Consider the following 113,008-nt stretch of genomic DNA (forward strand, 5'->3'; position numbering starts at 1 on the left):
CCGTGAACGGATCGCGTTACCGCCAAAAAGCGTGGTGACAGTGACCTTGGAGGATATCTCCGTGGCGGATAGGGCTGCCGAAACCCTTGCCGAACAGACCATTCCCGCCGGTCGTCATCAGGTGCCGATCAAGTTTGTGCTGGACGTGGACTCTGCCGATTTGCAGCACAACCACCGCTACGCTGTCAGAGCGGCCATCCGCGATGCGAATGGCCGTCTGTTGTGGACCACTGATACCGTCCATAGCGTTGATCCGACCCAGTCGGGCGCGGACCTCGGAGCCCTGGTGCTGGTCCGGATCAACCGAAGCTAAACGGCATCAGCCCCGGACCGGACGCTGTTGCTGGTAAAGCTGAGTCAGCGGCGCAATCCGTTCTTCATTGCGCTGTAACCACTGCTGCATGGGCTGGGGCAGCCTGTTGGGGGCTGGCCAGGGAACCGGATAGGCCTGTGGCTGGAACAGGGGCGCAAACAGGGCGGCAGCGGTCAGGTCAGCACGGGTAAAACGGTCGCCGACCAGAAACTCCGATTTCTGGTAGGCCGCTGCCAATTCACTCAGAATATCTTCAATAGTCTGTTGGGCTGTACGGGCGGTGCGCTCGTTGATCTTCATCCAGCTGCGCATGAGCTCCTCTACCCGGCTGAATCCGAGCCGGAGCAGGTAGCGGTTGTAGAAGGGGGTCTGTGCCGCGAGCATGGGGGCCACCAACTTGGGCCGCTGCAGCAGGTAGTGATAGCAGTAGCAGCGCACGGCTGGCCCTGCCACCTTGTCCAGGCGCCGTTCCCACTCCCTGACCATTTGTCGCTGGTGCGGGTCTAACGGCGTCAGCGGCCGCTCGGGAAAGGCGTCATCGAGATAATCGATGATATCGGCGGAGTTTTGCACGACCTTGTCATCATGGGCCAGCACCGGGACGGAGGTGCTCCCGGTCATTCCTTTGATCAGCTTGATATGGCTGCCAGGCAGGAGGTTAATGGTCTGGTAGCTCAGCCCCTTGTGGTCGAGCGCCCAGCGAATCTTTTCGCAGTAGTGGGAAATGGCGAACTGGTACAGCTTGATGGCCATGACGGACGTTTCCTTAGTGGGACAGCAAAGCTGCAAGCCTACTGTTTTTTCATCCCGGGGTTAAGAAAACCTGCCTACAATGCGGAAAACTCGATCAGGGAGACAACGGATGAGAATGCCTGCGATGATGACGGCCGCTGCACTGGCCGCCGCAACTGCGCTGTCGGGATGCTCGGCGATGAACGGGGCTGTTGACGGTTCGGCAACCTCCGCTATGGCCTGTGGCCAGCTCAATATCACCGTGAGCTACCGGGGCGACCATGCCAGGCTGTTGGTGGGCGAAGAGGCGTATTCGCTGGTTCAGATACCGGCGGCCTCCGGGGCCCGTTACCAGGGGGAGGATCACGCGGAGATTCAGTTCTGGAGCAAGGGCCCGCAAGCGATGCTGTCGGTGGGTAATCGCACCTGGCCGCAGTGTGTGCCCCGGGGCATGATCGCCGAGCCCTTCCGGGCCCGGGGGAACGAGCCATTCTGGCAGGTTGCGGTTGACGGGGGGCAACTCCGTCTCACTCAGCCGGACTCTGCAGAGACGGCGTCAGCAGGCTACGAGCTTGTGGCCAGAAACGCTGCCGGGCAGACCCTGGTCGCCGACCTGGATGGTCGGCCTGTGTTGCTTGAGACTGCGCCGCAGTTATGTCGGGATTCCATGTCAGGCATGGCCTACCCCCACCAGGCTCGCCTGACCCTTGACGGGGCCCGTCTGGAGGGCTGTGCCGGCAATCCGGATATGCTGCTGCAGGGGGTGGAATGGGTCGTCGAAGACATCGACCGTGGCGGGATTATCGACAGCTCCAGAATAACCCTCCATTTCCTGCCGGAGGGTCGTCTGGCCGGTCGGGCGTCCTGCAATAATTATATGGGCAGCTACCAGCTGAGCGGTGAGGGCCTCAGCGTCGGCCAGACCGCCAGCACCATGATGGCGTGTGCGCCGTCCCTGATGCACCAGGAACGCCGTTTTCTGGAAGTGTTGGGCGCGGTGCAGCGCTTTGACATCCTCCCGACCGGCGCGCTGATTCTGGAAACGGCCGACGGCCGAACCCTGCGGGCCTTTGGTGAGCAGTCGCTGAACCTTTAGCTGGATGGCCGTCCGGCCGTTTCGACCCGATTACGGCCGCGGGATTTTGCCCGGTACATGGCATGATCTGCCTCAGACAGCAGGTGCTCCAGGGAGATCGGTCGCCCATGTGCGGCGGCAATTCCGAAGCTGGCGGTGCATCCCAGGGTCTGGCCTGCGGCTTCAATGGTGCTGGCTGCGATGGCTTGGCGTAATCGTTCTGCCAGATGTGATGATTCGTCGGTGTCGGTGTTGTACATCAGAATGGCGAACTCTTCGCCGCCGATTCGGCCGAGTACGTCGGCATCCCGGGCCATTGAATCGACCTTCGTCGCCACGTTCTGAAGTACCCGATCACCGATGGCGTGGCCATAGCTGTCGTTGATCTGCTTGAAATGGTCGAGGTCAAACATGATCAGTGATAGCGGGTGCCCGTTGCGTAAGGCCTGCTGGGTGGCCTGTTCGCCGAGCGCAAAGAACGCGCGGCGGTTGTTCAGCCCGGTCAGTTCATCGGTGTTGGCCCTGGCTTCCGCCAGTGCCACCGCCCGCCTGAGTTGCTCCTCCGTCTCTTTTCGATCGGTAATGTCGATGGCCACCTCTAGCCGGACGAGGCGGCCATCGGTCCACCTCAGGGCCAGATCCCGGCACTGGTACCAGCGCTGGTTGTCGGTGTTCTGGAATTCCCAGACATAGACCCCGGTGGGGTGGCCCTGGTCGTCGACCAGCCGGTCGTTGGTGCAGAAGGAGCAAGGGCCGGCCTGCCCCGCCTGCAGCACCTGCCAGCATTTTCGGCCTTGCGGTTCCCCCCAGAGCTGGCGGCCATAGGCGTTCAGATACAGCAACTCATAGGTCTCGAGATCGGAGACATAGACCAGGGCGTCGAGACTGTCGAGGATGGTTTGCAGGGTATCGGGGTAATCACCGCTACCCCCTTGGGGGGGCTGGGATGCATCGGAGATCATGAGGACGTTCCAGTGTCGCTTTTAACCTTAATGTTAGCGTTGTCGATGAGCGATCGCCAGAGACCGGCGTCCATCAGAAGGCAGCTGACTGGAACCAGGGTCACTAAAGTGTAGTAAAGAGTCGTTACGGTGGAAGGTCGCTATTCATCAGGAGACCCGCCATGACCGAGCTTCGCGCGTTGACCCCTCACGCCGCCATTCCGACTGAGCAGGCAACCCGCGACAGCCGTCAGCGGCGACTGCTGAGAACCTTTTTGCCGGAGTTGATCAAGACCGAGCGTCTGCTGGCTGAAGCTCCGGATATCGTGACCACACAGGTGGCCGACCGGGTGGCGCTGAAGGATGTCACGGTACCGATCTATCGCGCTGATCTCGGCAGCAATTCCCCGGACGTGCCGGTGTTCCTGCTGGTGGGTGGGGTCCATGGTCTGGAGCGGATTGGTACCCAGGTAGTGCTGGCCTGGCTGCAGAACCTGCTGGCGCGGATGCGCTGGGACCGGCACTTGCAGGAATTGCTGGAAAAGGTGCACATCACGGTGTTGCCGATTCTCAACCCTGGCGGAATGTATCTCAACCAGCGCAGCAACCCGAATGGCGTCGACCTGATGCGCAATGCCCCCATCACCGCCCAGGACCGCAGCGCTTTCATGCTTGGCGGTCAGCGGCTGTCACCCCGCCTGCCTTGGTACACCGGGGATCCGGAACAGGGGATGGAGCGGGAAAACCGGGCCCTGGCTTCGGTGATTGATGACGTGTTGGTGGGGCGTCCATTCAGTCTGGCACTGGATTGCCACTCGGGGTTTGGCTGGAACGACCAGATCTGGTTTCCCTACGCTTATCGCCGCCGGCCGATGCGCCGCATCGCCTCGGTGATGGCACTAAAGCTGATCTGGGAGCAGGCCTACCCCAATCATGACTACCGGTTTGAGCCCCAGTCGCGCCACTACCTGACCCATGGCGATCTGTGGGATCACTTCTACAAGCAGGTCAACCGGACCGGGGAAGGCGGGTTTATTCCGCTGACCCTGGAAATGGGATCCTGGCGCTGGGTCCGCAAGCGCCCACGGCAGCTGTTGCGGCTCGATGGCCTGTTCAACCCGCTGGTGCCTCATCGTCACCAGCGGGTGTTGCGCAGCCACCTGGCCTTCATGGACTTTCTCGTCAATGCGGCGGCCAGTTTCGATGGCTGGTTGCCAGTTCGGGAAGAGGAGACCATGCTCAGGGAAGCGGCAATCATGCATTGGTACCGGGAACACGGCTGATATGAGATGGATTCTGTTGCGAGGTCTGGCACGAGAACAGGCGCACTGGGGGGCGTTTCTGCCGCAGCTGCGTGAGGCTTTTCCCGAGCATCAGTTCTTTCCCGTGGATTTGCCGGGCACGGGCGTCCACTACAAGGACCGGAGTCCGGCGACCATCCCCGACATTCGCCAGCATGTGCAACAGCAGGTGGCGCATATCCCCCGCCCCTACAGTATTCTGGCGCTGTCCCTGGGAGGTATGGTGGCGCTCGATTGGGCCCAGAATACGGCGGAGGGGGAGATCCAGCATCTGGTGCTGATCAATACCAGTTCCGGGTTCAGTCCGCCGTGGCAACGGATGAAGCTAAAGGCCTGGCCGCGTCTGCTTCGTATCCTCAGTCGCCGCGAATTGTTCGATCGCGAGCGGGGTATCCTGGCGCTGTCGTCCAACCGTCCCCTGAGCCAGACCGTTGCCAAGCAGTGGTACAGCATTCAACGCCAGCGTCCGGTCAGTGCGGGCAATGCGCTGCGTCAGATCACAGCTGCCGCAAGATTTCACCCTGGCAGTAAGCGCCCACTTACATCAGCCCTGGTGCTGGCCAGCAAGGGCGACCGGCTGGTGGACTGGCGTTGCAGTCGTGCGCTGGAGCGGCGCTGGCAATGGCTGCTGAAGCAGCACCCGGATGCGGGTCACGACCTGCCGCTGGATGACCCCCAGTGGATCATCCGCCAATTGCAGGCTTTCCTGGGAGATGAATAATGGTTGCTTGACGCAACTCTTTTTTGTGGGCAGTCTCTATACGGTCAAATAATTAAACGGAGACTGTTGTCATGAAGATCTACGAATCCAGAACGGCCCCCAACCCCCGGCGCGTGCGGATGTTTCTGGCCGAAAAAGGTCTGCTGGACAAAGTGGAGTTTGTCGAACTTGACCTTCAGAAGGGTGACAATCTGACGCCGGAATTTGCAGCGATGAACCCGATGAAGAAAGTCCCGGTGGCCGAGCTGGATGACGGTACCTATCTCGCCGAAACCATGGCCATTTGCCGTTATGTCGAAGAAGCCCACCCGGAAACGACGCCACTGCTGGGGACCACGCCGCTGGAAAAGGCCGGGATCGAGCAATGGCTGCGATGGATCGACTTCTATTTCTTCCTGCCCACGGGTATGTGTTTTCAGCACACCAGCGGTTACTTCAAGGACCGCATGAAGCCCATTGCCGAATGGGGTGAGGACTGCCGCGTTGCGGTGGAGAAATTCTTTCATTTCCTGAACAAGCATCTGGAAGGCCGCGATTACATCTACGGTGACCAGCTTACGGCGGCAGATATCAATGCCTTTACCACGATTGCGTTCAACAAGGTCAACCGAATCGCCATCAAGCCCGAGCAGACTCATCTGCAGGCCTGGTTTGACCGTATCAAGGCTCGGCCATCGGCCAATGCGTAACTCATAACGGGAACATAGCTATGATTGACCTGTATACGTCACCGACCCCCAATGGCCACAAGATCAGCGTTCTGCTCGATGAATTAGGGGTGGACTACAACCTGATTCCGGTGGATCTGTCGAAGGCCGAACAGAAAACGCCGGCGTTCCTGGCCATGAACCCCAACGGTCGCATTCCGGTCATTGTTGATCGGGACAACGATGACTTTGTGGTATTTGAATCCGGCGCCATCATGATTTATCTGGCGGAAAAGTTCGGCTGTTTTCTGCCCGAGGATGCCGCTGGGCGGTCACGCACCCTGCAATGGCTGATGTTCCAGATGGGCGGCGTGGGGCCGATGATGGGCCAGGCCAATGTGTTCTACCGCTATTTCCCGGAGAAGATCCAGCCTGCGATTGATCGCTACCAGCACGAGTGCCGGCGCCTGTTCGAGGTGCTGGACCGCCGCCTGGGGGAAGCTCACTACCTGGCCGGAGATGAAATCACCATTGCCGACTTCGCCAACTGGTGCTGGGTGCGTACCCATACCTGGTCCGGGGTGTCGGTGGAGGGGCTGGACCACCTTAATCGCTGGCTTGATGAGCTGGCGGCCCGCCCCGGATGTCAGAGTGGCGTCCGCAAGCCGGAACGGATGACCGAATCAGAGTCACTGGTCAAGGTCGCGCAATCGATGGTGACGCGTTAACTCGGCGTGACCGTCCCCAATGCGGATGGTTGAAAATCGCTCAGATATTCTATAAAAGAATAAGCATATAATTTATTCTTTCTGGAGCGAGGCAATGACTTTACGAAAATCCGGGTTGGCGGTATTGGTTGGCCTGAGTGTGTTGGCCGTGGATGTGGCTGGGGGTGACGAGGCCGAGCTGGTTGCCGAAGCCCGCAGTCGGGCCAGTGCGTTTGGGGCTGACTTGCAGGCAACGCTGAAAAGCGCCATCCAGGCTGGCGGCCTGACCCAGGGCATAGAAGTCTGCAAGAGTGCGGCCCCTGCGCTGGCGGACCAGCACAGTGTTGAGAGCTGGAGCATCGGTCGTACCGCGTTGCGTGTGCGCAATCCAGGCAATGCACCGGATGCCTGGCAGACCGAACAGCTAAAAATGATGTCCGCTGCCCCCATTCAGGATGGTCGTCCGGCGTCAGTCTGGCGCACGCGTGATCACGAAGGGCAGCCGATGTTTGAGTATATGCAGGCGATCCCTACTGGAGAGGTCTGCCTCAAATGTCACGGTGACAACGTGTCTGAAGGTGTTCAGCAAACCCTGACGGAGCTGTACCCGGATGATCAGGCGACCGGCTTTGGACTCGGCGATTTGCGAGGCGCTTTTGTGATTCGCTACTGGCCAGTGGCCGACCAGTAACCGCACACCGATCACTGCTGCGCAGAACGAATAACGCCAGGTCTGGTGCCTGGCGTTATTCGTTTGGGCGTGTTCAGAACGTCGTCAGAAAAACAGTTCCTGTAGCTTGGCGCCCGGATCTTCTGCCCGCATGAACGACTCGCCCACCAGGAAACCGTAGATCCCCCGGTCGGTCATGGCGGTCACATCGCCACGGCTGAGGATACCGCTTTCTGTCACTGCAAAACGCTCGGCGGGAATGCGCCCGTGAAGATCGAAGGTGGTGTCCAGCGAAACCTCAAAGGTGTGCAGGTTGCGATTGTTGATGCCCACCAGCGGCGTAGTGAGGGTCAGGGCGTCGTCCAGCTCTTCACCGTCATGCACTTCCACCAGTACATCCAGCCCAATCTCATGGGCAATGCCTTCCAGTTCCTGCATCTGATCCTTGGTCAGGCACGCGGCAATCAGCAGGATGCAGTCCGCCCCCAGGGCACGGCTCTCATAGACCTGATAGGGGGCGACCATAAAGTCCTTGCGGATCACCGGCAGGTCGCAGGCGTTGCGTGCGGCCACCAGGTAGTCTTCATGGCCCTGGAAGAAATCCCGGTCGGTGAGTACCGACAGACACGCAGCCCCGGCCCGGGCATAGCTTTCGGCAATGGCGGGCGGGTTGAACGGATCCCGCAGGATGCCTTTGCTCGGAGAGGCCTTCTTGATTTCCGCAATGACCGCCGGCTGCCGCGCTTCAATGCGGGACTGCATGGCCGCCGTGAATCCCCGTGTGGCAGGTTGATCACCGGCCCGGGCCTTCATGTCGGCAAGGGACGCGGCGGGTTTGCGCTCGTCGATCTCCTGCCATTTGCGGTCAACGATTTTGCGCAGGATGGTCGGGGTGCGGTCGTTGTGTCGGTTGCTCATGATCGGTCTTCAGTCGTAACAGTGTGAGAAGTCGGCCAGTTCAGACAGCTTGCCCGCTGCCAAGCCGCTGCCGATCGCGTCCAGGGCCATATCCACACCATGTTTCATGGTGTCTGACAGCCCGGCGACGTAAATGGCGGCGCCAGCGTTGAGGGCGATCATATCACGGGCTTTCTCGGCCATGTCGTCATGGCCACGGCCAAAGGCGGCGTGAATCAGCTTGAGGGAATCGTCGGCGGTGCTGACATCAAGCCCGACCAGGGTCTGGCTGGCGATGCCGAGGTCTTCCGGTTTGATGGTGTATTCGCTGATCTCGCCGTCCTTGAGTTCCGCCACATGGGTTTCGGAGGCCAGGCTGATTTCATCGAGACCGTCTTTGGCATTCACCACCATGATGTGTTCGCTGCCGAGGTTCTTCAGGACTTCGGCCATGGGGCGACACAGTTCCTTGGTGAAGACACCAATCAGCTGGCGTTTGACACCTGCCGGGTTGGTCATCGGCCCAAGGATGTTGAAGATGGTGCGCATGCCCAGTTCCCGGCGCGGGCCAATGGCGTGTTTCATAGCGCCATGGTGAGCGGGGGCAAACATGAAGCCGACGCCGATCTGTTCGACACAGCGGGCGACCTGTTCCGGGCTGATGTTGAGGTTGACGCCGGCCTTTTCCAGCAGGTCAGCGCTGCCGCTCTTGGAGGAAACGGCGCGGTTGCCGTGCTTGGCAACGTACCCGCCGGCGGCTGCGACCACGAAGGTGGCGGCGGAGGAGACGTTGAACAGATTGGCGCCATCGCCGCCGGTGCCAACGATGTCTACCAGCGGCTGGGCATTGATGCTGACGGGGGTGGCCAGTTCCCGCATAACTTCGGTGGCGCCGGTGATTTCCTCGATGGTTTCACTCTTGATGCGCAGGCCCATCAGCAGGGCGCCGATCTGGGCATCGGTGGCTTCACCCTGCATGACAATCCGCATGACGTCTTTCATTTCGTCGCGGGTGAGGTCGAGGTTGGCGGCAATTCGGTTGAGCGCTTCTTTGATGTCCATTCGGTGGTCTCTTCTGGTCAGTTTTGGTCGTTGCCTTTAGAGAGCTTAGCAAGCCGACTCAACTCAGCTCCGCAAAAAATTCCGCAACAGCTCGTGGCCCTGCTCGGTCATGATCGATTCCGGGTGGAACTGTACCCCCTCAATCGGCAGGGTTTTGTGGCGGACCCCCATGATCTCTTCTACTGAGCCGTCTTCGTTGCGGGTCCAGGCGGTGACTTCCAGGCAATCTGGCAGGGTGTTCTTGTCGATCACCAGGCTGTGGTAGCGGGTCGCCTGCAGGGGATTGTTGAGGCCGCGGAATACGCCTTCATCCTTGTGGTACACCGGGGAAATCTTGCCGTGCATGACCTGGCCGGCACGGATGATATCGCCTCCAAAGACCTGGCCGATGGACTGGTGTCCGAGGCAGATGCCGAGGATCGGCAGCTTGCCGGCAAAGTGTCGGATGGCGGCCATGGAAATACCGGCTTCGTTCGGGGTGCAGGGGCCGGGGGAGACCACCAGTCGTTCCGGCTTCAGCGCCTCGATCTGCTCGATGGTGATTTCGTCGTTACGATGCACCTGCACGTCGGCACCCAGCTCGGCCAGGTACTGAACCACGTTGTAGGTGAAGGAGTCGTAGTTATCGATCATCAGTAGCATGGTACGGCTCCTCAGTGGTCAAAATCGTTCAGGGTCATGGCGACTGCGCGGAAAATGGCCCGGCCCTTGTTCATGGTTTCCTTCCACTCCAGCCGTGGAATGGAATCCGCCACCACACCGGCGCCAGCCTGAATGTGCAGGGTATTGTCCTGGATCACCGCGGTACGGATGGCAATGGCGGTGTCCATGTTGCCGTTCCACGACAGGTAGCCCACAGCGCCACCGTAGATGCCCCGTTTGACCGGCTCAAGCTCGTCGATGATTTCCATGGCGCGGATTTTCGGGGCGCCGCTGAGGGTGCCCGCGGGCAGGGTGGCCCGCAGCACGTCGAGACAGGAGGTGCCTTCTTTCAGGCGGCCGGTAACGTTGGAGACAATGTGCATGACGTGGGAATAACGCTCCACGATCATCTTGTCGGTCAGTTTCACTGTGCCGGTCTCGGATACCCGCCCGGCATCGTTGCGGCCGAGGTCGATCAGCATCAGGTGCTCGGCGATTTCCTTGGGGTCGGCCAGCAGTTCTGCTTCCAGGGCCCGGTCTTCGGCATCAGTCGCGCCGCGCTTGCGGGTACCGGCGATGGGCCGCACGGTGACTTCGTTATCTTCCACCCGGGCCAGAATTTCCGGCGATGAGCCAACAATCTGGAAGTCTTCGAGATCGAGGAAGTACATGTACGGAGAGGGGTTCAATACCCGCAGCGACCGATACAGGTTCAGCGGTGGTGCCTCGAAGGGGATCGACATACGCTGGGAAATCACGGTCTGCATGACGTCACCGTCGAGGACATATTCCTTGATCTTGTCCACAGCGGCTTCGAAACGGTCCTGGGTGAAGCCGGAAATGAAGTCTTCCTCGTTCACCGTTGTGCCGCGCAGGTGGTCAGGGGTGCGCGGGGCATCGGCGGTCTGGCGGTGGAGCTTGCGCTCAAGGTCGTCCAGGCGTTGCTGAGCCTGCCCGAAGGCGCCCTCAACGCCGGGATCGACGTGAACAATCAGGTGCAGCTTGCCGCGCAGGTTATCGAACACCACCACCTCATCCGACACCATCAACAGGATGTCCGGAGTGCCGATCTTGTCCGGTGGGCAGCTTGGCTGCAGGCGTTTCTCAATGTAGCGAACGGTGTCGTAGCCGAAGTAACCCACCAAGCCGCCGTTGAAGCGGGGCAGGTCGTCCAGGTCCGGGGCGTTGAAGCGCTGCTGGTACTCTTCGATAAACGCCAGTGGATCATCGCTCTCGATGTCTTCGACAACCTGGCCCTCGCGGGTGATCGTGACACGGTGGTCGCAAACCTTGAGGATTTCCCGGCTCGGCAAGCCAATGATGGAGTAACGTCCCCACTTTTCACCGCCCTGGACCGATTCAAACAGATACGAGTACGGCCCGCTGGCCAGCTTGAGATAGGTGCTCAGTGGGGTGTCAAGATCGGCGAGAACTTCACGGGAAACGGGAATACGGTTGTAGCCGGCGTCGGCCAGTGTTGCGAACTGCTCGGGAGTCATGGGGCATCCTGTTATTTGACGAAACACGAATTTGGGTCATCGGTTCCTCAAGCGTCGTGAGGAATCCTCAAAGCAGTGCCGGTAACGCGGGTTGCCGGTTCAGGCACTGCCGGGCTGAGTGGTCAGCCGGTACGCCATCGCCACCATCGTGTTGCGCGAGAGGTCAGGACGTCGCGCGGAGTTGTCAAATTCAGTCCCTGCACTGCAGGTTTCTCCCTGAAAAGCAGATAAATAGGATGCCGACGAGATTACAAAAGCTCTGTCAGCGAATCAACCACAATCTCAGCGCCCAGTTCATCAACCGGCCCACCGTAGTTGTAACCATAGCGAACGGCGACCACCGGCACACCGGCATTTTTTGCCGCGCTGATGTCGGTGATGGAGTCGCCGACCATCAGGGTTTTTTCCAGTGCGCCACCGAGGCTTTCGAGGGCATGGTGCAGAGGCTCGGGGTTCGGTTTCTTGACCGCGAGGGTGTCGCCGCTGACGGTAACGTCAAACCAGTGTGCCAGACCCATGCGCTCCAGCAGATCATCGGTAAAGGCCATCGGTTTGTTGGTGACCACGCCGAGCTTGCAGCCTTGGTTCGAGGCGAATTGCAGGAAGGTTTCGATGCCCTCGAACACGGTGGCATGGTGGCCGTTGACTTCGTGGTAGGCATCGAAAAACAGGTCCAGCGCGCGTTCGACGGTGGATTCGTCATGATGGTCGTCAGCCTGATAATCATGGCGTCCGGCCAGGGCCCGGCGAACCAGCACTGAGGCCCCATTGCCGACCCATTCCCGTACCTTCTGCTCGCCGGGGGCAACCTTGCCCATAGCGACCAGCATGGCGTCGGTAGCTGCGGCGAGATCGGGGGCACTGTCCACCAGAGTGCCATCCAGGTCAAACAGGATGGTGTCCGGCCATTGGCCGTTGAACAGATCGGTCAGTTTCATGGCGAATCCTCGTCAGATGGCAGGCGCGGGTTCAGCGCGCCTTGGCCAGTTCGGCGCGCATCTGGTCGATGGTGGCCTTGTAGTCGTCGGTGTTGAAAATGGCGGAGCCGGCCACAAAGGTGTCGGCGCCGGCTTCGGCGATTTCGCGGATGTTGTCTACCTTCACGCCGCCGTCAATTTCGAGGCGAATGTTGTGACCACTGGCATCAATACGCTTGCGGGTTTCCCGGAGCTTGTCGAGGGTGCCCGGGATGAAGCTCTGGCCGCCGAAACCGGGGTTGACCGACATCAGCAGGATCATGTCGAGCCGGTCCATGACGTGATCCAGGTAATGCAGCGGCGTGGCAGGGTTGAACACCAGTCCGGCCTTGCAGCCACCGTCCCGGATCAGCTGCAGGGAGCGGTCGATGTGCTGGGAGGCTTCCGGGTGGAAAGTAATGTAGGTGGCACCGGCATCAATGAACATGCGGATCAGGTCGTCCACCGGGCTGACCATCAGGTGGGCGTCGATGGGTGCGGTCACGCCGTGTTTGCGCAGGGCCTCGCACACCATCGGGCCGATGGTGAGATTGGGTACATAGTGGTTGTCCATCACGTCGAAGTGAACGATGTCGGCGCCGGCGGCGAGGACGTTGTCGACTTCTTCCCCCAGTCGGGCAAAATCGGCAGACAGGATGGAAGGGGCGATCTGGAACGGATTCATGGCGGCTCTCTTGGGTTCTGGCCAGTGCGTGCGCAGGCAATTGATGATGTACCGGGCCGGATTGAATCGAAGGGCCCTCTGCGAAGGTGCTAGTCTAACAGGTTGTCGCCCGGCATTTGCAGTTCCGGGACAAGATTGGTGGGAGCAATAAGGCTAATGGCAGCAGGAATGACAGACAGGTTGAATCACGGTATCAGGGCGTTGGCCTGCGGGCTGCTTGTGCTGCTCCTGCTGGCCGGACCCTGGGCGGCTGCCCAGGAGGCCGCAGAGCCGGGGGCTGACAACGACGCCCCGGGGCAGGCAGAGCCGCCATCGACATCGACCCGCCTGACCATCTCCAGTGGGCTGGGGCAGCGGGACCTGGCCCGCCGCTATCCGCAGCAGGCGGTCTGGCTGGAACTTGGCGAAGGTGATAGTGAGCTGGCCCTGTTGGCACTGGAACGGGATGCGGTTGCCAGCGGAGCGATGCTGATTGTCGGCGACGAGGGTCAGTCGGCGGCCAGCGGACTCCATGGTGCCATGCGGTCGTTGCTGGCTGATCATGGTTGGGCGGCGATGGTGTTGGCGTTGCCGTCACGGCCCATGGCGCCGACCGGAGACGCCATAGGCGCAGAGCGGCCCGAGCCGGCCGCCGATGAGTCGGTGATGATCGACGTGGCGGTTGCACCGGATGCTGTCGAGCCTCTGCAGGGCTATCGCGAACGGGTGCAGGCATTGCTGGCAGCGGCGACCGCCGAGCTGAGTGGCCGGGGTTACCAGCGGATTGTGTTGGTTGGCGTTGGTCAGGCGGCGCTACCGGTGATGCAGGCGGCGATGGGCGGAACCAGCGGTCCGAGGGCGCTGGTGTGGGTGACGCCGCGCTTCGCGGGTGCCGACGGTGAGGCCTGGCAAAGTGGGCTGGAAGGGCTGGAAGCCTGGTCGATTCTCGATCTGGCCAATACGCTGACGGGGCCGGAGGCGACCGGGGCCAGAGCCGCGGTGTTTGCCCGCAAGGGCATGACCGGGTACCGGCAGCAGCGGTTGCTGCTGAGTGATCCGGTGTCCGGACGAGATGCACCGATGGTGGTGAACCGCATTCTGGCCTGGCTGGTGCTGGCCGGCGATGGCGCCAGCCCTTATTGATCCCTGCCTGGCGCGGCCTGACTTGCCTGATGGCGTTTACGCACAATGTCCCAGGACTGCTGGTAGCGCAGCAGTCGTTCCTTGGCCTTGGCCAGATCCGTGGCGCTGATGCCCCGTGGCAGCTTGTCGGGATGGCAGCTGGAGACCCGCTTGCGATAGGTCTGTTTGATGGATTTTAGTGAATCCCGCCGGGTAATCCCGAGCACTTTGCAGGCTTCTTCGTAGTTGGTGGGCTGGGGCAGGTTTTCCGGCTGGTAGGGCCACGCTTTGCAGGCGTAGCTGTCGAGCATATCTTCCACCACGCGGATATCCAGCCCCAGGTAGTCCACCGCATCTTCGCAACGGTGGCGGCGGGGTTTGCCCGGCTTGCCGTGCAGCTGCGCAGCATGACACAGGCAGGCTGCGACTTTGAGGGCCTGGGTTGGCGACCAGTGTTGACTGAGCCGCAGCCGGATCGCTTTCATGGCGGGCAGGGTTTGGGCCTGCTTGCCTTTCTGAAACTGATGGATGGCCCGCTGTCGCTGTCGTGGCGACAGTTTCAGCGACTTGATCAGGGATTCGGTGAAGGCAATGTCGGCTTCGGTGACCCGGCCCTCCGCTTTTGCGATATAGCCGAGGAAGAAAAACAGGCTGGCCCGGCACCAGCGTGGCAAACCCGTTCGGGCAAGCAGCTTGCTGGCCTGGTGGTCGCATGCGCTGAGGTTGTCCAGTAATTCGCCCACGGCGGATTCCAGGCGCGGGGGCAGCGGCAGTTCAAAGCGCTCGCGCATCATGATGACCGTGTCCGGTGCTGGCGAAGCTGGCGATCAAGAGCCGCGAGCCGCTCCGGGGTGCCGATGTCGAGCCACTGTCCGTGATGGTGAAGGCCGGCAACCTGATCGCGGGCCATAGCTTGACGCAGCAAAGGCGCCAGCGGATGAAAGCCGGGCTCGAGGCTGTCGAACAGCGAGCGGTGGAGCAGGCTGATGCCGGCGAAGGTCAGTTTGGCGGGGCCATCACTGTGGACGAGGTTGTTGTCCCCAAGCTGGAAATCGCCCTCGGGGTTGTGTTCCGGGTTGTCGGTGAGAACCAGGACGGCGCGGATATCCGGGCTGCTTGGCGCTACCAGTTGCCTCAGGTCAAAGTCGCACCAGATATCACCATTGATGACGACAAACCAGTCGTCGCCAGCGTCAGTGAGCAGAGGCAGGGCCTGGCGGATACCCCCGGCGGTTTCCAGTGGCTCCTGCTCGCGGGAGTAGTGGATCTGGACCTGATAGGCACTGCCGTCGCCCAAGGATTGCTCGATCTTGTCGCCGAGCCAGGCATGGTTGATCACGATGTCCCGGAACCCGGCGTCGTGTAAGCGTTGCAGGTGGTAGCCAATCAGTGGTTGGCCGCCAGCCTGCAGCAGGGGCTTGGGGACGGTCAGGGTGAGTGGACGCATACGTTCGCCCTTGCCGGCGGCGAGGATCATCGCTTTCACAGGCTGGCGGGCTCCGTGCCTTGAAGCTGTGTCTCAATGGCGGGCATCACGGTCTCCAGCAGCCACTCGTGGAAATGGCGCAGCGCGCCCTGACGGGCACTGGCATCCACCAGGTACTGCACCGTACGGGGGATGTCGCCAAGGTAGCCGGTTTTGCCGTCCCGGATGGCAAGCCGGGCGAAAATGCCAGCGGCCTTGAGGTGCCGCTGCATGCCCATCAGTTCGAACCATTGGCGGAAGGTGGCTGCGTCGGCGTGATGAAGGCCAGCGTCCAGACTCAGCTGACGGTAGTGCTCAAGCCAGCGTTCTACATCGGACTCGGGCCAGCGTACGTAGCAGTCCTTCAGCAGTGACACCAGGTCGTAAGTGATGGGGCCGCGGACGGCGTCCTGAAAATCGATCACACCGGGCCGGTCGGTATCGGGGCGAACCAGCAGGTTGCGGGAATGGTAATCGCGGTGAACAGTCACTTCCGGCTGGGCGAGGGCGCTTTCGCGCAGGAAGGTAAAGCTGGTGTCCAGCAGGCAGCGCTCACCGTTGCTCAGTTCCAGCCCCAGTTGCCGGGTCAGGAGCCAGTCCGGGAACAGGGCCATCTCCCGGTTCAGCAGGGCGTTGTCGTAGGGCGGCAGCGGGAACGCAGGGTCCGCCGGCAGCTGCTGAATGGACAGCAATTCGGCCATGGCTCCCCGGTAGCAGCGATCCGCGTTAGTCGCATCGAGCTGGCCGAGCAGTAACCGGTCGCCGAAATCTTCCAGCAACAGGAAACCCTGGGCCAGATCCTGTTCCACCACCGCAGGAACCGCAACACCATGGCTGTGCCAGTGTCTGGCAATGGCGACAAACGGGTGGCAGTCTTCGTGCTCTGGTGGCGCATCCATCACGATGAACGTGGTGTCGTGGTTGGTGACGCGGAAATAACGGCGAAAACTGGCGTCGCCGGAAACCGGCCGTGGTGAGGCCTGTGCCAGGCCGGGAAATTGCCGGACCCAATCTGTCAGCTGAGAAAGTCGGATGTCCATGGATGCAGGTTCTGGTTAGGGTGATTGATCGGATTAAGGCTGCAAAGCAGAAAAGTTAGCAGAAGGCAGTGGTGGCGGTAAAACGGTTTCCGTTAACAAGGTGGTATGGTGCGTGTAAACTAGGCGGCTACCCAAGGGGGAGCCTGCCGTAGGCCCCCGGTTGCCATTCACCCAGCACAGGATCGCTGTTGACGTGTCAGTTCCACCCAGCCAGTTTCGACGCTTTCGCCCTGCGCCGGGGAACGACGTGAAGTCCGGGGTAGCGACCGTTCTGGGGTCAGCCTTGCTGGCATTACTGACGGCTTCGCCGGCGCTGGCCGAGCCTTCCCTGACGGCGGCACAAATGGACTGGCGGCCCCGGGCGGAACTGCCCCAAGAGGTAGTCGCCGGCCTGCCACTGTTCTGTGAGGGGGGGTATCTGCCCTCGGTGGCAGGCCAGGGCAGCGTTCCGCTGCTGGGTTCAGCCAGTGGCGAGGCGGCCAGTGCCCTGCCGATATACGCCAGCGGCCTGTCGGCCCGGTACGAGATTGACCGAGCCCTGTATCTGGAAGGTGAAGTCCGGCTGCAGCAGGGGAATTTCGTGATGACCGGTGACCAGGCCCATTACGACCAGACCAGCGGCGCTGTAGCACTGTCCGGTGGACTGGTTAGCCGCGGTGACGGTTTTCTGCTCACAGGGGATGAAGCGCAATACGACACCGCCAGCGGCCAGTTTCGCCTCAATACGGCGACGTTCCTGCTGCATGAAGCCGAAATGCGCGGTACCGCCCAGACCCTGTCACGGGTGGCCGAGGATCAGGTACGGATTGAACAGGGGGTGTTGACCACCTGCGCCCCCGGGCGCAACGATTGGGCCATTGTGGCGTCGGACATCGAACTGGATCGGGCCGAAGGTTTCGGGACTGCCCGGCATGTGCGCCTGGAGGTGCTGGATACCCCGGTGTTCTACTGGCCCTATGCCAGCTTCCCGATTGACGATCGCCGCAAGTCGGGCTTCCTTTACCCTTCCTTTGGCACCTCCAACACCGGCAGCGGCCTGTACCTGTCGATACCTTATTATCTCAACCTTGCACCGCACTACGATGCCACGCTCACGCCCCAGTACATTCACGGCCGCGGACTGTTTACCGAGGTCGAGGGCCGTTATCTGAGCCGGTTTGGCGAGTCGGTGCTGCAGCTGGGGTACATCGGCAACGACGGTGACTTCAAGGACGAGAATCCCGGGGAAGACGGTGAGCGCTGGGCGCTGGATTTCGCCACCCGGGCGACCTTCGGTACCGGCTGGACTGGCTACGGCGATTATTCGGTGGTGTCTGATAACGACTACCTCGGTGACCTCAATCGCACTCTGGATATTGCCAATACCACCCACCTGCTACGCCGTGGGGGTGTTCGTTATGTCAGCGCCAACCAGTACTTCGAGGCCTACGCCAGCGGTTACCAGACCATTGCTGACTACATTACCGAAGCAAACAAGCCCTATGCCCAGTTGCCTGAAATTATCTACGGCGGCCGTACCGAGCTGGGTTGGCTGGAAACCTCGCTGGACAGCGAATACAGCTACTTTTACCGGGATAATGAACTGCTGACCGGGGTCGACAGGGCCAACGCCCAGCGCTTGCGCCTGCTGCCGCAACTGGCGTTGCCAATGCGGCGGCTGTGGGGCTATGCCGAGCCCTCGCTTACCCTGGACTACACCCGTTACCAGCTGGAAGACTACGAGGTTAATGGCCGCGCCAATCCAGACCGCACCGTACCGGTGCTGGAGTGGGATTCCGGACTGTATTTCGATCGCCGTACGGCGTTGTTCGATGTGCCTTACAACCAGACTCTGGAACCACGCCTTTATTATGCCTGGGCGGATGCCGACAGCGACCAGGATGCGTTACCTGATTTTGACAGCGCTCTGCGCTCGTTCAGTTTTGATGAACTGTTCCGTCGCAACCGTTTCAGCGGTGGTGACCGGGTCGGCGATGCCAACCGGATGACGCTGGCCCTGACCAGCCGCTTCAACGATCTCAACAACGGCACCGAGCGGGCGCGTTTCAGCTTGGGGCAGGTGTATTATTTTGACGACCGCGACGTCACCCTCAATGGCCTGGGTGCGGGTACCCGCAGTGAATCATCCCTGGCCGGAGAGGCCGTGTTGCGGCCATTGGATACCCTGGACCTGCGCAGCTCGCTGCTGTGGGACCCCCGTGACAACGCCACCGAGGAAAGCCGCAGCCAGTTGCTGTTCCATACCGCGGATTATCGCTACCTGGCCAGCCTCGGTTACACCTACAGCCGCGACGCCATCGAACAATCGGACATCGGCGCTGTGATACCGGTGACCGACCAGATCAGTCTGATCGGGCGCTGGGTACACGATGCCCAGTTGGACCGTACCGTAGGCTCGCTGGCCGGACTGGAATACAACAGCTGCTGCTGGAGCCTGCAAGTGGTTCACCAGAATTATCTGACCGACGACGAGGAGCTTGAAAGCCGGGTGCTGTTCCAGATCCAGCTCAAGGGGCTCGGTGGCGGCGGCGATTCCTCGAGCGCGATTTCCGATGCTATCTACGGTTTCGATGAGCGTGAGCGGCGCCGGTTTGGAACCCAATACCGGTAATGGCGTCTCTGCCATTGCCGGACAACCGACTAGAGGTACCTATGAAGGTCAACATGCGCAATTGCGTACAGACAGTAATGGTGATGATGGTGATGCTGCTGGCTTTGTCGGCCCAGGCCGCGCGTCAGCCTCTCGAGCGGGTCATCGCCATTGTTGACGACGGGGTGATCCTGCAGACCGAGCTTGAGGCGCGGATCCGTACGATCACGTCCCGCCTGATGGCCCAGGGCACAGCACTGCCACCCAGGGCGGTGCTGGAGCAGCGGGTGCTGGACCAGATGATCACTGACACCATCCAGCTGCAGCTGGCGGAGCGCATGGGAATGCGGGTCAGTGACAACGAGCTCAATGAAACCATTCGCTCCATTGCCTCAAGCAATAACCTGACCATGGCCCAGTTTGAGCAGCAGCTGACCGCGGAAGGTCTGACCTATGCCGAGGCACGGGAACAGATTCGCCAGGAAATGCTGCTGGGGCGGGTCCAGCAACGCAGCGTCGGCAACCGTGTCCGGGTGACCGACCGGGAAGTGGAAACCTATCTGGCTGCGGAAGCCAGCCGTGGTGGCACCGGGGCCGAATACCAGCTGGCCCATATTCTGGTTGCGGTGGATAACTTTAATGATCAGGACGAAGTGGCCCGTGCCCAGGCCAAGGCCGAGCGTCTGCTGGCGGAGATCCGCGGCGGCAAGGATTTCAGAGCCGTTGCGGTGGCGGAGTCCGATGCCAGTAACGCCCTGGAAGGCGGCGTCATGGGCTGGCGTCCGGAAAATCAGCTGCCCTCGCTGGTGGCGGATATTGTCCCCAGCCTGCCTTTGCAGGCGCCCTCCGAGGTGCTTCGCAGCGGCAGCGGTTTCCACCTCATTACCGTGCTGGAAAAGCGTGGCGGCGGCGAACAGCTCATTGAGCAGCATAAAGTTCGTCATATCCTGATCAAGCCTTCGGCCACGATCTCAAACGCTGATGCCGAACGTCGCATTCGTGAGGTTCATCAGCAGATTCAGAACGGAGCCGACTTCGGTGAACTGGCCCGGGAACTCTCGGACGATCCGGTATCCGGTTCAGCCGGTGGTGATCTCGGCTGGGTCAGCCGTGGCCAGATGGTGCCCGAGTTCGAGCAGGCCATGCTGGAGGCCCGGGTGGGCGAACTGTCACAACCGTTCCGCAGCCAGTTCGGCTGGCATATCCTGCTGGTGGACGAGCGTCGTCAGAAAGACATCAGCGACGAAATTCAGGCCAATCAGGCTCGTCAGGCAATCTACATGCGTAAGTTTGACGTTGAACTCCAGGCCTGGCTGCGGGAAATTCGCGATGAAGCCTTTGTGGAGTTAAAAACCGAACAAGGTAACGACCGCTGATGGCAACAACGGTGACCCTGGCCCTGACTGCGGGTGAGCCTGCGGGGATTGGGCCGGAGCTCTGTCTGCAGCTGGCGATGGCTCCCCGCGAGGAAGGCATCGTTGTGGTGGCCAGCCCGGAACTGCTGGCGGCCCGGGCCCGTTTGTTGGGGCTTGTCGTTGAGCTGGTGCCCTGGATGCCGGGTGAGCCTGCGGTTACCGCCGCAGGCCAGCTGTCGGTCTATGCGGTGGACGGGCTGGCCAGTGATCAACCAGGCCGGCTGGACGCCGGGAACAGCCAGTATGTGCTGTCTACCCTGACCGTTGCGGCCAGAGGCTGCCTTGAGGGTATCTTTGATGGCATGGTGACGGCGCCGGTGCACAAGGGTGTGATTAACGAAGCCGGCATCGCCTTCAGTGGCCACACCGAATTCCTGCAGCAGCTTTGCGGCGTGGAGCGGGTGGTGATGATGTTGGCCACCGAGGAGTTGCGGGTGGCATTGGTTACCACGCACTTGCCGCTGAAAGACGTCGCAGCGGCCATCACTCCCCAGCGGCTGCGCCAGGTCGCCCGAATACTGAACGCAGACCTCAAGACATTCTTTGGAATTGCTGAACCGCGCATTCTGGTGGCCGGTCTCAATCCCCATGCGGGGGAGGGAGGGCATCTTGGGCGGGAAGAGATCGACGTTATTGAGCCCACCCTGGAGCAGTTGCGTGGCGAAGGACTGCAGCTGACCGGGCCGCTGCCGGCGGACACCCTGTTTACGCCACACTGGCTCGACCAGGCTGATGCCGCGCTGGCGATGTATCATGACCAGGGCCTGCCGGTCCTGAAATTCCAGGGCTTCGGCCGGGCGGTCAATATAACCCTGGGTTTACCCATCGTGCGTACGTCGGTGGACCACGGTACGGCCCTGGATCTGGCGGGCACTGGCCGCGCCGATGCCGGTAGCCTGCACACTGCAATCCGGGTGGGGGCGGCCATGGCCCGCAGTCACCGTGCCCACCGTTTGGGAGAGAATGAATGAGCCGTAAACCGTCGGGACACAAGGCCCGTAAGCGCTTTGGCCAGAACTTTCTGCACGATCCGGGTGTGATCGAGCGTATCGTTCGCGCCATCAACCCCCGGCCGGATGACGCGATGGTGGAAATCGGCCCCGGTCTGGGCGCGCTCACCGAGGAGATTCTCGCGGTCAATCCCAACCTGCAGGTGGTGGAACTGGACCGGGACCTGATTCCGGTACTGCGGACCAAGTTTTTCAACTTCCCCAATTTTCGTATTCACGAAGCGGATGCCCTCAAGTTCGACTTCAGTGAGCTGGCGGCGGAAAAACCGCTGCGCATCGTTGGTAACCTGCCTTACAACATTTCCACGCCACTGATCTTTCACCTGTTGAGCCAGTCCGGTGTGGTGAAAGACATGCACTTCATGCTGCAGAAGGAAGTGGTGCAGCGGCTGGGGGCCGTGTCTGGGGACAATCATTACGGTCGCCTGGGAATCATGGCTCAGTATTTCTGCAAAGTTCAGCCATTGTTTGAAGTGGGACCGGGGGCATTCCGGCCGGCACCCAAGGTGGACTCGGCCATTGTCCGACTGGTACCTCATGAAACTTTGCCCCATCCGGCCCGCGATCTGGGCACGTTGCAGGCCGTGGTGCGCACCGCGTTCAATGCCCGCCGCAAAACCCTGCGCAAGGCCCTGGCTGGCGTAGTGTCGGTGGAGCAGTTGCAGGCACTGGGCATTGATGATGGCCTGCGCCCGGAAAATCTGACTCTGGCCCAGTATGTGGCGATAGCTGATGCGGTGGTTGCTGCCGGCGGCCTGTCGGCCAGCGCCAGTGGGCAGGGAGGGTCTGGGGCAAACGCGAGCGGGCAGAACGATGACTGATTTTGCCATCGGTGATATTCAGGGCTGTTACGATCGCTTGCGGGCGGTGCTCGACAAGGTCGGGTTCTCGCCATCGCGGGACTGCCTCTGGGTCGCCGGTGACCTGATCAATCGTGGACCCTCATCGTTGGAAACCCTGCGCTATCTGGAAAGTCTCGGCAGTGCCACCCGGGTGGTGCTGGGTAATCACGACCTGCACCTGTTGGCGGTTGCGCTTGGTGGCCACCCGCCGAGAAAAAAGGACACGCTCGCGGAAATCCTCGATGCTCCCGATCACCATCGCCTGATAGACTGGCTGCGTCGCCAGTCCCTGTGCGTGCACGATCCTGACCGCCGTTTATTCATGGCCCATGCCGGCTTGCCTCATATCTGGAGTGTGGATCAGGCAACGTCGCTGGCCCGGGAGCTTGAGGCGGTGATTCAAGGCAGCGATGCCGAGGAATACTTTACCCACATGTACGGGAATGAGCCGGCCTGCTGGGATGATCGCCTGACCGGCATGTTGCGCTGGCGTTCGATCACCAATTATTTTACCCGCATGCGCTTTATTGCCGGGGACGGCACCCTGGAGCTGGATACCAAAGAGTCGGTTGGGGCCGCGCCGGGTGGCTACTCGCCCTGGTTCCAGTTCCCCCGCCGGGAAGAAATCACGGTGCTGTTCGGTCATTGGGCCGCGTTGGAAGGAAAAACCGGCAGTGAACGTTTCATCGGCCTGGACACCGGTTGTGTCTGGGGAGGAGCGCTGACCATCATGAACCTCGACAGCGGAGAGCGCATACACTGTGACTGCTGACAGCCAATCACCCGGGGTGATGCCGTTGCTACGTGTCCCTCTGGTTGCGGGCGCGGTACTGGCGTTGCTGGCCGTAATGGCCGGTGCGTTTGGGGCTCATGGCCTGCGGCATCTGGTCGATGCCCGCGGGCTGGAGGTATTCCAGACCGCGGTGACCTATCAGGTCTACCATTCGCTGGCACTGGTTATGGTCTCAATGCTCGTGGGCTTTGGCTGTTCGCACCGTTTGCTTTTGGCTGCAGCGGGTTTCTTCCTCGCGGGTATTGTGATGTTCAGTGGCAGCCTGTACCTGCTGGTACTGACAGGCGCGCACTGGCTGGGGCCGGTGACTCCGCTGGGTGGACTGTGCTTTATGGTGGGGTGGATACTGGTGGTCATCGCCGGGATTCGACGCCGATAAATGAGAGACTTGAGGTCGACATGAATATTCAGCTCAATGGCGATCCGCTGGAGATCGCCGACCAGGCTACCATTGCAACGCTGCTGGAGACTCTGTCGCTGACTGGCAAGCGTCTGGCAGTGGAGGTCAACGAAGACATTGTGCCTCGCAGCCAACATGATGAATACCAACTTAAAGCGGGCGACTGCGTTGAAGTCGTACACGCCATAGGTGGTGGCTGAACGCCCCCGCTTCCTTCACGCATGCCCAAATTCACAGATCCACAAGGTGCCCAATGACCCAAGACGCTCCGCGCTCCCTGCCTGAAAACACACCGCTGGTAATTGCCGGCCGGACCTACCGTTCCCGCCTCTTGGTGGGAACCGGAAAATATCAGGATCTGGAGGAAACCGGACGTGCCATCGAAGCCAGTGGCGCGGAAATCGTGACAGTGGCCGTGCGTCGCACCAACCTGGGCCAGAACCCGGATGAGCCCAACCTGCTGGATGTGATTTCACCGGATCGCTACACCATCCTGCCCAACACCGCAGGCTGTTACACCGCCAAGGATGCGGTCCGCACCTGTAAGCTGGCGCGGGAACTGCTCGATGGTCACGACCTGGTCAAGCTGGAAGTGCTGGGTGAGGAGAAGACCCTCTACCCGAACATGACCGAGACTCTGGTTGCGGCGGAGGAGCTGATCAAGGACGGTTTCAAGATCATGGTGTACTGTTCCGACGATCCGCTGCTGGCCAAGCGCCTGGAAGAGATGGGCTGTATCGCCATCATGCCCCTGGGGGCGCCGATTGGCTCCGGTCTGGGTATCCAGAACCGCTACAACATCCGCCTGATTGTCGAGAATGCCAAGGTCCCGGTGCTGGTGGATGCCGGTGTGGGTACCGCCTCCGACGCCACCATTGCCATGGAACTGGGGTGTGACGGCGTACTGATGAACACCGCCATTGCCCAGGCCCAGGATCCGATCCGTATGGCCAACGCCATGCGCCTGGCCATTGAATCCGGCCGCGAAGCCTGGTTGGCCGGGCGGATGCCCAAGAAACTCTATGCCAGTGCCTCATCTCCGCTGGACGGCACTTTCTTCTGACGCTCGGAGTCTTTGTCCGGGCGAAGATTTCCTAATACGTGGACACGCAGTATCGCCATGACAGAAAAACAACAACCCAGCCGTCGGGAGGTTATCCTGCAGGCGCTTGCCGGCCTGCTGGAAACCGATCCCGGGGCTCGTATCACCACCGCCAGCATTGCCCGCAGCGTCGGGGTTACCGAGGCTGCGCTGTACCGTCATTTCCCCAGCAAGCGCAAGATGTTCGAGGCGCTGATCGAGTTTGCCGAAGACGCGGTGTTTTCCCGTTGCCAGGCGCTGCTGCAGGAGCAGGATGACGCCCGTCACCGGTTACGGTTACTGGCGCACCTGGTGCTGGCTTTCGCCGAGCGGAATCCGGGGCTGTGCCGTGTTTTGACGGGTGATGCCCTGATGGGGGAAGACGAGGCCTTGCGCCGTCGCGCCTCCCAGTTCTTCGAGCGCCTGGAGACCCAGGTGCGTCAGGTCATCAAGGAAGGCGAAATCCGCCAGGGCCTCAGACCCCGGACCTCGCCTGCCCGCACAGCCGACTGGCTGATGGTGTTCCTCGAAGGTCGCTTGCAACGATTTGTCCGCTCTTCCTTCGAGCGCCCGCCGACCGCTGAGTTCGAGGAGAGCTGGGGGCTTCTGGCTGAGGGGCTTTGGGTCAACGCCAACTGCTGACGCCGTTGGCCGCCAAGGCAGGTCTTTACTGACTGGCCTGCTGCAACAGCGCCCGCACCGGCTCGAACAGGGCGGGTGCGCTGATCAGGATGTCCTGTCCCCACAGATCCTCCGGGTATCCGGCGGGTACTTCACTGAAGTGGCCCACGGTTGCCCCGGCTTCCCTGGCGATGAGCCGTGCCGCGGCAAAGTCCCAGGGGCTTACGGTCTCGTAGTAGACGTCCAGCCGGCCGCAGGCCACCCAGCAGATATCCAGCGCCGCCGAGCCAATCCGCCGCAGGTCCCGACAGTGATGGATCATGGTGTCGAGGCGGTTGATCAGGGGGGCCAGGTTATCCTTGGTGTAGGGAAAGCCGGTAGCAAACAGGGCTTCACGGGGCACGCTGCAGTTGCTGTGCGCGATGGCGTTGCCGTTGAGCGTGGCATTCTCACCTTCGATGGCGCGGAAGGTTTCGTTGGCAAACGGAGCGTGCACAATCCCCGCCCGTACCCGTCCCTGTTCGGCATAGGCGATAGACACCGCGACCTGGGGGTGTCCATAGGCGTAGTTCACCGTGCCGTCGATGGGATCGACGATCCACAATGGCGTATCGAGGGATTCGGCCTGCGCCAGGTCCGGCATCGACTCTTCCGAGAGGATCCGGTGGTCCGGGAAGCGCTGCTGAATGGCCCGGGTAATGAACTCATCGGCCATCAGATCGGCGTGAGTGACCAGTTCGGTCTGCTTCTTGTAATCGGTGCGCAGGGTGTTGTGTTCACGTTCCCGGCGGATCAGTTCACCGGCATCGCGGGCGAGTTGTTCGGCAAAGTCGGTGATCTCGTTCAGCGACACGGTGGTTCCCCTTAAGGCTGGTTCGTTCCTGGAGTGCCTATGGAACCACCGTCGGGTCCGGGACTGCAAGCCCGGCCGGGCAATTACAGCTTGCCCAGCCAGCCTTCCATCTTGTCCATGGCCAGCACCAGCCGAGGGCACGCCTGTTTGACGAACCCGTCATCAAGGTCGCGATCGGCGTAATCTCCACTTGCCAGGTTCAGTGCCTCGCTGCCATCGAAGTCGACGAAGGCGATACGGGCCGCCAGGTGGTCGGGGACAAAGCCGAAATCGCTGGCAGGCAGGATGGCCACGCCCGTATCTTCCAGCAGGGCCTGACACAGGGCCTGACTGGTCAACAGATCGTGGCGGGCGAGGGCATCACGGAAACCGGAGAAGTCCGGAAACAGGTAGAAGGCGCCCTCGGGCTTTTGTGCATAGGCCCCCATCTCCGTCAGGCGCCGGTGCAGGTATTCTCCGACCACTTTCAGAACCCGGCGTGACTGGTGCAGATAGGCCTCCATGTCTGCTCCGCCGTCAAAGGCCGCAATGGCGGCGTACTGGATTGGCGCGCTGGTTGCGGTGTACGTCTCGCTGGCAATGATCGCCATGGCATCCTGCAGTGGCCGCAGTTCCGGTGGGAAGATAAACGTGCCGAGGCGCCAACCTCCGGCCCCTGCCCATTTGCTGAGGCCGGTACTTATAATGGTGCCTTCCGGGTAGTAGCGTGCGATGGACTTGTGTTTGCCATCGAACTGCACCTCGCCATAGATCTCGTCTGACAGCACAATCAGCTTGTACTTGCGGGCAACATTGGCGATGGCCAGCAGTTGGTCGTCGGCGTAGGTACAGCCGGTCGGGTTACTCGGATAGTTGAGAATCAGGATCCGTGGTCGTGACGGGTCGTCGCGGCAGACAATGTCGAGCTCATCGGCGGTAAGTTGCCAGTTGTTCTCGGCGTGGGTCGGCAGCCAGTGCACCGAACGACCGATGATCCGTGCCTGGGGGGCATAGGATACCCAGCTGGGACGGGGAATCAGCAGGTCACCGTAGTAGGCCAGCTGGAGAATGAACAGCAGCTCCTTGGAGCCCGGACCGATCAGCACGTCTTCCCAGCTGCAGCGGGACCGTTCGTTGCGCTGAATGTAGCCGGCAATGGATTCCCGCAGGGGCTTGAGGCCTTTCACCGGCAGGTAATCCTTTTCATGGGCGTGTTTCTGGAGTGCTTCGACCACCCGTGCCGGCACCGGGAAAGGCGACTGCCCAAGGCCCAGCTTAATGATGTCCCGGCCTTCCTGACGCAGCTGGTTGCTGATCTCGTTGATGCGCAGGGTGGACGAGGGCTGGATGCCCCGCACGTTCAGGTTAATGGCGTAGTGGCGGTCGGTTTGTATGTCCATGATTCCAGTCTGCAGTAAGAGGGTATACCTGCAGTATAGGAAACACAGGGCTCGGAGCTGTAATAGGCAATTGCCGAGAGGGACGGGGATGGGTAAACCGGGGGCTGGGCAGCCCCCGGCCAGCAGGCCGGATCAGTGCTTGCGCACCCACACCTCAACCCGGCCGTTGCGTTGTTCACCGCTGTGACCGCCGGCACTGCCCACCGGCATGTAATGGCCATAGCCGGTGTAGGCGCGGACCGGTGCACCGGCTTCGCGCAGGGCACGGCTCACCGAGAGGGCGCGCAACTCGGAGATCATCTGGGCCCTCAGTTCATTGCTTTGCTGGTCGGCGAAGCCGATCAGCAGCACGTCGTCGGCACCCCGGTTTTCCCGTTCCAGATAGTCGACAATGCGCTTCAGATCGCGCTGGGCCTTGTTGTCGAGGCGGGAGCGGCCCTCGGAGAAACGGAAATTGACGCTGAGGCGGCGGTAATTCTCGGTCAGTACCCTGAACGTTGCCGGAACCGCGGCGTCGTAGTCGGGTTCCATGGCAATCGGGTTCTGGGAGATAAAGCCTGATTGGGCCACGAGGTCCTGGCCGGCAGGGCTCTGGGCGAACTCGATGAACTCGTTGACCAGGGCCGGGTTGTTGTTGCCGCGAGTGTACAGGAACAGTCTCCGGGCCAGGGGGTAGTCCTCACTGGCCACGGTCAGCTGGTTGGGTTTGAGCGCCGGGGCATCGCCATCGGAGACCGCCAGCAGCCGGGCGTTACGCACCGAAGCAAGACCGGTGAAACCAATGGCGCCGGGATCGCGGGCGACGTCATCGGAGAGCTGGTCATTGGATTCGTAACGGAAGGCCGATCTGGCCAGGGTATAGCTGCGACCAAGCACCAGGGACTTGAAGGTGTCCCAGGTACCGGACTTGTCGTCCCGGGCATACAGGTTGATCGGGCGGTCCGGGCCACCAAGAGCGGACCAGTTGCTGATCTGACCGGCAAAGACCTTACCCAGGTCATCAATACTGATGCGCTCAAGGGGGTTGCTGTTGTGAACCAGGATGGCGAGACCATCGATGGCGATCACATGCTCGCTGTCGATGCTGTTGAGATCTGCCGTGTCCGCCATGGCGTCGATTTCTGATGATTTGGCCGGACGTGATGAGGCCCAGATGTCGGCACGGCCGTCTGCGAGGGCTCTGAAACCGGTGCTTGAACCATGGGCAGCCACGCGAACGTCGATGGCGGTACCATTTCCACGCGCGCTCAGTACTCGCTCATTTTCCTCGCTGCCGGCCCGGCTTGAGGTGGTGCCTCCGGTGCGCTGTTCCAGAAAGCCCTCAATAAGCATCGGACCCAGGGCCGCACCAATGGTGTTGGATCCATGGATTTCCATATCGTAAGACTGGGACCAGGCGGGCAAGGTCTGAGCGGCCAGAATCAGCACGGCCAAAGTACGAAGCAGTCGCGGCATTGAGGCTCCTTAATCGTTAAGGCAAAAGTGAAGGGCCCCCAGAATGCGACAGTTTTATGACAATCATGTTTCAGTGATGTAAGCAAATGTAGCGGCAGCCAGCGGTTGCCGGGCGCTAGTGGTAATCGCTGAACCGGTGCGGCTCCAGCTCCATGTGCTCGATACGCTGGCCCAGCATGATGACCCGGCCGGTGTAGCGTTCTTCGCCGGTGGTGGTGAAGTCGAACAGAAAGCGGCGCCAGACCCGGATCCGGCCCTGGCGGTCACGTTTGAACCACAGTCCCCGCAGGTAGACCGCATCATCCAGCAGCATGACGTCCATGGTCCCACAGTACCGTTTCGCGGCCGTCAGCACCGAATCCTTGATGGCTTTGGCCCGCCACCAATACCAGACGACGAAGCCAAAGACGAAGAGCCAGAAAATATTACCAAGAGTCATGTCAGTTAGTTGCGGTTGTTGAGTGGGGGGTACAGCCGATCCGTTACTGGAGACCACTTGAGTATAAACGGCGAGAATCAAAAAGGGGGACAGATTTGAAATCTGTCCCCCTGACACCGGCTTCAGTAAGCGCCGGAGGTTGTTGGCTGTTGAATGCCGGGCTCCGTCACATCGTGGTGCTCGCGAGCCAGAAGAATGTACACCGCTGGCAAGACGAACAGGGTGAACAGGGTGCCGATACCGAGTCCGGTGGTGATGGTGATGCCAATGGCGAAGCGGCTCTGGGCGCCGGCGCCGGTGGCAATCAGCAGCGGTACCATGGCGACGATCAGGGCCAGGGACGTCATGATGATCGGGCGCAGGCGAATGGACGCTGCCTCGATCACCGCCTGGCGCTTGTTCAGGCCACGTTCCTGCTGGAGCTGGTTGGCGAACTCCACAATCAGGATCCCGTTCTTCGCCACCACCCCGATCAGGGTGATCAGGCCCACCTGGGTGTAGATGTTGATGGTGGTAAAGCCCAGGAAGATGAACGCCATCGCGCCGGCAATCGACATGGGCACCGACACCAGGATGATCAGCGGGTCACGCCAGCTCTCGAATTGCGCCGCCAGCACCAGATAGATGACCAGCAGGGCCAGGAACAGGGTCACCATGAGGGCGCTGCCTTCGGTGGCCAACTGCCGGCTCTCACCGGTGTAGTCATAGTCGAAGCCCGGTGGCAGCACGTCTGCTGCGGCCTCTTCCATGAACGCCATGGCGTCCCCGGACGTTACGCCGGGCATGACCACCCCTTGCAGGGTCAGCGAGTTCAGCTGATTGAACTGGGTACGCTGGGATGGCTCCACACTGCGATCAAAACTGATCACGCTGCCCAGAGGGACCAGCTCGCCGTTATCGGCGCGAATGTAATAGCTATCCAGGGCGTCGGCGCTGATGCGGAAGTCCCTGGCCACCTGGGGAATGACCTGGTAGGAGCGTTCCTGCATGCTGAACCAGTTGATGTAACCACCGCCAAGCATGCTCGACAGCGCCTGTCCCACATCCTGCATGGACAGCCCGAGGTCGGCGACCCGGTCACGGTCAACGTGAATGTTCGTGACGGGCCGGTCGAAGTTGATCGACTTTTGCAGGAACATGAAATTGCCGCTCTGCATTGCGCGGCCCAGAAGTTCGTTGGCCACATCGTCGAGCTGGTTGTAATCCTCACCGGTCGTGATGACAAACTGGAACGGCAGGCCGTCGGAGCCCGGCAGTGAGGGCCGTGGGAAGACGGCTGTCTGCAGACCGGTCACGTTACTCAGTTCCTGTTGCAGCAGTGGCTGGACCTCAAACTGGGATATATCCCGTTCGCTCCAGGGAGCCATCTTGAAACCACCGAACACGGCATTGGGGCCGGTGATGCCGATGATCATGAAGTCCTCGTTGTAGCCCGGAACGGTCGACATCCGCTGCTGGACCTCGTCACCGTGCTCCTGCAGGTAATCCAGGTTTGAGGTCTGGGGCCCCAGGCCCTGGTAGAACAGGATGCCCTGGTCTTCAGTCGGCGCCAGTTCGCTCTGGCTCATCATGGCCATCAGGTAGATGGAGGCGACTACCACCAGGCCGAAGAAAATGACCACCGGTATGGTTTCCAGTACCGACGACAGCGCCCGCTTGTAGCCGTTGGCAAGGCCGCCAAAGGTGCGCTCCACCAACACCTCAAACTTACCCGGATTGCCGTGGGGCTTGAGTACCTTGCCGGCCATCATGGGTGACAGGGTCAGGGCGACAATGCCGGAGATGATGACCGTTCCGGCCAGGGTGAAGGCAAACTCGGTAAACAGTGCGCCGGTGAGCCCCCCCATGAAGCCGATGGGGGCATAGACCGCCACCAGGGTGGTGGTCATGGCAATGATCGGTACGGCCATTTCCCGTGCACCATTGATGGCGGCGTTGAAGCGGGTTTCGCCCGCTTCGATATGGCGGTGGACGTTCTCCACCATAATGATGGCGTCATCCACCACCAGCCCGATGGCCAGTACCATCGACAGCAACGTCAGCAGATTCAGGGAGAAACCCATCGCCAGCATGATGAAGGCGCCGCCCACCAGTGACAGCGGCACAGCGACTGAGGGAACCACGGCCGCCCGCAGGGAGCCCAGGGTCAGGAATACAATGACCAGCACGATCACCAGCGCTTCCAGCAGGGTCTGGATCACCTCGTTGATGGAATCGTCGATGAAATCAGAGGCGTCGTAGGCCAGGCGCACATCCAGTCCCGACGGCAGCTGCTGCTCAATGTCCGGCAGCAGGCCTTTGACCGCCTCGGCCACCGTCAGCGGGTTAGCGCCGGGGGACAGTTCAATCGCAACATAAGTGGCCGGTTGCCCCTTATAAAGCGCCAGCGTGTCGTAGGACTCGGAGCCCAGCTCCACCCGGGCAATGTCCCGCAAGCGGATCAGGGTGCCACCGGATTCCCGGATCACCAGATCCTTGAACTGTTCCGGATCGGCGACATCGGTGTCGCTGGTCATGCTGATCTTGGTGTAGCGGCCTTCGGTATTGCCTACCCCGGCCTGATAGTTGTTCCGGCGGAGGATGTCGACCACTTCCTGCGGGGTCATGTCGATGGCGGACAAGCGCTCCGGATCGAGCCAGACCCGCAGGGCAAACTTACGCCCCAGCAACTCGGCCTTGCCGACTCCGGGTAAGGCCTGCAACTTGGGCTGGACCACCCGCGCCAGGTAATCGGTGATCTGAGGAACCGCCAGTTCGGAGCTGTAAAAGGCGATGTACATCAGCGCCGTGGAGTCACCGGTGGTTGAGGTTATGACCGGGTCCTGGGCTTCGGATGGCAGCACATTGCGTTGACTGGCCACCTTGGCCTGGATTTCAGCCAGCGCGGCATTGGCGTCGTAGTTCAGCTCCATTTTGGCCTGAATGGTCGACACACCCTGAGAGCTGGTGGAGGTCATGTAGTCGATTCCGCTGGCTTCGGCAATGGCCTGTTGCAGCGGGTTGGTGATGAAGCCCTTGACCAGATCCGAGCTGGCGCCCGGGTAAACCGTCGTCACTGTGACGGTGGTGTTCTCCAGTTTCGGGTACTGGCGGATTTCCATTTCCATTGCGGCCCGCGTGCCCAGCAGCAGGATCAGTAGGCTGACCACCGTCGCCAGCACCGGACGCTGTATGAATATGTCAGTGAATTTCATTATTCAGCTGCCTCTGCCGGAGTGTCGCTCGCATCGCTGACGGCCTGTTCGTCCTGAATGGCAACGGTCTGACCGGCGCGCAGGCGGAGAAGGCCCTTGGCAACCACCTGCTCGCCGTCAGCAAGGCCGCTTTCGACAGCCACCCGGTCGCCGCGGGTCTCGCCGGTCATGACGGTTCGGCGGCTAACGACCAGCTGGTCATCATCGTTTGCCTCAATCACGAAGACAAAGTCACCATAGGTGTTGTAGGAGACGGCGGTCAGCGGCACGGTCACCATCTCGACGTCGTTCGGCTGACGGGTCTGGATGGTGGCGAACATACCCGGTTTGAGCTGGCCATCAGGGTTGGCCAGGGTGGCCCGAATACGCACCGTACGGGTTTCCGGGTTGACCGAGGTATTGATGGCGCTGACTTGGCCGGAGAATACGTGCTGAGGCAGGGCGGCGACGGTGACGCCGACGTCATAGCCGATATCAACCAATGGCAGGTCCTGCTCGGACAGGGTGTAATCCACGTAGATCGGGTCCAGCATGTTGATTTCAACAATCGAGGTACCGGTGGCCAGGTATTGGCCCTGGTCTACCATCCGCAGGCCAAGGGTTCCGCTGAACGGCGCCCGGATCACCTTCTTGCTGAGGGTGGCCTCGGCTTCGACCACGCGCGCCTGGGCGGCATCGTAGTTGGCTTTGGCTTCGTCAAACTGGGACTGGGAAACTGCGCGCCGGGGCAGCAGGTCTGACACCCGCTTGAACTCCTGGGCCGCCAGGCTGGCTTCGGCGCGGCGGGTACGCAGGGCCGCCTGATCGATGTCAGCGTTCATGCGCACCAGAATATCGCCTTTTTCAACCTGGTCACCGGATTCAAAATGGATACTCTCGACCACGCCGGCCACTTCATTGGCGATATCGATACCGTTGACGGCGATCACGCTGCCCACGGCTTTGCTGGAGGGTGTCCAGGCATCGGTGCGGGCAGTGGTTGCGGAGATGATCGCTGGCGGTCTTGGCTGGGAAAACATCGCCTGCATCTGGCCAAATTGATAGAACTTATAGCCAAAAAGGCCGCCGAGTACGGCGCCAAGAAGAATGAGGACGATCAAGAATCGGGAGGCTGTACGCATGGTTTGGACCCTGGGTTACGTTTCCATCTGTTCGGCAGCAGGGCTGCTCAAAGGGCACCGCTGCTGCGCTTAATCCGGTTATCATTTTTAGGGAATGGAGCTCTGCGGTGACTTCACCAAACTGTAGGAAACGCACTTGAAAAATCTGTTACTGTGCGAGGCTCCTCGGGGGTGAAATTCCGACACTTTGCCCAAACTATAGGATCCTACACATTATGCTTTGTGGTTGTCACGGGGGGCACAGTGTTATTACGTATACGAAAAATGGTGATCTGCCGCTGTGCCAGCCGCAGATCCAGGCAGTAACTCAAGGCACCTGGCTGCAGGTGTGACAGACAGACGAGCGACGGTATGCATTGGATCTTGGGGATAGCGCTCACCGTACTGGTGTTCTGGGGGCTGAAGCAGTGGGGGGCGATGTCTGCGGAGCAACGCAAGCGCAACGGCTGGAAACTGGTATTGATCGGCTTTGCCGGAGTGCTGCTTGTGCTGGTACTGACCGGCCGAATCCATGTCATCACTGCAGCGATTGCCGGCCTGCTGCCACTGCTGAAAAAACTGCCAGCGCTGTTGCGCTATCTGCCCTCGCTCAGTCGCTATCAGCATCAGCGCCAGCAGGAGCAGGAGAAACGCGGTGCGGGGCGTCGGGAGCAGGCCGCGTCATCCGCGACGATGACCGTCCGGGAGGCCTGCGAGGTGCTTGGTGTTGATGAAAGCTGCTCCCGCGATGAGGTCATAATGGCCCATCGCCGGCTGATGCAGAAACTGCACCCGGATCGTGGTGGTAACGATTACCTGGCGGCCAAGGTCAATGAGGCCAAGGTCGTGCTACTGGCGCGCCATCACTAGGGGCCAGAGCGCTCACAGGATTTCAACCTGCACTTCGTAACGCTGGTTCTCCAACCGGTGGTGACCGACTTCATAGACCAGACCTGTTTCGTTGTCCTGCAGGCTCTGGCTGGTGCTGCCAAGTTCAACCCATGAACCAGGGGCAACGCGGCGGGACGTCATCACCGCCTGGGTTTCAAAGCCGGGCTGGTTTTCTTCCGGGGTGTTGTCAAAGGCCATGACGTTGAGCTCAACCTGGCGGGCGGAAATAAGCCGCGGGTTAACAATAAAGCCACTGCGGATACGCACTTGCTGGTAAAGAGCGGCAGGGTTGAAGCCGCCCTGGACCGCCACCGGCACCGCGCGGATCTGACCGGAATGAATATGGGCCGACTGGCCATCGAGAATGATCAGTGACCGTTCGCTGACCCGTTGGGTTGAGGTCACCCGGCGCTCTCCGCTCAGGCTGACCGAGCCGTCAGAGAGGGTGACGTCAGCACCCTGCCGCACGCCGTTGTCCTGACCATGACTGCGAACCGTGATGCGGAATTGCACCGGAGCCACGTCCATGGTGTCGATGAGTTGGTCGATTTCCTGGAGAATGGTCGCTTCGCCACGGATGATCAGGGTCTGGTTCTGGGTGGTAATGGCGGCCTGGTCATTTGGGTAAAGCTGGCGAAGCTGGCTGGCGACTTCACCGGCTGCCCGGTTGTTCAGAGTCCAGGACTGGGTTTCCGCCAGCAGGGGGAGGGACAGCAGCAGTGCGCACAGCAGCGCCAGGGATCGTTGCAGGAAGGCCATGGTGTTTTTCGTCGTTCTCCAGGAATTCATACAAACGGGTTGCAATGGCAGAAACCCGGGTTATATAGTGTTCAGCATGAAGACGACACACGCGACCTGTCAATTGAATGTTTTGTCAGCCATCCCAGAACGGATGACTGCGGTTGCTGCTGTGTTTTTCTGGTGGTTTGGTTATGGCTTTTATTTTAGCCAGAGCCCGGGCCGCCCATAGCATCTTCATCGACCGAATAACGAGGAAGGCAGCCCGGCAGAAACCCAGGCTGCCACCGGACTCGAGAAGCCCCGACTGGTAGCCCAGCCGGGGCTTTTTTGATTCTGATACAGGGAAACGGGAACACTGACCATGAATATGCCGCTGAACATCGACACCCTTGAAACCGCCTCAGGGGCTGCTCAGCCAACACCGGCACTGTCCGGAGAGGACAACGCAATGATTCTGCCGACGCCCATTCAGTTACGGGCAGAGTTGCCGGTGCCCGTAGCTCTGGCTGAACAGATTGAACGCCACCGTGCAGCCATTCGCCGGGTGCTCAGGGGCGAAGACCCGCGTACCCTGCTGGTGATCGGGCCCTGCTCGGTCCACGACGAAGTGGCGGCGCTGGAATACGGTGAGAAGCTGGCGGTCTTGGCGGATCAGCTCAGCGACCGTTTCCTGATTGTGGTGAGAGCCTACCTGGAAAAGCCGCGCACCACCGTGGGCTGGAAAGGCCTGCTGTACGACCCGGAACGCACGGGGCGCGGTGATCTGAATCAGGGGTTGGTACGTTCCCGCCGCCTGCTGCTGAATCTTGCCCGCTTGGGGCTGCCCATCGCCACGGAAGCCCTGAGTCCGCTGGCCATGGATTACCTGGCGGACCTGGTGAGCTGGACCGCCATTGGCGCCCGTACGACCGAATCCCAGATACACCGCGAGCTGGTCAGCGGTCTGCCGATGCCGGTGGGTTTCAAGAACGGCACCGACGGCGGTCTGGGGGTGGCGATCAATGCGATGAAATCCGCAGCCCACACCCATCACCGTCTGGGGATCAGCGAGCAGGGAGTGCCGGCGATGATCACCACGGCGGGCAATGTGGATACCCATATTGTGCTGCGTGGCGGCCGCGGCATCACCAACTACGACGCCGGCAGTATCCGTGAGGCCGTTGAAGCTCTCACCGGTGCCGGCCTGTCTGCCGCGGTGATGGTGGACTGCAGTCACGATAATGCCTGCAAGCAGGCTGAGCGGCAGCTGGATATTGCCCGCGAGGTGATGGCGCAGAAGGCCGCGGGCAACCACAACATCCGCGGCCTGATGGTGGAGAGTTTCCTGGCGCCCGGTCGCCAGAATGACGGCGACGAACTGGTCTATGGCTGTTCGATCACCGATCCGTGTCTCGGCTGGGAACAGACAGAAGCGTTGCTGCGGTCGCTTTGAAGCGGTGGCCGCAAGCGGGCGGCCGTACGTCGGAGTGAATTATTCTGTGGCGGGTTCCGCAGAGCCAGTCACCGTCGAAAACAGCAATTGCCCCGCCAACAGCAGCAGGATGCCCCCCATCATCCGGTCCAGCCAATGGCCAAAGCGGCTAAAGGCCCGGCGAACCCGGGGCTGGGCAAAGAACACCGCGACCAGGGTGAACCAGAGCCCGGTGGCTACGGCGATGTACAGGCCGTAACCGGTCTGGATGGCAATAGGGGTCTGCGGGCTGATCAAAACCGAAAAGAGCGACACGAAAAACAGGGTCGCCTTGGGGTTAAGGGCATTGGTCAGAAAGCCCAGCCGGAAGGCCGCTAAGCTGGATTGCCGGAGCGTGGTGCTGGTATCGACGTGAATACTGCCGCCTTTGGAGCGCAGGCATTGGATGGCGATCCAGGTCAGATAAAGCGCGCCCACGACCTTGAGTATGCTGAACAACACCAGTGACTGCTGGATAATCAGGCCGATGCCCAGCAGGGAATAGGTGACGTGAACCAGAATGCCAGCACCGATGCCCAATGCCGTGATCAGGGCATTGCGACGGCTCTGACACAGGGCCTGACGGACCATCACGGCAAAATCGGGGCCGGGGCTGGCAACCGCCAGCAGGTGAACGATGGCAACGGTTAGGAATTCGGGCCAGTAGCTTTGCATGTGTGACAGGGCCTTCAGTGCGGGAATCGGTAACCGCCAAGGATAATAGCCCGGGCCCAAAATGTCCTGTGCCATCGGCAATGGTTAGCGTGCGCATGTAATGTCACGTCAGAGGTGTTGTGCTGCAGACGCTGGCCATTCGAAGGGAACCAATGAACAGACATCAGCTCGGTGAGCGCTGCCGCAGCTGCTATGGAACCGGCCTGGTTGTGGTCGTTACGTCCGGGAGTGTTGATGAAACGGTATGAACAGCTGGCCCAGAGTATTGCCGGACTGATCCGCTCAGGATCATTACAGCCGGGACAGCGGATTCCCTCGGTGCGGATGGCCAGCCGTACCTACAAGGTCAGTCCGTCCACGGTTTTCCGGGCGTATTACCACCTCGAGAATCTGGGCCTGATCCACGCCCGCCCACAGTCTGGCTATTTTGTCACCAGCCTGAGTGAGCACGCCTTGCCCGAGGTGCCACAGGCTCCGGAAGATGCCGGGTCAACGTCGGTCGCCGTCAGTGAACTGGTGTTCTCTGTATTGAAGGCCATGCGGGAGTCGAAACAGGCCCCGCTGGGCTCGGCGTTTCCCGGGCCCGGTCTGTTCCCGATGCAGCGATTGGCCCGTTCCATGGCGAAGGCAACCCGGTTGATGGATCTGGACTCGGTGGTGGCTGATCTGGCCCCGGGAAATCTCAACCTGCGGCGGCAGATTGCGGTGCGCTATGGCATTGGTGGTGTGTCTGTTCCGGTGGAAGATATTCTGGTGACCGACGGGGCGCTCGAAGCATTAAACCTCTGCCTGCAGGCGGTCACCGAACCTGGCGATCTGGTCGCGATTGAGGCGCCGGCGTTCTACGCCTGCCTTCAGGTGCTGGAACGACTGAAATTGCAGGCGGTGCCCATCCCGGTGGATCCTCGTAATGGCATTGATCTGGACGCCTTGGCGCGGGCACTGGAGCATCACGACATCCGGGCGTGCTGGTTCATGACAAACTTCCAGAATCCTACCGGGGTGTCGCTGTCTGCCGAGCGCAAGCGGGAACTGGTTGAGCTGCTGCATCGCCATCAGGTGCCACTGGTGGAAGACGACGTTTATGGCGAACTGTATTACGGCAGTCAGGCACCGGTGACAACCAAGGCCTTCGATCGCGATGGCCTGGTCATGCATTGCAGTTCCTTCTCCAAGTGCCTGGCCCCCGGTTACCGGGTGGGCTGGGTGGCAGCCGGCCGCTATGCGGAGGCGATCCAGCGGCTCAAGTTGATGACCACCCTGTCGGCGTCGGTTCCGGCCCAGGCGGCCATCGCGGACTACCTGGAATTCGGCGGCTACGATCGCCATCTTCGTAGTTTGAGGGCTCGCCTGGAATCCCAGAAGCATCAGATGTTCGCCGCGATCGACCGGCATTTCCCAGCTGACGTGCGTTTTACCCGGCCTGCTGGTGGGTATTTTCTGTGGCTGGAATTGCCGGGGCAGGTGGATACCCTGACGCTGTTTCAGCGGGCGGCTGAAGCGGGTATCAGCCTGGCACCCGGGCCAATGTTTTCCGCCACCCGGGACTTCCGTCATTGCCTGCGGCTGAACTACGGCCACCCCTGGACGGCAGAGCTGGATCAGGTCATGGCGCGTCTGGGGGCGTTGGTGGCGGCCAACTGATACGCTTTAATATCCATTAACTGAGTCTGTTTCTCTGACCCGGGTCTGGCGACACTGGCCTCACGCCAGTTTCTTCACCAGGGGTCAGCCATGACTGAACGCATTCCTGCAATCAATATCCCGGTGGCCACTCAGGCCATCGTCACCAAAAGCTTCAGCGGCCGTTTCCGTACTCTGCGCATTGTCGGCGGTCTGTTATTGTTTACCCTGTATTTCGGCACGGTCTGGTTGTCCTGGGATGGCCGCCAGGCTGTGCTGTGGGATATCAGCCAACGCCAGTTTCACATTTTCGGTGCCACGTTCTGGCCGGAGGATCTGACCCTGCTTATGGCGGGGCTGGTGATCTGTGCCTTCGGCCTGTTTTTTATCACGGTCCTGGCCGGGCGGGTCTGGTGCGGTTACAGCTGCCCCCAGAGCATGTGGACCTGGCTGTTCCTGTGGGCGGAAAAAGTCACTGAGGGCGACCGCAACCAGCGTATTCGTCTTGCCCAGTCTCCGCTGGGGTGGAATAAGGTCATGCGGCGGCTGCAGAAGCACACCCTGTGGTTGGCCATCAGCGTCGCGACCGGGGTGACCTTTGTCGGTTACTTCTCGCCCATCCGCCCTCTGGTCGCTGAGCTGCTGACTCTGGAAACCGGAGCAATTGCCGGGTTCTGGATTGCATTCTTTACGGCAGCAACCTATATCAATGCGGGCTGGCTGAGGGAGAAGGTGTGTCTGCACATGTGTCCCTACGGGCGCTTCCAGTCGGTCATGCTCGACGACGATTCGGTCGTGATCAGTTATGACGCCGCTCGCGGTGAGCCGAGGGGCCATCGTAAACGTGACGTGGTGCCTGCCAGCGACAGTCTGGGTGACTGCATTGACTGTCAGCAGTGTGTTCAGGTCTGCCCCACCGGTATTGATATCCGCGATGGTCTGCAGATGGCCTGTATTGGTTGTGCGGCCTGTATCGACGCCTGTGATTCCATCATGGACCGGATGGGGTACGAGCGGGGGCTGATTCGATATGCCAGCGCGAAGCAGCTCGCAGGTGGCCGCTTTCGACCTTTCCGCCCGCGGCTGGTGGGCTATGCGGTGGTGCTGGTGGCGATGGTCGTCGCACTGGGCTGGGTGCTGGTGTCACGACCGCTGGTAAGCCTGGACGTGGCCAAGGATCGCGGGCTGTTTCGCTATGACAACGCGGGCCGGGTAGAGAACAGTTATCAGCTCCGGTTGCTGAACAAGGCGGCGCAGCCGAGATCCTTCCGCCTGGGGGTTGAGGGGCCGGCAGGGCTGAGTATCGACGGGCCGTCTGAGGTCTCGCTCGCGCCGGGAGAAAGCCGGGATCTTACCCTGGCGGTCGCGATTCCGCGTGAGCAGTTGCAGGCGCTGAGCACCGAGCTGGTCTTCACGGCGATAGACCGTCTCGATCCGGCACAAGCCGCCCGGGAGGACAGCGCGTTCACCGGGCCGGGCTGGCGTTGACCCTTGCGCGGTCAGTGTCCCGGCGCTGCTGGCGGCCTTGCCATACCCGTTCGTGGATAACGTAGGCGACGGTATTGATTGCCGGTTCCACCATGGCGATGAGGCCACCGACCAGAACATCGCCGGTGAGCAGGTAAGCGACCATGAACGCCACGGTGAAGTGGGTTATGGCAAAGGTGATGGTCTTGATCAGTGAATTGTCGCCTGCCGGCCCGTGGTTGTGGACGAAGACTTTCAATGCGCTCATGACCTGCTCCTGCTGAAACGGTTGCTGTTGCGATTAGGCTATGGCGCTATTTAAAAGCAAGTGAGAATGTTTATCGATTAGAAAGTTGCTCTGGCGATGATAGCCAATAGCTATGTTTATCTCCCATTCTTTAGTGGTTGTTTATAGTTAGAGCCTATTGCTTGAATTGTGTAGATAAATTTCACGGGCCTGATCGATCTGGCTATAGTGGTTTCGTCAAGTTTTCAGTGTCTGTTGGCACGTTTTCCACCATGAAAGGAGCTCTTACATGACGACCAATATTATCGGACTGGATACAGCGAAGACTCAGTCTCTGGCAGATGCCCTCAACGAGCTGCTGGCCAATTACCAGATCTTTTATATGAACGTTCGTGGCTACCACTGGAACATCAAGGGTGAGAACTTCTTCGAGCTGCACGCTAAGTTCGAGGAGCTGTACAACGACCTGCTGCTGAAGGTCGATGAAGTCGCCGAGCGCGTACTGACTCTGGGGCACCGACCTGCGCACGCCTACAGTGCCTACCTGGAACGCTCTGAAGTCAGCGAAAGCAAGGACGTCTCTGACGGCCGCAGCGCTGTAGGGGAGATCGTTGACAGTTTTGCCAAGCTGATCAAGAAGCAGCGAGAGTTGCTGGCGATGGCGGGAGACGCCGACGACGAAGGTACGGTGTCATTGATGAGCGATTACATCTCCCAGCAGGAAAAGCTGGTCTGGATGTACCGCAGTTACCTGGGCCAGTAAGCCCCGGAGCCGAACGATGGCGATCTCAGGATCGCCATTTTTTTTGCCTGTGGTTTGTCAGACCGCAAGCTTCAGGGGGGGAACGTCCTGATGGAGGAACCAGCGCTCGGTGACCACCTTGCGGGTGAACCAGTGGGAACGCATCAGGGTTCCGGCCAGTGGATTACGCACCCAGTGGGGCATCTGCCAACCCTCGTGCCGGTTCAGGGCGCGGGCGCCGAAGCGCTCGCCAATCGCTTCGCCGTAGGTCTTCAATGAGCTGGCCGAGTAGTCACGGGCCTGCTGAATAACCTGGGCTGCCAGTAATGCCGATTCCACGGAAGGGCGGATGCCTTCTCCACTCTGGGTATAAGCCAGACCGGCGGCATCACCGATCAGTAGCACACCGTCGTCCAGCAGGGGACGCTCGGCATGATTGTAAAGCAGGTAGGCATGGCCCTTGAAACGGCCTGGCAGATCTGAAGGTATCCGGCCGGAAGCCTGCATGTTGCTGACAAAGTCCTGCAGGTGGTCGCTGAGCTTGTGATTGTCCTCGCGTCCGAGGCCGATGTTGAGGAAGTTGCCTTTGCGGAAAACCCAGGCATAGCCCTTGAGGTCGTCGCAAAACCACAGCTCCGGGGTGTCCCCGCGGGCCTGGCAGCGAATGGCCTGTTCCGGTGTCATTTCGAATTCCACTTCCTTGGCCGCCACCACGGTTTCATGGCCACCGGGACCGTCCCCCAGCAGCTTGGCGACCGGGCAAAAGTGCCCGCCTGCGCCGACCAGTAGCGGGGCTTCCCAGGTGTCATTGATGATCCACTGGCCGCCCTGGCGTTCGATGCTGCGAACAGGGCTGGCCAGGGCCTTGTCTGCATCGGCCCGGTCGAGCAGGAAATCGTCGAACTCATAGCGGCGAATGCCGTAGCTGACCACCTCACCATGGTCGTTTTCCACCGCCGGGTGGCCCATCATGCCGATGCGAAAGCGACGGATGGGCTGAAGGGTGTGAGCCTGGCCATACTTCAGCGGGTCGATCTGGAGACTGTCCATCACCGCCGGGGTTACCCAGCCAGCACAGGTCTTGTCCCTGGGGAACGCCTGCTTGTCGATCAGCAGGATACGTTTGCCGCTGTCTCTCAGGGCCCAGGCCAGGGTAGATCCGGCCGGCCCGCCGCCCACAATAATCAGGTCGTAGTTGTCCATCTCAGTAATCCTCCGGCGCTGCCGGTGACTGGTAGATGTCGCAGCGGCTCTGCGGCAGCTGGTGGTTATCGGCGTGGGTAAACAACACCTGGAACAATTGCAGCGAACCCACGTCAAAGGCGGCAATGGAGCCCGCCAGATACAGGCGCCAGGCTCGGGTGAAGCGTTCGTCATACATGGCGCTGATATCGACGCGATGCTGCTCGAAGCGTTCAAGCCAATGCGTCAGGGTCTGGGCGTAATGCAGGCGCAGGTTTTCCACATCCAGCACCGAGAAGTGGCCGGACTCGCAGATGGACAGGAACTCGCCGATGCTCGGCGGGTAGGCGCCGGGAAAGATCCGTTTCTCGATCCAGGCGTTCATCAGCATGGGGCGGTTACGGCCAATGCTGTGCAACAGGGCCAGGCCATGGGGCTTGAGGCAGCGCTGGATCAGTTCCGCCAGTTGTGGATAGTGGTCCTTGCCAACGTGCTCAAGCATGCCGATGGAGACAAAGGCATCGAATTGGCCGGAAATGTTGCGATAGTCATCCTCAATGTATTCGATGCGGTCCTCCAGCCCCTGACGGCGGGCTTCGGCGCGGGCGTAGACAATCTGTTCCCTGGAGATGTTGTAGGCCATGACCCTGACGCCATGATGGCGGGCCATGTAGCGGGCCAGCCCGCCCCAACCGCAGCCTGCCTCGACCACGGTCTGCCCCGGTCTGAGTCGCAACTTGCGGCAGACGTGTTCGAGCTTCGCCAACTGGGCCTGTTCCAGTGTCAGGTCCGGGCGTTCGTAGTAGGCGCAGGTGTACTGCATTTCCGCCCGATCAAGCCAGAGCCTGTAGAAGTTGTTGCCCAGATCGTAATGGTGATGGATGTTGTCCCGGGCGTCCTCCAGACTGGTTGAGCGTGGCGGGTGATTGCGCCACAAGGCCTCCAGCCACTTGGGCCAGTCTTCCCGGGCGCGATGGATCGAACGGTAGAGGTCCGCCATCAGTGCGGGCAGGTCGTTGTCTACCTCCAGGCGACCGGCGCTGTAGAGGTCGCCGAACGCCAGGTTGGGGTTGGTCACCAGTGAGAACAAGGCTTTCGGGTCTTTGACCGAGACGGTGTATTTGGGGTAGCCGGTATCCGGAGTGACCACGTCGTCGTTCCACAGCCGGAACGCGATGGGGGGGGAACCGCTCATCCGCAGCAGTTTGGTAATGAGCCAGCGCTCGTAGCTATGGGGGTCGCGATCCACCGGCTGACCGGTCTCCGCTAGCGACAGAGTATGGGCATACTCGTCGGGGTGCCTGCTCTGTGGACGGAGCTTTTTGGCGGTACTCGAACTCATGGGTGCTGACCTCCCTTGGGTGCTGGTCCGTTCGCAACCACGCACGCAGGTGCGGCGGGTAAGGAGTCTCGACAGCGGGCTGAGAGTCGCTAGTTCTGTGTCCAGTATAGAAAATGATCAGGTTTTGTCATGTTGGCCGTAGTAAGTAGCAACCCCGGCGAGCTGGCCGGGGTTGCTGGGGACGTGCGGAGGTGGTGCAGATCGGGCTCAGTAGCCCGAATAACCACTTGAGGCACTCATCCCGAACCATTCCGGGAAGATAAATATCGCCAGCAGCACCAGGGCCTGCAGTACGATGAAGGGCAGTACGCCCTTGTAGATATCCATGGTGGTGACCGACGGCGGTGACACCCCCTTGAGGTAAAACAGGCTGAATCCGAACGGTGGCGTCAGGAAGCTGGTTTGCAGGTTCATGGCGATGAGTATCGCGAACCAGAGCATGTTGATGCCAAGGGACTCGGCAATGGGCGCCAGGATAGGCACGACGATGAAGGAAATTTCCACAAAGTCGATAAAGAACCCGAGCACCAGGATCACGACCATGGCCAGAATCAGGAAGCCCCACTTCTCGCCCGGCAGCTGCATGATCCACTCTTCCAGCAGATAATCACCACCACTGTAGCTGAAGACCATGGAGAAGGCGGTAGCACCGATCAGGATGGCAAACACCATCGCGGTCACCTTGACCGTGTCATGGGCCGCTTCCCAGATCATCTTGAAGGAGAACTGCCGGTAGGCGATGGCCAGTACCAGCGCACCGACGCCGCCGAGGGCGGACGATTCGGTGGGAGTGGCGATCCCGGTAAAGATGGACCCGAGCACGATGACGATCAGTGCCAGGGGCGGGATGATGGCAAACAGAGCGCTGACAATTTCCTGCTTGCGGCTCAGTCCGGAGTCATCCGGCATGGCCGGTGCGGTCTGGGGCTTGAATCGGGTCAGAACCAGAATGTAGACAATGTAGAGGCCGACCAGCACCAGCCCTGGAATCACCGCGGCCTTGAACAGGTCGCCGACCGGTAGCCCGAGCACATCGCCGAGGATGATCAGGATGATGGAAGGCGGCACGATCTGGCCCAGGGTTCCCGATGCACAGATGGTGCCGCAGCTCAGCCGCTTGTCGTAGTTGTGGGCCAGCATCACCGGTAGTGAGATCAGGCCCATGGCGACCACGCTGGCGCCGACGACGCCGGTCGAGGCCGCCAGCAGCGCACCAACCAGAATGGTGGAAATAGCCAGACCTCCGGGCAGACCACCAAACAGCCGGCCCATGGAGGTCAGCAGTTGCTCGGCCAGCTTGGTGCGTTGCAGCACCACCCCCATGAAGATGAACAGGGGAATGGCCATCATTACCGTATTCTGCATCACACTCATGATGCGGAATGGCATGAAGGCAAACAGTTCCGGGCCCTGGGAAATCAGTCCGAAGACCAGGGCAACACCGCCGAACGTAAAGGCGACGGGAAAGCCCCAGAGCAGCATGAGCAGGCAGACGCCGAACATGATAATACCGATCATGCCAGTCCCCCTCCGCTGTGTTCGACATCGTAGCTCTGTTCACCTTTCAGCACCCGCAGGGCGTAGGTGACCATGCCCAGGCCGCTGGTAGCGATAAACAGGGCCGACAGTGGAATCACGGCCTTGATGATCCAGCGATAGGGCAGGCCGCCAGGGTCGCCGCTACTTTCATTCAGGTTGTAGGATTCCACCGCGAAGCTGTAACCGTAGGTGCCAATCAGGATGGCGAATGGAATGACAAATGCCGCAGCACCAATGAGGTTAACCCAGGCCTTGAAGGCGTTGCTGCGACTGGCGTAGAACACATCGACCCGGACGTGGCCGTCGGTCTGCAGGGCGTAGGGAATGCCCAGCAGGAACACCATGGAGTAAAGGTGCCACTCCAATTCCTGCATGCCGATGGACACGTCGTTGAAAATGTAGCGGGTGATGACGTCGTAAAACACATTGAACAGCATGAGTATCATGGCCACACAGGCCACCCAGCCGCAGGCTCTGGATATCCGGGCGAGCCCGTTATCCAGTTTCACAATCCAGCGCATGGTGTTACCTCTCGCCGGTGCAGGAGCCCGGCCTTTGTTTGAGCTTTATGAAACGACAAAACCGGGGCAACTCAAGGAGCAGCCCCGGTGTAGATGGCGCTCAGTTTACTCCAGCTCAGCCATGGTGTTGAGGTAGGCGCGATCAGAAATGTTGGTGTAGGCTCGGGCGTTACTCAGGTATTCCGCCTGGGAATCGACAATACGTCGGGCCAGGTCGTCACGCTCGGCGGCTTCCTGCAGGAGTTTGCTGTTGGCGTCGTACATGGCCTGGATGACGTCATCCGGGAAGGTGCGCACCTGAAGATCCGGGAAATCCGACTGGATCGACGCCCAGGCGTTGGCGTTTTCGTGCATGCTCATGATCAGCATGTCGTACGAGGCGGTCCGCATGGCAATTTGCAGGATTTGCTGAAGATCAGCCGGCAGTTTTTCCCAGCTGTCCTTGTTGATCAGGAACTGCAGTTCAGTGGCCGGTTCGTGCCAGCCGGTGTAGTAGTAATCGGCGATCTGCTGGAAACCAAGGCGCAGGTCCAGCGCCGGTCCGACCCACTCAACGGCATCAATGGTGCCACGCTCAAGTGCGGTGTACAGCTCACCCGGGGCAATGTTGGTCGGGTTGACGCCAACCTCGGCAAAGACTTCGCCGGCGAATCCGGGGATGCGCATTTTGAGGCCCTGAAGATCGTCCAGGGAATTGATTTCCTTGTTGAACCAGCCGCCCATCTGGATGCCGGTGTTGCCGCCGGGGAAGGAGAGCATGTTGTGCGGTTCATAGACTTCCTGCATCAGGTCCATGCCATCGCCGTAATAGAACCAGGCGTACTGTTCCTGAGCGGTCATGCCGAAAGGCATGCTGGTGAAGAACAGCGTGTTGGGCACTTTGCCTTTCCAGTAGTAGGACGCCGAATGGCCCATGTCGTACTGACCGGCTTTGACCATATCGAAAATGCCAAAGGGGGCTTTGTGACGGTTAGAGGAGTCAATTCGAATCTGCAGGCGGCCGTTGGACATTTCCTCGGCCATACGCGCCATGCTCTTGGTCGTGTCACCAAAGATCGGGAAATTGGGCCCCCAGGTTTCGGCCAGGCGCAGGGTAAAGGTTTCTTCTGCAACCGCCTGGCTGGAGGTGAAGACGGTGGCCAGGGTGAGGGTCAGGGCAGAGAACACAGAACGTAATTTCATGGTTCATCGATCCTATGTGTCGTTATTGTGATTGTTTGATGTGACAGCAATGGGTCCGGAGCGGCTCCAGTCCCGACGTATCCGTCTAATGCGGATTCGATCTTCTATTATGGTAGATGATGCGGTCAGGGGTAGTTAGTCATAAGTCGTAGACCCCGGTTACCGGTACAACCGGAACGACGCGCGCTGAAATGAGGTAGCATGGCGGCAGCGACCTTTCTGAACAGGAGACACAGATGAAAACTGTACTGATCACCGGGGCAAACCGGGGGGTGGGGTTGGCGCTGGCGAGACATTACGCGGGTGAGGGCTGGCAGGTGATTGGCGTCTGCCGGCAGGGTTCTGATGAACTGACGGAGGTGGCCGCCAGGGTGATCGAGGGCATCGATGTTACCCGGGACGATGAGGTTGGCCGGCTGGTTGAGGCACTGGACGATACCCCGCTGGATCTGCTGATCAATAACGCCGGTCTGCTGCAGGATGAACAGCTTGGCCAGATCGACTTCGACTCCATTCGCCAGCAGATGGAAATCAACGCCTATGCACCGTTGCGGGTAACCGAGGCATTACTGGCGAATCTCAGTACCGGCAGCAAGGTGGCCAATATCACCAGCCGCATGGGGTCCATTGCCGACAACGATTCCGGCGGGCGTTATGGCTATCGCGCTTCCAAGGCGGCTCTCAACGCCTTTGGCAAATCTCTGGCGGTGGACCTGAAACCGCGAGGCATTGCGGTTATCCAGTTGCATCCCGGTTACGTCAAGACGCGGATGGTAAACTTCGGTGGTCTGATCACGCCGGACCAAGCCGCCGAAGGCTTGGCCCAGCGTATTGCTGAGCTTGACCTGGACCATTCCGGTGCCTTCTGGCACAGCAATGGCGACACGCTGCCCTGGTAGTGTGTCCGCCGGTCATGGGATAGGTAGGAAAGGACGGTCTTGAGAAAAAGGAGCAGGCGATGAAACCACGTATGAGCATGATTACCCTGGGGGTCGAAGACCTGGATCGCTCCATACGCTTCTACCGGGACGGGCTGGGGCTGTCTCAGCTGGAATCCCCGCCGTCGGTGGCGTTTTTTCCGCTTAATGGCACCTGGCTTGGCCTTTACGGTCGCGAGGCCCTGGCCGAGGACGCTGGGGTGCCGGCGCAGGGGCAGGGATTCCGGGCCGTGACCATTTCCCACAATCTGGCATCGGAGGCAGCGGTCGATCAGCTGATGGCGGAAGCCGTAGCCGCCGGTGCCACCGAGGTCAAGAAGCCGCAGAAAGTGTTCTGGGGTGGCTACTCGGGTTACTTTGCCGACCCTGACGGTCACCTCTGGGAACTGGCCCACAACCCCTTCATGTGGGTGGGGCCTGAAGACAGCTGAACAACGATGGCGGACACGATGTTACCCGAACTTGGCATTATCGAAGGCTTCTATGGGCCGCTCTGGCACTGGCATGAACGTGAACAGCTGGTGGAAGCTCTGGCCCCCCGGGGCTACCGTTTCTACCTGTACGCGCCCAAGGCGGACCGCTATCTGCGGCGCTGCTGGCAGCTGCCCCACCCGCCGGAAGAGGCGGCGAGACTGGCCAGCTTTGCGGCGTTCTGCCGCAGTCTGGGGGTGCGTTTTGGTATTGGCCTGAGCCCGTTTGAGGTCTTCAATCACTTCGATGATGCGGCCCGCTCAGCGTTGACGGACAAGCTTGCCTTTCTTGATGGGCTCGGCATCGACGACCTGGCGATCCTGTTTGATGACATGAAAAGCGACACCCCGGACCTGGCGCGTACACAGGCGGACATAGTCCACTGGGTGAAGGCCCGAACCCGGGCCAGCCGCCTGTTTGTCTGCCCCAGCTACTATTCTGACGATGGTGTCCTGGACCGGGTGTTTGGCCAGCGTCCGGACAACTATCTTGAAGACCTGGGTCGGGCACTGGATCCTGGCGTGGAGGTGTTCTGGACCGGGGAGGAAGTGTGCTCCCGGGAAATCTCACCTGGGCATTTGGCGCGGGTCGCCGGGCAGCTGGAACGGCAACCGTTCCTGTGGGATAACTACCCGGTCAATGACGGCGACCGGATGTCCCGTCACCTGCACCTCCGAGCCTTCACGGGCCGGCCCGCCAGCAATGCTCACCACCTGGCCGGACATGGAATCAATCCTGCTTTGCAGCCGACCCTGACCCGGATTCCCGCGCTGACACTGATTGAGAGTTACCGGGAGGGCGAACGTTACCAGTATGGCCAGGCGTTTCTTGACGCGGCCCGACTCACCTTGGGAGAGCCGCTGGCAGCGCAGTTGCAGCGGGATATTCTGACGCTTGAAGATGGCGGATTATCCCGATTATCCGCCGCCAGGGTTGAGCAACTCAAAGAGATCTACCGACGTTATGACCACCCTGGTGCCCAGGAAGTGCTGGGGTGGCTGTCGGGTCACTACCAGGTGACGGATGACATGGTCCAGACCCAGTAACGGGCCCTTGGATTCGGTTGGCCCTGGAGGGCGGGGCGTAGGTATGGCAGCGACCTGAAGATGCAGGAAGGACACACGATGACACGTAGCAAGGGGCTGCTCACGGCCGCAGGCATTATCCTGGTGTATTTTGTTGCCGGCCATTTCGGGTTATCGCTGGCCTTTGAAACCACCAATGTTTCGCCAGTCTGGCCTCCGTCAGGCATTGCCCTGGCGGCCTTGTTGCTGGCGGGGCCGCGGTTCTGGCCCGCGATCACTGTTGGTGCCCTGCTGGTCAACGTGGCCAGCTTTGGCATCTCCGCGGACAGCTGGATGCTGCACGGTGGAGCTTCGGCTGTGATTGCTGTTGGAAACACCCTCGAGGCCTGGGTCGCCGCGCACTTCATTCGACGTACCTTGGGGCCTGCGCTGAGCTTCGGCTCGGTAGCCGTGGTCTTCCGGTACCTGTTGATTGTGGCGCTGGCCTGCAGCATCAGTGCGCTGGTCGGTACCGCCACGCTCGTGGGTTTGGGCTTTGGCCCCTGGCCGGTGGCGGATGAGATATTGGCCGCCTGGTGGCTGGGGGATTGCGTCGGTATGCTGGTGCTAACGCCGCTTATCCTGGTCTGGCGTGAGCTACCGCGCTGGCGAATGCGGTCGGTGCTGCACGCCGGGATGTTGGCCCTGGCCGTTGCGCTGGTGTGCGACCTGATCTTCCTGGAATCCCTGACCAATGCGGTCGACACCCGCCTGTTGACGTTCCTGCTGGTACCCGCGTTAGCTTGTGCAGCCTACCGATTCGGCCTGCATGGGGTCACGCTGTGTGCGGCTGCGGTCTCGAGTCTGGCAATCTACACCACCATTGGCGGCCAGGGGCCGTTTGTTTATAGCAGCATCAACGATTCGCTGCTGGCCCTCGATGCCTTTGTCGTGCTGTGGGTCTGCGCCGGTCTGGTACTGGCGGCGGACCTTAAAGAGCAGCGGCAGCAGGCTTCGGCGCGCCGGCGGGAAATTCTGCTGCCCTGGGCGGTGTTGCTGTTTGCCCTGGGTACCACCACCTTGTTGTGGCGCCAGGCCATGGACACGGTTCAGGAGAAGGGCGCGGAACAATTTGAATACCTCGCCAGCACCATCCGTGAGCGGGTTGCCGATCGCATGCTGGACTATCAGCAGGTCCTGCGCGGAGGGGTGGGTTTGTTCAACGCCTCGGAGCAGGTGTCCCGTTCGGAATGGGCGCGTTTTGTTGCTGACCTGGCGCTGACAGAGAATTATCCCGGCATACAGGGGGTGGGCTTTGCCCGTTACCTCGACAGTGAGCAAAAGAAACAGGACTTCGTATCGTCGGTACGTCACGGTGGTTTTCCCGATTTTGACGTAAAGCCGGACGGAACTCGGGACGTCTACGTGTCAATCGCTTATCTGGAGCCCTTTGATTGGCGGAACCAGCGTGCCCATGGCTACGACATGTTCTCAGAGGAACGACGGCGCCAGGCCATCGCCACCGCCCGCGACAGCGGCGCAACCTCGGTATCCGCGAGGATCACGCTGGTTCAGGAAGTCAATGTCGGGGTGCAGGCAGGCTTTCTCATGTACCTGCCGCTTTACCGGAATGGCACCGTACCGGCGACGGTGGCAGAGCGCAGGGCACAGATGGAGGGGGTGGTGTATAGCCCATTCCGAATGGACGACCTGATGACCGGCATCCTCAAACAACAGTTTACCGGGGTATCGATTGAAGTGTTCGATGGAGAATCCGAGCGGCTTGAGGACCTGCTCTACCAGTCGCCCGGCGAGGTTGTTAGTGACCCGTTAATGGCCGATCCTTTTATCTCGACGGTGCCGGTCGAGATCATTGATCGTAGCTGGACCATCCGGGTGACCTCGCGGCCGGCTTTCATGGATTCCCTGGACCTGCAAAAAGCGCAGATCATCTTGATCTGCGGTGTGGTGATCAGCTTCCTGCTGTTTTCGGTGGTACGGGCGCTAGTGTTTACGCGGTCACGGGCGCTGATGCTGGCCGAAGGGCTGACCTCCGCATTGACTCGGTCTGAACAGAAATTCTCTGCGCTGGCGGATCATGCCAACGAAGCCATTTTCATTGTCGACGGTGACGGGCGCATCGCCTCGGCCAACCCGGCGGCCAGTGAATGTTTTCGCCGGTCGGAAGCGGATCTAGTGGGCATGGCGGTGGCACAGTTGTTCGTACCTGGCCGCCGTGCTGAAGTCACGGCGGCTGTTGGCCATCTTATGGCCAGGACGGCGCCCGCTAACCGGATTGAACACATCCAGGCCGAGTGTATCGATCCGTCCGGGCACGAGTTTCCGGTCGAGTATTCGATGTCCCACTGGCGCAGTGAAAACGAGGATTTCGTTGGGGTCATACTGCGCGACGTTACGGACCAGCGACTGGCGGAGGAGCGGCTGCAACAGGCCCGGGAAGCGGCTGAAGAAGCCAATCGGGCAAAAAGTGACTTCGTGGCCAACATGAGCCATGAGATCCGTACACCGATGAACGCGGTGCTCGGGATGTCGCAGATTCTCGCCAAGACCCCGATGAACGGTGATCAACGACGCTATGTCGAGATGATTCAGACGGCCGGCCAGACGCTCACCGAGATCATCAATGACATCCTCGATTTTTCAAAGATCGAGGCGGGGCGACTGGATATCGAAGCAGAACCGTTTGATCTGGATGGGTTGGTTGAGGAACTGGCCACTGTGATGATGATCGGGGCAGGCAAAAAGGCCTTGCAGCCCGTGATTGGGGTGGCTGCCGATGTGCCCAGATGGGTGGTGGGGGATGAGCTTCGGGTGCGTCAGGTGCTACTCAACCTGTTGTCCAATGCCCTCAAGTTCACGGAGCGCGGCGAAGTTGCATTATTGATTGAGGTTGCCGCTCGCGGAGAAGGCCAGGTCACCCTCCGTTGCCGCGTCCGGGATACCGGTATCGGTATGAATGCAGATCACCAGCGGCACCTGTTCAGTGCCTTTACCCAGGCCGATACGTCGACGACCCGGCGGTTTGGCGGCACCGGTCTGGGGCTGGCGATTTCCAGCCGGTTGGCGTCATTGATGGGGGGCGGTATCCAGGTTGAGAGCACGCCGGAGCAGGGCAGTTGCTTTACCCTGACGGTGCCTTTTACGCTGGCGCCGGGTGCGCTGGCGGAGGCACTGCCGGAGACGCTCTCGGGGCGGCGGGTGTTGATGCTGGATGCCAGCGAGACCTGCCGTGACTGTATGGCTCGTACGTTCAGCTTGCCGAACCTGGCGATTGACAGCACCGGCGATCCGGCCGAAGCCCTGGCCAAGGCCAGACGGGCGCCTGGCTATGACATCCTGCTGATTGACCGGCTCCCTGATGCCCCCGACCGGGTTGAACTGTTTGCACAACTGAAAGCAGCCATCGCCAACCCCGATTTGGTGGTGTTGTGTCTGGTTACGCCCCACGATGAGGTTCCCCAGGAGTTCGGAATAATGTCCCCGCTGATTGCCGGGGTGTTGGTCAAACCGGTGACGCGCCGGCGTCTGCTCGATAAGTTGCGGGCGTTGCTGGCCGTGGATACGGAGGTGGCGGCCCCGGAACCTGTGGTTGAGCAGCCGGAAGGTGCGGATCTGCAAGGTGCCTGCCTGCTGCTGGTTGAGGATAATGAGCTGAACCAGATTGTTGCCTCACATTTTTTGCAGCAGGCCGGCGCAGACGTCATTACGGTGGCTGATGGCCAGCAGGCCCTGGATGCCCTGCAGGAACAGCCCACCCGCTTCGACGCCGTGTTGATGGACGTACAGATGCCGGTGATGGATGGGTTGACGGCGACCCGCCTGATTCGTGACCGGTTGGGGCTGAACCTGCCGGTGTTAGCCATGAGTGCCGGTGTTCTGGCGAGTGAGCGGGCTAACTGCCAGCGGGCGGGTATGACCGACTTTGTGGCTAAGCCTGTGGTGCGGGAAGATCTGATCAGCACCCTGGTCCGTCACCTCGGCCACAAGGGGCAGGGTCTGGCAGCGACAGCTGCTGCAAGTGAGGGGGGTGGCCTGCTGGGTAACCTTGAGCGCCTGTTGCTGGCCACCGCGAGTCAGGCGGGTGCCCGCGATGCGGTGCTGGCGATCGCCCGTAATATTCGGGATCGGGGGCAGGCGCCTCTGGAGCAGTCCTATGCGGATTGGCAGGCAGGGGACAGTGGTAAGGCCGCGGCCGCCCTGCACTCCCTGCGCGGCCTGATTGGTAGTCTGGGAGACACTCCGGTGACCAGGCTGTCGCTGGAACTTGAGCAGGGAGTAAAGGCCGGTCGTGGTGACCTGGAGCCCATGTGGCGGCGTATTCGGGATGACTATGCTCAGTTCTTGACGGCCCTGGAGCAGTGGCTCTGGCGTCACGAAGCGGATCCCGCGGACCGAGTCACCCCGGCGCGCTGAGGCCTGGGGGGCTACTCCAGGTAATACTCGACGGTAGTAACCACCCGGACGGTTTTGACGGCTTGCTGTCCTTCGCTGATTCCGGGGGCCTGATCCCTTGGCAGAATCTGGAATACGCCCTGATTGGCCCGGCGAATGCCGCCGAGGGTGGTGTTCGCATCCTGGGCAAACTGGCTGGCCGCTTCCCGGGCGGCAGCGGTGGCCCGGGCAATCATGTCCGGTTTGATCTCGTTAAGACGGCTGAACAGGTAGGTGGGACCACTGTTGCCATAGTCCGCTGACAGCACGACGCCAGAGTCCACCAGTTCACTCACTCCCTGAGCCGCCTGCTGGACACGGGTGATATCGCCGCTGCGAACCATCAGCGTCTGACTGATGATAAAGCGCTGAGCGCCGCCCTGGTTCTGATAGGGGTTGGCGCGGGTGTCGGTCACGTCCAGGCGTTGCAGTTCCACCGCCTCACTGGCAATGGCCTGAAGTTGTAGGAAGGCCATGATGGCGTCGCGGCTGGCGCGGGCATCATCCTGGGCTTGCTGCAGGGTGTCACCGGTGGCCACAAATCGCAGCGGCCAAAGGGCCAGATCAGCCTTAACCTCCTGCTCAGCCACGCCCTTGACGGTCACAAACCGGTCGCTGGTGCGCAGAGCCATCAGACCCTCCATGATCAGGCTGGAGGAGAAGATGACCGCAACGGCAACAATCAGCGTGGGAAGGGTTTTCATAGTGAGTCCTTTCGGTGGTGGGAAAAGGTCAACATTGCCCAGATACCGGTGACCGTCAAGTCATCATCCATGATGGCTGCCGCGGCCGTCGGCCATTATGTGCCATGCTGGTTGGCAGGTTGGTCAACATCCTCAGGAGATCCTCATGGCTATACTGACCATTGAATGCGTACGCGGTGATATTGCTCGCCAACCTGATATCGATGCGGTGGTGAATGCGGCCAATGCCCAGTTGCTATCCGGAGCTGGCGTAGCAGGCGCTATTCATCGGGCGGCTGGGCCGGAGCTGGCGCAGGCTTGTCGGCCACTGGCGCCGATCCACCCCGGTGAAGCGGTGATCTCTGATGCGTTCGGTTTACCCAATCGCCATGTGATTCATTGTCTGGGCCCGGTGTACGGTGTTGATGAGCCCTCGGCTCAACTGCTGGCAGCTTGCTACCGCAATGCGTTGCGGCTGGCGGATCGCCATGGCTTGGTGTCGGTTGCCTTTCCGGCCATTTCCACGGGGGTATTCGGTTACCCGCTGGCGGAAGCTGCGGAGGTTGCCCTCGCCGCCGTATGGGGCTGCGCCGCCGAACTGACGAGCCTGAGACGGGTGCGTTTTGTACTGTTCAGTGAAGCCGATCGGGAGGTGTTTCAGCGGATTCTGGATGGGGGTGAAAAAAGCCCGGCGTGATGTCCATCAGCCGGGCCAGGCAGGATCAGGCGCCGAACAGGGCCGAACGCAGTGGTGCGATGAAGCTGCGGCTGCGGCTGGACTGAGCTTTGCTTCTGCGGCCATCGAATTCGATGTGGCCGTCTTCGATCGGGTCGAATCGCAGCGTCTTGACGTCTTCCAGGTAGTTCTGGGACGCCTTCCAGGGGCCGTGACTGCCCTGGCGAGGCAGGCGGTCGGCAGCACGCTTGATGTAGCCAGCCTCGAGGGAGCCGAGAATGGTGTCTTCGGTACGGCTGTTCTCAACATCCCGGGTCACACAGACCTTGTGCCCCTTGCGATCCATATGGTTGAGCAGGCGGCAGACATATTCGCTGGCAATATCGGCCTTCAGAGTCCAGGAAATATTGGTGTAGCCAACAATCATGGCGGCATTGGGGAGGCCTTCCACCAGCACATTCTTGTACAGCATGGTATCGCTGACCTTGAGCGGCTGGTTATCGACCTTGATCTCCATGCCGCCCATGATCTGCACGTCCAGGCCAGTGGCGGTGATGATGATGTCCGCTTCCAGTTCCTGACCGGACTTCAGCCGGATGCCGTTCTCAGTAAAGCGTTCGATGTGGTCGGTGGCCATGGAGGCCTTGCCCGCCTTGATGGCCTTGAACAGGTCGCCGTCAGCCACCACGCATAGGCGCTGGTCCCACGGGTTGTAGCTGGGAGAGAAATGGCGCATGTCGGCCTTGCCGGACAACTGGCTGCGAATGATGCCCAGCAGCAGGCGACGAACCGCTTTCGGGTTCTTGCGGGCACGCTCGAAAATGGTCCGTGCCAGGGTGATGTTGCGAGCCCGGGTCAGGCGATAGGCCAGTTTGTCCGGCAGCACCTTTTGCATGGCCACTGACACGGGGTCAATGGAGGGCAGCGGCATCAGGTAGGTCGGCGACCGCTGCAGCATGGTGACATGCTCGGCTTTGTCGGTCAGGGTCGGAACCAGAGTGATGGCAGTGGCACCGGAACCGATCACGACCACTTTCTTGCCGCTGTAATCAAGGTTCTCCGGCCAGTGCTGGGGATGGATAACCTGACCCTTGAAGTCGGCCTCGCCCGGGAAGTCCGGTTTGAAGCCGGCATCGTAGTTGTAGTAGCCGGTACAGCCCACCACGAAGTTGGCGGTGTAGGTTTCTTTGTCACCGGTCTTTTCACACTCAACGTCCACGGTCCAGCACTTGTCAGCGCTGGACCAGTTGGTGTTGGTGACCTTGCGCCCGAAACGAATGTTGTCGGTGACGCCGAACTGCTCGGCGGTTTCGACCACATACTTCTTAATTGAGGGGCCATCAGCCAACACTTTGCCGCCGGTCCAGGGGCGGAAGTTGTATCCGAAGGTGTACATGTCGGAATCGGAACGAATGCCCGGGTAACGGAACAGGTCCCAGGTGCCGCCGATGGCTTCACGACGCTCCAGAATGGCGTAGCGTTTGTTGGGACATTCACGGGTCAGGTGGCAGGCCATACCGATGCCGGAAATGCCGGCACCAACGATCAGAACGTCAAAGTGTTGTTGGCTCATGAGGTCAACCTCTTGTTATCGGGTTCAGCTTGGCACCGTACCGCTTGATGGACCGGGTGCCAGCGGATGTGGCTGGGGTTTATGAATCCTAAGGTACGGGGCTCTTCAGGGAGGGGGATTGGCCGTCAGGCGGGAGGCGCCGCGTAAGCGCGGCCAAGATCAGGGGACTGGCGGGTGGTCATGGTCTGCCAGCCCTTGCCGGTAGCGGGCTGGCGAGCGCTGGTCGGGCGGCGAATCCGGGCGGGGACGAACAACGGTTGTCCCATTGGGCATGGTGATTTGCCCGATAGGCTCAGGGCTCCGGCTGACAGTCGATTGGGGGGGCGTCGGCAAAGCGCCGCTGCAGGTCACGGAGTTGCCGCTGGGCATCCCTGAACTGAACCGGCAAAGGGGACAGCAGGTAGAGAAAATCACCCCTGTCGCGCTGTCCGGCAAGGTCGGGAAAGGCACCTTCGCTGTCGCTGAAAATGGGCGACAGCACAACGACGTCGAGATCCGGCGCCTGTTGCTGTATGGCTTGAACGGTCCCAAGGTGGTCTTCACTGTGAAACGTGCCGGTGAGATGGAGAATCTGGGCCCCGGGATGCTGTTCGAGGGCGACAAGGATGCGGCTGGCCATGGTGTAGTCGCGCAGCAGCTGGGCCTGGTAGCTGTTCATCAGCCGGCTTTGGTCGCGGCTACCGTGGCTGCCACCGGCCATGGTGGCGAGGAATTTGTCCCGATAGGCCGTGGAGCCGGGGAATGGCGGTTCCGGCAGGGTGGCGCGAACGTCCGGGGTCAGGGTATCCAGATAGCCTGTGCCCTGACGGCCAACACAGCGAACCACCTCGCGGGGAGCGTTGGTGGCGATGACCGGAAGGTCGTTGGCAATGGCAAACTCCACCAATGGCCGATAGGACGCCTGGTAATTTGCCCAGGCTGCGGCCTCCTCGATCATTTCCCGCTCCCCGGTTTCTCCGGCCAGGTAGCGATCCAGTGCGGGCTGCCGGTCGATGGCGAACTGCTCCAGCGTGAGGATCTGATCTGGGCGCCGTTGGTAAAGGGCTTGCTGAATTTGTGACTGTAACAGGTGCGCGCCCGGGTGGCCGTGGTATTCGCCAATCACCACCACATCGGCCTCAACCAGGGTTTCGGCCAAGGCTGGCAGTGTTTGTGGCGTGCCGGTGGCAGCCTCAATGATGCGGGTCTCATACAGGGTTTGCAGCGGGCGAGAGGCGTCGTGGCGAGCGCCTTCACGGTGGATGGCGTCGAGGCTGGAACAGCCCGCGACGGCAAGCAGTACTGAGCACAGCAGGTAATGACCGGGTTTCGTCATCAGATTCTCCGGAAGCGACTGCCGGGTGAGTTACAGGAGTTTACTGAAAAACTGAACCTATTGTGTCACGCTCTGCGCCCCTCCGACAGGTAACCATTGTGAGCCCTGGCGGCACACACTCTGCATTTATAGGTTCTCCTGTCGTGAGCAAACGTAATCGTATGGCGTCCCGATCGCTGTGGCACCCGGCGTTCTGGCCCTCCTGGGGCATTGTTTTTGTCCTCTATCTGTTGTCCCTGTTGCCCATGGCGCGCAAGCGTTCGCTGGCGGCTCGCCTGGGCCGGTTGCTGCATCGCAAACTGAAATCACGGGCACGAGCCGTGTCGGCAAACCTGGCGGCCTGCTTTCCCGAACTGACCCCCGACGAGCGTGAGCAACTGGCGGAGGACGCCTTTGTTTCCTGCAGTCTGGGTATTTTTGAAAGTCTTCACTGCTGGTGGCGAGACACCGAGTCGCTACAGCATAAGACTGAGGTGGTCGGGCTTGAGCATCTGCAGGAGGCAATAGCCCAGAACCGGGGGGTGCTGCTGATTGGCGCTCATTACAGCATTCTTGACCTGGCCTTACCGCTGATTGCCTGCCAACTGACTAAGCCGGGATACATGTATCGCCCCAACAACAACCCGGTCATTGACCGGATGATTGAGCGCGGGCGCCGGCGCCACTTTGGTATCCAGCCGTTCAACAAACGTCAGTTAAAAGACATGATGGGCTTCCTTCGGGAGGGTGGTCAGGTCTGGTATGGCTGTGATCAGGATTTCGGTGGCAAGACCGAGCTGTTTGTTCCTTTCTTCGGGGTCGATACCGGCTGCATTACTACGCCAACCTATATTGCACGGGAATCTGGTGCCGCGGTCATCTGTGTCAGCCATCTGCGGACACCCGATGGTAACTACCGGGTCGAGTTCTCTGAGATTCAGGAGTCGTTTGGTCTGGACCCTGAGCAGGATGCCCGCATCTGGAACGGCTTTATCGAACAGGCCATTCGCCGTTTCCCGGATCAGTACCTGTGGCTGCATAAACGCTTCAAGACCCGTCCGGCCGGTGCGGCGTCGATTTACCGGTAACCCGACCCTGCGGGTGCCGGGTCATGGCGGTATTGATCTGGCTTTGATGGCGACTATGGCCGAGACGGGTATTGTCGGATAACCTGCCGGTGTTTGGGTGTGTCTGCTGTTTCCTGCGGCTTGCCCGTAAATCCGGATTCGGAGAACCGATCTATGTTGCCGTTGCGATTCATTGACCGCCTTAAGTTCTTTGTCGAACGCCAGTTCGTCAGGGGAGCCGCTTTCCAGCTGGTCATCGTGGCCATGGTGATTGGACTGATCTCGCTGGCAGGCGGGCTGCTGGTGGCGCCGGTGGATGGCGCGTTCGATAGTCTTGGCGCGGCTGTTTGGTGGGCCTTTCTGCGGCTGACCGATCCCGGATACCTGGGGGATGATGCCGGCAACTGGCAGCGTTTCGTCTCCACCCTGCTGACCCTGCTCGGTTATGTGGTGTTCCTGGGGGCGCTGGTGGCCATCCTTACCCGCTGGCTGATCGCGCTGATGAACAATCTGGAGCGCGGCCTGACCCCGGTGTCACTGCGCAATCATGTGGTGGTGCTGGGGTGGACTCCGCTGACCTTGCCGCTGGTGGCGGAACTGCTGGAAGCATCGCCGCGAGTCCGACGTTTTCTGGAATTGAACGATGCCAGGCGCCTACGCCTGGTGGTATTGGCAGAAGAAGTGTCTGCCCGTCAGGCTCTGGAGTTGAGCAATGAGCCCGACATCGGCCGCAAGGCACGCCAGGTGATCCTCCGTTCGGGCTTGGCGATTCAGCCGGAAGCGCTGGAACGAGTGGCCTGTCTGGATGCCGCTGCGGTGATCATTCCTGGCACCCGCCAGGAGACCGACGGACTGGTGACCTCGGATGTGGAAACGGTCAAGGCATTATTATCAATTGCCGCCCAGGCCCGTCAGCGCAAGCAATCGCTGCCGTTTGTGGTGGCTGAACTGCGCGACCCCCGCAAGCAGCGAGTGATTGAGAAAGCCTATCCCGGTGCCGTGGAAGTGGTGGCGGGTGATGCCACCATCAGCCGGCTGATCGTCAAGACGGTATTGCATCCGGGTATTTCGGAACTCTATACCGAACTGCTCACCGCCAGTGAAGGCAACCAGCTTTACTTGCGGAGTGGCGAAACCGCTGCGGGCCTGACGCTCGCCGAACTGGCTGGCCGCCGGTCTGGTGTCCGGGTGTTGGGCTTGATGCGCCGCCGTGATAGCGGCTGGGAAACCCGGCTACTGGCCCCGGCTGACACGGTGATTGAAGCGGGTGACCGGGTGGTGATGTTGGCGCGACGCTATGAGCATACTGATACAGATACCTCCTCAGCGGCGGCGTCCACTCTGTCCGTCGCAAGCGCACCTCCGGCTCGGGCGGTTGTAGCGACGTCCCGGCGCATCCTGATTCTAGGCTGGAGTCGGAAAGTGCCGGTCATGCTCGCCGAGTTCAACCGATACGCTGCCTGTCACTTTGATATTGATGTGGTCTCGGTAGTGCCGCTGGCCAGGCGGGAGGGGGCCCTGACCGGAGTGGCCGATGCTCTGGAACGGGTCAAGGTGCGTCAGATCGAGGCCGATTACCTGGTGGACGGCGAGCTGCGGCGGCTGCAGCCGGCTGACTACGACAGCGTGATCCTGATGAGTAACGACCGCCTGGCGACAGAAGAGGAAGCCGATGCCCGGGCGATGATGGGGTTTCTGTTGCTGGAAGACCTGCTGGCCACTCAGTCGCGGCGCCCCCAGGTGATTCAGGAGCTGAGTGACCCTGATAATGAGGCCTTGCTCGGAGGGGGTCGCAGTGAAATTCTGATCAGCCCGATGATTCTCAGTCACCTGCTGGCCCAGGTGGCCCTGCGGCGGGAGCTTCGTCAGGTTCTGGACGAGCTCTTTGGTCATGGTGGGGCTGAGTTCCAGTTCCGCGCGCCGGAAGCCTATGGATTAACCGCGTCGGCCAGTTTCCAGGATTGTGAAGCGGCAGCCGCGGAGCGAGGGGAAATGGTGCTGGGGCTGTTTCACCATCGTGCGCAGGGTAATGGCCGTCGCCTCGAGCTCAACCCACCAGCAGGCACATTGCTTGACCTTCAGGCGGGGGACCGGCTGGTCGTACTGGCCATGGTCGGTTGAACAGGGGCCGGGTGCTGCCTCTGAATGGTCAGAAAATCAGCGAGTTGGTTCATCAGATCACGGCGTATTTTCTCCATTCATGGAAAAAATGCCGGAAATAGATAATATAAATTTCAATTATAAGTTCGAAGCCACTAAAGTAGTCGCCAACGTCAGCGGCCTGACTGTTTTTTGAGCGGGCCGACTCGTCGTCCGACTCGGTGTCCGTGACGCACGGATGCCCAACGCAGTACCTCAAACCTCTAAAGACAGGACTGAGATCATGCCATACGCAAGCGACGTTGATGCACTCGCATCATTGATCAAGCAAAACCCGACCTGGGCTGCCATTAACCCGAAGCACGCGGCTCGCATGCGCGCCCAGAACCAGTTCAAGACTGGCCTGGACATCGCCAAGTACACCGCCAAGATCATGCGCGAAGATATGGCTGCCTACGACGCCGATACCGCTCAGTACACTCAGTCTCTGGGTTGCTGGCACGGCTTCATCGGTCAGCAGAAGCTGATCTCTATCAAGAAGCACTTCGGTACCACCAAGCGTCGTTACCTGTACCTGTCTGGCTGGATGGTTGCTGCCCTGCGTTCCCAGTTCGGTCCGCTGCCTGACCAGTCCATGCACGAGAAGACTTCTGTCTCCAGCCTGATCGGCGAGCTGTACACCTTCCTGCGTCAGGCTGACGCATGGGAACTGAACCACCTGTTCCGTGACCTGGAAGCTGCCGAAAACGCCGGTGACGCTGCCAAGGCCAAGGAAATCGAAGCTGCCATCGACGGCCACGAAACTCACATCGTGCCGATCATTGCTGACATCGACGCTGGTTTCGGTAACGCCGAAGCGACCTACCTGCTGGCCAAGCAGATGATCGAAGCGGGTGCTTGCTGTATCCAGATCGAAAACCAGGTTTCTGACGAGAAGCAGTGTGGCCACCAGGACGGTAAAGTAACCGTTCCTCACGCTGACTTCCTTGCCAAGATCAACGCTGTACGTCTGGCGTTCCTGGAGCTGGGTGTGGACGACGGTGTTATCGTTGCCCGTACTGACTCCCTGGGTGCTGGCCTGACCAAGCAGATCGCTGTAACCAACGAGCCGGGTGACCTGGGCGACCAGTACAACAGCTTCATCGACGGTGACGTGATCGAAAGCGCTGACGACATCGCTAACGGCGACGTTGTAATCAAGCAGAACGGCAAGCTGGTTCGTCCGAAGCGTCTGGCTTCTGGCCTGTTCCAGTTCAAAGCCGGCTCTGGCGAAGATCGTGTTGTTATGGACTGTATCGCCAGCCTGCAGAACGGTGCTGACCTGCTGTGGATCGAGACTGAGAAGCCTCACGTTGGCCAGATCGCTGGTATGGTTAACCGTATCCGTGAAGTTGTTCCTAGCGCCAAGCTGGTATACAACAACAGCCCGTCCTTCAACTGGACCCTGAACTTCCGTCAGCAGGTATTCGATGCCTGGGCTGCCGAAGGTAAGGACGTTTCCGCTTACGACCGCGACAAGCTGATGAGCGCTGACTACGACAGCACTGAGCTGGCTACTCTGGCCGACGAGTGGACTGCGAACTTCCAGCGTGATGCGTCTCGCGAAGCTGGTATCTTCCACCACCTGATCACTCTGCCGACTTACCACACTGCGGCCCTGTCTACCGACAACCTGGCCAAGGGTTACTTCGGCGACGAAGGCATGCTGGCCTACGTTGCTGGTGTACAGCGTAAGGAAATCCGTCAGGGTATCGCCACTGTTAAGCACCAGGACATGGCTGGTTCTAACATCGGTGACGACCACAAAGAATTCTTCGCTGGCGAAGCCGCGCTGAAGGCTGGTGGTAAGGACAACACCATGGGTCAGTTCGAGAACATCTAATCTCGACCGACACCGTGTGTTGACGAAAAAGGCGACCTTCGGGTCGCCTTTTTTAATGCCGCGGGGCCGAGTTCAATGCTGTTCCTGACGTGGCTATCCTGATTCTTGAAATCTATCCCCACATGCAACGCCCGTTCCGGTCATGGCTTGGCCGCCGCCAGTTTCTCCCTCGTGGCCAGCCGTCCCTGCCGGCGGACTTCGGCATCCCGATAACGCTGCTGCTGTTCTGCGGTTTCCGGCAGAACCTCGTTCACCTCCACCGGGCGATGATCCTCGTCCAGCGCGACAAAGGTGAAAAATGCCGAGAGGATATGGCGGGTTTCGCCGGTGTAGCTGTTCTCTGCCAATACCTTGGCTCCGATCTCCATGGAAGAGCCCCAGGCCCGGTTTAGCGACAGATTGAACAGCAGGGTATCCCCCCCTTTGGCCGGCGCCCGGAAGTGGATGGAGTCCACCGCAGCCGTGACACAGACATGGCCGGAGTGGCGTTCTGCTACTACCAGGGCAAGGCGATCGCACTTGGCCATGATCAGGCCGCCGAAGACGGTCTCGTGGGAGTTCAGATCATTGGGAAAGACTTTGTAGACGTGGTTGTCGATGGCGGATGCCGCCACCGTCCTGGCTGGTTTTGCCGCATTCATTGAAATTCCTCGCAGGCTGGAATGACATCAAGGCTACCGCAGTGGCGGGCGCATGTCTCGGGTGAGCGTGCCGAACGGTTCGGACTGATGGGATCGCAAGGAGGGCGGCGCCCGACCCGCGGGCGCCGCAGTTTAAAGACCTTTGTTGCGGGGCTTGCTGCTGGTGTCTTCGGTGGCCGCCATAGCGCTTTTGTGTTTCTCCATCAGGCGGTACAGCGAGACCCGGGAAATGTCGAGCAGGCGAGCCGCCGCCGAGACGTTGTTGTGGGTCATGGCGAGGCTGCAGCGGACGGCCTGCTGTTCGGCCTGGGCGCGGAAATGATCCAGGCTTAGGTCGTCGTTTGCATTGGCCTGTTGCGCCTGGAATCCGAGATCTTGTGGGCTCAGGCGCTGATCCTCACCAAGCAGAATGGCCTGGTGCAGGCGATTGTCCAGTTCGCGAATGTTGCCGGGCCAGCTGTGGGCCATCAGGGCTCGCATGGCGGCCTCATTGAGTTGCCAGTGGATCCGGTTGCCCTGAGACGCCGCGGAGGCGAAAAAGTGCTCGACCAGTTCCGGAAGATCCTCCAGGCGCTCCCGCAGTTCGGGTAATCGAACGGACAGTCCACCCAGGCGGTAAAACACATCCTTGCGGAACTCATTACTCTGCACCAGGGCATCAAGGGGCTGGGAGCTGGTGGCAATAATCCGGGTTCGAATCTGGCGTGGGCGTTTGCTGCCCACCTGGTCAAGAGCCCCATCCTGAAGAAACCGCAACAGGGCGGATTGCTGCTCCGGCAGTAATTCATTGATACCCATCAGCAGCAGGCTGCCCCCATGGGCGGCTTCAAATCGCCCGATGTGGGCTTCGGCGGCACCGTCTGGCGTGCCGTTCTCGTCGCCGAACAGCTCCCGCTGGGTTAAAGAGGGAGGCAGGGCTGCGCAATTGACAGAGATGAAGGGGCCGTGGCTGACGGGGGAGTGGTCATGGATATACCGTGCAGCGGTTTCCTTGCCGGTGCCACTGGCGCCGTAGATCAGCACCGGTTCCAGGGTGCTGGCAAATCGTTGCAGCAGGGAACGGGTCTGACGTATCGCGGTGGAATGCCCGCTCAGGGCGCAGTGTTGCAGCGTGGCCCGCTCACCGCCAGCTAGTTGCGAGCGCAATCGCGCCATACCCCATAGATGTCCGAGCACGGTGTCGAGCCGGTTCTGGTCCAGGGGCAGGGTGTGGTAATCGGCACAATGGGTGCCAATGACATGGCTCAGATTTGGGTCCTGTGCCGGTGGTTTGTCCGTCAGCCCCACCCAGGTGGTTGGATTCAGGGTGTTCAGCCAGTCTTCCAGTAACGGGAAGTCTTCATCCGTGCAGCCGTGGAGGTCCAGAACACCCACTCTGGCGCCGTTTCCATTGCTGAGGTCCCGGGGCGGCTGGTGCAGATTGATCTGATGAATGTCCCAGTGGCTGGACAGTGCCAGCCCTGTGACCCCGGGATCGGGGGAGGGTGAAATCCAAAGCAGCGTTCTACGGTGCTCCATGATATGTCTCCAGTCTGATACTCGTTATCGGCCTGGACTGCTACTCAGCGACGCGGAGGTGGTTGCAGCAGAAGGTAACGCTGCCCCCGAACGGGTACTCAGTGTTTGAGGCACGATATATGCCATAAGCCAAACCCCGTTAGAAAAGATACAGTTGTTGATCTGTTCCCGGTGGAATCAACCAAAACTGTAAAGCATGCTGACACCGGCAGGCCTGAGTGCGCCGGGGGTGGGGCGGTCTCAGTGTGGGCGGTGATTACGGCTCATGTAATCGTCAATGTGGCTGGCCAGGGCGACGCCGGTTTCGTTCATGGTCAGGTAGGCCTCGTTGGCGCCCGCTTCCTTGATCAACGCCGCTTCGTCGGCAAACATGGTGTGAGCAATGATATAGCCGTTGAACCCCTTGTGGCGGAGCTGGCGGGCGGCGATCACCTTGCCCTCGATGTCGCTCATGGCCAACACCACGGCCTTCAGGTTGGGCATCTTGACCTCAGCCCAGAAAGTGGTGTCCTCGGCATCGGCAAACACCACGTTACGGCCGGCTTTGAGATGCATGCGGGCCTTGGCGGGATCGGAATCCAGGCCCATGATATTGGCTTCCTCTCCGGCCAGGCGGTCGTAGGCGGCGGACCCTGTGCGTCCCATGCCCATGACCAGAATGCGGGTGTCGCCGAGGGAAATGGGTTGTTCATCCGGGTGGCGGCGACGGCCCTCGTACGGAGTCAGGCGCCGGGAGTAGCGCTCGTACAGGGTATGGGAAATACGGTTGACCGGTGCTGAAATCACGAACGACAGGGACAGGGCTATGGCCAGAGGAATCAGCCATTCCGGCAGTGCCACGCTGGCGACAATCAGTCCGAATTCGCTGTAGTTGCCCAGGGAGAGTGCCGTCAGGAAGCTGCTTCGGGCCCGCAGCCGGAAGGCCAGCAGCAGGAAAAAAAACAGCGCGCCCTTGAGGGGCAGCAGCAGCGCGGCGACCAGGGCGAATATCAGGGCATTCTGGTCGGGCAGGCCACCAATGCCGATTTGCAGGAAGAACGCGACCAGGAACATTTCCTTGACGCTCCACAGCGAGCGCGACAACTCGACGGCACGGGGATGGTTGGCCAGCATCGCGCCAAAGATCAGCGCCCCCAGTTCTGAGCTCAGTCCCAGCGCATCAAACCCGGTCCCGCCAAGGACCAGTGCCAGCAAGAGCCCCAGCAGGACCAGCAGTTCATCGTGCCCACTGGCATCGAGCAGCCGGTAGAGCAGAGGGCGAAGGAGTGGCAGGCCAAAGACCAGCAGCGACCAGGGGGAGGGCGCTTCACCGGAGGTGATGCTCATGACCACCAGTGCGATCAGGTCCTGGACAATGAGTATGCCAATGGCGACGCGGCCGTGGAATGCCCTGAGTTCGCGTTTGCTTTCAAGGACCTTGGCGGCCAGCACGGTGCTGGAGAAGGATAGGGCGATGGCCAGCAGCAACGCGGTTTGCCAGTCCGTTGCCAGTATCAGCAGGATCCCCGGCGCAATCAGCGCCGTGGTGATGACAAAGTGCAGCAGACCGCCGCCAATGACCTCGGTGCTGAAGATCGAGCGAAGCTTGAGCTTGAGCCCGACAGTGAACAGCAGCAGTAACACCCCGAGGTGGGCAACATGGTCAAGAAACGCTGTGTTTTCCACGGTGATCGGGGTAAAGGTGGCGAGGCCACTGAGGGCAAAGCCGGCCGCCAGGTATCCCACCAGCGGAGGCAGGCCGATCGACTTCACCATTAATCCCAGGGTGAACGCGAAGGATATCCACAGTGCCTCAGACATTCAGTTGCCGCCTTGCTGTTGTTCGCTGCCTTTACTGCCCGCTCCGGGAGCGGACGTCATCGGATTCGACAAACGCGCGTACCAGTGTTGCCGAGCGCTCCGGGGTTTCGATCATCGGAGCATGACCGATCTCCTCAAGGATAATCGCCCTGGCGTTCGGGATGTACTGCTCAAACACTTCCACATTGCGGTAGTTGATGACGCGGTCCTGTTTCCCCCAGATCACCAGGACCGGGGCGGAGATCGACGCCAGTGCCTCGGTGAAGGTGTCTTCACTGGCCGAGTCTGTCAGGGCCTGAAAGATGCGTTCGTTGACTTCCCGTTTTGCGATGGCGCGCTCTTCCATGACGCCGTAGATTGGCCAGGGCACGAACGGTTGCTGCTCCAGGGCAAGCGCGGCCAATCGTTTCATATCACCGGGCTGGCTGACAATCAGCGGGTTGTTGCCTTCCTCAAGCTGGATGTTCAATTCGCTTTCGTACCGGAAAACACCTGCCGGATTGAGCAGCGTGGCGCTTTGGATGGTGTCTGGATAGCGGGCAGCGTACAAGGCGGTAATGGCGCCCCCCATGGAGTTGCCGATCAGGTTCACCTGATCCAGCTCCAGTGCACGGAGAATGCGGTGCAGATAACTGACCTGGCTCTGCAGCTGGTAATCCCGGTCGAGTTCCTTGCTGCTGTCGCCATGGCCGGGAAGGTCGATGGCATAAACCTGGTATTGCTCGGTCAATTCGCCGGCCATGCGTACCCAGTTGTCCTTGTCGGCGGCAAAGCCGTGGACCATCACGAGAATCTCGCCATTATTGGCTTCACTGTTGCTCAGGTAACTGATGTGCAAGTCACCGACTGTGATTTCCTGAGGGCTCAGGCCGGCAGAGTCACGCTCCCAGGCAATCGCGTTGTCGAAAAATTCCTGACGGCTGCAACCGGCCAGTAGCAGTAAGCTGAACAGTGCCACTGCGATGGATGATGGAAATCTGCTGGTCATGCGTGTGTGCCTCAATCTTGTTGTTGCGGTTGTCCTTACCGGAGGACTGCTACAGTAACGCAAAAAAAAGCCCGGTCAATCAATGACCGGGCTTTCCGGGGCTTTATTGCCAGACGCGTCAGCCATTTTCCCGGGCGATGGCCCGGTAGGCGATGTCCTTGCGATAAAACGCACCGTTCCAGCTGATCTCGCTGGCGAGGGCGTAGGCCCGCTGCTGCGCTTCGGTGACGGTAGCACCGAGAGCGGTGGCACACAGGACGCGGCCGCCATTCGTCACGACCTCGTCACCGTCCAGGCGGGTGCCCGCGTGGAATACTTTTTCGCCTTCAACTTCCGTCGTTGGCAAGCCGGAGATGGCATCACCCTTGGCATAGTCGCCGGGGTAGCCGCCTGCGGCGAGCACGATACCAACGGAGGCGCGCTCATCCCAGTCGGAACTGCACTGGTCGAGTTTGCCGTCGATGGCCGCCTGGCAAAGCTGAACCAGGTCCGACTTCATCCGCAGCATGATCGGCTGGGTTTCCGGGTCGCCAAAGCGGCAATTGAATTCAATCACCTTGGGGGCGCCGGTGCCGTCGATCATCAGGCCGGCATAGAGGAACCCGGTGTAGGGGTGCCCTTCGGCGGCCATGCCACGAACGGTCGGGTAGATGACTTCGTCCATGATGCGCTGGTGGACGTCGCTGGTGACCACCGGTGCCGGAGAGTAAGCGCCCATGCCGCCGGTGTTGGGGCCGGTGTCGCCGTCCCCGACGCGCTTGTGGTCCTGGGAGGTAGCCATCGGCAGTACATGTTCGCCGTCGACCATGACGATAAAGCTGGCTTCCTCACCTTCGAGGAATTCCTCGATAACGACCCGGCTGCCAGCGTCGCCGAACGCATTGCCTGCGAGCATGTCGCGGATGGCGTCCTCGGCTTCGGCCAGGGTCATGGCGACAATCACGCCCTTGCCCGCGGCAAGGCCGTCGGCCTTGACCACAATCGGCGCGCCCTGTTCACGGACGTAGGCCAGGGCCTCGTCGACGTCGGTGAAGTTGCCATAACCCGCAGTCGGGATGTTCTGGCGGGCCAGGAAATCCTTGGTGAAGGCCTTGGAGCCTTCCAGCTGGGCGGCGCCTTCGGTCGGGCCGAAAACCCGCAGGCCGCGGCTGTTGAAGAGGTCAACGATGCCAGCGACCAGCGGTGCTTCCGGGCCGACAATGGTGAGGCCAACGTTGTTGTTTTCGGCGAAGTTGGCCAGGGCGTCCAGATCCATAACGTCGATGTCGACGTTTTCCAGGGCTGGCTCCCGGGCGGTGCCGGCATTACCCGGCGCCACAAAAACCTTGTCCGCGTCTGCAGACTGGGCGGCTTTCCAGGCCAGGGCGTGTTCGCGGCCGCCACTGCCGATTACCAGAATATTCATCATGTCGTTCCTTCTCTCTATCAGTGGCGGAAATGGCGCATACCGGTGAAGACCATGGCAATGCCATGCTCATTGGCGGCATCAATGACTTCCTGATCACGCATGGAGCCGCCAGGCTGGATCACCGCGGTGATGCCGGCTTCGGCAGCGGCATCAATACCGTCCCGGAACGGGAAGAAGGCATCGGATGACATCACGGAACCTTTGACTTCCAGACCTTCGTCAGCAGCCTTGATGCCGGCGATTTTGGCACTGTATACCCGGCTCATCTGGCCAGCCCCGATGCCGATGGTGCGGCCGGCTTTGGCGTAGACAATGGCGTTGGACTTGACGTACTTGGCCACTTCCCAGGCAAACAGCAGGTCATTGAGTTCGGCTTCAGTCGGCTGACGGTCGGTGACCACCTTGACGTCTTCCATGGCGACCATGCCGAGGTCACGATCCTGCACCAGCAAACCGCCGGTCACGCGCTTGTAATCGAGAGCCTTGGTGCGCTCATCGCTGAACTCGCCACAGGCCAGCAGGCGTACGTTCTTTTTGGCGGCGACGATCTCGACGGCTTCATCGGCAATGGTCGGGGCAATGATCACTTCCACGAACTGACGGTCGATGATCGCTTTGGCGGTTTCGGCATCCAGTTCCCGGTTGAAGGCAATGATGCCGCCGAAGGCTGAGGTCGGGTCGGTGGCAAAGGCCAGGTCGTAGGCCTGACGGATATCGGCGCCGATGGCAACGCCGCAGGGGTTGGCGTGCTTGACGATGACGCAGGCCGGGTCGGCGAACGGCTTGACGCACTCGAGGGCCGCGTCGGTATCGGCAACGTTGTTGAAGGACAGTTCCTTGCCCTGCAGCTGGCGAGCGGTCGCAACACTGGCTTCCCGTGGATTGCGCTCGGCATAGAAGGCAGCACGCTGGTGCGGGTTCTCACCGTAACGCATGTCCTGAACCTTGACGAACTGGCTGTTGAACGTGCGCGGGAAATCGGCGTTGTCATTATCCGCCGTGCGGCCGCCCAGGTAGTTGGCAATCGCGCCGTCGTAGCCAGCGGTGTGCTCGAAGGCCTTGACGGCCAGGTCGAAGCGGGTGGCGAAGCTCAGTTCGCCATTGCTGTCGGCCAGTTCGGCGAGGACGCGGTCGTAGTCGGACGCGTTGACCACAATGGCCACATCGTTGTGGTTCTTGGCGGCGGCACGAACCATGGTCGGGCCACCGATGTCGATGTTTTCGATGGCGGTGGCCAGGTCGCAGTCCGGCTTGGCGACGGTGGCTTCAAACGGGTACAGGTTGACCACGACCATGTCGATGGGGTTGATCTGATGCTCGCTCATGATCGCATCGTCGGTACCGCGACGACCAAGAATGCCGCCATGGATCTTGGGATGCAGGGTCTTGACCCGGCCATCCATCATTTCCGGGAAGCCGGTGTAGTCACTGACTTCGGTAACGGCAATTTGATTGTCCTGGAGCAGGCGGAAGGTGCCGCCGGTGGAGAGCAGTTCAACGCCTTGCTCGACAAGGCCTTTGGCAAATTCAACGATGCCGGTTTTATCGGAAACGCTGATCAGTGCGCGACGGACGGGGGTGTTTTCCTGGTTAGCCATGGTTCAATTTTTTCGCTGGATATGAACGAATGAAGGCCTCGCGAAAGTTGTCCGGGAGGCCCTCTTGGGATTCAGGGTGTCTGGATTATAGCAGACCGTACTGCTTGAGCTTCTTGCGCAGGGTGCCGCGGTTCAGCCCCAGCATGGTCGATGCCTTGGTCTGGTTGTTGCGGGTGTACTTCATCACCTGCTCCAGCAGCGGGGCTTCAACTTCCGAAAGCACCAGCTGGTAAACGTCGGTGACCGGGGCGCCGTCGAGCTGGGCGAAATAGTTTTTCAGCGCCACCTCGACGCTGTCACGCAGGGTGACGGCATTGCCAGTGCTGTTGATCGTCTGCAGCTGATGGATGTCATCGCCTGCATTCGGAATCCGGTTGTCGTTTGCCAAAGTCTCAGCGCTCATGCTGCGAATACCTCTCCATTTCGTAAGCCTGAAAAGTACAGTTGAATACTTTCTTTCTGCTCCAACGGGTCTTCAAGGGTGTTGAAGCGTCGTCTGAATGTTTTACTCTCGTCGTGGGACTGCAAATACCAGCCCACATGTTTGCGTGCGATCCGGGGGCCCATGACCTCGCCGTAAAAGCTGTGCAACGCGTCCAGGTGTTCGCTCAGGATCCGTTCCACCTCATCAAGGGAGGGGGCGGGCAGATGCTCACCAGTCTCCAGGTAATGCAGGATCTCCCGGAATATCCAGGGGCTGCCCTGTGCGGCCCGGCCGATCAGAAGGCCGTCGGCACCGGTGTGCTGCAGAACCTGTCGGGCCTTCTCCGGAGATGTAATATCGCCATTGGCGAACACCGGAATACTGACCTGGGCCTTCACTTCCGCAATGGTGTCGTATTCGGCGCTGCCTTTATAGGCGTCCGCCCGGGTCCGGCCATGAATGGCCAGAGCCTGTATGCCGGCGTCTTCTGCCATACGGGCAATCAGCGGAGCATTGCGATGATGCTGATCCCAGCCGGTACGCATTTTCAGCGTGACCGGGACATCCACGGCAGCCACTACGGCCTGCAGGATGTCCCGAACCAGTGCTTCGTCTTTCATCAGTGCCGAGCCAGCAGCCTTGTTGCAGACTTTCTTGGCCGGGCAGCCCATATTAATGTCGATAATCTGGGCGCCGTGCTCGGCATTCAGTCGTGCTGCGTTGGCCAGCATGTCCGGGTCGCCGCCGGCGATCTGGACGGAGCGGGGCTCCGGTTCCCCCTGGTGGTCCAGCCTGAGGCGGGACTTGCGGGTGTGCCAGAGCTTGCTGTCAGCAATGACCATCTCGGAAACCGCCAGACCTGCACCCAGACGCCGACAAAGCAGGCGGAACGGGCGATCAGTCACACCGGCCATGGGTGCCACGATCAAGGGGTTGGGCAGCGTATAGGGCCCGATTTTTGCCGTCGGCAGCATGATCTGAGTCCGGTTTCAAAGCAGTTCGCGAGAGGTTCGGACAGGGGCTTCTCGATCCCTGACAGCGGGAGCATGACTCCCGATTTCCGAAGGGCGACAATGATACCGCCGAGAATTGCGCTATTGAAGAGGCAAGGGGGCGAAAAAGTTGATTATTTTTCGTTCTTTTTGGTTGACTTTTAGCCTGCCAGATGACCCGCCCGGTGTCGCTGAAGTCAGCGCTTGCTTACGGGGTGTATGGCCGGAACGCGATATTGTAGTTCACAGCATCACGGCCAGGGTCGCGAATGCGGATGGCAATGCGCACCGGAACCTCTTTGGGCATGGCGGCCAGCTGGTCACCGTCTCCGGCGAGGTAGCGTTGTGGCGGGAACACGCTCTGTGCCACCACATCGCCATTGAGGTTGGAGAAGGTGAGGGCAATGGCAGGGAACGGTTGTTCGAACGGAGCCCGGTTGACGATTTCAGCATCAACGATCAGGGCGTTGCGGTTTTCCGGGTCGGTACGAACCACCAGCTTGCGGCTCTGGATGCTGTCGATGTCCACCAGGGGCGCGAGTTCACAGCCGGCGTATTCACAGGCCATTTCGTAATAGGGGCGTAGTTCAGGAACGGCGGACAGTCGGTCGAACTGGAAGTAGCCGACCTGGGCGCCGAGGGCGCCGACTAACCCGAGCACCAGCAGTGTCCAGAAGGTGCGCTTGAGCCAGCCGCTGCTTGTCTTGCCGGATACCGATACCGGCTCCCGGGCCAGATTATGGAACGGCTCGGGCTTGCTGGTGCCCTTTTCAGTCGCTGCTGCGGGGGTGTCGGTGCTGAATGTCGTCGTCTGTCGATCGCTGGGCGAGGCCTCCAGGCTCAGTGCCGTGACCTCATCCCGGGCTTGCGGACGACTTTGGGTTTCGGGTTCACGCTTGGGCTCGGGCTTTGCTTCGATGCTGGGTTTGGGCTCGGGCGTTGCCGGCGCGATTGGCTCACGTAGGGCCAATTCAGGTTCAGATTCAGGTTCAGGTTCAGGCTTGGGCCTGGTTTCAGGTTGAGCCCGGTTGCTTTCCTGCCGGGGCTCGACCGCAGGTTCACTGTGATCGTCTTCGAGTATGGCCTCGGCCCAGCTTTCGTCCTGGTTCTGACTGGCAAGGTCGTCTTCGTCTTCAGCGGCGAAGCCGGTGAAAGAGCCTTCTTCCATGGCGAGGAAGCTCTCGCTCAGCTCATCATGGGAGAACGTGCTGTCGCTTCCTTTATAGCCCCGCTCGGAGGCATCCTCCTCGGGGTTGTCCGCAAACACAAAGTCCTCTTCAGCGGCGGGCTCGCTGGTGAAGGTCGGTGGCTGGGGCGCACTGGGAGCAGGGGCCGGCTGGGAAGCGGTCGAGGTAGTCCGGTGCTCCAGGGCATTAAAAATGCTCATGCAGCTACCGCAACGGACTTTGCCGTTGGCGACGCTGAGTTGTTCTGCAGTCACCCTGAATTGGGTTTTGCACTTGGGACAGCGGGTCAGCAGACTACTCTCAGACATCCTTCCTTCCTGTCAGGGGTGTTGTCACAACTCGGGGCAGTTTAGACGTTCAGCCGGGTGCCGTCACGCGTTGTTGCGGCGTCCTGTGAGGCGTATCCAATCTTCCTGTTGTTCCGGCTCGTCCATGGTGAACCAGGGTTCGTAGGCTTCCATGACTTCGCGGGCCTGATTCGACAGGATGCCGGACAGGACCAGCTTGCCGCCGGGCACGACTTTGCCGGCCAAATGTGACGCCAGCGAGATCAGCGGTTGTGCAAGGATATTGGCGAGCAGAATGTCTGCTTTCATCTCCGGCTCGCCTTCAGGCAGGTAGAGATCAAGGCGGCTATCTTCGACACCGTTGCGGCGGGCATTGTCGCGACTGGCTTCAAGGGCCTGAGGGTCGGTGTCAACACCCATCACATGGCGGGCGCCCAGCAGCAGTGCCGCGAGACCCAGTATGCCGGAGCCGCAGCCGTAGTCGATCACCTGGACATCCTGAACGTCCTGGCCGTCGAGCCATTCCAGGCACAGTGCGGTGGTCGGATGGGTGCCGGTACCGAACGCCAGGCCGGGATCGAGCATCAGGTTGGCGGCGTCAGGATCCGGCGCGTCATGCCAGCTGGGAACAATCCAAAGGCGCTGGCCGAACTTCAGTGGTTTGAAGTCATCCATCCAGGCCCGTTCCCAGTCTTTGTCCTCAACCAGAGTGACCTCAATCTCGGCCAGTGTCTGTTGGGTCTGTTGATGCCAGGCGTCCTGAATGGCATTCAGCAGCTGATCAATGTTGCGCTCTGAATCGAACAGGCCGGTAACCCGGGTCTGGTGCCACAGTGGTGTGGTGCCAGGATCGGGTTCGTACAGCGGCTGGTCGGCGGCATCTTCCATGGAAACCGCGTCGGCGCCCATTTCCATGAGGAGATCCTCCAGCTGATCGGCGGTCTCCGGATCAGCTGGGATCTGTAGTTGAATCCAGGGCATAGCAGGTCCTGTCTGGGTTGTTCAAAGTCCTTGGTCGCCCTGGAGGGTCGCTTGGGTTCAGTCCCGAATCAGCTTCTCCAGGTAGTGGATGGTGAAGTCTACCTGTTTAAAGCCTCCGTCGCGTACCAGTTTTCGATGCAGCGGCTGGTTGGTCTTGATGCCTTCAACGACCAGTTCTTCCAGCGCGTTCTTCATCCGCCGGCGGGCGATGTCCCGATCGTCACCCCAGGTGATCAGCTTGGCCACCAGAGAGTCGTAGAACGGCGGGACGGTATAACCACTGTACAGATGGGAGTCCACCCGCACGCCGTTGCCGCCCGGTGCATGGAAGTGCTTGACCTTGCCGGGGCTGGGGACGAAGGTCGTCGGGTCCTCGGCGTTGATCCGGCACTCCAGGGCGTGGCCGCTGATCTTGATGTCGTCCTGGGTGTACTGCAGCGGCAGGCCGCTGGCAATACGCAACTGCTCGCGGACAATATCGACGCCAGTGACCATTTCCGACACCGGATGCTCGACCTGCACCCGAGTGTTCATTTCGATGAAATAGAAGCTGCCATCCTGATACAGGAATTCGAAGGTGCCGGCACCGACATAGCCGATTTCCTTACAGGCCTGGACGCAGGCGTTGAGGGTGACCTGACGGGCTTCCGGGTCAATGTTGGGTGCCGGGGCCTCTTCCAGCACTTTCTGGTGACGACGCTGCATGGAGCAATCGCGATCGCCCAGGTGGATCACATTGCCGTGGGTATCCGCCAGTACCTGAACTTCAACGTGGCGGGGGCGTTCCAGGTACTTTTCCAGGTACACCGTGGCATCACCGAAGGCGTTGCGGGCCTCCGACTGGGTGATCTGGATGCTCTTGAGCAGGGAAGCCTCGGTATGAACGACCTGCATGCCGCGGCCACCGCCGCCGGAAGCTGCCTTGATGATAACCGGGTAGCCGATCTCGCGGGCGATGCGCAGGGTGCGCTGATCGTCCTCGGTAATCGGGCCGTTGGAGCCCGGAACCGTGGGCACGCCGGCACGGGTCATGGCTTCAATGGCAGATACCTTGTTGCCCATCAGGCGGATAACGTCGGCCGAGGGTCCGATAAAGCGAAAGCCGCTCTGCTCGACCATGTCGGCGAAGTTGGCGTTTTCTGCCAGGAAGCCGTAACCCGGGTGGATGGCCACCGAGTCGGTGACTTCCGCTGCGCTGATGATGGCGGGAATGTTCAGGTAGCTGTCGGTTGGGCTGTTGGGGCCGATGCAGACGGATTCGTCCGCCAGTCGGACGTGCATCAGATCCCGGTCAACCTGGGAATGGACCGCAACGGTGCGGATGCCCAGTTCCTTGCAGGCGCGCAGGATCCGGAGGGCAATTTCCCCCCGGTTGGCGATCAGAACTTTCTCTATCATGGCCATGGTTCCGCTACACCGCTGTTAGGAAATGATGATCAGGGGCTGGTCAAACTCAACCGGCTGGCCATTCTCGACCAGGATCTCGGAGACGGTGCCTGCCTTGTCGGCTTCGATCTGGTTCATCATCTTCATGGCTTCAACGATGCAGATGACGTCGCCGGCGTTTACCTGCTGGCCGACTTCCACAAACGCTTTGGCTGTCGGTGACGGTGAGCGGTAGAAGGTTCCAACCATCGGAGACTTCACCGCGTGGCCGCTGATGGCGGCTTCAGCGGGGGCTGCGGCCGGTTCTGCCGGAGCGGCTGCCGGGGCTGCTGCCATCGGCTGCGGGGCGGCCGGGGCGGTGTACTGGGCGACGATTGCGCCAGCGCCCTGGTCACGGCGACGTGAGATTCGTACCGAATCATCGCCCTCGTGGATCTCCAGTTCTTCAACGTCGGATTCGTCCAGCAGCTCAATCAGCTTTTTGATCTTGCGAATGTCCATAGTCAGTCCAGTCCCGTTTGTACTATCAGTTCAATTGTTGAATTCGTTTGATGGCGGCCTGCAGTGCCAAGTCGTAGCCCTGGCTGCCCAGGCCGCAGATAACGCCTACGGCGATATCGGAAAAATAGCTGTGGTGGCGAAAGGCCTCCCGCGCGTGCACATTGGACAGATGCACCTCGATAAACGGTATATCGGTGGCGAGGATGGCATCCCGTAGCGCCACGCTGGTATGGGTGAAAGCCGCCGGATTGATCAGGATGAAATCGACACCTTCCGCACGGGCTTCATGGAGCCGCTCGATCAGCTCGTACTCTGCGTTGGATTGCAGGTGGAGCAGATGGTGGCCCTGTTCGGCAGCCTGGCGGAGAAGACGGTCGTTGATGTCATTCAGGGTTTCACGACCGTACACCTCCGGTTCCCGGGTGCCGAGCATGTTCAGGTTTGGACCATGGAGAACCAGTATCGTAGACATTGGAAACACTTGCCTTGATGATGTTTTTTGACAGGATCGCCGAAAATAGCAACATTTTCCAGCTAATCCTGGTGGTTAGACCATGAAATTCCATCCATTTTGACTGCTTTCATATGACCGTTCGATGACGACGGGCCGTTGCTCAGACTGAAAGCAGCCTTGCCACCGGACACCGTCAGCGGTCTATGTACCAGCACCGCCATTGTCAGTAACCCGGTGAATAACGTCCATAAGACGTTGGTTTCATAACCGGCAGGTCCGGGGTGTTGAGCGTTCCCTCCTTTCCGCGCCTAAAGCAGCGCTACTGAAGTGCTAGCCGGATGCTGCCAGAGTGCCCTGTAGCCACTGGGACCTGCGTGTAACCATGCGCAATGGAGACACTCGACTATAAATGGGGGGAATAATAATGAGAGATGTCGAAATGTGTCGTCACTTGCTGGGGGTCAAGGCTCCCTGGGACGTCAGCCAAGTGCGGATGGATGTGCAGAGCCGCCAGATCCATGTTTACCTGACCATGGGCCGCTCCTGGTTCGGCCGTTATCTGCCGGATCAGACCCGCTCGCGTTGGCGCCATACCAACCTGGGCTCCTGTCAGACCTTTATCCATGCCACGTTACCCGACGACATCAGTGACCAGGATCGCAAGGTTGCGTTCCTCGGTGAATCGGGTAATGAATTCAGTCACGGGCTGGCCAGCCGGGTGGTGGACTGTCTGCAGGCGGGAATGAGTTACCGTCAGGTCTGTGAACTGATGGGCATCGACGTGCATCTGGCCTGGCAAATCCGTCTGGCAATCAGTGAGGGTACCCTGCCGGGCGTGGCTGCGGACGTGTCGCAGCGGCTCAAGGCGGAGGCTCCCGGTGTGGCCCGGGTGACTCAGATACCCCCGGGCAACGACCCGGTGTGGCACAACATGCTCAGTTCCGAGCGTCCGATGGAAGTGCGCATGCTCAGCCTGAGGCTGCTGCTGACCCGTTGTCGCCAGGAGTTTGGTCAGCTGCGGGGCGAGGATGCGCGCCGCCTCAAAATCAACGAAATACGCCGCTTCTTCATCAAGCACGAGAAGCAGCTGGCGGCTGAAATCGAACAGCTGGCCCGGTTCCGCGACGACGCCAGCGGGAGGGCGGAATCATGACGGTTGATTCTGCAGGCCGGCTGGTTGATCTGGGCGAGGCCCGGGCGCTGATTGAGGCTGGCGCGACCCTGTCAGTCGCCGGAGACGCTGAACTGCTGGCGCAATTGCCGAAAGGTAACTGGATCGGGGGCAGCACGCCCTATTTCATGGCAGACGACGGTGGTACCTGTCGCAACGACCGCCTGTTTGTACACCGCTTTGACCTGGGTGAGGGAACCATACAGCGCTATGACCGCGATTCATTGCCATCGTTGCTGGTGGACGCGCCGGAAAACGGCTTCACCCTGCTGATCCTGCCGGCCGGTAGTGGCGTGCTGGAGGACTATGCCCACCACGCGCCGACCTACCACGACATGTTCCTGAAGCCAGTGGCTGGCTGGGTATCCGGGGTTCGGGTCGACCGGCTTGGTCAGGACGCAGCTCTGGTGGTCGATGGCCGCTCCGGGGAACAGCTGGCACAGGAGGCCATAGCCTTGCATCTGGCACTGCCAGCCGACATGACGGCTATGGTGCATGCCATCAGCCTGTTTGAGCCGGGAGACGGTGCCGAGATCGAGTTTCCTGCCACCGGGTTTTCTGCCACCGATTGCCTGATCGATGGCCGTCCTGGCAACCTGCGCGAGTATATGGCGGCGGCCGGCATTGACCAGCGCCTGCCACTGGTCGCGGATTACTGCGGGGCCATGGTGAATGTCAGCATTCAGGGCGTGGATGAGGGGGCGCAGCGCGTTGCTTTCTATGCCCCGGTGTTTGAAGGGGTGCGCTATCGCTTTGCGAAGCCGGTGGTGGACTATCCGGAGCGCTTCCTGGAGGCCATGCCATCAGAGCCAGGGACCCTGCTGTTTGGCTGTAACTGCATCCTCAACTACCTCTACTCGGAGCTGGAGGGGCGGCGAACGGCGGGGCTGACCGGCCCCATCACCTTTGGCGAGGTGGCCTATCAGCTACTTAATCAGACGGCCGTCTATGTGACTCTGGAACCGGCCTGAGCGGCGAGCGGGAGGTCATGCTCAAGGGTGGCCGGAACCACCGTGTTGCGGCCGTCAGCCTTGGCCTGATACAGCGCCCTGTCAGCCCGTTCGCACAGGCTCTGGGCGTTGTCCATTGGGCTGCCGTTCCAGCTTGCGATGCCGCAGCTGAAGGTGACGCGGAATTCGTGGCCCCCGGCCGGCTGTTGCAGCTCGGAAAAGCGTTCGCGGATTTCGTTAAGCAGCGCCAGGGCATCACTTTCATGGGTGTCCGGCAGGATGATGGCGAATTCCTCGCCGCCATAGCGGCCGATATGGTCGGTCTTGCGCAGACGCTGTTTGAGGAACATCGACAGGCTGCGCAGCACCCGGTCACCGATGGGGTGGCCGAATGTGTCGTTAACCTTCTTGAAGTAGTCAATGTCCATCATCGCGAAGCACAGCGGATGCCGCGTCTGTTTCGCCTTGGAGATTTCCTGCTCCAACAGGTTCAGCGTGTGGGTGTGGTTGTAGAGCCCGGTCAGGCTGTCGCGGATCATCAGCGCCAGCAGTGAGCGTGCCCGGCGGCCGCGATTGTGAATGGTGGCCACGAGGTGTTTGGGGTCGATCGGCTTGGTGAGGAAGTCGTCGCCACCAAGACTCATGGCGTGAAGTTGCTTACTGACATCGTCTTCCGCCGACAGATAGATGATGGGGACACTGTGGAAGCGGTCCTGCTGACGGATAACCCGGGCGATTTCCATGCCGGTGCAGCCAGGCATATACATGTCGAGGATGATGATTTCCGGGCAGAACTGCTCCAGGGCATGAATGATCTGCATCGGATCGGTGATGATATGGGCGGTCATGCCAGCCTTGCGTAAGACCATCTCCATGAACTTGGCCTGAGCCCTGGAGTCATCCAGGACCAGCACCCGATAGGGCTCGACAGTATTGCCGTGGGTGTAGGTTTCGATTTTTTCGATCAGCTGACCGGGATCAACCGCCGGGTAGAAATATTCTTCGCCGCCGCAGCGGGAGGCCCGCAGGCGGGTTTCGATGGAGCCGTCCTCATAGCTGATAAAAATGATGGGGATCGGTGTCTCATGGCGTTCCTGCAGGCGCTCGACGGTTTCGATGCCGCTGTGTGAGTCGCCGCCGAAGCCAATATCCATCAGGATGGTTTCCGGCTTGTTCAGGGCGCAGGCGGCCATCAGGGCATCGGCATTGTCGAAGGCGCAGGCCCGGAAACCAAAAAACTCCAGTTGCTTAATCAGCCGGCCGGCGATGTCCGGTTTGGTCAGGGCAATGTAGACCGGCGTGCGGCGATAGAGTCTGGGGTTGTCGGATTCGTAGTGGTCGGTTCGGCGCTGGGTCGTTCGGGACAGGGCGTCGATGGCGGCGTTGAGGGGATCGATCAGTGCCTTGGGCAGCCCCTCATTTTCAGGCCATTGTGTCAGCAGCTCTGCCAATTGCTGGCCGGCGCTGGCATGGTCGTTCATTTCAAACCGCTGGGCGTAACGCACCAGCTTGTCCGTGGCCATCTCGAAGTCCGTCCGGAAGAGCGCGGATTCGACGCCGGCGTCACCGATCTTCTGCCAGCCGTCCAGTACCACACGAGCCTGCGTGGTGACACGGCGGGCAAAATGCTTCCTCAGTTTATCCTTCTGGGACTCATCGTTCATAGCGTCCTCGGCCTGTTCCTCTTTAGGGAGCGGCAGTTGTTCCGGGGGGCAATCGGCCGCTGCTGCCGTTCTTATTTTTTCACCACCAGTGCTGGCACAGAGTCTATAGTGTTTAATGATGTCGGCGTAGACAAAGCCGTGTAAACGTTTGTTATATCTTACGCTCGCGCCGCCCACATCCGGCCCGTTCGGAACAACCAGGCAGGTTTAGAGATTCATGGACAGCTCGGCCCGATCCTCCAAAGTTCACAAGGAAGCCGTGACCCTGCGGGCGGTATTGCTGGTGTTCACCGGCAGTTTGCTGCTGTTATTGCTCCTGGCCAGTATATCCCTCAGTCTCAGCAGTTTCCGGGACTACATCTCAGGACAGCTCGCTGACCACGCACAGGATGGTGCCACCGCCCTGGGAATGTCCTTGTCCCATGCCATTGATGGCAGTGACCCGGTGGCGTCGTCCTCGCTGATCGATGCGGCCTTCGACAGCAGTCGCTATCTCAGTGTCCAGTATCTGGATACCGCCGGGGAGACCGTAGCTGCCCGGGTCGAGCCCCTTGGTTCATTTGGTGTGCCGCGCTGGTTCATGAAACTGGCGGACATTCCGCTCACAGAGGGGCAGGCGGAGGTCACCCGGGGCTGGCGCCTGCTGGGTAGCGTAAGGGTCGTCAGTGATCCTCAGAAGGCGTATCAGGATCTGTGGGACATCACTCTCGGGCTGGTAGCCATCAATGCTCTGGTCGGTGGTCTCGGACTGATGGCGCTGTACCTGATCCTGACTCGTACCCTCAGTCCGTTACGGGAGCTGGAAGCCCAGGCCCAGGCGATCAGTCGCAGGGACTTCACGCGCCGGGTCACCATTACGTCGACCCGGGAGCTGAACCGGGTCACCCGGGCGATGAACCAGATGTCCGACGACCTTGGCGTGCTCTTTGAAGGGCAGGGCCGGCTGATTCAGCACCTGCGCCAGCTCAACAATGAGGACCCGGTCACCGGGCTGGCGAGTCGCACAGCCTTCGACCAGCGCCTGAGGGTGGAGGTGGAATCGGAAGAACGGGCTGCGCCAGGGGGGCTGCTGCTGTTCCAGCTGTCGGACTTCTCGGAATTCAACCAGCGTTTCGGCCGCGATACCGCCGACGAACTTCTCGCCAGTGTGGCGGCAGTGGTCAGGGACTTCGAGTTGCGCCATGCCGGCGTTTTTGCAGGCCGGCGGATGGGCGCGGAAATTGCGGTCTACATGCCAGGCACCGGCATGGCGGACAATGTGCATTGGTCGAATGAGCTGATCCATGCGGTGGATGGGCTCTATTCCGATGCTGCGGTGCCGCTGGATGTGACCGTTTATGGCGGCGTTGCCCAGGCCGGTGAGGGTATGACCATAGGCGATCTGTTGTCCGCAGCGGATGAGGCCATGCGTCAGGCCCAGGCTGAAGGCGTGACCGGTTGCCATAGCCGTGATCCGTCGGCCGCGGGCCACCATGGCGCGGAAACCTGGCGCAGGATGATTACCGAGGCGCTGGAATCCCAGACCGTGGGTATCTGGCAGCAGCCGGTCATGCGGCGGGATGGCAAAAACGTTGCTTTCTATCAGGTCTTTTCCCGGATCCGTTGCGATGACGACTGGATCCGGGCGGGCGTTTATGTGCCGATTGCCGAACGCTTTGGGTTGATGCCGGATATCGACCTGCTGGTCATCGACAAGGCCCTGGAAGTGCTGACCCAGGAGCCGGAACGTCAGCTCGCTCTAGCCGTGGGCCAGACTTCGGTGGCGGACCCGTCCTTCCGCGAAGCGCTGATTGGTCGTCTTGAGCAGGAGCCGAGCCTGCGCGAACGGTTGTGGGTCGGGGTGTCGGAACAGTCGATTCATCACCACCGTAAACCAGCACTGGCGCTGGCGCTGGCGCTGAAAAAACTGGGGGTGGGCATGGTGGTGGACCACTTCGGGGTCGGTGGCGTGCCCTTTACCTATCTCCAGGGCATGCCCATCCGTGCCCTGCGTTTTGATCACAGTTTTGTTCACAATATCGCCCGTCACAACGACAATCGCTTCTATCTGGAGCAAGTCACTGCGATTGCACACGGTGTGGGCATTCAGGTCTTCGCCACCGGTGTCGAAACTGCCGGTGAATGGGAAGCACTGCAGGCTATGGGCGTGGACGGTGCCATGGGCTATCACCTGGGCCGTCCGAAGCGGGTGGATGGCGACTGAGACCAGAGCACGGTCGCCGCGGCTTGGCCAAAAGTCGGGCCTTACCGGGCGGTGCTCACGTTGCACTATGGTAACGATTCGGTCATGGTATCGGCGTTACGAATCTTGGCGCCGGGAACGGTGACGGGCGCCCTGAACTGTTGTTGAAACCAGACACTAGGAAACGGTGGCTATGCTGAAGCGAGTCAAAGAGTATGTCCGTGATCGGCGGGATGATGTCCAGGATTACGCTGGGGGTATCGGGAAATGGATTCTGGTGCTGGTTGTCCTTTATCTGCTGGTTGCCCTGATTCTGGGCATGATCTGGAGCAGTGAGCCGGATACGTTCTCCGTGCGAGAGCACACGCGCACCGTTGCCGCGGAGATGAACCGCGAACCGGTCACCGGTTTTGCCACCACCGCCACCATGATTCGCATTGGTGAGACGTTGCTCGACAAGCCCGGCGGCTACCTCTCCAACGATATCTTTCCACCTGGGCTGTGGCTCGATAACACGCCGGCCTGGGAATACGGCGTGCTGGTTCAGTTGCGGGACCTGTCCCGTGCCATGCGCAAAGGCATCAGCCGGTCCCAGAGCCAGTCGGCAGAAGATCCCGACCTGGTGGTCGCCGAGCCCCAGTTTCATTTTGACAGCCGCAGCTGGGCCATCCCCTCCACCGAAGCGGAATACCGCCGGGGCATCCGGGCGCTGAAAAGCTACCTTGACCGGTTGTCCAACCCTCAGCAGCCCAACGCCCAGTTCTTCGCGCGCGCGGACAACCTTGGCAACTGGCTGGCGGACCTGGAAACCCGGCTTGGCAGCCTGTCCCGTGTGTTGGGTGAGAGTGTCGGTAAGGCGTCGGTCGCCGAGGAAACGCTGCGCAACGAGACCGGCGATGCACTGGCAGACACCGACAATGGTGATGAAATCAAGACACCCTGGACCCGTCTCGACGATAACTTCTATGAGGCTCGCGGCACTGCCTGGGCGCTGCTCCATATCTTCCGGGCCATTGAAGTGGATTTCCGTCGGGTGCTGGTGGACAAGAATGCCCTGGCCAGCGTACGGCAGGTCATCATCGAACTGGAAGGCGCCCTGGCCCCGATGTGGAGTCCGATGATCCTCAACGGCAGTGGCTTCGGGGTGCTGGCCAACCACTCCCTGACCATGGCGGCTTACATGTCGCGGGCTAACGCGGCCATCATCGATCTGCGGGAGCTGCTGTCCCAGGGCTAAGTCCCATGGCGATGTCGGAACCTGAAATAAAAAAAGGAGGCTGTGGCCTCCTTTTTTTATGGGTTTTATGGGCGATGTCCGCTGCGGTGCGTACCCCCTCCTCTGGCGATAGGCCCGGTTCAGAAAAACAGGGTTATTCCGGCCGATAGTTCGATGTTGTGGGTCAGCTGGGATTCGCGGATCAGGTCGCTGTTGAACATGTGGTCACGGAAGTCCGCGTGCACCGTCAGCCAGTCCAGCAACACAATGCGGTAGCCGGTGCCGAGGACGGTTGTGAAGTTGCTTTCGCCACCGAAGTCCGTGTTGCCCACCCCGGCGACCAGATAGAACGCCGAGTTGAAGGTGAGCATATCGGAGAAAAACACTTCACCGGGGAAGATGTTGTAACCCACCAGAAAATCGTAATAGCTGTACTCCCGGTCGGAATCGGTGAGCAGGCGGACATTGTTGCCGCTGAGTTCCTCGAAGGAGGTCAGGCCCGCTTCGGACATGCCGTAGTTGAACTGGAGAAAGAAGTCCTCAGTGGCATGAAAGGCGGCACTGATGCCGTAGACCGGCTCCGCACTGAAATTGTCGATGGACAGGATGCCGGCAAAGGCACCCACTTCAAAGAACTCGGAGTCAATGTCCGATTCCTTGATGCTGCGGGGCTGCACTTCAGGGGCGATCACCTGGATCGGTGCGGGCTTGTCCTGACTCTCGTCCTGGCCCAGGGCAACGCCCGGCAGGGAAGTGCAGGCCAGGGTGACAGCCAGGGCCGCACAGCGGGTCTGGCTCAGAAGAAGGTGTTCAGTCCAATTTTCCATTCGCTTAAACCTGTTGAGTCTGAATTTGCCGATACCGTGTATTGGCGGTAGTCCGCCCGGATAAGGAAGTTGCGACCGATGTAGTAGCTGATGCCACCCCCGACGCTGAAGCCATCTGCATCATCAAGGTCATTGACCAGAACCTTGTGGCGCGGATCGAAGGAGAAGCGGGATATCCCGGTCAGCAGATAAGGGGTCAGATCCCAGCGGTGAAACGGCTCGATGATCAGGTTGGCGCTGTAGTAGTCGCTGGTGACCGACTCGTTGTAGATCTTGCCGGCTTCCAGTTCCATGCCCGTCCAGGTCAGCGGCCGAAAGCCGAGGGTCAGGCTGTAACTCGGTGACTGCTCGAACTGGCCGGCGGTAAAGCCGATTCGCCAGCTCGATTCCAGGTATTCGCCATGACTGACGTCCGGCAGGTCGGCAGGCACACCCGTGGGTTCGAGAGTGCGGCCGAGCTGGCTGGCTTTGGTCCAGCCGAGCTGGCCGTCACTGGCTTGTACCTGATACCAGTTAGTCTTGCGCTTGAGGATGGTGACGGCCTCGCCCTGTTCAACCACATGGAACACGGGGTAGCCGCGCCCGGGCGCGGTATGAAGTTCGATAAAGGGATCCATGACCTGCACGACCGGACCATCCGCCGGGGCATCGCTGGCCCCGACCGGGGCAGAAAGCAGGGCGGTGGTCCAGAGGCAGGCTCTGGCCAGTTGTCGCCAGGCAGGAATCCTGGTTGCCGATGGTGGCGGCTGTCGAGTGATGCCGATCATTGCGTACTCACTACTTGTGAAATGCATGTTTTACGAATGAAATCAACGCCGAAGCCTCACTGTAAACAAATGTTAAGTCATGTAAACAATTGTTTTTAAAGGGTTTGTTTCGGCTATTTGGGTCGGATGGTGGATGCGGATGCGAGCGTTCGCAAGGCTGATTGGTGAATTTTTTGTCATGGATCACAGAATCATTAACTCAACGAAATAATTCGCCACGATCGGAAATACTTTGTGCTAGCGTGTTTTACATTCTTTGACGAATGACGTTTTTTGAACAACAAATCTGACCGTCCGCAACAAGAGCCAACCAAGAGCTCGCAGAAACCCGAGTCGGAAAACCTCAAAAGCCAGTGCCCTTGATGTAGCAACTTGTCGGCTAGCGCCCAGGCGTTACCCGCAAAGGATTTTGCGAAGGTGCATCATGTTTGAATTTACTGGTTTCAAAGTCTGTGCTCCGTTTGGTTCTGGCCATATCGGGCGCGGTGTCGCTGTGCTGTCTCTGGCGCTGGTGATGGTATGCAGTGCCCAGGCTGTTGCGGTTGAATCAGCAGGAGAGGGCAGCGAGGCTTCTGCGTCCGTGCGTGCGCTGGAGCAAATCATTGAAACCCCGATGTCGATTCGGGAAAGCCGTCGTCAGGCCCAGCAGGCCGTGAATGACCTGTCCCGCGATCTGCAGGGGCTGAAAACATCGGTCATCGCCCTGAACCGTGACCTGCGGGTGCTCGAAGAAGACCTGCTGTTTCCGGCCAATACCCGGCTGAGTGTCTTCGTGTCTCTCGATGTTGGAGAGTTTTTCCAGCTTGAGGGCGTCGAGCTCAAGGTCGATGGCGAAACCGTCACCAGCTACCTCTACAGCGAAGCCGAGCGCGAAGCCCTGGCCAAGGGCGGTATGCACCGTCTGCATCTGGGCAACGTCAGCGCCGGCGACCATACCGTATCGGCTTTTTTTGTTGGCCTGGGTCCCAATGGCCGCGAATACAAGCGCGGAACCACCCTCGATTTCACCAAGAACGTCGGGCCGAAATACATCGAGCTGAGCATTGTCGATTCGGAAGCCCGTCAGCAGCCAGAGTTCGGCATTCGGGAGTGGTAACGGCATGAGCAGGATTCGGGCAGCAATTCGCAACTCCAGGGTCGTTCCCTGGCTGGCCCTGGGGCTGGCGGGAGCCATGGCGTTGACCCCACCATTGGTGGCGGCGTCATCAGAAGTGAAGGATCTCAAGTACGGTGCCGTGCTGTACGAGTTCTATCAGCAGAACTATTTCGAGACCCTGGTGGAGTATGCCTACGCCGAGGAAATGGGCGGTATCGTGGGCCATGGCACCTACCCGGAGCTGCTCAAGGGCGGCGTCAGTCTGTCCTATGGTCTGGATGCCCAGGCCGAGGCGATTTTTGCCCGGGTAGCCGAAGGCAATGTATCGGACGAAGACCGCAACCGGGCCTGGTTCTATCTGGGCAAGATGCAGTACCTGCGCGGGGATGCCGAACGGGCGGCCCGCAATCTGGCCCAGGTCAGCGGCCCGATGCCGGATCAGCTTGATGCCGAATACCGGTATCTGGCGGCGCTGGTGAACATTCGTCTGGGGTATTACGAAGCCGGGGAAAACGTGGCCCGGACCATCGACGCCGACAGCCCCTTTGCGCCCTATTTTCACTTCAATCTCGGCATCGCCTACGGCAAGCAGCAGCGCTTCGAGCTCGCAACGGCGGCACTGAGCGACGTGGTTGCGGCTGAAGATGACAGTGCTGAATTGCAGCGACTGGCTGACCGGGCGCGGATGGCCTTGTCGTACCTGTACGCCGAAATGGACGACCTTGCGCGTTCCGAACAGCAGCTGGTTCAGGTGCGTACCCATGGGGCCTATTCCAACCGGGGCTTGCTGGGCGCCAGTTGGCTGGCGGTCAATGGCGGTGAGTTCCGCAAAGCGCTGGCTCCGCTGGGTGCGCTGGGCGAGCGCTCCATTGCCCTGCCCGAAGTTCAGGAAGCCTTGTTGCTCAAACCCCATGTTTACGAACAGATGGGGCTCGACGGTCGTGCGGCTCGAGGCTTTATCGAGGCCGATGCCAAGTACCGCGAGGCCCTGGCGTGGCTTGCATCTGCCCGCGAGTCGCTGCAACAGGCCGACGTGATGGAGCTGTTTGTCCGCAACCTGGATCAGGTGTTGGGTGAGAGTGACTGGTTTGGCCAGGCGCCGGCGGTTTCGGTCAACCACCTGTCGCCGTTTCTGGTCGAGCTGATGTCAGACCACAGTTTCCAGTCGGTGCTCAAGGATCTGCGCGATCTTTACGCCATCCGCAATAACCTTGAATCCTGGCAGAGCAAGCACGATGACTTTGCCGTCATTCTGGAGGCCCGCGGTGAGTCGCTGGAGGGCGGCACACGTCGGGAATCGCTGTCGGATTTTGCCCACCGCGCGGAATCGGCGATGGCTGAATACGATGCTCTGGTACAGCGGGCCGCGACCCTGCCTGAAGAGGACCAGGAGCATATCCAGTGGATGCTGGAAGGGCTGGCCTCTGATCTGGAGCGTTCTGAAACCATGGTCGGCGGGTTGCAGGGTGCGGCAGCGGTTGATCGAGGCACTGGGGTTTATGGCAACAGCGTACGCGCCATGCTGGCGACGGTGGATGCCGAATATGAGCGCACCGCCACACTCATCGAGGAACTGGAAGGCGTCATGCTGACGCTGGTGTCCACCGAACTGGATATTCATGAGCAGCGACTGAAGCATTACCAGGTCGAGGCCCAGCTGGCGAAAGTGCGTATTCTCGACCGTTCGCTGCTGAACCTGGACGGTTCCGAATCGGCGCCGGCGGAATCCGCTGATGCCACGGTCAGTGCCTCGTTTGAACACCCGCAAGACGCAACCGGGGAGACTGATGATGCGATCTAATACGGTCATGACCAGTCTGCTGCTGGCCTCATTGTTGGGTGGCTGCAGTGCCTTCAATAACACCACGACCATTGCCCGTTTGCAGGGCCAGAATGAAGACCTGACCGATCTGCCGCTGCCTCAGGTGATGCACGCCGACGTGCGGGAAGAGTATCGGCAGCTGCTGCAGATTATCGAAGACCGCGAGCTGCAGGAGCAGATCGAGCGTCGTATTGCCAGCGTGTACATGATGGAAGCCGATTACAACCAGCTGGTGGGCGTGCTTCCTGGCGATGACGGCTACTTCCCCGAGGCCATCGAGGCCTATCACCAGATTCTGACCAAGTATCCGGACAACGCGGACAACGCGGAAGCGCTGTATCAGCTGGCCAAGGCCTATGACCTGGATGGCCGGGACACGGAGGCGCTCGAGATTCTCAATCGTTTCATTGTCGACCATCCCCATTCCGGACGGCTGGCGGAGGTCTATTTCCGCAAGGGCGATATCCATTTCCGCCACGAACAGTATGAAGATGCGGAAAGTGCCTACCGGTCTGTGGTGGCACTGGGAGCCGAGCCGTCGTTCCTGAACAACTCCTGGTACCTGCTGGGCTGGGCCCAGTACAAGCTGAGCGACTACGACAACAGCCTGTTGTCCCTGTCCCAGGTGCTGGATCGTCTGGTACCGGCCAATGGCCGGGTTGAAGAACTGGATAACGTCAACCGCTCGCTGGTGGACGACACCCTGCGCATCATGAGTATCGGCCTGGCCCATGCCGGCGGTGCGGCCAAGATCTCCAGCATGTTTGATGCCCGTCCGCAAAGTGCCAAGTACACCTGGATTCTCTATTCAAGCCTGGGCCAGCACTTCCTGGAGAAGGAGCGGTTTGAGGATTCCGCAGAATCGTTCCGCGCCTTCGTCGCCCAGAATCCGGATTCCGAACGGGCACCGGAAATGCACGCGGAGATGATTCGCGCCTATGTGGATGGCGAGTTTTCCCAGCAGGTGCTGGCGGAGAAGGAAAGCTACGTGCGCAGCTATGGCATCCGCTCGGAGTTCTGGCAGCAGCAGGACGCTGAGGCCCGCGGTCGGGTGATGCCGAACCTGAAAATCTATATCGACGAACTGGCCCGGCACTACCACGCCACGGGGCAGCGTCTGAAACGTGAACTGGCCGAGGCCACCGAACTTGCCGCCAGCCCCGACGTCATGGCCAGCGAGATGCAAGTCAGCTTCCTCAAGGCGGCGGCCTTCTACGGTGAATTCGAGGACACCTTCCCGAGTGACCCGAGAGTGCCGGAAATGGTGTTCATGAGCGCCGAGGCATCCTTCGATGGTGAGGATTACCCCAATGCCATCAAGGGGTACGAGCGCACCGCCTACGAGTTCCGCGACCCCGAACACGGTGCCGATGCCGGTTACGCCGCCATCATCGGCTACCAGAAAGAGCTGGAGCAGTTACTCGCCAGCGCCGGTGACGGATCCGAACGGGTCAATCAGTGGCGCGCTCTGGGCGTCGACAGCCAGCTGCGCTTTGTTCAGGAATACCGAGAGGATGAGCGTTCCGGAGCGGTACTGGCGAAGGCTGCGGAAGAAATGTTCGAACTGGGTCGTTACCAGCAGGCACTGGAAATCGCGACCTCTGTGGTCAGCCGCGACGGCGAGATTGATCCGGCGCTGAACCGCACCGCCTATGGCGTGATTGCCCACTGCCAGTACGAACTGGGTAACTTCCCGGCGGCCGAGCAGGGATACCGTGACCAGCTGGCCTACATCCCGGCGGGTAGTGACGATGCGAAACAGGTGACCGAGCGGATGGCGGTGTCCATCTACAAACAGGGTGAGCTGGCGCTGGCGGCCGAGGATCTGGACGGCGCGGTTACCCAGTTCCTGCGTATCAAGCGGGCAGCACCCCGCAGCGATGTGCGGGTGATCGCCCAGTTTGACGCTGCCACCCACCTGATGACCCTTGAGTACTGGGAGCGGGCGCTCAACGAAATGAACGAGCTGTTGCAGCTGTTCCCGAACCATCGGCTGTCGCGTCAGTTGCCGGCAAAGATTGCCTACGCCTACGAGCAGGACGAGCAGTGGATGAACGCTGCCCGGGCCTACGAGGCGATTTACAACGATAGTGGTGCGCCAGCTGACGAACGCCGTGACGCCCTGTTCCTGTCCGCCGAAATGTATGAAAAGGCCGGTGAGGACATGCAGGCGTTGGCGTACTTCAAGAAGTGGGCATTTGACTACGAACAGCCGTTCGATACCCGGATGGAGGCCCGTTACCACATTGCTTACCTGTATAAGCGCCACGACGACCTTAACCGTCATCTGTATTGGCTGCGCCGGGTGATCGATGGTCACGACAAGGCCCCGTCCGACTGGCAAAGCGATCGTTCCGCCTGGCTGGCTGCCTGGGCCAACAACGAGTACGGCGATTATTGGCGCATTGAATTCAACCGGGTTCGGTTACGGGCCCCGCTGAACGTCAGTATTCCGCGTAAGAACGAGAAGCTGAAGAATGCCCTGGACCGTTACCAGATGGCTGCGGGATACCAGATCGCCGATCAGACCACCCGGGCCACGTTCAACATTGCCGATCTCTACGGCCAGTTCGCCAGTGAACTGATGAACGCGCCCCGACCGCCGGGGCTGAGCCCGCTGGAAGCGGCCCAGTACGAGATTGTGTTGGAAGAACAGGCGATTCCCTTTGAGGACCTGGCGATCGAGGTCCACCAGGCCAACATCGAGCGGTCCTGGAGTGGAGTATTCAATCAGTGGGTCGAGAAGAGCTTTGCCTCCATGGCAGAGCTGAACCCGGCCCGATACGGCAAACAGGAAGTACAGGTGGCTTATGGCGATGGTATCCGTTAACCCGATCCGCACAGCAGGTATGGTAGCGATCCTGTTGGTCTCAGGCTGTGCCTCGCTGTCGAATTTCGCTCCCGGGTTGGGGGCTTCATCTGGCCGTGCGGAGCTGACTGAGGTGGGGGCGCCGTCGGGTGCAACTGCGGCGCCGGCGCCAATCACCGAAGGTGGCGCGCCGCTGCCACGGCAGGACTACACCCGTGCTGGAGAGAAGATTGCCTACCAGCCACAACCTAATCCTTACAGCGGTGTGCAAACCCCGGTTCCGGCGGAGGCCACCGCGGCATTCCGTGCGGCTCAGGCCCTGTTGGATGCGGAGCAGTATCGTGACGCCCGGATCGCGTTCCGGCAGATGACCCGGGATTACCCGACGCTTTCTGGCCCCTGGGTCAAGCTGGGTGAGATTGCCGACAAACGGGAGTATCCGGAAAAGGCTGAAGAAGCCTACCGCAAAGCCATCGAGGTGAATCCTGACAACATCAATGCCTACCTGGCACTGGCGCTGCACCTGCGTCGCAAGGGCAGCTTTGCTGCGGCCGAGCAGGCCTACATTGACGTACTGACACTGTGGAAAGACTGCCCACCGGCACACCTGAACCTGGCGATTTTGTACGACCTGTACCTGAATCGCCCGGAGCTGGCCCAGCCTCATTACGAAGCCTACGACTTCCTCACCGGAGGCGATAACCCGGAGGTGGAAAACTGGCTGGTGGAAGTGCGCCGTCGCACCGGCATCGAGACCAGTTTTATCGATCAGCCACCCGAGCTGCCCGAGCCCACACCGGCGACCCCGGTGGCGGCGGAGCAGGGGGTTGCGCCGGAACCATCCGATAAAGGCTAGGAGAACTCTCATGAAACAGAAGACACTATGGCCGCCCCTGAAGGCGGCCATGGTCGGGGCCCTTTTGTCCCTGACTTGCGGTCATCCGGCGTTTGCCCAAGAGGGAATCGACCTCGAAAGCACCTTCGTCGGAGACCGGGAACAGCCCTCGGTCAGTTACTTCATTCCCTGGAAGCCACCCGAGGGCCCCGGGAAGCTCTACCGCTCGATCACCTCGGTGTCGGGCAAGGTTTTTGATGTTGTGGACCGGGATGTCCACGCGCGAACCATGCAGTTCTACGATGAACTGTCGCTGGAGGAGCCCATGGGGGGCTTCGGCCAGGCCAATTAACCAGACCTAATAAACCCGTTAAACCGCTGTGGGGTATCGACCATGAATTTCTACACAACCATTGTTTCTTTTTTCCAGGAAGGCGGCGCCTTCATGTATCCGATCGCCCTGGTGCTGATCGTCGGCCTGGCCATCGCTGTTGAGCGCTGGGTATTTCTCAAGCGTGCCCTGGTGGCCAACAAGAGTGCTTACGGTGAACTGCTGCCACTGGTCAGCAGCAAGGACTACGACAAGGCCGAGAAAGTGGCTCAGGACAACAGCTCTGCCATTGGCCGCCTGATGTCCGTTGCGCTCGACACCATGCGTTCCTCACCCCGCCGCGACGACATCCACGCCGCCATGCAGGAAGGTGTGATGGAAACCATTCCGCGTCTGTCCAAGCGCACCAACTACCTGTCGATCCTGGCTAACGTCTCCACCCTGCTGGGGCTGCTGGGCACCATTATTGGTCTGATTGCGGCTTTCACCGCGGTTGCCAATGCCGATCCCGCAGATAAGGCCACCCTGTTGTCCCAGTCCATCTCTGTGGCCATGAACACCACGGCATTTGGTCTGATTGCCGCCATTCCGCTGCTGTTGATCCATTCCCTGCTGCAGAACAAGACCCTGGAAATCGTGGAAAGCGTTGAGATGGCCGGTGTGAAGTTCCTCAACTCGATCATCCGTGGCAACCCGGCTGCTGTTGCTACCCGTGAGTCCGACGCCTGATAACTACCGTGTGGTGAAACTATGTTTTCTAACCGAAGAGAACAGGAAGAGGCCGACATCGACATCACCGCGTTCATGAATCTCATGATCGTATTGGTGCCGGTGCTGCTGATGAGCATGGTGTTCAATCACATTGCCGTCCTCGAGCTGAACCTGCCGGACCTGACCGGATCCCAGACCGCCAGTGCGGAGCAGAACCGCCAGCTGGAAGTGGTGGTGCGGGAATCGGCGATCGAGGTCTATTACCCCAGCGGTAACCTGGTGAAAACCATTGCTAACCTGGAGGCGGAGGACGGTCGTGCCGATCAGCACGATTACGAGACCCTGTCCAAGGTTTTGCAGGAAATCAAACGCCAGCTGGTTGCCAAATCCATCGACAAGCGCGATGCCCTGCTGCTGTCGGAAGCCGGTGTGACCTATCAGTCGCTGGTCTCCACCATGGATACCCTGCGCATGGCGAAGACGGTGGTGGTCGCCGACGCGGTCGATGTGGAGCTGTTCCCGGAGATTTCCCTGGGTGATGCCCCCGGCAAGCGAGGTGACTCATGAGCCTGAAACCCATGTCGTTTACCTTGCAGAGCAGCAACCAGCACCGTCACCTGATGAAGCCGGCCAAGCTCAATCTGGTGTCGTTGATGGACATCTTTACCATTCTGGTGTTCTTCCTGCTGCTGAACTCCGGCAGCAACCAGATCCTCAAGGTCAATGATGTCACCCTGCCGGATTCCACGGCCCAGGAACAGCCGAAGGAAACCATCACGGTGCTGATCACCGACGAGCACATCCTGGTGGATGGCCGGCCTGTGGCGGATATGGTCGATGTCGTCAATGGCAACGGTCTGATCGACGGGCTGACCGAGGAGCTTACGTTCCTGGCGTCCAAGCGCACCGAACTGACCGAGGAAGAAAAGGCCATTGGTCGTGCGGCCACGATCCTGGGTGACCAGACCATTCCCTATGAGATTCTCAAGCGGGTCATGCTGACCTGTGCGAAGTCGGACTACCGGGATATTTCCCTGGCGGTCTCGAGGATCTCGTCGAGTGGCGGCGCGTAACGGAGGACTCTGAATGACTACATTGACTGCAACTCCGTACGATTTTGCGCTGCCCTGGGACTCCAGTGAGGTTGAGGATTCCCGCTTCAAACGGATTCTCAAGCGGCTGCTGTTGCTGCTGTTGCTGTTTGCCCTGGTGTTTCCATGGCTGCCGCTGCCCGAGATTGACCGGGCGGAAGAAGAGCGGGTGCCCCCGGCGCTGGCCAAGGTACTGATCGAACAGCGCACGGTGGCACCGCCACCGCCACCGCCGCCACCCCCCGAGCCCGTGGAACAGGAAACCGCCGAGGTTCCGACCCCGGAGCCGACGCCCGCTCCGCCCGCCCCCCAGCGTGAGGTGCAGGCGGCACGGGAGCGGGTGTCCACCATGGGTGTGGCAGCGTTCTCCAGTGAATTGTCGTCACTGCGCAGTTCGCTGAACGTGGCCCAATTACAGGCTCGTAACACCAACGTTCAGACCGGCTCTGCCGCCCGGGCGGCCCGCAATGTGCTGGGCGCTCAGTCGGCAACGGCCACCAGTGGCGGCGTGAACAGCTCGGTCATGAACGACAGCGGCTCCGGCACACAGCTGGCGGCTCATTCGTCCACGGCTGTGGATAGCCCCATCGGCGGTGCTGGTGGTACCGGAACCGGTGTTGGCGGCCAGGGCAGTGGTGGGGGCTCCAATCGTTCCACCGTCTCTGGTGGTCGCGATATGGAATCCATCCGCCGGGTGTTCGAGCAGCATAAAGGGGCCATTTACGCGCTCTATAACCGGGCACTGCGCAGCAATGCCAGTCTCAAGGGCAAGTTCGTGTTTCACATCGTGATTGAACCGGATGGTCACATCTCGGACATCAGTCTGGTTGATAGCGAACTGAGTGACCAGACCCTGGAGATGAAGCTGCTGGCGCGGATCCAGATGATCTCGTTTGGTCCCGAAGATGTGGCGGCAACGCCGGTTAACTATAAATTCGATTTTCTCCCTGGCTGAGGAATCGGCAACCGCCAGCATGGATGCCGGCGGTTGCAGTGACTCGTGTCGTGAAGGTGTTGGAGGTAGGTCATGAGCACATCAAGGAATCCATGGTTGCAGCTGGGACTGGCAGGTATCGTTCTGCTGGGCCTGAGTGGCTGTTTTGAGGGCGAACGCAGCGAAAGTGAGGAAGCCATCGCATCTGACAGGCCCTTTGCCTATGTGGTCCGGGACTTTCCGGCCATGGGAGAGACCTCCAGTGTCGATGACCGGCCACCGCTGGACCCTCGTGCTCCCTACCAGTTCAATCCTGGCGCCCGGATCATGGTGCGCGACCGGATTGCCCTCAATACCTCTGAACGGGACATCATGGCGGACTACTTCGGGGGCGCTGGCTATGACGTCAAGGACGTAGACATCGCGCCGGATGGCGAGCGGATGGTGTTCGCGGCCCACGGGCCTGCGGCCGGGGCGACCTGGAACATCTTTGAATACACCTTTGGCAGCGGCCAGGTCCGGCGTATCTTCGCTGCCGACGAGGTCGCCAACCTGGGTAACGACACCAACCCGGCCTACACCAATGAAGGCCGTATTGTGTTTTCGTCCGACCGTCAGGCAGGGCGTGGCGACTGGCGACTGCTCGACCTGCGGGAATATCTGGCGGATTTTGCCGAACCCGCCTCACTGCTGCATACGGTCAACCCGGATGGGACCGGGCTGGCGCAAATCAGCTTTGGCGAGTTTCACGACATCGAACCCAGCACCATGGACGATGGCCAGATCGTGTTTATCCGCTTTGGCCGGCTTTACGAGACTCTTGAGGACTGCACCCTCGATCAGATCGATGACCCCAATTTCAATACCCACCCCCATGGCGGTGGCTACGGTCAGGGCAACGGGAATGGCTTCCCGTCCGGTCTGGAGGAACCCAAGGACTGGACCGAGGCGGACAAGTGCGGTGCCTCGCTGGAAGGAGAAACCGCCGGTGAGCGAGTGTTTGTGGAGGATGTGTTCAGCCTCTACCGGATTACCCCCAGTGGCGGCAACATGCACCGCTACTTTGGCAGTCTGAGTGAAGAGTTCAGCGACGCCTCCTTTATTCACTACATGGATCCGATCCCGCTGCCGGATGGCAACCTGGTTACGATCATGCGCCACATCTACAACCCGATCTACGGTGGTGATGTGGTCAAGATCAACAGCAAGAATTTCTTTGCGGTGGACTTCCCGATTGATGAATCGGTGATCGGCGAAGCCGAGGAGTCGATGACGCCGGGGCTGGTCAATTTCTATCCCAACCAGGTGTCGCCCTCTGGCTGGTACAGTGCGGTTGCGCCCTACGGTGACGGCAGCGGCCGGCTGCTGGCGGCCTGGGCCCAGTGCCTCACCGTTGATGGCGGCAATATTGCCGAGGCCTGCGAAGGGGCCTCTACAGTGGACAACCTGGGCGACCCGCAGTTCGGGGTGTGGATGATTGATCCGGACACCAACACCCGGTTGCCGGTGGTGCGCAGTGACCGTCAGTCGCTGTACACCGATGTGGTCATCGGTAACCGTAATGACCAGGCTGAGCCGTACAGCGGCACCCGAAACGACCTGAACTTGGAAGAGAACACGGCGGTGTTCCATATTCGCAGTATCTATGATCTCGACGGTGCCGACATGGCTGAGCCTGACGGCGGTATTGTGACGTTGCGCGATCCCAGCCTGACCCACCCCAATGACCGTTCCGAGCGTTTTATCCGGGTGTTGGGCAAGCGCAGCATTCCGGCGGAACTGGAACAGTTGATTCTCACCGATCCGGTTTGGAATCCGGAATCCGGTCCGCGCCCACCGATGGGTCTGGTGCCCATGCTGGGTTCCGGCGGCCGTGGCCTGTTTGATGTGCTGTCCTACTCCATGGTGGAGCCGGACGGTTCGGCCATGGTGAAAGTGCCGGCGGAGACCGAACTCACCTTCGAGGTGGTCAACCGCTATGGCAAGCGCGTCGACCTGATTGCCGAACCCGGTTACAACTACAATTACCTGATCCAGCACCCGACCAAACTGTTGCTCGAGAACGGTGAGGAACTGCGCTGCTATGGCTGCCACGATCCGGAAGTGGATATTCCCCATGCCCGTACCGATGTGGAGCTGGCTTCGGCCAACCCCGGTGCGCCCGGTGATGCCATGCCATTTCCCAACGCCAACCCGGCCATCGTTGCGTTCAAGTGGCAGGACACCATGGCCCAGGCGCTGGCGGAATCCCTCGGTTACCTGACCTCCACCGGCGGCGATACCCTGGCCTTTGAGGATCACTGGGGCAATCCGCCGGATGACGGCCTGAGCTTCAGCATCGGCTACTCCGAGCTGACCACTCCGGCGCCGGTGGCGGATGCTTCGTGCCTCACCGACTGGCGCCCGGACTGCAAGGCCACCATTAACTATATGGAGCATATCCAGCCAATCTGGGAAGCCTGCCGGATCGACCCGGTCAGCAATGACACGGTGTCTTGCCAGGGCTGTCACCGGGCGGCGGAATCCCGGGTCTGTGCTGCCGCTGGTGGTGGCGGTGGCGCCAGCACCAATCTGTTGCTGGGGCGGGGCAATTCGTCGTGGGACGACCGGCAGCCGGAGTCCTACGTGCAGTTGTTCGAGCCGGATTACTACCTCAAGCAGGGTGCTGACGGTGACTGGGTCGAAGTCACCGATCCGGACACCCAGTGCCCGGATGGTATTCAGGGGGATATGACGGTGCTGCCAGACCCTGGTGTCTGCTTCAGTCGCCGTCTGATGAGTGGTCGTGGTGCCATCGCCAGCGCCCGCTTCTTCACCCTGTTCGACCAGGACCCGGACGATAACGCTTATGAAGTCGAACTGCCGGGCACCGACGCCATCCGCCAAAGCCACATGGGCCTGTTGAGTCAGGCAGAACTGCGCCTGCTTGCCGAGTGGCTCGATGCCGGCGCCCATTACTACAACGATCCGGACAAGCTGGAGTTCCCGACCCCGTAAGGGGCGGGCCCGGATGAGGAACCCATGCCATGACTCTGCTCATGCAACCTTCTGACAGCATCAACCTGGACAGCTACGCCACCCCCAACCTGGAACTCGAACGCCAGGGCTGGGGGGTGCCGGATCCGGCCGACTGGATTGTCGACAGCAAATTCCGCCAGACCGACGGCCGACGCCGCATCAGCACCCTTTATAAGCGTTTCAATCGCCACTACCTGGCTATTCGCCGTCAGCATCGTCAGCGTTCCTTGCCGGAGCAGGTGATTGATCTGAGCTTTATCGAACGCGAACCCCGGGAAATCAGGGACGATCGCCTGTGGCTCTGGGCGCTGGCGGTGATGTGTTTGCTGGCGCCATCACTGGTGTATTACCTCACGCCTTATCTGCCGTTGTGGGGGGCACCGCCTGTGGCTCTGGGGCTATTGATGATGGCCATGGCCTGGCGCGGGCGGACGCACGATTACCAGTATCTGGCACTGCATACAGACACGGTGGTGTTCACCGTCGATGGCCGCCTGCCGGAACAGAGCAAGGTGACGGCGTTTATTGAAGAGCTGGGAGCCGCCATTGATACCGCCCAGAAATCCCTGCCTGAAGGCCGGGCACGCATTCCCCTGGCGGTGACGGAAATGCGCCGGCTGTGCCAGGCGGGGATCATTACCGACGACGACTATGAGGCGGCCAAGGGCCGCTGGTTCTCGCCAAGCGCCCTTGATTAACAGAGGTTCACCTGACTATCAGCCGGGCATAACCGCTGATGCAGTAACTTGCTGCCGCGTCGGGAACGGTGAGCTGGCTTCATGGATTTTTGGGCGGGTGTGTCAGGCCTGACCCTGACCCTCGATCATCCCGACGGAATTGCTCCGCCTACACAACCCTGTGCCGCCACTGGACCCTTAGCATGGTTTCACCCATGCCTAACAGGCCATTCGGGGTGGCGATTTGTTAAAAATTTAAAAAGATACGAATTCTTACTCAGTTTCAATTGAAGGCGCTCTTTACCTGACGCTATTCTTGTGGTGAAGCTTACGGATAGGTAATGCCGAAGGCCAACGGGCATTCATGGGTGTTGCTGAATGGTTCATGAACTGCGTAAGGAAATGCTCTGGTACCGGTGAGCACCCGGGCTGGAAGCTGTAGACGAGGAAGTTACGCCTCTTCGCCAAATTAAGGAGATTTTGAATGTTCAAGAAGATGTTGGCATTTTGTTCCCTGGTCCTGTTGTTCAGTACAACGGCGTCTGCTTTCGACGGCTATGTAGAAGTCACCAATAATACCGGATACGACATCTACTACCTGTATGTCAGTAATGAACACAGCGATGAATGGGAAGAAGACGTACTGGGTGATGACATCCTGGCTGATGGCGAAACCGTACGCGTAACGGTCCGCAAGCAGAAGTCTTCAGTATTCGACATTCGTGCCGAAGACGAAGATGGCGATACCTACACCATCTGGGATCTCGACATTGCCCGTCGCGACCTGGTCCTGACTCTGGACCACCTAGACTGATCGCGTGTTGTATCCTCGAAAAGGCGCCTTGAAGGCGCCTTTTCTGTTTCTGGCGATTCCATTCTCACATCCCCCCGGAAAATTGTGCTTGCCCTGATCGGGGTTTCGTCTTATTAAGCTGGAATTGATCCGGCCGATTCCCGGCGGGCCTCCTGCTCAGGTAAGACAGACAAACGTGGTAGCACTCAAACTTCCGGACCGTCATAGCGGGGAAGGGGACGTTCCCCATCTCTACGAAGCCATTGCCAGTGATCTGCTGAACAAAGGTTACAGCATCAATATCGGTGCGTTGCCGGAGGCGCTGACGGAGGCCTTATGGCAGCAGGTCCAGAGCCTTTCACAGCAGGAATTCAGCGCAGCGGGTATCGGCCGAGATAAAGGCCACATGGTCAACAACTTTGTCCGAAGCGATGAAATCAGCTGGATCACCGGCGAGACAGACACCGGCAGCCGTTGGCTGGATTGGGCGGCGCAGCTTCAGGCCTATCTGAACCGCCGCTTGCTGCTGGGGTTGTTTTCCTTCGAGAGTCATTATGCCCACTATGCCCGGGGCGACTTTTATAAGAAACATCTCGATGCTTTCAAGGGGCAGGCCAATCGCACCCTGTCACTGGTGGTCTATCTGAACCCGGGCTGGCAGCCGGAGGATGGTGGCGAGCTGGTCCTGTATACCGGCGATGATGGTCACAAATTGCAAGTAACGCCGGGCTTCGGCACGGTCGTTGCGTTTCTCAGTGAGGAGTTTCCTCACGAAGTGCTGCCGGCACAACGGGACCGCTATTCCATAGCCGGCTGGTTCCGGGTTAACACCACCAATTCTGCAAAGGTCGATCCGCCCGCCTGAGTGCTCTCCGCGACGACCGGCTATGCTGGATAAAAAGCGCTTCGCCGGATACCGCGAGCGGGGAGGCAGGTTATGGCCCGAATCAACGCCGGGGCGGACTCTGGCCTACCTTTATGGTGGCTGGCACTGGCGGCCGCCCTGCTGCCGATGATCACTATCCACCTTACCTATCTGGTGTCGGCGCTGGAAGGGTTTGTCGACTGGTGTCTGCCGTATCTGCAGAGTTGCACCAGTATCAGCCGTACCGGGCGTCACGGCAGCGCCTATTTCATCTTCAAAGGGGCCATGCTGCCGGCGGCAGTGGCCGGGCTGTTGTTCTGGTGGCTGAACCCCCGCTGGTTAAGGCATCTGGGGGCTGATTCTGAACGGCTGGGGTGGCTTACCCTGCTGGGGGTGGTGGCCTGCCTGGCCCTGGTGCTCTACACGCTGGCCCTGGGCCATGCTGGTGATGGTTTCCGGTTGCTGCGGCGAACGGGTGTGGTGTTGTATTTCTCCCTCACGTTTCTGGCCCAGTTGCTCCTCAGCGGCGCCCTCTGTGATGTGCCCGGGTGGCAGACTCAGGGGCGCCGGTTACGGAGTCTCTGTCTGCTGACCCTGACGGTTGCCATGGCTACGGTGGTGTTGCAGGCGGCGGCTTACGATTTCTACCAGAGCATCGAGGACGGTTTTGAGTGGTGCATAGCGCTGCTGCTGAACCTTCATGCGTTGTGGGTGGCACTGCTTTGGCGCCGGAGTCATTTTCGTGCCGTCTTGCGGGTGGCGGGGTAGATGTGATCGTACGGTTGGTCGTTAATTAAACGATTGTAAAAATGATTGATTTGCATTTACAATGACGAACTTTTCCATTTCGGGGTGATGAATGGCCGCCGCCTTCATTGCTCTGCGTAGTTTGTGCAGGTAATCCTCATGGATGTGTGGGCCACTCTGGTCAGTTCACTCGATGCCACCGTAATTGAACCGGTCACCAGGAAGTTCCTCGGGATTTTTGATCTCAACGGACGCTTTGGTGTGCTGTTCCTCGCTATCTCCTACCTCACGGCGCTGGCACTTTACCTGCACCGAAAACACAGCGGCAGAACCGATGCCAACAGCTTCTGGCAATTCCTGGGGGGTAATCGGGTGCATTTCCATCGCTCGGCGCTGGTGGACTACCAGTATTACTTCCTGAGGGCCGTTCTCAAGGTTGTCTGCGTACTGCCGGTGGTTGCGATTGTGGATCCCTACATTCTCCAGTCGGGAGATTATGTGGCCTTCTTCACCAACCTGTGGGGTGCCCGTCCACAGTTGGGGGAAAACCTCGGGCTGATGATGCTCTACGGCCTCGGTGTATTTCTGGTGGGGGACTTCGTGCATTACTGGATTCACCGGGCCTTCCATTCCCGGTGGTTGTGGGAATTCCACAAGGTTCACCACTCTGCCGCCGTCCTGGTGCCAGCGACTGCGAGCCGTATCCATTTTGTTGAAAAAATCGCCGAAAAAATCGCCGGTGGGTTCATGATCGGGCTTTTTGCCGGCATTTTCTACTACCTGTGCGGCGGTGAGGTCAGTCGTTACACCCTCTTCGGTGTGACCTATCTGGTGTTCATCTTCAACGGCCTGGCGGCCAACCTTCGCCACAGTCATGTCTGGCTGTCCTTCGGTCCGCGGATTGAGTGGCTGATTAACAGCCCGGCCCAGCACCAGATCCATCACAGCGATGCGCCTCGCCACTTCAACAAAAATTTTGGCACTAACCTGTCGGTATGGGATTGGATGTTTGGCACCCTCTACGTCACCCGTTCGCAACCGGAAGCGATCACTTTCGGCGTGGGTGATGCAGGCAACCGTGAGTACCAGTCCCTACGCAGCCTGGTGTTTCGTCCGTTCCTGGTAGTTGGGCGTCGCCTGTGGCAATGGACGGTTCTCAGGCTGGCCGCAGGCAGACAGCGTGCGTGATGGCGGGCATCGGTGCCCGGTGACCATGAACAACAGAGTGCCGTTACGCGACTGAAGAGCCGCCGTGCCGTGGGGAGGGGCTAGCTCCGGCAATTGCCGGCCCGGCGATAACCGGCCGCTTCGGCTTCCTGGGCATCGCGGAATTCAACGCGGTTCTGAGGTGCCACCCGCTCATAGCTCGGGCAGATGCCGGGCAGATGGTAGACGCGGCTGTTGCTGTTGCCGCGGGCCGGAAGCTCGTCGGTGTCATTGGCCGCCACCACCAGTGTCGATGTCTCTGGCAGGCCGTCAGCGACATTGCGGTGGCCCAGGTTCCAGCTGCGTTCGCCGGTGATGAACGGGTTGTGATGGCCCATCACCGCAGCAATCCGGTTGTCCCGCTCCCGCTCCCAGTTTGTCACCGGGAACTGGCGGTGCCAGGCCAGAAATAGCTGCTGCTGTTGGCGGCTCATGGTCAGGTTGTAGCGGTCGTGGATGTAGAAGTAGGTTCGCGCAATCTGCCCCTTGACCTCATCCCGGGGCTCAACCATGCGTGCGCTGAAGGCCACCTGGGTATCGCACTGTCCATATTGCGCCGGTTGTTCTGCCAGTTCTCCGAAGCGATAGTTGCTGCGGTCGCCGTTTACCTCGCCAATGGCTGGGGTCAGGTTGTGCATGTCCGCTTCCATGATCTCGAACAGGGCGTCATTAGCGGCACAGTTGCGGCGACCGCCCTCTTGCCAGCACTGGCGCTGGTGTCCCATCACCCAGGCAGGTACGACATGTTCCCACTCAATCCGCGCGGCCCGGTTGACCTGTTTACGCACCTGATAACCACAGGAGGCTGCATCGACCTGGCCCCCGGATTCGCCAACCCAGCGCCATTGGCAGCCACAGTAGAATGAACCCTCGGCGGACTGGTTCTGGTCATGGTAGACCTGCTCCCGCATCAGCTCTTTGGCCTGGCGGAACGAGGATGGCTGTGCCAGTACCGGCAGGGTGAGGGCAAACGACAGCAGAATAATCAGGGCGCGGGTCAACGTCACAGGAAGTCCTTGGCAAAAAATTGCTTGTGAGCAAAAGTTTGCCCGATTTATCCGCGCAGGACTGTAAGATCTTGTAATTATGGCCTTTCATGCCAGTTGGGCAGGGCGCGTGCAGCACTGGCAAGTGGCGTGCAGACATCCGGTGGTCGTGATTTCAGGGGCTTTCTGGGGTTGGTTTTTTTAAAAAAGTTACAGAATCTTGCCCTGTTTCCATTGAAGAGTGTCCGCCACTGCCTCTATCCTTCGTGTGAAACTTTATTCATGGTAATCCTCAGCCTATCTGGGATTACCAAGGTTTAGATCGAGGAAATATCCGCTTCAGATCGACCCTGGAACGGATGTTTTAACTGAGGGGTTACGGTTCCTCTCCAATTATAGGGAGATATCGATGTTCAAGAAGATGTTGGCACTCAGTGCTCTGCTGCTAATGATCAGCTCAAAGGTCGTTGCGTTTGATGGTTATGTGGAAGTCACCAACAATACCGGTTACGACATTTACTACCTCTACGTCAGTAACGAAGAACGGGACGACTGGGAAGAGGATGTTCTCGGTGATGACGTCCTCATGGATGGAGACACCATCCGGGTAAACCTGCGTAAGCAGCCGTCGCCAGTTTTTGATATCCGCGCGGAAGACGAAGATGGCGACACCTACACGGTCTGGGGGTTGAATGTTGCCAAGCGGGATCTGGTGTTGACCCTGGATCACCTCGATTCTGCCAATGAGCCGAGTGGCGACTTCGACGGCTATGTGGAAGTCACCAACAATACCGGTTACGACATTTACTACCTCTACGTCAGTAACGAGGAGCGGGACGACTGGGGCGAGGACGTTCTCGGTGATGATATTCTCACCGATGGCGAAACGGTTCGGGTCACCGTCCGTGATGAGGCGTCTTCGGTTTTCGACATCCGTGCAGAAGACGAAGATGGCGATACCTACACCATCTGGGATCTCGACATCTCCCGTCGTGATCTGGAGCTGACGCTGGACGATCTGGATTGATTGGGTGTCCAACGTTTAAAAAGGCGCCGCGATGGCGCCTTTTTTGTGAATAGTCTGGAAAGACCAACAGGAGAACCTGTGACAGCACTGAACTTCCTGCAAATCGACACGGGTGAAAACCCGGGAACGACCATTATCTGGCTACACGGCCTTGGTGCGAACGGTCATGATTTTGAACCCGTGGTCCCCGAGTTTGCGTTCGCAAAGGCGCGGCCGGTTCGTTTTCTGTTCCCCCATGCCCCCGACCTGCCCGTGACCATTAATGGCGGAATGGTGATGCCTGCCTGGTACGACATTCTGGCTATGGATATTGACCGCAAGGTAGATGTCGATCAGTTGCGGCTATCCGCCCATCGGGTGGCGGCACTGATCCAGGCTGAAAGAGAGCGGGGCGTCGCCAGTGAGAACATCATCCTGGGGGGCTTTTCCCAGGGCGGAGCAGTGGCTTATGAGCTGGCGCTCAGCTACCCCGAGCCTCTCGGTGGGCTGTTTGCGCTTTCAACCTATTTCGCCACGGCGGATTCCATCAAGCTGCATGAAGCCAACCGCAACCTCCCCATTTTTATCGGTCACGGCAGCGTTGATCCGGTAGTCCCGGAAGCGCTAGGGCAGGCGGCTTTAGAGAAGTTGCAGGCGCTGGGTTATGAGCCAGAGTACCATGGCTATTACATGGAACACAGCCTGTGCATGGAGGAAATCAGGGACTTGGACCGCTTTTGGAGCAGGGGGTAAGGGCGTCGGTGTTGCTGCCGTAACATGGATTGGTTCCCGCTAGGCGCTGGGTGGGTTGTCCATCACGAAGGATGCAGCCGCAGTACTGACGTTTAGGGCCAAACTCAAGATCCAGAAACGAAAAAAGCCCCTGAAATCAGGGGCTTTTTTGCAGTTGTTTGGTGGAGACGGCGGGAATTGAACCCGCGTCCGCCAGCACTCTGCCTTGAGGTCTACATGTTTAGCATCCTTCTATTCGTTTAACCTCAAACGACCCGAAGGTCAGGGTGTAAGAGGCGATCTCTTTAAATCTTAGCCGTTAAACAGTGAGATCTGAGTAACGGAGCATCCTATTAGCGATGACGTCCTGGGATGTAGCTACTGAGTTATAGGCATCTCAGCCAGGACGACTGGCAGGCCCTTAGGCCGCCAGTGCGTAGTTTTCGTCGTTTGCGACTATTAAATTGCAGCTTTTGATTTACGAGATTGGCTGCCATCTCGACATGCACCCAAGGGTTCGCCACCAGCGTCGAAGCCATGTCGTCCCCTCTTAACTGAAGTATATGGGGCCTGCTCCCGGGACTTCAAGGGAAAAGTGACGATTTTTTGTCACTGCATGTGACCATTCGTTTACCCGGCCACCAGGGTCATCCGTTGCTCTGGGGGCCGGCCGGCCAGTGCCAGCAGTTGATCGAAGCTCTCATGGAAGTGATCCATGATCGCCTGGGGATCGGCGGGGATGCTCCGGTCAACGGTAATGCCGAACTGAACGGTGTTGGCGTAACTGAAAATACTCATGCCAATACCGATATTGCCGCTTTGTGGTACCCAGAACATGGGTTGGGCCAGCTTGACGCCCGCCAGGTAAACCGGTTCTTTGGGGCCGGGGACGTTGGTGAGTACCGCCGAGGCCTTATGGCTGAGCATGTTGAGCGCGCGGCGTTCGAGCATATCCGGGCCGCGCCCGAACAGGTCCAGAAGGCTGTAGGTGACCTGAGCCTGGTAGGAACGTTTGAGACGGTTCATGTTCTCCCGGGTCTGGCGAAAGCGCATGACTGGGCAGTGGACGTCGACCGGAAGGGGCACCAGCACCAGGCCAAACTGGTTGCCGAGGTCGGCAATTGGTCGGTTCAGTGGTCTCAGGTTGAACGGGACCGCGACCCGAATGCCACAATCGGGAATGGGCTCGCCGGTATCCTTGAAATGTTTATGCAGGGCGCCACTGGCGACACTGAGTAATACGTCATTGACCGTGCCCTTGAGGATGCGGGCGCAGCGTTTGACCTCGGACAGGTCCAGGGGCTCGGCCCATGCGACCTGCTTGCGGCCGCTCAGCGGGCGCTTCAGGGAGGTGTCCGGTTCTTCCCGGGCAAACCCCAGCTTGATGCAATCCACCGCGACATCACTGGCAGTGGCCGCGAGCTTCAGTGGATAGCCGGGGTCTTTCTCCACCGATTGCAGGAACAGACGGGCTTGCTCAAGGGCCGCGTGGCCGCTGTTACGAATACGGTCGATGGATTGGCGCCAGCTGCTCGTCTGCGGATGGGCCGCGGGCCGCAAGGGTGTCAGGGTGTGTACCTTGGGCTCGGGGGTGTTGTCGGTGAGGGACAGCAATACTCGCACCAGGGAAATGCCGTCGGCGATGCAATGGTGAATCCTTACCAGCAGGGCGCACCCGCCGTTGTAGTGTTCGATATAATGCAGCTGCCAAAGCGGCCGGTTGAAATCCAGGGCGGTGCTGTTCAGGTCGCTGACCAGTTCCTGCAGGTCGTTCTGGTTGCCGCTGCCGGGCAGGGCGATGTGGTGGATATGGTTGTCGATGTTGAACAGCGGGTCGTCTTCCCAGTAGGTCCGATCCCCCTGTGTGACTACACGCTGACGGAAACGACGATAGCTGAGGAAGCGATCGGTCAACAGGCGTTTGAGGCGTTTCATCGGGATGGCCTGCTCAAAACAGAGCACCGCCGAGATCATCATGGGGTTTTCAACGGATTCCATGCGCAGCCAGGATCGATCGACGGCTGTCATGGCAGTTCTGTGAGGTTGCATTCGTCCCTCCCTCATGTCCGTGAGTGAGAGCTGTGGCGTTCTAAGACGACTGCAGGATGTGCTCAAAAAACGCGCTACCGCCCGGGTAAGCTTCGAGTATAGGCCGGTTAAACGCGTTCCGAAAGAGAGTGCAGATACTAACTAAATTAACGATCGTTAAGACGTGGTGGCGTCTCTCATAATCCGTTGTTTTTGCCGGTTCCAGTCCCGTTCTTTCTCGGTTGCACGCTTGTCGAACAGCTTTTTGCCTTTCACCAGGGCGATTTCGCACTTGACCCGGTTGTTTTTCCAGTACAGCGCCAGCGGAATGCAGGTGTGACCCGCCTGGTTGACCTGGCCGAGGATGCGTGCGATTTCCTTGGCGTGCAGCAGCAGCTTGCGGGTTCGGGTCGGGTCCGCGATAACGTGGGTCGAGGCCGTATTCAGCGGAGTGATATGGGCACCGAGTAGCCAGGCTTCACCATCTTTTAACAAAACGTAGGCGTCGGTCAGCTGTCCTTTACCGGCACGGAGGGATTTGACTTCCCAGCCCAGCAGCGCAACACCCGCCTCGAAGCGTTCTTCGATGTGGTATTCGTGCTTGGCCTTTTTGTTCAGTGCGATGGTGTTGCTGGCGTTGCCCGGCTTGTTCTTCTTGCTCATCTATGCGGACCCGGTGGTACAGGAGGGTTTCGCGGACCCGGAAAGACGTCGGGTTCCACGCGGACGAAACCGGCATTGTAGCTCAGGAGTGGCGGGCGGGTCACGAAAACGCCGTTGCCCTTTGGGGATGGCGTGAGTTTGGCGGAAGATTGGGTACAATAACCCTCCACTAAAAGTCAGGGTGCGGAATGCCAACGCCATACGAAACGTCCCTAGGTTCTTGGACCCGCCGTTCCACATTTTTCTGGGCCGCGACCGGTGCAACCGTCGGTTTCAGCAATCTGTGGCAATTTCCGTATCTCGCCCACCACAACGGTGGGGGGCTGTTTATTCTTCTCTACGTTGCCTGCCTGCTGCTGGTCACCCTGCCGTTGATGCTGACGGAGGCGGCGGTCGGTCGTCAGGCCCGTCACGGCATTATCCTCACCATGGACGGGTTTATTCGCCAGGGCCGCCTGTCCCGCCTGTGGATGTGGGTGGGCCGCGCCAGCATTATTGCCGCCTTTGTGGTGCTCTCGTTTACGGCTGTGATTGGCTCGATCAGTCTCGCCTATGTGTTTTTCGGCGCCCTGGGGGCGTTCACCGGTAAAAACGAAGCGGGGGTGGTGGATGTATTGGCCCGCCTGGTGTCCGACAACAACAGCTATCGCCAGTTCATGGCCTGGCACGGATTCTTTTTGCTGTTGGTGCTGTGGGTCTCCATTCAGGGCGTGGTGCTTGGCCTTGAACGAACGCTCAGAGTGGTGGTGCCCGGGCTTTTTCTGATGGTGCTCGCGCTGTTGGTCTACAGCGCGAATGTCGGTGACATCCAGGCCGCTACCCACTACCTGCTGGACTTCCATGCTGAGGATTTGAGCTGGCAAAGCCTGCGACGGGCGTTGTTCCATGCGTTCTTTACGCTGGGGCTGGGTATGGGCGTCTGGGCGGTGTTCGGTGCCTATATGGCGGAGGCAACCCCGTTGAAGCGGGGGGTGTTCGGAGTCGTGCTGATGGACACCCTGTTTGCGATCATGGCCGGGTTGGCGCTCTATGCGCTGGTGTTGCCGGCCGCCCCGGGAGGGAGCGAGCAGGGCTTTGGATTGCTGTTTGTGGCGCTGCCGCTGAGCCTGGCAGAGGTGCCGGCCAGCCAGTTTGTGATTGCCGCAGTGTTTCTGGTGATTGTGCTTGTTGCCTGGACGACCTCGCTGGCGTTGCTGGAACCGTTGGTCGGCTGGTTTCAGGAGTGGACCGGGGCGCCGCGGGGCTGGTCGGTGGCGTTTTTAGGTATGCTGGTCTGGGGCGCCGGTCTGGCGACGTTGTTCTCTTTCAATATCTGGTCTGACGTGCTGTTGCTGGGCGGGTCGATTTTCCGCTGGCTCGAAATGCTGGTCAGCGCTCTGCTGATTCCCTCGGTGAGTATTCTGCTGGCCATCTTTGTTGGGTGGAAACTGAGTCGTCCGGTCGCATTCGGGCTGATTGGCCGCGCGCCCTGGCTGATTGCACAGATCTGGTTCTGGGTCATGCGTCTGGTGCTGCCGGTCGTGGTGGCTTACATCGGCATCCATTACAGCGTGGTGTCGATCAGCGAACTGTGTAATGACGATGAGACCAGTGAGTGGTGTCGCCCGCTCAATGCCATTCGGCAATCGGGCCAGGAAGGGGGGGAGGCTCTGCCGGGGCAGCAGGAACCGGTGCCCAACCCACTGAATGGCGAAGAGGCATCGCCCCCTCAACGGCCGGAAACGTCGCCGCAGGGCGCTCAGCCTCCGGCATCGGATGGTTCTGACGAGGTGTCAAAGCCGCCTGCTGATGACAAAGGGCAGTCAGGCGATCAGGAAATCCTTTATCATAGTGTCTGATTGTTGTTTCGTTCAGTTCAGGATACCGACTTGCCATGGCACACCAGATAGAAAAGACCGCGTTGGTCATGCATTCCACCCAGCGGATGTTTCACCTCGTTAATGACATTGCCTCCTATCCGGATTTTTTGCCCTGGTGTGCGGGTGCGGAGATCCATCGGCATTCGGAATCTGAAATCATGGCTTCTCTGGATGTCGCCAAGGGTGGCATGAATCACCGCTTCACCACCCGAAATACGCTGGTGGCGCCTGAAATGATCGATATGCAGCTGGTGGATGGGCCGTTTCGAAACTTGTGTGGGCATTGGAAATTCCAGTCACTCGACGTCAATGCCTGCAAGGTGATCCTGAATCTTGAGTTCGAGTTCAGCGGTTCCCTGACCAAAATGGCGTTTGGTGCCGTATTCAGCCAGGCGGCAACCACCATGGTGGACGCGTTTTGCCGTCGTGCCGATGAGATTTACCGGGGGGAGCTGGCATGATCGAGGTGGAAGTGGCCTACGCCACGCCGGAAAAGCAACGAATCCTGTCGTTGTCGGTCAAAGACGGCACCAGTGTTTACGAGGCCGTACTGAATTCCGGCATTCTGGCCGAGTTTCCGGAGATTGAGCTGGCAAATACGGATATGGGCATTTTTGGCAAGGTGGTCAAAAAGCCAAAGGAAGAAGCGTTGCAGGCTGGAGACCGGGTCGAACTCTATCGCCCGCTGAAAATTGATCCCAAGCAGGCCCGGTTGAACCGGGCCAGCAAAAAAGGCTAAGTGGGGCAGGCTCAGTACGCCGGAGTCAGCGGGAGCAGGTCTGACTCATAGTGAGTGACAACGTTGTTGTCGTAGTAGACGACCACCTGTTGCTGCTTGATTTCCTGTCCGGCACGCTGGAAGGTGTATATATAGTAGTCGCGGCTCTCGTCGGTTGGATTAATAACCGAGGGTGAGCCGAGCACTGAGTAGACCTGGCTGCGGGTCATGCCCGCGCTGATCTGATCCAAATCTTCCTGTTTGATAATGCTGCCCTGCTGGACATTGATTTTATACACGCCGGGAAAGGCGCAGCCTGCGATCAGCAGGGTCAGGAGCAATACCGCGAGCTTTTGCATCGGTGGGGGAATTCCTCTATCTTTGAGCGCCTGACGGCAGGTCGCTGGCGTCGGACGAATCGTTTATGCGGCTTCATGATACCGGAAGCCGGAAGTACACCAAAGAGTGATTAGCACATGCCTTCTGAAAATACTGAACTGCGCAAGGTTGGCCTGAAAGTAACCCTGCCTCGCGTAAAGATTCTCAACATACTGGAAAGCTCGAGCGAGCACCACTTGAGTGCGGAGGATGTGTACAAAAAACTGCTCGAGCAAGGGGATGATGTGGGGCTCGCCACCGTCTACCGGGTGTTGACTCAGTTCGAGGCGGCCGGGCTGGTGCTGCGCCATAACTTTGAGGGTGGGCATGCCGTGTTCGAGATGGCGACCGAAGAGCATCACGATCATATGGTCTGCACGCAGACTGGCGAAGTGATTGAGTTCTGTGATCCGGTGATCGAAGAGCGTCAGCAAAAGATTGCCGCAGAGCACGGCTACGAGATTGTTGATCACAGTCTTACGCTCTACGTAAAACCGATCAAATCCTGAAGTGCCCGTTCGGGCTCGGTTGCATGGCAAGCCTGCAGCCAACCTCCCCTGTACTGTCATTCTGCTCGGCGCATAAAAAAGGGCGGGTAAATTACCCGCCCAAGCATCTCTCGGGGTCGAGAGGGGAATGTGTCGATGACAGGCCCTGCCTCAGTGGTGCACCGCCTGGCCTTTGGTAAACATCTCCCGGGCATGGGCGATGGTCTGCTCGGTGAGGTCCACGCCGCCAAGCATTCTCGCCACTTCCTGAATACGCTCCTGATCTCCCAGGGATTCAATGCGTGAGTATGTTGCATCCTTGCGGGTGAACTTGCTGACAAACAGATGCTGATGGGCTTGCGCCGCCACCTGTGGCAGATGGGTTACACAGAGAATCTGGCCGTTAGTGCCCAGAGTTCGCAGCAGGCGGCCAACCACTTCGGCCGTCCCGCCGCCAATGCCTACGTCCACTTCGTCAAACACCAGCGTGGGTGTTGTTGATGTCTGGGCGACCACGACCTGGATGGACAGGCTGATACGTGACAGCTCACCCCCGGACGCTACCTTGGCCAGGGGGCGTGCCGGCTGGCCGGGGTTGGCGCTGACCAGGAATTCGACTTCCTCATTGCCCTGTGCCGAAGGCTCACCGTCGTTGACCGGGCTCAGTCTGGTTACGAACTGCATATTGGGCATGCTGAGATGCACCAGCTCCTCGGCGACGCGCTGGTCGAGCTCTGCGCCTGCCGATTGACGGGCTTCGGTCAGCTGGCTGGCGAGGGTGTCGTAATGGTGGCGACGCTCGCTGAGTTCCGCTTCGAGCTGTTCCAGACTCCCGGCGCCGCCGTCCAGAGCCTCCAGCTCATCCCGCAAACGCAGGTGCAGTTCTGGTAGCTCCTCCGGCTGGA

The 113,008-nt window shown here is 60.1% G+C and carries 105 protein-coding genes and 1 other RNA gene (2 of these 106 only partly in view); 55 read left to right on the forward strand and 51 right to left on the reverse strand.

What is annotated here, in order from left to right:
• Positions 1 to 313 carry the 3' portion of a YbaY family lipoprotein gene (locus BLV11_RS00775; protein ID WP_217634501.1) on the forward strand. 164 nt of this gene lie to the left of the window's left edge, so only the last 313 of its 477 coding nucleotides appear in the window; the start codon falls outside the window, past its left edge; its stop codon occupies positions 311 to 313.
• A gap of 6 nt (positions 314 to 319) precedes the next feature.
• Here BLV11_RS00775 and BLV11_RS00780 read toward each other — a convergent pair whose 3' ends face one another.
• Entirely contained in the window at positions 320 to 1,066 is a 747-nt protein-coding gene (locus tag BLV11_RS00780; protein ID WP_091811043.1) for a glutathione S-transferase family protein, read from the reverse strand.
• Positions 1,067 to 1,175: 109 nt separating this feature from the next.
• On the opposite strand from BLV11_RS00780, the gene BLV11_RS00785 reads away from it, so the two are divergent.
• Entirely contained in the window at positions 1,176 to 2,141 is a 966-nt protein-coding gene (locus BLV11_RS00785; protein ID WP_175528242.1) for an META domain-containing protein, read from the forward strand.
• Here BLV11_RS00785 and BLV11_RS00790 read toward each other — a convergent pair.
• Entirely contained in the window at positions 2,138 to 3,082 is a 945-nt protein-coding gene (locus BLV11_RS00790) for a GGDEF domain-containing protein (protein ID WP_091811045.1), read from the reverse strand. The two genes, BLV11_RS00785 and BLV11_RS00790, sit on opposite strands and share 4 nt — an antisense overlap.
• Positions 3,083 to 3,243: 161 nt before the next feature.
• Between BLV11_RS00790 and BLV11_RS00795 the strand changes: the two genes are divergently transcribed.
• The 5 genes from BLV11_RS00795 (at position 3,244) to BLV11_RS00815 (ending at position 7,128) form a co-directional block, all read left to right on the forward strand.
• Entirely contained in the window at positions 3,244 to 4,344 is a 1,101-nt protein-coding gene (locus BLV11_RS00795; RefSeq protein ID WP_091811046.1) for a M14 family zinc carboxypeptidase, read from the forward strand.
• 1 nt (position 4,345) lies between these two features.
• Positions 4,346 to 5,083, forward strand: a complete 738-nt coding sequence (locus tag BLV11_RS00800) for an alpha/beta fold hydrolase (protein WP_091811047.1) — start codon at positions 4,346 to 4,348, stop codon at positions 5,081 to 5,083.
• Between the two features lie 71 nt (positions 5,084 to 5,154).
• The gene (locus BLV11_RS00805; RefSeq protein ID WP_091811048.1) at positions 5,155 to 5,772 is read left to right on the forward strand and encodes a glutathione S-transferase family protein; all 618 of its coding nucleotides are present in this window, start codon (positions 5,155 to 5,157) and stop codon (positions 5,770 to 5,772) included.
• Between the two features lie 20 nt (positions 5,773 to 5,792).
• Positions 5,793 to 6,458, forward strand: coding sequence for a glutathione S-transferase family protein (locus BLV11_RS00810; RefSeq protein ID WP_091811049.1), 666 nt, complete (start codon positions 5,793 to 5,795; stop codon positions 6,456 to 6,458).
• A gap of 94 nt (positions 6,459 to 6,552) precedes the next feature.
• Entirely contained in the window at positions 6,553 to 7,128 is a 576-nt protein-coding gene (locus tag BLV11_RS00815) for a Tll0287-like domain-containing protein (RefSeq protein WP_245725868.1), read from the forward strand.
• An 84-nt stretch (positions 7,129 to 7,212) separates the two neighbouring features.
• On the opposite strand, the gene trpC is transcribed toward BLV11_RS00815, so the two are convergent.
• The 6 genes from trpC to rpe all read right to left on the reverse strand — a co-directional run bounded on the left by trpC (position 7,213) and on the right by rpe (position 12,848).
• A complete protein-coding gene (trpC, locus tag BLV11_RS00820) occupies positions 7,213 to 8,025 on the reverse strand; it encodes an indole-3-glycerol phosphate synthase TrpC (protein ID WP_091811050.1) in 813 nt (270 codons plus the stop codon).
• A 9-nt stretch (positions 8,026 to 8,034) separates the two neighbouring features.
• The gene (gene trpD, locus BLV11_RS00825; RefSeq protein ID WP_091811051.1) at positions 8,035 to 9,066 is read right to left on the reverse strand and encodes an anthranilate phosphoribosyltransferase; all 1,032 of its coding nucleotides are present in this window, start codon (positions 9,064 to 9,066) and stop codon (positions 8,035 to 8,037) included.
• A 63-nt stretch (positions 9,067 to 9,129) separates the two neighbouring features.
• Complete coding sequence (locus BLV11_RS00830; protein ID WP_091811052.1) at positions 9,130 to 9,708, reverse strand: anthranilate synthase component II; 579 nt, start codon at positions 9,706 to 9,708, stop codon at positions 9,130 to 9,132.
• Between the two features lie 11 nt (positions 9,709 to 9,719).
• Positions 9,720 to 11,207 (reverse strand): anthranilate synthase component I, encoded by a 1,488-nt coding sequence (gene trpE, locus BLV11_RS00835; RefSeq protein WP_091811053.1) that lies wholly within the window; start codon positions 11,205 to 11,207, stop codon positions 9,720 to 9,722.
• 248 nt (positions 11,208 to 11,455) lie between these two features.
• Positions 11,456 to 12,145, reverse strand: a complete 690-nt coding sequence (locus BLV11_RS00840) for a phosphoglycolate phosphatase (RefSeq protein ID WP_091811054.1) — start codon at positions 12,143 to 12,145, stop codon at positions 11,456 to 11,458.
• 31 nt (positions 12,146 to 12,176) lie between these two features.
• On the reverse strand, positions 12,177 to 12,848 hold the full coding sequence (gene rpe / locus BLV11_RS00845) for a ribulose-phosphate 3-epimerase (RefSeq protein ID WP_091811055.1): 672 nt from the start codon (positions 12,846 to 12,848) through the stop codon (positions 12,177 to 12,179).
• A gap of 168 nt (positions 12,849 to 13,016) precedes the next feature.
• Between rpe and BLV11_RS00850 the strand changes: the two genes are divergently transcribed.
• Positions 13,017 to 13,970 carry a DUF3530 family protein gene (locus BLV11_RS00850; protein WP_175528243.1) on the forward strand — a complete coding sequence of 318 codons (954 nt, stop codon included), beginning with the start codon at positions 13,017 to 13,019 and terminating at the stop codon, positions 13,968 to 13,970.
• On the opposite strand, the gene BLV11_RS00855 is transcribed toward BLV11_RS00850, so the two are convergent.
• The 3 genes from BLV11_RS00855 to BLV11_RS00865 are packed head-to-tail and all read right to left on the reverse strand — an operon-like array spanning position 13,964 to position 16,454.
• The gene (locus BLV11_RS00855) at positions 13,964 to 14,743 is read right to left on the reverse strand and encodes a molecular chaperone DjlA (RefSeq protein ID WP_342707411.1); all 780 of its coding nucleotides are present in this window, start codon (positions 14,741 to 14,743) and stop codon (positions 13,964 to 13,966) included. The two genes, BLV11_RS00850 and BLV11_RS00855, sit on opposite strands and share 7 nt — an antisense overlap.
• A complete protein-coding gene (gene murU / locus BLV11_RS00860; RefSeq protein WP_091811057.1) occupies positions 14,740 to 15,435 on the reverse strand; it encodes an N-acetylmuramate alpha-1-phosphate uridylyltransferase MurU in 696 nt (231 codons plus the stop codon). The genes BLV11_RS00855 and murU overlap by 4 nt, the downstream gene beginning before the upstream one ends.
• Positions 15,432 to 16,454 carry an aminoglycoside phosphotransferase family protein gene (locus tag BLV11_RS00865; RefSeq protein ID WP_091811058.1) on the reverse strand — a complete coding sequence of 341 codons (1,023 nt, stop codon included), beginning with the start codon at positions 16,452 to 16,454 and terminating at the stop codon, positions 15,432 to 15,434. The genes murU and BLV11_RS00865 overlap by 4 nt, the downstream gene beginning before the upstream one ends.
• Before the next feature lie 343 nt (positions 16,455 to 16,797).
• Here BLV11_RS00865 and BLV11_RS00870 point away from each other — a divergent pair, with 343 nt between their 5' ends.
• Genes BLV11_RS00870 through slmA form a run of 9 tightly spaced genes read left to right on the forward strand, consistent with a single transcriptional unit; the run spans position 16,798 to position 25,227 of the window.
• Entirely contained in the window at positions 16,798 to 19,065 is a 2,268-nt protein-coding gene (locus tag BLV11_RS00870) for an LPS-assembly protein LptD (protein WP_091811352.1), read from the forward strand.
• A gap of 41 nt (positions 19,066 to 19,106) precedes the next feature.
• Positions 19,107 to 20,420 carry a peptidylprolyl isomerase gene (locus tag BLV11_RS00875; protein ID WP_091811059.1) on the forward strand — a complete coding sequence of 438 codons (1,314 nt, stop codon included), beginning with the start codon at positions 19,107 to 19,109 and terminating at the stop codon, positions 20,418 to 20,420.
• Positions 20,420 to 21,430, forward strand: coding sequence for a 4-hydroxythreonine-4-phosphate dehydrogenase PdxA (gene pdxA, locus BLV11_RS00880; protein ID WP_091811060.1), 1,011 nt, complete (start codon positions 20,420 to 20,422; stop codon positions 21,428 to 21,430). Before BLV11_RS00875 ends, pdxA begins: the two co-directional genes overlap by 1 nt.
• Positions 21,427 to 22,290: a 16S rRNA (adenine(1518)-N(6)/adenine(1519)-N(6))-dimethyltransferase RsmA gene (rsmA, locus tag BLV11_RS00885; RefSeq protein WP_091811061.1), complete on the forward strand. Its 864-nt coding sequence runs from the start codon at positions 21,427 to 21,429 to the stop codon at positions 22,288 to 22,290. Before pdxA ends, rsmA begins: the two co-directional genes overlap by 4 nt.
• Complete coding sequence (locus BLV11_RS00890) at positions 22,283 to 23,083, forward strand: symmetrical bis(5'-nucleosyl)-tetraphosphatase (RefSeq protein WP_091811062.1); 801 nt, start codon at positions 22,283 to 22,285, stop codon at positions 23,081 to 23,083. Before rsmA ends, BLV11_RS00890 begins: the two co-directional genes overlap by 8 nt.
• Before the next feature lie 19 nt (positions 23,084 to 23,102).
• Complete coding sequence (locus BLV11_RS00895) at positions 23,103 to 23,483, forward strand: DUF423 domain-containing protein (protein WP_091811353.1); 381 nt, start codon at positions 23,103 to 23,105, stop codon at positions 23,481 to 23,483.
• Between the two features lie 20 nt (positions 23,484 to 23,503).
• The gene (gene thiS, locus BLV11_RS00900; RefSeq protein ID WP_091811063.1) at positions 23,504 to 23,704 is read left to right on the forward strand and encodes a sulfur carrier protein ThiS; all 201 of its coding nucleotides are present in this window, start codon (positions 23,504 to 23,506) and stop codon (positions 23,702 to 23,704) included.
• A 53-nt stretch (positions 23,705 to 23,757) separates the two neighbouring features.
• Entirely contained in the window at positions 23,758 to 24,567 is an 810-nt protein-coding gene (locus BLV11_RS00905) for a thiazole synthase (protein WP_091811064.1), read from the forward strand.
• A 57-nt stretch (positions 24,568 to 24,624) separates the two neighbouring features.
• Positions 24,625 to 25,227: a nucleoid occlusion factor SlmA gene (gene slmA, locus BLV11_RS00910; protein WP_091811065.1), complete on the forward strand. Its 603-nt coding sequence runs from the start codon at positions 24,625 to 24,627 to the stop codon at positions 25,225 to 25,227.
• Positions 25,228 to 25,252: 25 nt separating this feature from the next.
• Here the strand turns inward: slmA and BLV11_RS00915 are convergent, their stop codons facing one another.
• The 6 genes from BLV11_RS00915 to BLV11_RS00940 form a co-directional block, all read right to left on the reverse strand.
• On the reverse strand, positions 25,253 to 26,059 hold the full coding sequence (locus BLV11_RS00915; RefSeq protein ID WP_245725869.1) for an inositol monophosphatase family protein: 807 nt from the start codon (positions 26,057 to 26,059) through the stop codon (positions 25,253 to 25,255).
• 83 nt (positions 26,060 to 26,142) lie between these two features.
• A complete protein-coding gene (locus BLV11_RS00920; RefSeq protein ID WP_091811067.1) occupies positions 26,143 to 27,438 on the reverse strand; it encodes a pyridoxal phosphate-dependent aminotransferase in 1,296 nt (431 codons plus the stop codon).
• 132 nt (positions 27,439 to 27,570) lie between these two features.
• On the reverse strand, positions 27,571 to 28,893 hold the full coding sequence (locus tag BLV11_RS00925) for a substrate-binding domain-containing protein (RefSeq protein WP_245725870.1): 1,323 nt from the start codon (positions 28,891 to 28,893) through the stop codon (positions 27,571 to 27,573).
• Positions 28,894 to 29,008: 115 nt separating this feature from the next.
• Positions 29,009 to 29,332: a DUF3301 domain-containing protein gene (locus BLV11_RS00930; RefSeq protein WP_091811068.1), complete on the reverse strand. Its 324-nt coding sequence runs from the start codon at positions 29,330 to 29,332 to the stop codon at positions 29,009 to 29,011.
• Positions 29,333 to 29,454: 122 nt separating this feature from the next.
• A complete protein-coding gene (locus tag BLV11_RS00935; protein WP_091811069.1) occupies positions 29,455 to 32,526 on the reverse strand; it encodes an efflux RND transporter permease subunit in 3,072 nt (1,023 codons plus the stop codon).
• Positions 32,526 to 33,647, reverse strand: a complete 1,122-nt coding sequence (locus tag BLV11_RS00940; protein ID WP_091811070.1) for an efflux RND transporter periplasmic adaptor subunit — start codon at positions 33,645 to 33,647, stop codon at positions 32,526 to 32,528. Before BLV11_RS00940 ends, BLV11_RS00935 begins: the two co-directional genes overlap by 1 nt.
• Before the next feature lie 351 nt (positions 33,648 to 33,998).
• Between BLV11_RS00940 and BLV11_RS00945 the strand changes: the two genes are divergently transcribed.
• The gene (locus tag BLV11_RS00945) at positions 33,999 to 34,496 is read left to right on the forward strand and encodes a J domain-containing protein (protein ID WP_091811071.1); all 498 of its coding nucleotides are present in this window, start codon (positions 33,999 to 34,001) and stop codon (positions 34,494 to 34,496) included.
• 12 nt (positions 34,497 to 34,508) lie between these two features.
• Here the strand turns inward: BLV11_RS00945 and BLV11_RS00950 are convergent, their stop codons facing one another.
• On the reverse strand, positions 34,509 to 35,276 hold the full coding sequence (locus tag BLV11_RS00950) for a secretin (RefSeq protein ID WP_091811072.1): 768 nt from the start codon (positions 35,274 to 35,276) through the stop codon (positions 34,509 to 34,511).
• Positions 35,277 to 35,619: 343 nt separating this feature from the next.
• On the opposite strand from BLV11_RS00950, the gene BLV11_RS00960 reads away from it, so the two are divergent.
• On the forward strand, positions 35,620 to 36,690 hold the full coding sequence (locus BLV11_RS00960; RefSeq protein WP_091811074.1) for a 3-deoxy-7-phosphoheptulonate synthase: 1,071 nt from the start codon (positions 35,620 to 35,622) through the stop codon (positions 36,688 to 36,690).
• Positions 36,691 to 36,729: 39 nt separating this feature from the next.
• On the opposite strand, the gene BLV11_RS00965 is transcribed toward BLV11_RS00960, so the two are convergent.
• Entirely contained in the window at positions 36,730 to 37,383 is a 654-nt protein-coding gene (locus BLV11_RS00965; protein WP_091811355.1) for a LysE family translocator, read from the reverse strand.
• Positions 37,384 to 37,617: 234 nt separating this feature from the next.
• Here BLV11_RS00965 and BLV11_RS00970 point away from each other — a divergent pair, with 234 nt between their 5' ends.
• Both BLV11_RS00970 and ccoG read left to right on the forward strand, forming a co-directional pair.
• Positions 37,618 to 39,027, forward strand: coding sequence for an aminotransferase-like domain-containing protein (locus tag BLV11_RS00970; RefSeq protein ID WP_091811075.1), 1,410 nt, complete (start codon positions 37,618 to 37,620; stop codon positions 39,025 to 39,027).
• 90 nt (positions 39,028 to 39,117) lie between these two features.
• Positions 39,118 to 40,494 carry a cytochrome c oxidase accessory protein CcoG gene (gene ccoG / locus BLV11_RS00975; RefSeq protein ID WP_091811076.1) on the forward strand — a complete coding sequence of 459 codons (1,377 nt, stop codon included), beginning with the start codon at positions 39,118 to 39,120 and terminating at the stop codon, positions 40,492 to 40,494.
• Here ccoG and BLV11_RS00980 read toward each other — a convergent pair.
• On the reverse strand, positions 40,472 to 40,741 hold the full coding sequence (locus BLV11_RS00980) for a DUF2061 domain-containing protein (RefSeq protein WP_175528244.1): 270 nt from the start codon (positions 40,739 to 40,741) through the stop codon (positions 40,472 to 40,474). The genes ccoG and BLV11_RS00980 overlap by 23 nt on opposite strands.
• A gap of 268 nt (positions 40,742 to 41,009) precedes the next feature.
• On the opposite strand from BLV11_RS00980, the gene BLV11_RS00985 reads away from it, so the two are divergent.
• Positions 41,010 to 41,483: a Dps family protein gene (locus BLV11_RS00985; protein ID WP_091811077.1), complete on the forward strand. Its 474-nt coding sequence runs from the start codon at positions 41,010 to 41,012 to the stop codon at positions 41,481 to 41,483.
• 57 nt (positions 41,484 to 41,540) lie between these two features.
• Here BLV11_RS00985 and BLV11_RS00990 read toward each other — a convergent pair whose 3' ends face one another.
• The 5 genes from BLV11_RS00990 to BLV11_RS01010 all read right to left on the reverse strand — a co-directional run bounded on the left by BLV11_RS00990 (position 41,541) and on the right by BLV11_RS01010 (position 47,228).
• Entirely contained in the window at positions 41,541 to 42,665 is a 1,125-nt protein-coding gene (locus BLV11_RS00990; protein ID WP_091811078.1) for an NAD(P)/FAD-dependent oxidoreductase, read from the reverse strand.
• Between the two features lies 1 nt (position 42,666).
• Positions 42,667 to 43,986 carry an SAM-dependent methyltransferase gene (locus tag BLV11_RS00995; protein WP_091811079.1) on the reverse strand — a complete coding sequence of 440 codons (1,320 nt, stop codon included), beginning with the start codon at positions 43,984 to 43,986 and terminating at the stop codon, positions 42,667 to 42,669.
• A 207-nt stretch (positions 43,987 to 44,193) separates the two neighbouring features.
• The gene (locus BLV11_RS01000; RefSeq protein ID WP_091811080.1) at positions 44,194 to 45,504 is read right to left on the reverse strand and encodes a TRAP transporter large permease; all 1,311 of its coding nucleotides are present in this window, start codon (positions 45,502 to 45,504) and stop codon (positions 44,194 to 44,196) included.
• Positions 45,501 to 46,046: a TRAP transporter small permease subunit gene (locus BLV11_RS01005; protein ID WP_091811081.1), complete on the reverse strand. Its 546-nt coding sequence runs from the start codon at positions 46,044 to 46,046 to the stop codon at positions 45,501 to 45,503. Before BLV11_RS01005 ends, BLV11_RS01000 begins: the two co-directional genes overlap by 4 nt.
• Positions 46,047 to 46,151: 105 nt before the next feature.
• Positions 46,152 to 47,228, reverse strand: a complete 1,077-nt coding sequence (locus BLV11_RS01010) for a TRAP transporter substrate-binding protein (RefSeq protein WP_091811082.1) — start codon at positions 47,226 to 47,228, stop codon at positions 46,152 to 46,154.
• 236 nt (positions 47,229 to 47,464) lie between these two features.
• Here BLV11_RS01010 and BLV11_RS01015 point away from each other — a divergent pair, with 236 nt between their 5' ends.
• The 4 genes from BLV11_RS01015 to BLV11_RS01030 all read left to right on the forward strand — a co-directional run bounded on the left by BLV11_RS01015 (position 47,465) and on the right by BLV11_RS01030 (position 54,075).
• Complete coding sequence (locus BLV11_RS01015; protein WP_091811083.1) at positions 47,465 to 48,127, forward strand: SDR family oxidoreductase; 663 nt, start codon at positions 47,465 to 47,467, stop codon at positions 48,125 to 48,127.
• A 59-nt stretch (positions 48,128 to 48,186) separates the two neighbouring features.
• Positions 48,187 to 48,597, forward strand: coding sequence for a VOC family protein (locus BLV11_RS01020; protein WP_091811084.1), 411 nt, complete (start codon positions 48,187 to 48,189; stop codon positions 48,595 to 48,597).
• Between the two features lie 18 nt (positions 48,598 to 48,615).
• A complete protein-coding gene (locus BLV11_RS01025; RefSeq protein ID WP_091811357.1) occupies positions 48,616 to 49,683 on the forward strand; it encodes a beta-N-acetylglucosaminidase domain-containing protein in 1,068 nt (355 codons plus the stop codon).
• A gap of 78 nt (positions 49,684 to 49,761) precedes the next feature.
• The gene (locus tag BLV11_RS01030; RefSeq protein WP_175528245.1) at positions 49,762 to 54,075 is read left to right on the forward strand and encodes a CHASE domain-containing protein; all 4,314 of its coding nucleotides are present in this window, start codon (positions 49,762 to 49,764) and stop codon (positions 54,073 to 54,075) included.
• Between the two features lie 11 nt (positions 54,076 to 54,086).
• On the opposite strand, the gene BLV11_RS01035 is transcribed toward BLV11_RS01030, so the two are convergent.
• Positions 54,087 to 54,797 (reverse strand): SIMPL domain-containing protein, encoded by a 711-nt coding sequence (locus BLV11_RS01035; protein ID WP_091811086.1) that lies wholly within the window; start codon positions 54,795 to 54,797, stop codon positions 54,087 to 54,089.
• A gap of 145 nt (positions 54,798 to 54,942) precedes the next feature.
• Between BLV11_RS01035 and BLV11_RS01040 the strand changes: the two genes are divergently transcribed.
• On the forward strand, positions 54,943 to 55,473 hold the full coding sequence (locus BLV11_RS01040; protein ID WP_091811087.1) for a macro domain-containing protein: 531 nt from the start codon (positions 54,943 to 54,945) through the stop codon (positions 55,471 to 55,473).
• Between the two features lie 25 nt (positions 55,474 to 55,498).
• Here the strand turns inward: BLV11_RS01040 and BLV11_RS01045 are convergent, their stop codons facing one another.
• The 3 genes from BLV11_RS01045 to BLV11_RS01050 form a co-directional block, all read right to left on the reverse strand.
• Entirely contained in the window at positions 55,499 to 57,025 is a 1,527-nt protein-coding gene (locus BLV11_RS01045) for a flavin-containing monooxygenase (RefSeq protein ID WP_091811088.1), read from the reverse strand.
• Positions 57,026 to 57,150: 125 nt separating this feature from the next.
• Entirely contained in the window at positions 57,151 to 57,279 is a 129-nt protein-coding gene (locus tag BLV11_RS18585; protein WP_281242725.1) for a hypothetical protein, read from the reverse strand.
• 38 nt (positions 57,280 to 57,317) lie between these two features.
• Positions 57,318 to 58,340 carry a ChaN family lipoprotein gene (locus BLV11_RS01050; RefSeq protein ID WP_091811089.1) on the reverse strand — a complete coding sequence of 341 codons (1,023 nt, stop codon included), beginning with the start codon at positions 58,338 to 58,340 and terminating at the stop codon, positions 57,318 to 57,320.
• Positions 58,341 to 58,483: 143 nt separating this feature from the next.
• On the opposite strand from BLV11_RS01050, the gene BLV11_RS01055 reads away from it, so the two are divergent.
• The 3 genes from BLV11_RS01055 (at position 58,484) to BLV11_RS01065 (ending at position 63,368) form a co-directional block, all read left to right on the forward strand.
• Positions 58,484 to 59,407 carry an LpxL/LpxP family acyltransferase gene (locus BLV11_RS01055; RefSeq protein WP_245725871.1) on the forward strand — a complete coding sequence of 308 codons (924 nt, stop codon included), beginning with the start codon at positions 58,484 to 58,486 and terminating at the stop codon, positions 59,405 to 59,407.
• A gap of 153 nt (positions 59,408 to 59,560) precedes the next feature.
• Entirely contained in the window at positions 59,561 to 61,507 is a 1,947-nt protein-coding gene (locus BLV11_RS01060; protein ID WP_091811091.1) for a CASTOR/POLLUX-related putative ion channel, read from the forward strand.
• A gap of 262 nt (positions 61,508 to 61,769) precedes the next feature.
• On the forward strand, positions 61,770 to 63,368 hold the full coding sequence (locus tag BLV11_RS01065) for an isocitrate lyase (protein ID WP_091811092.1): 1,599 nt from the start codon (positions 61,770 to 61,772) through the stop codon (positions 63,366 to 63,368).
• Between the two features lie 140 nt (positions 63,369 to 63,508).
• Here the strand turns inward: BLV11_RS01065 and BLV11_RS01070 are convergent, their stop codons facing one another.
• The 13 genes from BLV11_RS01070 to aroQ all read right to left on the reverse strand — a co-directional run bounded on the left by BLV11_RS01070 (position 63,509) and on the right by aroQ (position 77,551).
• Positions 63,509 to 64,009: an acyl-CoA thioesterase gene (locus BLV11_RS01070; protein WP_091811093.1), complete on the reverse strand. Its 501-nt coding sequence runs from the start codon at positions 64,007 to 64,009 to the stop codon at positions 63,509 to 63,511.
• A gap of 132 nt (positions 64,010 to 64,141) precedes the next feature.
• On the reverse strand, positions 64,142 to 65,527 hold the full coding sequence (locus tag BLV11_RS01075; RefSeq protein WP_091811094.1) for a sigma-54 dependent transcriptional regulator: 1,386 nt from the start codon (positions 65,525 to 65,527) through the stop codon (positions 64,142 to 64,144).
• A gap of 240 nt (positions 65,528 to 65,767) precedes the next feature.
• A complete protein-coding gene (locus BLV11_RS01080; RefSeq protein WP_091811095.1) occupies positions 65,768 to 67,327 on the reverse strand; it encodes a cation:proton antiporter family protein in 1,560 nt (519 codons plus the stop codon).
• 31 nt (positions 67,328 to 67,358) lie between these two features.
• On the reverse strand, positions 67,359 to 68,315 hold the full coding sequence (locus BLV11_RS01085) for an alpha/beta fold hydrolase (protein ID WP_091811096.1): 957 nt from the start codon (positions 68,313 to 68,315) through the stop codon (positions 67,359 to 67,361).
• Positions 68,316 to 68,433: 118 nt separating this feature from the next.
• Positions 68,434 to 69,720, reverse strand: coding sequence for a phosphoribosylamine--glycine ligase (purD, locus tag BLV11_RS01090; protein WP_091811097.1), 1,287 nt, complete (start codon positions 69,718 to 69,720; stop codon positions 68,434 to 68,436).
• Positions 69,721 to 69,740: 20 nt separating this feature from the next.
• On the reverse strand, positions 69,741 to 71,321 hold the full coding sequence (purH, locus tag BLV11_RS01095; protein ID WP_091811098.1) for a bifunctional phosphoribosylaminoimidazolecarboxamide formyltransferase/IMP cyclohydrolase: 1,581 nt from the start codon (positions 71,319 to 71,321) through the stop codon (positions 69,741 to 69,743).
• A gap of 85 nt (positions 71,322 to 71,406) precedes the next feature.
• Positions 71,407 to 71,724, reverse strand: coding sequence for a DNA-binding transcriptional regulator Fis (gene fis / locus BLV11_RS01100; RefSeq protein ID WP_091811099.1), 318 nt, complete (start codon positions 71,722 to 71,724; stop codon positions 71,407 to 71,409).
• Positions 71,721 to 72,716: a tRNA dihydrouridine synthase DusB gene (gene dusB / locus BLV11_RS01105; protein WP_175528255.1), complete on the reverse strand. Its 996-nt coding sequence runs from the start codon at positions 72,714 to 72,716 to the stop codon at positions 71,721 to 71,723. The genes fis and dusB overlap by 4 nt, the downstream gene beginning before the upstream one ends.
• 229 nt (positions 72,717 to 72,945) lie before the next feature.
• Positions 72,946 to 74,232 carry a DUF3426 domain-containing protein gene (locus BLV11_RS01110; RefSeq protein ID WP_091811101.1) on the reverse strand — a complete coding sequence of 429 codons (1,287 nt, stop codon included), beginning with the start codon at positions 74,230 to 74,232 and terminating at the stop codon, positions 72,946 to 72,948.
• A 63-nt stretch (positions 74,233 to 74,295) separates the two neighbouring features.
• Positions 74,296 to 75,192, reverse strand: a complete 897-nt coding sequence (prmA, locus tag BLV11_RS01115) for a 50S ribosomal protein L11 methyltransferase (RefSeq protein WP_091811102.1) — start codon at positions 75,190 to 75,192, stop codon at positions 74,296 to 74,298.
• A 57-nt stretch (positions 75,193 to 75,249) separates the two neighbouring features.
• On the reverse strand, positions 75,250 to 76,596 hold the full coding sequence (accC, locus tag BLV11_RS01120; protein WP_091811103.1) for an acetyl-CoA carboxylase biotin carboxylase subunit: 1,347 nt from the start codon (positions 76,594 to 76,596) through the stop codon (positions 75,250 to 75,252).
• An 18-nt stretch (positions 76,597 to 76,614) separates the two neighbouring features.
• Positions 76,615 to 77,079, reverse strand: a complete 465-nt coding sequence (gene accB, locus BLV11_RS01125) for an acetyl-CoA carboxylase biotin carboxyl carrier protein (protein ID WP_091811104.1) — start codon at positions 77,077 to 77,079, stop codon at positions 76,615 to 76,617.
• 25 nt (positions 77,080 to 77,104) lie between these two features.
• Positions 77,105 to 77,551: a type II 3-dehydroquinate dehydratase gene (gene aroQ, locus BLV11_RS01130; RefSeq protein ID WP_091811105.1), complete on the reverse strand. Its 447-nt coding sequence runs from the start codon at positions 77,549 to 77,551 to the stop codon at positions 77,105 to 77,107.
• Between the two features lie 406 nt (positions 77,552 to 77,957).
• On the opposite strand from aroQ, the gene BLV11_RS01135 reads away from it, so the two are divergent.
• The gene (locus BLV11_RS01135; RefSeq protein WP_139173188.1) at positions 77,958 to 78,686 is read left to right on the forward strand and encodes a hypothetical protein; all 729 of its coding nucleotides are present in this window, start codon (positions 77,958 to 77,960) and stop codon (positions 78,684 to 78,686) included.
• Positions 78,683 to 79,675 carry a DUF6976 family protein gene (locus BLV11_RS01140; protein WP_091811107.1) on the forward strand — a complete coding sequence of 331 codons (993 nt, stop codon included), beginning with the start codon at positions 78,683 to 78,685 and terminating at the stop codon, positions 79,673 to 79,675. Before BLV11_RS01135 ends, BLV11_RS01140 begins: the two co-directional genes overlap by 4 nt.
• Here BLV11_RS01140 and BLV11_RS01145 read toward each other — a convergent pair.
• Positions 79,651 to 81,318, reverse strand: a complete 1,668-nt coding sequence (locus BLV11_RS01145; protein ID WP_091811108.1) for a diguanylate cyclase — start codon at positions 81,316 to 81,318, stop codon at positions 79,651 to 79,653. The genes BLV11_RS01140 and BLV11_RS01145 overlap by 25 nt on opposite strands.
• A 217-nt stretch (positions 81,319 to 81,535) precedes the next feature.
• Between BLV11_RS01145 and BLV11_RS01150 the strand changes: the two genes are divergently transcribed.
• On the forward strand, positions 81,536 to 83,521 hold the full coding sequence (locus BLV11_RS01150) for an EAL domain-containing protein (RefSeq protein WP_091811109.1): 1,986 nt from the start codon (positions 81,536 to 81,538) through the stop codon (positions 83,519 to 83,521).
• 172 nt (positions 83,522 to 83,693) lie between these two features.
• On the forward strand, positions 83,694 to 84,737 hold the full coding sequence (locus BLV11_RS01155; protein ID WP_091811110.1) for a DUF2333 family protein: 1,044 nt from the start codon (positions 83,694 to 83,696) through the stop codon (positions 84,735 to 84,737).
• 119 nt (positions 84,738 to 84,856) lie between these two features.
• Here the strand turns inward: BLV11_RS01155 and BLV11_RS01160 are convergent, their stop codons facing one another.
• A complete protein-coding gene (locus tag BLV11_RS01160; RefSeq protein ID WP_091811111.1) occupies positions 84,857 to 85,543 on the reverse strand; it encodes an outer membrane beta-barrel domain-containing protein in 687 nt (228 codons plus the stop codon).
• Complete coding sequence (locus tag BLV11_RS01165) at positions 85,513 to 86,310, reverse strand: SH3 domain-containing protein (RefSeq protein ID WP_175528246.1); 798 nt, start codon at positions 86,308 to 86,310, stop codon at positions 85,513 to 85,515. The genes BLV11_RS01160 and BLV11_RS01165 overlap by 31 nt, the downstream gene beginning before the upstream one ends.
• A gap of 424 nt (positions 86,311 to 86,734) precedes the next feature.
• On the opposite strand from BLV11_RS01165, the gene BLV11_RS01170 reads away from it, so the two are divergent.
• From BLV11_RS01170 to BLV11_RS01240, 15 genes are all read left to right on the forward strand, one after another.
• Complete coding sequence (locus BLV11_RS01170; RefSeq protein WP_217634503.1) at positions 86,735 to 87,406, forward strand: hypothetical protein; 672 nt, start codon at positions 86,735 to 86,737, stop codon at positions 87,404 to 87,406.
• Positions 87,407 to 87,410: 4 nt separating this feature from the next.
• On the forward strand, positions 87,411 to 89,207 hold the full coding sequence (locus BLV11_RS01175) for a hypothetical protein (protein WP_091811113.1): 1,797 nt from the start codon (positions 87,411 to 87,413) through the stop codon (positions 89,205 to 89,207).
• Positions 89,194 to 92,058 carry a tetratricopeptide repeat protein gene (locus tag BLV11_RS01180; protein ID WP_175528247.1) on the forward strand — a complete coding sequence of 955 codons (2,865 nt, stop codon included), beginning with the start codon at positions 89,194 to 89,196 and terminating at the stop codon, positions 92,056 to 92,058. Before BLV11_RS01175 ends, BLV11_RS01180 begins: the two co-directional genes overlap by 14 nt.
• Positions 92,039 to 92,893 carry a tetratricopeptide repeat protein gene (locus BLV11_RS01185; RefSeq protein ID WP_091811115.1) on the forward strand — a complete coding sequence of 285 codons (855 nt, stop codon included), beginning with the start codon at positions 92,039 to 92,041 and terminating at the stop codon, positions 92,891 to 92,893. Before BLV11_RS01180 ends, BLV11_RS01185 begins: the two co-directional genes overlap by 20 nt.
• A gap of 10 nt (positions 92,894 to 92,903) precedes the next feature.
• Entirely contained in the window at positions 92,904 to 93,224 is a 321-nt protein-coding gene (locus tag BLV11_RS01190) for a hypothetical protein (protein ID WP_217634504.1), read from the forward strand.
• Between the two features lie 42 nt (positions 93,225 to 93,266).
• Positions 93,267 to 93,932: a MotA/TolQ/ExbB proton channel family protein gene (locus BLV11_RS01195; RefSeq protein WP_091811116.1), complete on the forward strand. Its 666-nt coding sequence runs from the start codon at positions 93,267 to 93,269 to the stop codon at positions 93,930 to 93,932.
• Between the two features lie 21 nt (positions 93,933 to 93,953).
• Positions 93,954 to 94,481 carry an ExbD/TolR family protein gene (locus BLV11_RS01200; RefSeq protein ID WP_091811117.1) on the forward strand — a complete coding sequence of 176 codons (528 nt, stop codon included), beginning with the start codon at positions 93,954 to 93,956 and terminating at the stop codon, positions 94,479 to 94,481.
• On the forward strand, positions 94,478 to 94,987 hold the full coding sequence (locus BLV11_RS01205; RefSeq protein WP_091811118.1) for an ExbD/TolR family protein: 510 nt from the start codon (positions 94,478 to 94,480) through the stop codon (positions 94,985 to 94,987). Before BLV11_RS01200 ends, BLV11_RS01205 begins: the two co-directional genes overlap by 4 nt.
• A gap of 13 nt (positions 94,988 to 95,000) precedes the next feature.
• Positions 95,001 to 95,960 (forward strand): AgmX/PglI C-terminal domain-containing protein, encoded by a 960-nt coding sequence (locus tag BLV11_RS01210; RefSeq protein ID WP_091811119.1) that lies wholly within the window; start codon positions 95,001 to 95,003, stop codon positions 95,958 to 95,960.
• Positions 95,961 to 96,032: 72 nt separating this feature from the next.
• Positions 96,033 to 98,936: a PD40 domain-containing protein gene (locus BLV11_RS01215; protein WP_139173189.1), complete on the forward strand. Its 2,904-nt coding sequence runs from the start codon at positions 96,033 to 96,035 to the stop codon at positions 98,934 to 98,936.
• Positions 98,937 to 98,965: 29 nt separating this feature from the next.
• The gene (locus BLV11_RS01220) at positions 98,966 to 99,655 is read left to right on the forward strand and encodes a hypothetical protein (protein WP_091811121.1); all 690 of its coding nucleotides are present in this window, start codon (positions 98,966 to 98,968) and stop codon (positions 99,653 to 99,655) included.
• A 463-nt stretch (positions 99,656 to 100,118) separates the two neighbouring features.
• Positions 100,119 to 100,448 carry a hypothetical protein gene (locus BLV11_RS01225; RefSeq protein ID WP_217634505.1) on the forward strand — a complete coding sequence of 110 codons (330 nt, stop codon included), beginning with the start codon at positions 100,119 to 100,121 and terminating at the stop codon, positions 100,446 to 100,448.
• A gap of 175 nt (positions 100,449 to 100,623) precedes the next feature.
• A complete protein-coding gene (locus tag BLV11_RS01230; RefSeq protein ID WP_091811122.1) occupies positions 100,624 to 101,292 on the forward strand; it encodes a 2OG-Fe(II) oxygenase in 669 nt (222 codons plus the stop codon).
• A 72-nt stretch (positions 101,293 to 101,364) separates the two neighbouring features.
• Positions 101,365 to 102,060 (forward strand): hypothetical protein, encoded by a 696-nt coding sequence (locus tag BLV11_RS01235; protein WP_091811123.1) that lies wholly within the window; start codon positions 101,365 to 101,367, stop codon positions 102,058 to 102,060.
• A gap of 138 nt (positions 102,061 to 102,198) precedes the next feature.
• The gene (locus BLV11_RS01240) at positions 102,199 to 103,227 is read left to right on the forward strand and encodes a sterol desaturase family protein (RefSeq protein ID WP_091811124.1); all 1,029 of its coding nucleotides are present in this window, start codon (positions 102,199 to 102,201) and stop codon (positions 103,225 to 103,227) included.
• An 80-nt stretch (positions 103,228 to 103,307) separates the two neighbouring features.
• Here BLV11_RS01240 and BLV11_RS01245 read toward each other — a convergent pair whose 3' ends face one another.
• Complete coding sequence (locus BLV11_RS01245; protein WP_245725885.1) at positions 103,308 to 104,246, reverse strand: endonuclease; 939 nt, start codon at positions 104,244 to 104,246, stop codon at positions 103,308 to 103,310.
• Positions 104,247 to 104,640: 394 nt separating this feature from the next.
• On the opposite strand from BLV11_RS01245, the gene BLV11_RS18385 reads away from it, so the two are divergent.
• Positions 104,641 to 105,258 (forward strand): hypothetical protein, encoded by a 618-nt coding sequence (locus tag BLV11_RS18385; RefSeq protein WP_217634506.1) that lies wholly within the window; start codon positions 104,641 to 104,643, stop codon positions 105,256 to 105,258.
• A 78-nt stretch (positions 105,259 to 105,336) separates the two neighbouring features.
• On the forward strand, positions 105,337 to 105,990 hold the full coding sequence (locus tag BLV11_RS01255) for an alpha/beta hydrolase (RefSeq protein ID WP_091811125.1): 654 nt from the start codon (positions 105,337 to 105,339) through the stop codon (positions 105,988 to 105,990).
• Between the two features lie 159 nt (positions 105,991 to 106,149).
• Here BLV11_RS01255 and ssrA read toward each other — a convergent pair.
• The 3 genes from ssrA to smpB form a co-directional block, all read right to left on the reverse strand.
• Positions 106,150 to 106,517, reverse strand: a transfer-messenger RNA (tmRNA) gene (gene ssrA, locus BLV11_RS01260).
• 82 nt (positions 106,518 to 106,599) lie between these two features.
• A complete protein-coding gene (locus BLV11_RS01265) occupies positions 106,600 to 108,018 on the reverse strand; it encodes a WS/DGAT/MGAT family O-acyltransferase (RefSeq protein WP_091811126.1) in 1,419 nt (472 codons plus the stop codon).
• Between the two features lie 156 nt (positions 108,019 to 108,174).
• Positions 108,175 to 108,660: an SsrA-binding protein SmpB gene (gene smpB / locus BLV11_RS01270; RefSeq protein WP_091811127.1), complete on the reverse strand. Its 486-nt coding sequence runs from the start codon at positions 108,658 to 108,660 to the stop codon at positions 108,175 to 108,177.
• A gap of 188 nt (positions 108,661 to 108,848) precedes the next feature.
• Between smpB and BLV11_RS01275 the strand changes: the two genes are divergently transcribed.
• From BLV11_RS01275 to BLV11_RS01285, 3 genes are read left to right on the forward strand one after another with little or no spacing between them, the layout of a single operon-like run.
• Positions 108,849 to 110,498 carry a sodium-dependent transporter gene (locus BLV11_RS01275; protein ID WP_091811128.1) on the forward strand — a complete coding sequence of 550 codons (1,650 nt, stop codon included), beginning with the start codon at positions 108,849 to 108,851 and terminating at the stop codon, positions 110,496 to 110,498.
• Positions 110,499 to 110,533: 35 nt separating this feature from the next.
• Positions 110,534 to 110,980: a type II toxin-antitoxin system RatA family toxin gene (locus BLV11_RS01280; RefSeq protein ID WP_091811129.1), complete on the forward strand. Its 447-nt coding sequence runs from the start codon at positions 110,534 to 110,536 to the stop codon at positions 110,978 to 110,980.
• Complete coding sequence (locus BLV11_RS01285; RefSeq protein WP_175528248.1) at positions 110,977 to 111,258, forward strand: RnfH family protein; 282 nt, start codon at positions 110,977 to 110,979, stop codon at positions 111,256 to 111,258. The genes BLV11_RS01280 and BLV11_RS01285 overlap by 4 nt, the downstream gene beginning before the upstream one ends.
• Positions 111,259 to 111,269: 11 nt before the next feature.
• Here the strand turns inward: BLV11_RS01285 and BLV11_RS01290 are convergent, their stop codons facing one another.
• Positions 111,270 to 111,596 carry an outer membrane protein assembly factor BamE gene (locus tag BLV11_RS01290; protein ID WP_091811130.1) on the reverse strand — a complete coding sequence of 109 codons (327 nt, stop codon included), beginning with the start codon at positions 111,594 to 111,596 and terminating at the stop codon, positions 111,270 to 111,272.
• Positions 111,597 to 111,713: 117 nt separating this feature from the next.
• Between BLV11_RS01290 and fur the strand changes: the two genes are divergently transcribed.
• Positions 111,714 to 112,124 carry a ferric iron uptake transcriptional regulator gene (gene fur, locus BLV11_RS01295; RefSeq protein WP_091811131.1) on the forward strand — a complete coding sequence of 137 codons (411 nt, stop codon included), beginning with the start codon at positions 111,714 to 111,716 and terminating at the stop codon, positions 112,122 to 112,124.
• A gap of 150 nt (positions 112,125 to 112,274) precedes the next feature.
• Here fur and recN read toward each other — a convergent pair whose 3' ends face one another.
• Positions 112,275 to 113,008: the 3' portion of a DNA repair protein RecN gene (gene recN, locus BLV11_RS01300; protein ID WP_091811132.1), read on the reverse strand. The gene runs 946 nt beyond the window's last position; only the last 734 of its 1,680 coding nucleotides appear in the window; its start codon lies beyond the right edge, outside the window — the gene reads right to left on this strand; the stop codon is at positions 112,275 to 112,277.

The organism is Marinobacter mobilis (assembly GCF_900106945.1).
Classification (GTDB): Bacteria; Pseudomonadota; Gammaproteobacteria; order Pseudomonadales; family Oleiphilaceae; genus Marinobacter; species Marinobacter mobilis.

What these genes read in the sequence shown, in the direction of transcription:
- BLV11_RS00780 (WP_091811043.1), bottom strand. Translation starts at nt 1,066, where the DNA reads ATGGCCATCAAGCTGTACCAGTTCGCCATTTCCCACTACTGCGAAAAG.
- BLV11_RS00785 (WP_175528242.1), top strand. Translation starts at nt 1,176, where the DNA reads ATGAGAATGCCTGCGATGATGACGGCCGCTGCACTGGCCGCCGCAACT.
- BLV11_RS00790 (WP_091811045.1), bottom strand. Translation starts at nt 3,082, where the DNA reads ATGATCTCCGATGCATCCCAGCCCCCCCAAGGGGGTAGCGGTGATTAC.
- BLV11_RS00795 (WP_091811046.1), top strand. Translation starts at nt 3,244, where the DNA reads ATGACCGAGCTTCGCGCGTTGACCCCTCACGCCGCCATTCCGACTGAG.
- BLV11_RS00800 (WP_091811047.1), top strand. Translation starts at nt 4,346, where the DNA reads ATGAGATGGATTCTGTTGCGAGGTCTGGCACGAGAACAGGCGCACTGG.
- BLV11_RS00805 (WP_091811048.1), top strand. Translation starts at nt 5,155, where the DNA reads ATGAAGATCTACGAATCCAGAACGGCCCCCAACCCCCGGCGCGTGCGG.
- BLV11_RS00810 (WP_091811049.1), top strand. Translation starts at nt 5,793, where the DNA reads ATGATTGACCTGTATACGTCACCGACCCCCAATGGCCACAAGATCAGC.
- BLV11_RS00815 (WP_245725868.1), top strand. Translation starts at nt 6,553, where the DNA reads ATGACTTTACGAAAATCCGGGTTGGCGGTATTGGTTGGCCTGAGTGTG.
- trpC (WP_091811050.1), bottom strand. Translation starts at nt 8,025, where the DNA reads ATGAGCAACCGACACAACGACCGCACCCCGACCATCCTGCGCAAAATC.
- trpD (WP_091811051.1), bottom strand. Translation starts at nt 9,066, where the DNA reads ATGGACATCAAAGAAGCGCTCAACCGAATTGCCGCCAACCTCGACCTC.
- BLV11_RS00830 (WP_091811052.1), bottom strand. Translation starts at nt 9,708, where the DNA reads ATGCTACTGATGATCGATAACTACGACTCCTTCACCTACAACGTGGTT.
- trpE (WP_091811053.1), bottom strand. Translation starts at nt 11,207, where the DNA reads ATGACTCCCGAGCAGTTCGCAACACTGGCCGACGCCGGCTACAACCGT.
- BLV11_RS00840 (WP_091811054.1), bottom strand. Translation starts at nt 12,145, where the DNA reads ATGAAACTGACCGATCTGTTCAACGGCCAATGGCCGGACACCATCCTG.
- rpe (WP_091811055.1), bottom strand. Translation starts at nt 12,848, where the DNA reads ATGAATCCGTTCCAGATCGCCCCTTCCATCCTGTCTGCCGATTTTGCC.
- BLV11_RS00850 (WP_175528243.1), top strand. Translation starts at nt 13,017, where the DNA reads ATGACAGACAGGTTGAATCACGGTATCAGGGCGTTGGCCTGCGGGCTG.
- BLV11_RS00855 (WP_342707411.1), bottom strand. Translation starts at nt 14,743, where the DNA reads ATGATGCGCGAGCGCTTTGAACTGCCGCTGCCCCCGCGCCTGGAATCC.
- BLV11_RS00865 (WP_091811058.1), bottom strand. Translation starts at nt 16,454, where the DNA reads ATGGACATCCGACTTTCTCAGCTGACAGATTGGGTCCGGCAATTTCCC.
- BLV11_RS00870 (WP_091811352.1), top strand. Translation starts at nt 16,798, where the DNA reads ATGGACTGGCGGCCCCGGGCGGAACTGCCCCAAGAGGTAGTCGCCGGC.
- BLV11_RS00875 (WP_091811059.1), top strand. Translation starts at nt 19,107, where the DNA reads ATGAAGGTCAACATGCGCAATTGCGTACAGACAGTAATGGTGATGATG.
- pdxA (WP_091811060.1), top strand. Translation starts at nt 20,420, where the DNA reads ATGGCAACAACGGTGACCCTGGCCCTGACTGCGGGTGAGCCTGCGGGG.
- rsmA (WP_091811061.1), top strand. Translation starts at nt 21,427, where the DNA reads ATGAGCCGTAAACCGTCGGGACACAAGGCCCGTAAGCGCTTTGGCCAG.
- BLV11_RS00890 (WP_091811062.1), top strand. Translation starts at nt 22,283, where the DNA reads ATGACTGATTTTGCCATCGGTGATATTCAGGGCTGTTACGATCGCTTG.
- BLV11_RS00895 (WP_091811353.1), top strand. Translation starts at nt 23,103, where the DNA reads ATGCCGTTGCTACGTGTCCCTCTGGTTGCGGGCGCGGTACTGGCGTTG.
- thiS (WP_091811063.1), top strand. Translation starts at nt 23,504, where the DNA reads ATGAATATTCAGCTCAATGGCGATCCGCTGGAGATCGCCGACCAGGCT.
- BLV11_RS00905 (WP_091811064.1), top strand. Translation starts at nt 23,758, where the DNA reads ATGACCCAAGACGCTCCGCGCTCCCTGCCTGAAAACACACCGCTGGTA.
- slmA (WP_091811065.1), top strand. Translation starts at nt 24,625, where the DNA reads ATGACAGAAAAACAACAACCCAGCCGTCGGGAGGTTATCCTGCAGGCG.
- BLV11_RS00920 (WP_091811067.1), bottom strand. Translation starts at nt 27,438, where the DNA reads ATGGACATACAAACCGACCGCCACTACGCCATTAACCTGAACGTGCGG.
- BLV11_RS00925 (WP_245725870.1), bottom strand. Translation starts at nt 28,893, where the DNA reads ATGCCGCGACTGCTTCGTACTTTGGCCGTGCTGATTCTGGCCGCTCAG.
- BLV11_RS00930 (WP_091811068.1), bottom strand. Translation starts at nt 29,332, where the DNA reads ATGACTCTTGGTAATATTTTCTGGCTCTTCGTCTTTGGCTTCGTCGTC.
- BLV11_RS00935 (WP_091811069.1), bottom strand. Translation starts at nt 32,526, where the DNA reads ATGAAATTCACTGACATATTCATACAGCGTCCGGTGCTGGCGACGGTG.
- BLV11_RS00940 (WP_091811070.1), bottom strand. Translation starts at nt 33,647, where the DNA reads ATGCGTACAGCCTCCCGATTCTTGATCGTCCTCATTCTTCTTGGCGCC.
- BLV11_RS00945 (WP_091811071.1), top strand. Translation starts at nt 33,999, where the DNA reads ATGCATTGGATCTTGGGGATAGCGCTCACCGTACTGGTGTTCTGGGGG.
- BLV11_RS00950 (WP_091811072.1), bottom strand. Translation starts at nt 35,276, where the DNA reads ATGGCCTTCCTGCAACGATCCCTGGCGCTGCTGTGCGCACTGCTGCTG.
- BLV11_RS00960 (WP_091811074.1), top strand. Translation starts at nt 35,620, where the DNA reads ATGAATATGCCGCTGAACATCGACACCCTTGAAACCGCCTCAGGGGCT.
- BLV11_RS00965 (WP_091811355.1), bottom strand. Translation starts at nt 37,383, where the DNA reads ATGCAAAGCTACTGGCCCGAATTCCTAACCGTTGCCATCGTTCACCTG.
- BLV11_RS00970 (WP_091811075.1), top strand. Translation starts at nt 37,618, where the DNA reads ATGAAACGGTATGAACAGCTGGCCCAGAGTATTGCCGGACTGATCCGC.
- ccoG (WP_091811076.1), top strand. Translation starts at nt 39,118, where the DNA reads ATGACTGAACGCATTCCTGCAATCAATATCCCGGTGGCCACTCAGGCC.
- BLV11_RS00980 (WP_175528244.1), bottom strand. Translation starts at nt 40,741, where the DNA reads ATGAGCGCATTGAAAGTCTTCGTCCACAACCACGGGCCGGCAGGCGAC.
- BLV11_RS00985 (WP_091811077.1), top strand. Translation starts at nt 41,010, where the DNA reads ATGACGACCAATATTATCGGACTGGATACAGCGAAGACTCAGTCTCTG.
- BLV11_RS00990 (WP_091811078.1), bottom strand. Translation starts at nt 42,665, where the DNA reads ATGGACAACTACGACCTGATTATTGTGGGCGGCGGGCCGGCCGGATCT.
- BLV11_RS00995 (WP_091811079.1), bottom strand. Translation starts at nt 43,986, where the DNA reads ATGAGTTCGAGTACCGCCAAAAAGCTCCGTCCACAGAGCAGGCACCCC.
- BLV11_RS01000 (WP_091811080.1), bottom strand. Translation starts at nt 45,504, where the DNA reads ATGATCGGTATTATCATGTTCGGCGTCTGCCTGCTCATGCTGCTCTGG.
- BLV11_RS01005 (WP_091811081.1), bottom strand. Translation starts at nt 46,046, where the DNA reads ATGCGCTGGATTGTGAAACTGGATAACGGGCTCGCCCGGATATCCAGA.
- BLV11_RS01010 (WP_091811082.1), bottom strand. Translation starts at nt 47,228, where the DNA reads ATGAAATTACGTTCTGTGTTCTCTGCCCTGACCCTCACCCTGGCCACC.
- BLV11_RS01015 (WP_091811083.1), top strand. Translation starts at nt 47,465, where the DNA reads ATGAAAACTGTACTGATCACCGGGGCAAACCGGGGGGTGGGGTTGGCG.
- BLV11_RS01020 (WP_091811084.1), top strand. Translation starts at nt 48,187, where the DNA reads ATGAAACCACGTATGAGCATGATTACCCTGGGGGTCGAAGACCTGGAT.
- BLV11_RS01025 (WP_091811357.1), top strand. Translation starts at nt 48,616, where the DNA reads ATGTTACCCGAACTTGGCATTATCGAAGGCTTCTATGGGCCGCTCTGG.
- BLV11_RS01030 (WP_175528245.1), top strand. Translation starts at nt 49,762, where the DNA reads ATGACACGTAGCAAGGGGCTGCTCACGGCCGCAGGCATTATCCTGGTG.
- BLV11_RS01035 (WP_091811086.1), bottom strand. Translation starts at nt 54,797, where the DNA reads ATGAAAACCCTTCCCACGCTGATTGTTGCCGTTGCGGTCATCTTCTCC.
- BLV11_RS01040 (WP_091811087.1), top strand. Translation starts at nt 54,943, where the DNA reads ATGGCTATACTGACCATTGAATGCGTACGCGGTGATATTGCTCGCCAA.
- BLV11_RS01045 (WP_091811088.1), bottom strand. Translation starts at nt 57,025, where the DNA reads ATGAGCCAACAACACTTTGACGTTCTGATCGTTGGTGCCGGCATTTCC.
- BLV11_RS01050 (WP_091811089.1), bottom strand. Translation starts at nt 58,340, where the DNA reads ATGACGAAACCCGGTCATTACCTGCTGTGCTCAGTACTGCTTGCCGTC.
- BLV11_RS01060 (WP_091811091.1), top strand. Translation starts at nt 59,561, where the DNA reads ATGTTGCCGTTGCGATTCATTGACCGCCTTAAGTTCTTTGTCGAACGC.
- BLV11_RS01065 (WP_091811092.1), top strand. Translation starts at nt 61,770, where the DNA reads ATGCCATACGCAAGCGACGTTGATGCACTCGCATCATTGATCAAGCAA.
- BLV11_RS01070 (WP_091811093.1), bottom strand. Translation starts at nt 64,009, where the DNA reads ATGAATGCGGCAAAACCAGCCAGGACGGTGGCGGCATCCGCCATCGAC.
- BLV11_RS01075 (WP_091811094.1), bottom strand. Translation starts at nt 65,527, where the DNA reads ATGGAGCACCGTAGAACGCTGCTTTGGATTTCACCCTCCCCCGATCCC.
- BLV11_RS01080 (WP_091811095.1), bottom strand. Translation starts at nt 67,327, where the DNA reads ATGTCTGAGGCACTGTGGATATCCTTCGCGTTCACCCTGGGATTAATG.
- BLV11_RS01085 (WP_091811096.1), bottom strand. Translation starts at nt 68,315, where the DNA reads ATGACCAGCAGATTTCCATCATCCATCGCAGTGGCACTGTTCAGCTTA.
- purD (WP_091811097.1), bottom strand. Translation starts at nt 69,720, where the DNA reads ATGAATATTCTGGTAATCGGCAGTGGCGGCCGCGAACACGCCCTGGCC.
- purH (WP_091811098.1), bottom strand. Translation starts at nt 71,321, where the DNA reads ATGGCTAACCAGGAAAACACCCCCGTCCGTCGCGCACTGATCAGCGTT.
- fis (WP_091811099.1), bottom strand. Translation starts at nt 71,724, where the DNA reads ATGAGCGCTGAGACTTTGGCAAACGACAACCGGATTCCGAATGCAGGC.
- BLV11_RS01110 (WP_091811101.1), bottom strand. Translation starts at nt 74,232, where the DNA reads ATGTCTGAGAGTAGTCTGCTGACCCGCTGTCCCAAGTGCAAAACCCAA.
- prmA (WP_091811102.1), bottom strand. Translation starts at nt 75,192, where the DNA reads ATGCCCTGGATTCAACTACAGATCCCAGCTGATCCGGAGACCGCCGAT.
- accC (WP_091811103.1), bottom strand. Translation starts at nt 76,596, where the DNA reads ATGGCCATGATAGAGAAAGTTCTGATCGCCAACCGGGGGGAAATTGCC.
- accB (WP_091811104.1), bottom strand. Translation starts at nt 77,079, where the DNA reads ATGGACATTCGCAAGATCAAAAAGCTGATTGAGCTGCTGGACGAATCC.
- aroQ (WP_091811105.1), bottom strand. Translation starts at nt 77,551, where the DNA reads ATGTCTACGATACTGGTTCTCCATGGTCCAAACCTGAACATGCTCGGC.
- BLV11_RS01135 (WP_139173188.1), top strand. Translation starts at nt 77,958, where the DNA reads ATGAGAGATGTCGAAATGTGTCGTCACTTGCTGGGGGTCAAGGCTCCC.
- BLV11_RS01140 (WP_091811107.1), top strand. Translation starts at nt 78,683, where the DNA reads ATGACGGTTGATTCTGCAGGCCGGCTGGTTGATCTGGGCGAGGCCCGG.
- BLV11_RS01145 (WP_091811108.1), bottom strand. Translation starts at nt 81,318, where the DNA reads ATGAACGATGAGTCCCAGAAGGATAAACTGAGGAAGCATTTTGCCCGC.
- BLV11_RS01150 (WP_091811109.1), top strand. Translation starts at nt 81,536, where the DNA reads ATGGACAGCTCGGCCCGATCCTCCAAAGTTCACAAGGAAGCCGTGACC.
- BLV11_RS01155 (WP_091811110.1), top strand. Translation starts at nt 83,694, where the DNA reads ATGCTGAAGCGAGTCAAAGAGTATGTCCGTGATCGGCGGGATGATGTC.
- BLV11_RS01160 (WP_091811111.1), bottom strand. Translation starts at nt 85,543, where the DNA reads ATGGAAAATTGGACTGAACACCTTCTTCTGAGCCAGACCCGCTGTGCG.
- BLV11_RS01165 (WP_175528246.1), bottom strand. Translation starts at nt 86,310, where the DNA reads ATGATCGGCATCACTCGACAGCCGCCACCATCGGCAACCAGGATTCCT.
- BLV11_RS01170 (WP_217634503.1), top strand. Translation starts at nt 86,735, where the DNA reads ATGTTTGAATTTACTGGTTTCAAAGTCTGTGCTCCGTTTGGTTCTGGC.
- BLV11_RS01175 (WP_091811113.1), top strand. Translation starts at nt 87,411, where the DNA reads ATGAGCAGGATTCGGGCAGCAATTCGCAACTCCAGGGTCGTTCCCTGG.
- BLV11_RS01180 (WP_175528247.1), top strand. Translation starts at nt 89,194, where the DNA reads ATGATGCGATCTAATACGGTCATGACCAGTCTGCTGCTGGCCTCATTG.
- BLV11_RS01185 (WP_091811115.1), top strand. Translation starts at nt 92,039, where the DNA reads ATGGCGATGGTATCCGTTAACCCGATCCGCACAGCAGGTATGGTAGCG.
- BLV11_RS01190 (WP_217634504.1), top strand. Translation starts at nt 92,904, where the DNA reads ATGAAACAGAAGACACTATGGCCGCCCCTGAAGGCGGCCATGGTCGGG.
- BLV11_RS01195 (WP_091811116.1), top strand. Translation starts at nt 93,267, where the DNA reads ATGAATTTCTACACAACCATTGTTTCTTTTTTCCAGGAAGGCGGCGCC.
- BLV11_RS01200 (WP_091811117.1), top strand. Translation starts at nt 93,954, where the DNA reads ATGTTTTCTAACCGAAGAGAACAGGAAGAGGCCGACATCGACATCACC.
- BLV11_RS01205 (WP_091811118.1), top strand. Translation starts at nt 94,478, where the DNA reads ATGAGCCTGAAACCCATGTCGTTTACCTTGCAGAGCAGCAACCAGCAC.
- BLV11_RS01210 (WP_091811119.1), top strand. Translation starts at nt 95,001, where the DNA reads ATGACTACATTGACTGCAACTCCGTACGATTTTGCGCTGCCCTGGGAC.
- BLV11_RS01215 (WP_139173189.1), top strand. Translation starts at nt 96,033, where the DNA reads ATGAGCACATCAAGGAATCCATGGTTGCAGCTGGGACTGGCAGGTATC.
- BLV11_RS01220 (WP_091811121.1), top strand. Translation starts at nt 98,966, where the DNA reads ATGACTCTGCTCATGCAACCTTCTGACAGCATCAACCTGGACAGCTAC.
- BLV11_RS01225 (WP_217634505.1), top strand. Translation starts at nt 100,119, where the DNA reads ATGTTCAAGAAGATGTTGGCATTTTGTTCCCTGGTCCTGTTGTTCAGT.
- BLV11_RS01235 (WP_091811123.1), top strand. Translation starts at nt 101,365, where the DNA reads ATGGCCCGAATCAACGCCGGGGCGGACTCTGGCCTACCTTTATGGTGG.
- BLV11_RS01240 (WP_091811124.1), top strand. Translation starts at nt 102,199, where the DNA reads ATGGATGTGTGGGCCACTCTGGTCAGTTCACTCGATGCCACCGTAATT.
- BLV11_RS18385 (WP_217634506.1), top strand. Translation starts at nt 104,641, where the DNA reads ATGTTCAAGAAGATGTTGGCACTCAGTGCTCTGCTGCTAATGATCAGC.
- BLV11_RS01265 (WP_091811126.1), bottom strand. Translation starts at nt 108,018, where the DNA reads ATGCAACCTCACAGAACTGCCATGACAGCCGTCGATCGATCCTGGCTG.
- smpB (WP_091811127.1), bottom strand. Translation starts at nt 108,660, where the DNA reads ATGAGCAAGAAGAACAAGCCGGGCAACGCCAGCAACACCATCGCACTG.
- BLV11_RS01275 (WP_091811128.1), top strand. Translation starts at nt 108,849, where the DNA reads ATGCCAACGCCATACGAAACGTCCCTAGGTTCTTGGACCCGCCGTTCC.
- BLV11_RS01280 (WP_091811129.1), top strand. Translation starts at nt 110,534, where the DNA reads ATGGCACACCAGATAGAAAAGACCGCGTTGGTCATGCATTCCACCCAG.
- BLV11_RS01285 (WP_175528248.1), top strand. Translation starts at nt 110,977, where the DNA reads ATGATCGAGGTGGAAGTGGCCTACGCCACGCCGGAAAAGCAACGAATC.
- BLV11_RS01290 (WP_091811130.1), bottom strand. Translation starts at nt 111,596, where the DNA reads ATGCAAAAGCTCGCGGTATTGCTCCTGACCCTGCTGATCGCAGGCTGC.
- fur (WP_091811131.1), top strand. Translation starts at nt 111,714, where the DNA reads ATGCCTTCTGAAAATACTGAACTGCGCAAGGTTGGCCTGAAAGTAACC.